This window comes from Streptomyces sp. NPDC047981, from assembly GCF_040653315.1.
In the GTDB taxonomy this organism is placed as follows: domain Bacteria; phylum Actinomycetota; class Actinomycetes; order Streptomycetales; family Streptomycetaceae; genus Streptomyces.
On the sequence record NZ_JBEZNQ010000001.1, the window covers coordinates 1 to 111,391 of the forward strand.

Here is a 111,391-nt window from a genome sequence, read left to right on the forward strand (position 1 = left end):
ATGCTGGTGTGCACTCCTTCACGGAGAAGCAGCAGGGCCCACACGCGAGGCTTCCTAGGGCGGTGCGTGTGGGCCCTGCTGGGCGAGGTGTTGCACTGCGGCGCTCCTCCGCCCAGGGCCGGGTGCGCACCTCGTCCCGCACCGAGACGCCCGCGTCGGTCAGCCCGCGCACGAGCGCGACCGCCGCCCGGGGCGAGGCCGCCCAGACGATCCGCTCCGGTGCCGCGAGACCGGCCGCGGCGTAGGCGAGCCGTACCCCCGCCTCCGCCGCCGCCCGGTCGGCCGCTCCGGTCGCCGCCGCCACGGCCCGCCACTTGTCCACCGTCGTCGGTGTCTCGTTCATCTCTCCCCCTGTAGCTTCAGCAGTAGCTGTCGCTGTCGTTGTCCGTGTCAGTCCGCGACGATCCGGTACGCGCCCGGGGTGTACTCCCGCTGTCGCACCACGCGGTACCAGCCCTTCGGCAGCGGGATCGGGGCGTGCTCCTCGTGCACCACCCGTCCGCCCGTGGGCAGTTCGAGCAGGAACGGCCCGAACGGTCCGGGCTCGCGCACCAGGCGTCCGGGCCCCGGGATCGCGTGGGCGTGGCCGGTGACCTCGCCGAGCGCGAGGACCAGCCGGCCCCTGGCGTCTCTCGGCTCCCCCGCCGCGTCCTTGGCGTGCGCGGGCACCGCCGTCTCCTCGACGGGCACGATCAGCACGTCTCCCTGCCGGTACATGGCTCTCCCCTCCGTGGTGGGCACGGTCTGTGTCGACCACGCATTCGACGCTAGAGGCAGCCACTGACAACGGCCTCGCGACCGCCCCCGGACCGCGCGTTGTCGGTGCGGGTTGGTACAACTGCTCGCGTCAGCAGATCAGCAGATCAACGCCGTCCGGTGTCTGGAGCATTCATGACCATCTCGGGAGACATGCAGGAGTTCCACGGCCTGCCCGTGTTCGAGTTCCCGGACCGTGACGCCGTCGTCGAACTGCCGGACCCGGCCTCCGTGGCCTGGCGGGTCTCCGGCGCGACGTACTGCGACCCGGAGGACGAGCAGTGGGAGCAGGTCTTCGCCCGGTTCCTCGCGGCCGTCGACACCCAGAAGGTCCGCGCGCTGGTCGTCGGCGGCTGGGACGAGGCGTACGACAGCTCGTCCGCGCCGATCGTCGCCGCACTCGTGGAAGCCGCCGGGGAGCGGCTCACCTCCCTGGAGGCGCTGTTCCTCGGGGACATGACCTTCGAGGACTGCGAGATCAGCTGGATCCAGCAGTCCGACGTGACGCCGCTCCTCGCCGCCTATCCGCGGCTGAAGGAGCTTGGGGTGCGCGGCGGCACGGCGCTCGCCTTCCCGGCCGTACGCCACACCGAGCTGCGGACGCTCGTGGTGGAGACGGGCGGTCTGGGGGCCGACGTCGTGCGCGGCATCGTGGGCAGCGATCTGCCCGCGCTCGAGAAGCTGGACCTGTGGCTCGGCACCGACGAGTACGGCGGCGACGCGACGCTGGACGACCTGGCGCCGGTGCTCGCCGGCACCGGCTTCCCCGCCCTGCGCGATCTCGCGCTGCGCAACAGCGTCCTCCAGGACGAGATCGCCGCCGCCGTGGCCGGCGCCCCGGTGGTCGCCCGGCTCGACCGCCTCGACCTCTCGATGGGCACGCTCACCGACGAGGGCGCCGAGGCGCTGCTCGTGGGGCAGCCGCTCACCCACCTCACCCACCTCGACCTCTCCCACCACTACCTCAGCGAGAAGATGAGCGAGCGGATCGTCGACGCCCTCGCCCCGTACGGGGTGACGGTCGACGTCGGCGACGCGCAGGAGGCCGAGGACGACGGTGACGGCGAGGTCTTCCGGTACGTCGCGGTCGCCGAATGACCTCTTCCCCCACGGGCGCCCACCCGCGCCTCGTCGTCGTCGGCAACCCGGCCCACCGCAGGGGCGCGTACATCCGCGACGCCGTGCGGGCGGCCGGGTTGCCCGAGGCGCGGGTCGAGCCCTGGCTCGACGTCCTGCGGGGCGGGGGCCGGTTCCGGCCGGGCGAGACGGTCCGGTTGGAGTCGCCGGGCGAGGACCCGGACGTGGAGCGGCTGCTGCGCGGCACCGACGACCCGACGCGCGTCGAGGGAACGGCCCGCTGGTACGGGGCGTTCACGGCCGCCACGGCACGGCTCGCCCGGACCGTCGCCGACGCCGGGGCCGTCCTGGTCGACGACCCCACCGAGCCGGCGGTGCTCTTCGACAAGCGCCTCGCCCACGCCCGGCTGCGCGTCGCCGGGGTCCCTGTGCCGGAGTCGCCGACGTCCGGCACGGCCGGCCCGCCCGTAAGGGGCTGGGCGGACGTGCGCGCCCTCATGGCGACCGCCGAGCTGCCCCGGGTGTTCGTGAAGCTGGCGCACGGCTCGTCCGCCTCGGGGGTCCTGGCCGTGGAGACGAACGGCGCCGGACGCGTCCAGGCCACCACCTCCGTGGAGCGGGCCCCGGACGGGCGGCTCTTCAACTCCCTCCGGGTGCGCCGCTACACGACGGAGCGCGAGGTCGCGGCCATCGTGGACGCGCTCGCTCCGGACGGGCTGCACATCGAGCGCTGGCTGCCCAAGGCCGTGCAGCACGGCCGGGCGGCCGATCTGCGGGTGGTCGTGATCGACGGGCGCGCCACCCACGCCGTCGTACGGACCAGCCGCTCCCCGATGACCAACCTTCATCTCGGCGGCGCCCGGGGCGATCTGGGCGCCGTGCGCGCGGCCGTCTCGGCGGCGGGCGGACGGTGGGGGGACGCGCTGGAGGTGTGCGAGCGGGCGGCCGACGCCTTTCCCGGCACCCGGTGCGTCGGGATCGACCTGCTGCCGGCCGTCGGCTGGCGGCGCTTCGCCATCGGCGAGGTCAACGCCTTCGGCGACCTTCTCCCGGGCCTCACCGGCCTGCCGGGCAGCGGAGCCGAGGGCATGGACACGTACGCCGCCCAGGTCGCCGCGCTGCTGCGCGGCCCCGACCCCCGCACAGGCAAGACTCGCACCACCGGCACAACCGGTTCCACCTGCACGACCAGCACCACAGGCACCACAGGAACGAGCACCACGTGAACCAGCAGCACGCACCCGACATGAACGAGATCGTGGGCAGCCACGACCTCCTCCTGGTCACGCTCGACACCCTCCGGTACGACGTGGCCGCCGAACTCGCCGCCGCGGGCCGCCTCCCGAACCTGGCCCGGCACCTCCCCGGCGGCCACTGGGAGCGCCGGCACGCCCCCGGGAGCTTCACGTACGCCTCCCACCAGGCGATCTTCGCCGGGTTCCTGCCGACCCCGGCCGCCCCCGGCCCGCACCCCCGGCTCTTCGCCGCCCGGTTCGCCGGCAGCGAGACCACCGCCGGCGGCACGTTCGTGTACGACACCCCCGATCTCGTCGCCGGGCTCGCCAAGGAGGGGTACCGCACCGCGTGCGTCGGCGGGGTCGGGTTCTTCAACGGGCAGGCACCGCTCGGTTCCGTGCTGCCGGGGCTCTTCGACGAGAGCCACTGGGAGCCCGCCTTCGGCGTCGCCTCCCCCACGTCCTTCGAGTCCCAGGTGACCAGGGCCGAGGAGATCGTCGCGGCGCTCCCCGCCGAGCAGCGGCTCTTCCTCTTCGTCAACGTCTCCGCGCTGCACCAGCCGAACTGGTTCCATCTGCCCGGCGCGACCCGGGAGTCCGGCGACACGCGCGCCTCGCACGCGGCGGCCCTGGAGTACGTGGACCGGCACATCGGCCGTCTCTTCGACGCGATGAGCAGCCGCCGCCCGTGCTTCGCGATCGTCTGCTCGGACCACGGCACCGCGTACGGCGAGGACGGCTTCACCGGTCACCGGCTCGGCCACGAGGTCGTGTGGACCGTCCCGTACGCCCACTTCCTCCTGGACGGACCCCGCGCGGAGGCACGCGCATGACCGAGTCGCCCCGGCCGTACGAGAGTTACGTCTACGCCTACCCGCACAAGACGGCGTACCGCCCGCTCCCCGATCCGACGCCCTCCCTCGCCGCGCTCTGGCGCGACGAGCCGAAGGACGCGCTCTCCCTCTACGCCCACATACCGTTCTGCGAGGTCCGCTGCGGCTTCTGCAACCTCTTCACCCGGATCGGCGCACCGGACGAGCTGACGACCCGCTACCTCGACGCCCTCGACCGCCAGGCGACCGCCGTGCGCGAGGCACTGGGCGACGCCGGGCCGGTCCGGTTCGCCACGGCGGCCTTCGGCGGCGGCACGCCCACCTTCCTCACCGCCGGCGAGCTGGAGCGGCTCTGCGACATCGCGGAGAAGCGCATGGGCGTGGACCTGCGGGCCGTCCCCCTCTCGGTGGAGACGTCCCCGTCGACCGCGACCGCCGACCGGCTCACGGTCCTCGCCGAGCGCGGGGCCACCCGGCTCAGCATCGGGGTGCAGAGCTTCGTGGCGGCGGAGGCCCGGGCCGCCGTGCGTCCCCAGCGCCGCGCCGAGGTCGAGGAGGCGCTGGGCCGGATCCGCGCCAGCGGCGTCCCCGTCCTCAACATCGACCTGATCTACGGCATCGAAGGCCAGACCGAGCGCAGCTGGACCCTCTCGCTCGACGCCGCCCTCGCCTGGCGGCCGGAGGAGCTCTATCTCTATCCGCTGTACGTCCGCCCCCTCACCGGCCTCGGCCGGCTCTCGGCGACAGCCGACCGGGAGTGGGACGAGCAGCGGCTGCGGCTCTACCGCCACGGCCGGGACCATCTGCTCGCCCGTGGCTACGAGCAGGTGTCGATGCGCATGTTCCGGCGCGCCGACGCGCCGCCGCAGGGCGCCGACGACTACGCCTGCCAGACCGACGGCATGATCGGCCTCGGCTGCGGGGCCCGCTCGTACACCTCGGAGCTGCACTACTCCTTCGACTACGCCGTCGAGATGCGGGAGATCCGGGCGATCATCGACGACTACACGGCGACGGAGGACTTCGGGCGGGCCCGGGTGGGCCGCCGGGTCGACGCGGATGAGGCGCGCCGACGCCATCTGCTGCAGTCGCTCCTGCAGGCCAGGGGGATGCCCGTCGCCGAGTACGAGGAGCGGTTCGGCGCCTCGCCCTTCGCGGACTTCCCCGCGGAGCTGGGCCGGTTCGAGGCGCTGGGCTGGCTGGACCCGGCGGCGCCCGCCGGGCTGCTGCGGCTCTCCGCGGAGGGCCTCGCGCACTCGGACGCGTTGGGCCCGGCGCTCTTCTCCCCGGCCGTGCGGGCGGCGATGGCCGCCTACGAGCCGAAGTAGGGGACGGTCGTGGACCTGACGATCCTGTACCGGGGGCCGCTCGCCTCCTGCGACTACGACTGTCCCTACTGCCCGTTCGCCAAGCGGCGTGACAGCCGTGAGCAGCTGCGGGCCGACCGGGCCGCCCTCGAACGCTTCGCCGCGTGGGCGGCGGCGCGGACCGACGACCGGCTGCGGATCCTGTTCACGCCGTGGGGCGAGGGCCTGGTCAGGTCGTGGTACCGGCGGACCCTCGCCGAGCTGTCGCATCTGCCGCACATCGAGCGGGTGGCGATCCAGACCAATCTGAGCTGCCGGACGGACTGGCTGGCCGAGGCCGACGCCGAGACCCTCGCGCTCTGGTGCACGTACCATCCCGGCCAGACGCCGTACGACCGTTTCCTCGCCAAGTGCCACGACCTGGCGGCGCGGGGCACGCGGTTCAGCGTCGGGATCGTCGGTCTGGCCGAGCACCGGGAGCACGCGGAGCGGCTGCGCGCGGACCTGCCGCGCGAGGTCTATCTGTGGGTGAACGCGGCGGAGGGTCATACGTACACCGACGAGGAGGCCGAGGGCTGGACGGCCCTCGACCCCCTCTTCCCGTACAGCCGCCATCCGCACCGCTCGGCCGGGCTGCCCTGCAGGACCGGGGAGTCGGTGATCTCCGTGGACGGCGACGGGACGGTGCGCCGGTGCCACTTCGTCAAGGCGGAGCTGGGCAATCTGTACGACGGCTCGTTCCGTGCCGCCCTGCGCCCGCGCGCCTGCCCGCTCGCCGTGTGCGACTGCCACATCGGCTACGTCCACCTGGAGACGCTGCCGCTGTACGACGTGTTCGCGGGCGGGGTCCTGGAGCGGATCCCGGCCGCGCCGGTCGGGCTGGTCGCGCCGGTCGGGGTGGTCGGACCCGATGGCGCGGCCGCGCCCGACGGAGTCGTCAGAGGGGCATGAGGTCGCCGACCGGCATGAGGTCGGGGCGCTTGGCCGCGACGTCGTCGCCCGAGCTCTCGCCGCGGAGGCGGCGCCCGATCCACGGCACGAGGTACTCCCTGGCCCAGTGGATGTCGTCGCGGCGGACCTCCAGGGTCCCCCTCGGCGGCAGCGGCGGCCAGGCCTGGTCCGGGTCGGCCGGCACGTCCATGCCGAGGACCTGGGCGGCGCGCAGCGCGACCCGGGTGTGGCCCTCGGGCGAGAGGTGCAGCCGGTCGTCGTCCCAGGCCCGCCTGTCCTGTACGGACTTGAGCGACCACAGGTCGAGGACCGGGCAGTCGTAGCGGTCGGCGATGGCCCGGACGTGCGCGGTGTACGTGGCGATCTTGCCGCGCAGGTGCCGCAGGACGGGTACGTCGCGGGTGTCGAAGCCGGTCGTCACCATCACCGTGCCGACGGCCGACGTGAGGTCGGCGACGGCGCGCTCGAAGCGCTCGGCGACGTCGTCCGGGTCGGTGCCGGGCCGGATGATGTCGTTGCCGCCCGCACAGAAACTCACCAGGTCGGGGGCGAGTTCCTTGGCCCTCGGGACCTGCTCCGCCACGATCTGGTCGAGGAGCCGGCCCCGGACGGCCAGATTGGCGTAACGGAACGCGTCGTGCTCCGGCAATTGGTCGGCGAGGAGAACCGCGAAGCGGTCCGCCCATCCGACGTACTTCCCGTCCGGCCCGGGATCTCCCACGCCCTCGGTGAAGCTGTCCCCGATCGCCGCGTACGACCCGAATACGTTCTTGTCTCTTGATCTCGAATCGTCTGCCACGGGAGTTCATCTTTCCCTTACGGGTGTGACCTACGCGACCGTAAGGAGGGGTTGACGCCGGGTGAGATACGCCACCGGTCAAGATTCCGCCAAGCCGGAATACGCGCGAGGGGCCCGGCACACCGAAGTGCCGGGCCCCTGCGGGGTGGTGCGTACGACGCGGCTCGTCAGATGCCGACGCCGTGCTGGCGCAGGTACGCCAGCGGGTCGATGTCCGAGCCGTAGCTCGGGCCGGTGCGGATCTCGAAGTGCAGGTGCGGGCCGCTGGAGTTGCCGGTCGAGCCGGAGAGGCCGATCTGCTGGCCGCCCGTGACGGTCTGGCCGGCCGAGACGGAGAGCGAGGAGAGGTGGGCGTACTGGGAGTACGTGCCGTCGGCGTGCTGGATGACGACCTCGTTGCCGTACGCGCCGCTCCAGCCGGCCGAGTGGACGGTGCCCGCGCCGACGGCCTTGACCGAGGTGCCGGAGGAGGCGATGAAGTCGACACCGGTGTGGTAGCCGGAGGACCACATCGAACCGGAGGCCCGGTACGGGGTGGAGACGCCGCCGCCGACCGGAGCGACCCAGCCGGAGGAGGACTGCGCCGGGGCGGACTGCGCGGGGGCGGAGTCCTGGGTGGTGGCGGCCGTGGTGCGCTCGGAGGAGCGGGAGGCGCGCGACTCGCTCGCGTCGGAGGACGAGGACTTCTTCTCGGCCTTGGGCGCGGCCTTCGGGGCGGCCTTGGGGGCCGCGGCCTTCGGGGCGGCCGTGGACTTGGCGCCCAGGGTGAGCTTCATGCCGGGGAGGATCAGCGAGGGGTTCTCGCCGACGACCTGGCGGTTGTCGGCGTAGAGCTTCTGCCAGCCACCCTTGAGGTCGTGCTCGGCGGCGATCTTCGACAGGTAGTCGCCGGGAACGACGGAGTACGTCTTCGGCTTCGCCGCGGGGGCGGCCGGGGCCTTCGCGGGGGTGGCGGCGACGGCGGCGACGGCCTTCTCGGACGTCAGGGCCGGCGCGGCCTTCTCGGCGGCGTGGGCGCCGGTCGCACCGAGCAGCGGCAGGGCGACGACGGCGCCGCCGGTGCCGGCGGCGACGAATCCGCGCGTGATCGGGTTGGCCTTGGGACGGCGATGCTTACCCTTCGCGGGCATGGCGAATTCCTCTCCGTCGCCTACGAGGTGAGCTGTCGGGTTCGGACTGGAGATGTCCGGCCGCGTTCTCACGCGGCTTCACCCCGAGCCGTCCGGTCAGACCGGTGCGGCGTACTTACCTGGGTCCCCCGCTCCTGCCGTACGTGGATGGGTGCGGATTGATTCCGGTCGGTGGCAGGATTCGGCGGTCCGTCCGGATTGAGCGTGACGCTAGACGAGCGGGGTCGAGCCGAACAAGCCGCTGGTTTCCGTTCGCAATCCGCGGCGTGATATCCGCGCCGAATTCCGGTCACCCTGCGTGGATGACGGGGGATCGATTTCCTTTTCCGGTACGGGAATTAGCGGGGACGATCAGGCACGGTCCGTCACCTTTGAGACGCTGCTCACGCCCCGAAACCCATCTCCCCTGCAACCAGGGCGCGTTATACCGAAGGGCTCAATTCGGACAGAACACCCAATCCCCTACCCAGGGGTGCGCGCCGCCCCCGACACCCGGGATGATTGCCCCAGGAATCGATCAGGAACCGATCGCGATCCGTCTACCTTCAGGAGCACTCGTGACGCAGCAGCTGCCCCAGGTCCCGTCGACCGAACCCGAGCTCACCGGGGTACGCAACTTCCGGGACGTGGGCGGACTGCCGACCGTGGACGGCGGCTCGGTGCGGTTCGGGCGCCTCTTCCGCAGCGGCCACCTGGCGCACGCCACCGAGGAGGACGCGGCCTTCCTCACCACCCTCGGGCTGCACACGATCTTCGACTTCCGCAATCAGGCCGATGTCAAGATCGAGGGCCCGGACGTCGAACTGCCCGGTGTACGGAACGTGAACATACCGCTCAACGACCCGGCCGACGGCAAGGAGTTCTGGAAGCTCGTCCGCTCCGGCGAGCTGGAGCAGCTGCGCGACATCCTGGGCGGCGACAAGGCCGCGACCCGAATGTCCGATTCGTACCGGCAGATGATCGTCGAGCGGACGGCGGAGCACAGCCGCATCCTGCACGCGCTCGCCGAGGACAGCGTCCCCGCGCTCATGCACTGCGCGGCCGGAAAGGACCGGGCCGGTCTCTCCATCGCGATCTCGCTGCTCGCGGTGGGCGTCGAGCGCGAGGCGATCGAGGCCGACTACGTGAAGTCGAACGACCCGCACCGCCGCTACAAGGTGCGCCGCGCCTCCTCCGCCTCGGACGCGATGGCACCCGAGGTGATGGAGCTGATCAGCCCGCTGTTCGACGCGCGGGTGGAGTACCTGCGGGCCGCGTTCGAGACGATGGAGCAGACCTGGGGGACGGCGGAGAACTACTTCACCGACGGCCTGAAGCTCAGCCCGGAGACCCGGGCGAAGCTGCGCGAGCGGCTCGTCGTCGAGGGGTGAGCCCCACCCCGGCGCGTCACTGGTTCTGCGCGCCGAGGGCGAACAGCAGATAGAGGAACCCGGCGAAGAGGTGCCCGGCCACGAGGTAGGCGAAGAGCCGGAGGACCAGCCCCTTGGGGAACTTGCCGGCCTCGCGCTCCTCGCCGGTGACCGGTGCGTGCTTCTCGGACATATCGGTCCTTTCTGAGGTTCAGTGCAGGTGCGGTGCGCCACCGTCGCCGAGGCACAGCTCGGCGACGGGGCTCTGCATCAGCGTGTGGACGAAGAGCAGCTCGGCTCCGCCCCGTCCGGCGGCGCCGATCCGGTGCGGGGTGAGCGAGTCGAAGTGCGCGCTGTCCCCGGGGTCCAGGACATGGACGGAGTCGCCGAGCGCGAGGCGCACCCGGCCGTCGAGGACGTGCAGCCACTCCTCCCCCGGGTGGACCCGCACGATGTCGGTCCGGGTGGCGTACGGCACGTGGACGCGGAGCGCCTGCAGCGCGCGGCCCGGCCCCCCGGCCTGGCGGTAGGTCCAGCCGTCCGCCTCGACGGGTTCGGACCTGCCGGCCCGGACGATCGGGTCCCGCTCGGCCGGAACCTCGCCCAGGAGGGCGGAGACCGTCGTACCGTAGATACGGGCCAGGGCCAGCAGCATCGGAAGCGAGGGCTGGCGGTGGCCCGTCTCGAGCCGGGAGAGATGGGCCGGGGAGAGTCCGGCGCGCTGGGCGGCGGCCTCGAGGGTCAGCCCGCGACGCCGGCGCAGCCCCCGCAGCTGCGGGGCGACGTCCGGCAGGACGGCGGGCGCGTCGCCTGCGGCAGGGTCCGGGGAATGCTCCCCGGGGAGGTGGTCCATGCCTCCATTCCGCCAGGAATTTTCCTCTGAGGCAAACTTCTTGCCCCAGAGGCAAAGATTCCCCTCAGCGCTGCGCGACCGCCTGCTTGACCAGCGTCTTCCCGAAGTCCCAGACCAGTCCGCCGCCACCGTGGGCGTCGTCCATGACCGCCGTGAACGCGGCCACGAAACGGTCCACGTCCGCCTCGTCGATGATCAGCGGCGGAATGAGCTTGATCACCTCCAGATGGTCGCCCGACACCTGGGTCAGGATCCGGTGGCGCTGGAGCAGCGGCACGACCACCATCTGCGCGAAGAGACCCTTGCGGGCCGCCTGCAGCATGGTCCAGCGGCTGCGCAGGCCGAGCGAGGAGGGCCGGCCGAACTCGATGCCGATCATCAGCCCGCGCCCACGGATCTCGTGCAGCAGCTCGTAGCGGGGCACGAGCTCCTTCAGGCGCGAGGAGAGCAGCTCGCCGATTCTTCGCGCGTGCGCCACCGTGCCCTCGTTCTCCATCACCGAGAGCACGGCGAGCCCGGCGGCCATGGCCTGCGCGTTGGAGCCGAAGCTGGCGGAGTGGACGAGGACGCGGTCCATGGACGAGTAGACCTTCTTGAAGATCCAGTCCTTGCCGAGCGTCGCGCCCACGGGCACGTACCCGCCGGACAGGGCCTTGGCGACGCAGAGCAGATCGGGCTCGACACCCTCCTCGTGCTGGTACGCGTAGAAGTCCCCGGTCCTGCCGAGCCCGGTCTGCACCTCGTCGGCGATCAGCAGGGCTCCGTGCCGGTGCAGCAGCTCCTGGGCGGCGCGCAGGAAGCCGGGCGGCGCCGCGTGCACCCCCTTGCCCTGGATCGGCTCGACGACGAAGCCCGCCACGTCGCCCTTGCGCAGCTCCCGCTCCAGCGCGTCGAGGTCACCGAGCGCGATGGCCGTGTCGGGCAGCAGCGGAGCGAAGCCGTCCCGGAACCCCTTCTCCCCGTTCACCGACAGGGAGCCGGTGGTAAGGCCGTGGAAGGCGTGCGCGCAGTACAGGATCCTGGGCTTCCCGGTGGCGTACCGGGCGAACTTGAGCGCGGTCTCCACCGCCTCCGTCCCGCTGTTGCCGAAGAAGACCCGGTCCAGGTGCGGGCTGTGGGCGAGCAGCTTCTCGGCGAGCAGACCCGGCAGCGGCTGGCAGTCGAAGCGGGTGAGGTCGGCGAGCTGGGCGTCCAGGACGTCGTGGAGGGCTTGGCGGACGACGGGGTGGTGCCGGCCCAGGCCCATGACGCCGAAGCCGGCCAGCATGTCGAGGTAGTCCTCGCCGTCGGCGTCCCAGAAGTGGGCGCCCTCGGCCCGTTCGTAGACCTTGTCGAAGCCGATCGTGTGCAGCATGCGCGGGAGCTGGTGGTTGAGGTAGCGGCCGTGCAGCTCGTAGCGCTCCGCGCCGCGTTCGGCGAGCAGTGCCGAGAGGTCAAACTCCGTGCTCATCGCCCCTTCTTCCGGGTCAGTGCGGCGCTGATGTGCCCGGCGATCTCCACCGGGGTGAGGCCGAGGTCGGCGAGGACCTCGGCGCGCTTGGCGTGGGCGAGGAACTGCTCCGGGATCCCGAAGGTCCTCAGGGGGACGTCGACGCCCGCGTCGCGCAGGGCCCGGTCGACGGCGGCGCCGACGCCGCCGGTGCGGACGCCGTCCTCGACGACGGCGACCAGCCGGTGCCGTCCGGCGAGCGGGGCGAGCGCCTCGTCGACCGGTGCGACCCAGCGCGGGTCGACGACGGTGCAGCGCACGCCCCGTCCGGCGAGGAGGTCGGCGGCCCGGAGGCAGGTGTCGGCCATGACCCCGACGGCGACGAGGAGCACCTCGGGGTCCTCCTCCGCCAGCAGGACGTCCATCGATCCGATCCGGCCGAGGGCGGGGAGCGGCGGGCCGACGGTCTCCTTGGGGAAGCGCAGCACCGTCGGGGCGTCGTCGATGGCGACGGCCTCGCGCAGCTGGGCGCGGAGCTGGTCGGCGTCGCGCGGGGCGGCGATCCGGATGCCGGGCACGACCTGGAGGACGGAGAGGTCCCACATGCCGTTGTGGGAGGGTCCGTCGGTGCCGGTGACGCCGGCCCGGTCGAGGACGAAGGTGACGCCGCACCGGTGCAGGGCGACATCCATGAGCAGCTGGTCGAAGGCGCGGTTGAGGAAGGTCGCGTAGACGGCGACCACCGGGTGCAGCCCGCCGGTGGCCAGGCCCGCGGCGGAGACGACGGCGTGCTGCTCGGCGATGCCGACGTCCCAGGCCCGGTCGGGGAAGCGCTCGGCGAAGGTGGTGAGGCCGACGGGGTGGAGCATGGCCGCGGTGAGGGCGACGACGTCAGGCCGCTCGGCCCCGATCTCGGCCATCGCGTCCCCGAAGACCGAGGTCCAGGAGGGCCCGGCCGACGGGGTGAGCGGTGCGCAGGTGACCGGGTCCATGGCGCCCACCGCGTGGAAGCGGTCCGCCTCGTCCTCCAGGGCGGGACGGTAGCCGCGGCCCTTCTCGGTGAGGCAGTGCACGAGGACCGGACCGTGGAAGCGCCGGGCCCGGCGCAGGGCGGCCTCCACGGCGGCCCGGTCGTGGCCGTCGACGGGACCGACGTACTTCAGCCCCAGGTCCTCGAAGAGCCCCTGCGGGGCGAAGGTGTCCTTGAACCCCTTCTTGGCGCCGTGCAGCGAGCCGTAGAGCGGCCGGCCGATCACCGGGGTGTGCTGGAGGACGTCCTTGCCCCAGGCGAGGACCCGCTCGTAGTCGTCCGTGGTCCGCAGGGCGGACAGGTGGTCGGCGAGGCCGCCGATGGTCGGCGCGTAGGAGCGCTCGTTGTCGTTGACGACGACGATCAGGGGCCGGTCGGGGGCGGCGGAGATGTTGTTGAGTGCCTCCCAGGCCATGCCGCCGGTCAGGGCGCCGTCGCCGATGACGGCGACGACGTGGCCGGTCCGGCCGGTGCGCTCGTTCGCCTTGGCGAGGCCGTCGGCCCAGCCGAGGGCCGTCGAGGCGTGCGAGTTCTCGATGACGTCGTGCGCGGACTCCGCGCGGGAGGGGTATCCGGAGAGCCCGCCCTTGCTGCGCAGCTTGGAGAAGTCCTGGCGCCCGGTGAGGAGCTTGTGGACGTAGCTCTGGTGGCCGGTGTCCCAGAGGATGCGGTCGGCGGGCGAGTCGAAGACCCGGTGCAGCGCGAGCGTCAGCTCCACCACGCCGAGGTTGGGCCCCAGGTGGCCGCCCGTCCTGGCGACCGCGTGGATGAGGAACCGCCGGATCTCCCCGGCGAGCTCGTCGAGCTGCGCGCCGCTCAGCGGCCGGAGGTCGCGCGGCCCCCGGACGGTCTCCAGAATCGTCATGCTCGGCCCCCTTTCGTCGTTCGGCTCGACGCCCGTGGGAGGTTCGTTCCGCTCGGCGCCCGTGGGAGGCCCGCGTCCGGTCCGGTCCGATCCGATCCGGTCGCGGGCCCTCCCGTGGGCGTCATCTCATCCGCGGTTGCCCGAGACCGTCTCGCGGGCCGCCCTCAGGGACTCCTTGAGCGAGCCCATGGTGGCGAGGACGGCGGTCGGTTCGTAGCCGCAGTGCGCCATGCAGTTGGCGCAGCGCGGATCCTTGCCCCGGCCGTACTTGTCCCAGTCGGTCTCCTCGATCAGCTCCCGGTACGTGGGCACGTAGCCGTCGCTCATCAGATAGCAGGGTCGCTGCCAGCCGAAGAGCGAGTAGTTGGGGATCGCCCAGGCCGTGCACGGGAAGTCCGCCTTGCCCTCCAGGAAGTCGAGGAAGAGCGGCGAGTGGTTGAGCCGCCACCGGCTCCGGTTGCCGCCCGCGAAGGCCTTCTTGAAGAGTTCGCGGGTCTGCTCGACGCCGAGGAAGTGCTCCTGGTCGGGCGCCTTCTCGTACGCGTACGCGGGCGAGATCATCATCTCGTCGACCTGGAGGTCGTCGTTGAGGTAGTTCAGCACCTCGATGATGGTCTGCGGGGTGTCGGTGTTGAAGAAGGTCGAGTTGGTGGTGACCCGGAAGCCGCGCCGCTTGGCCTCCTTGATCGCCGCCACCGCCTCGTCGAAGACGCCTTCCTTGGCGACGGACTCGTCGTGCCGCTCGCGCAGCCCGTCGATGTGCACCGCGAAGGCGAAGTACGGCGAAGGGGTGAACTTCTCCAGCTTCTTGCGCAACAGCATCGCGTTGGTGCAGAGGAAGACGTACTTCTTCTTGGCGACCAACTGGCGCACGATCTCGTCGATCTGAGGATGCATCAGTGGTTCGCCGCCGGCGATGGAGACCATCGGCGCCCCGGACTCCAGGACGGCGCCGACGGCCTGGGCGACCGGCATCCGCTGCTTGAGCACACCGGCCGGGTGCTGGATCTTCCCGCAGCCCTCGCACTTGAGGTTGCAGGCGTACAGCGGCTCCAGCTCGACGATCAGCGGAAACTTGTCCCGCTTGCGGAGCTTCTGTTCGAAGAGGTAGGTCCCGACCCGGATGGACTGACGGAGCGGCATGGCCATAACTCGCTCACCTCCTGGGGAGCAGCAAAGAACGGTGCCATTCGAAGAATGCGGGAAGGACGGCACGAAGAACACGGAACGCTGATATTCCCCCGCGTACCGTGCCGATCCGGACCAGTTCATGTTCTGGAGCGTCCACGACCACCCGGACGGCCGCAACCGGACGCGGTCCCGCCACCAGCGCCGTACGGAGCGTGGCGGCGGACTCCATGTCGACGGCGATGGCGCCGGTGGCCTCGAGCTCGGCCCGCTCGTGGCCCCTGACGACATGGTCGGAGCCGGTCAGGGGCCCGGTGTGGACGGTGCGCCCGGGCAGCGCCCTGGTCAGGGCCTTCACCAGGAGCTCGGTCCCGGTGCAGGCCGTGACGGTGCCGGGGCCGGTACCGGGACCGCCCGGTTCGTCCCGGGTCTCGTCGGCGACGATCAGGTCTCCGGGGTGCATCCCGGGGGCGAGACCGGCGCAGAAGCCGGAGGCGATGACGGCGGCGTCCCGCCAGGGCTCCCGGTCCAGGGCCCGGGAGACGCCCCGGCGGGCGTGGGCCGGGCCCATGCCGGTGCGGACCACGGTGAAGGGGCCGGGTGCGCCGGTCCGGTCACCGCTGCGCAGGGCGAGCTGCTCGATGCCGAGCGCGCAGGCGATCAGCAGCGGCGGTGCGGAGCCGGCCGACGGCCCCGGCTCTGCGCCCATCAGTCCTCCTTGGGGACGGCCGGCTCGCCGTTCAGATAGCGGCCGAGGGCCGTGAGCGGGAAGACCTGCCGGTAGAGGTGGTAGTTGATGGAGAAGTCCCAGGGGAAGCCGGTGCCGGTGAAGTACGGCTCGTCCCAGGAGCCGTCGGCCCGCTGTGTCTCGGCGAGCCAGGCGACGCCCCGCCGCACGGCCTTGCTCTCGGGTCCGTCGGCCGCGAGCAGGGCGAGCAGCGCCCAGGCGGTCTGGGACGCGGTCGAGGCGGGGCGCCCGATCCAGGGCTGCGGCTTGTACGAGCGCAGGTCCTCGCCCCAGCCGCCGTCCTCGTTCTGCACGGACTCCAGCCAGTCGACGGCCCGGCGGATCGCCGGGTGGGAGCGGGGCACCCCGGCGGCGGTGAGCGCGGGGATCACCGAGCCCGTCCCGTAGACGTAGTTGACGCCCCAGCGGCCGAACCAGGCGCCGTTCGGCTCCTGTTCGGCGAGCAGCCACTCGACACCCCTGCGGGTGCGCGGGTGGTGGGCCTTGCCCTCGTGGGCGAGCATCTCCACGACATGGGCGGTGACGTCGGCCGAGGGCGGGTCGACGACCTCGCCGAAGTCGCAGAACGGCAGCCGGTTGGGGAAGGGGCTGGTGTTGTCGGCGTCGAAGGCGGCCCACGCGCCGTTCTTCGACTGCATGCCGAGGGTCCAGCGGGTGCCCCGGGCGATGGCCGCCTCGGCCCGGTGGGCATCGGTGTGCGTGACGCGGCGCAGCGCGAGGATGACCTCGGCGGTGTCGTCGATGTCCGGGTAGTTGTCGTTGTGGAACTCGAACGCCCAGCCGCCCGGGGGCAGTCCGGGCCGTCGGACGGTCCAGTCGCCGTGGCGGACGATCTCCTCGCCGAGCATCCAGTCGGCGGCCCGCTGAAGCGCCGGGTGGTCGGCCGGGACGCCCGCGTCGGCGAGGGCGATCGTGGCGAGGCAGGTGTCCCAGACGGGCGACTGGCAGGCCTCGACCATGCGCGAACCGTCCTCGCGCCAGACGGCGAACCGGTCGAGCGATTCGAGGCCCGCCCGCATGACGGGGTGTTCCAGGTCGTAGCCGAGCAGGTGCAGGGCGATCAGCGAGTAGACGGCGGGGGGCTGGATGCCGCCCCAGCAGCCGTCGTTCTCCTGACGCTCGACGATCCAGCGGGCGGCGACGTTCATGGCCGCCGTGCGGAGCCGGCGCGGGGCGACCCGGTGGTAGAGGTGCAGCGCCTTGTCGAGCCGCTGGAAGGCGCCGTCCCAACTCGCGGCGGGTGCCAGGGGTTTCCCCGGGTTCGGCCGGGCCGGGTCGGTGTGCAGCTCGTCCAGCGGGAAGGGCGCGGGCCGCACAGGCCGCTTGGCGGAGACCACGGTGAGCGGCACGATGGTCTGCCGGGCCCAGCAGCCGAAGTCGTAGATGTTGAGCGGGAACCACTTCGGCAGGAAGATCAGCTCGGGCGGCAGCTCGGGCAGGTCGTCCCACTTCCACCAGCCGAAGAGGGCGAGCCAGATCCGGGTGAAGACCCGGGCGCCGGCGATCCCGCCCCGCTCCCGGATCCAGGCGGCGGCGCGGGCCATGTGCGGGTCCTCGGGCCGGTCGCCCGCCAGCCGCAGCGCGACATAGGCCTCGATGGTGGTCGAGAGCTCGGCGGGCCCGCCGTAGAAGGTGGCCCAGGTGCCGTCCTCGCGCTGTTCGCCGCGGATGTACAGGGCGGCGGCGCGGGTGGTCGCCTCGTCCCGGATGCCGAGGAACTGGCGCAGCAGGAGGTCCTCGGCGTCCATGGTGACGTTGGTCTCCAGGTCGCCCTTCCACCAGCCTTCGGCGTCCTGGCAGCCGAGCAGGTGCGCGATGGAGCGTTCCGCCGCCCGGGCGGCGGCCTCGTCGAGGCTGCCGGGGGCGTGCGTGGTGGTGTCGGTGGTGCTGGCCGCGGTCGTCCGGGGGCCCATGGCCCCGGCGCTTCCGTCGGTCGTCGCTGTCATGGCTTCCCCTTCGTGCAGGCGGTGTACTGGTGTGTACTTTCTGCTTCACTCGGGTCTGCCGTCGGCCGGTGCCGGGTGGCACCGGCCGGCGACCGCGCACTCATATCAGGGTGATGGTGATCATCTCTTCCGTACGACGACGAAGTCGGCGAGCGCGGTGAGCTGGGCCCGGACGCGCTCGGGCATGTCCACCTCGTGCAGGGCACGGACGGCGATGGCGTGCTGGCGGCGGGCCTCTTCCGAGGTCCATGCCCGCCCCCCGGCCTCCTCGATGAGGGCGGCACGGGTGGCGAACTCCTCCTCGGAGAAGCTCTCGAAGTCGCTGCTCTTGGCGTCGGCGGCGAGCAGCTCACCGAGCCGCTCGGAGGCCGGACCGCCGGCCGCGAGAGCGGCGACGACGGGGAGGGACTTCTTGCGCTGGCGCAGGTCGCTCCAGGTCTGCTTGCCGGTGGACTCCGGGTCGCCCCAGATGCCGAGCAGGTCGTCGACGGCCTGGAAGGCGAGGCCGAGGTGGTAGCCGTACTCCTCCAGCTTGTCGGCGGTGCGGTCGTCGGCGCCGCCGAGGACCGCGCCGATGGAGACGGCGCAGGCGAGCAGGGCGCCGGTCTTGTTGCCCTCCATCTCCAGGCACTCCTCGACGGTGACCCGGTCGCGGTGCTCGTAGGAGATGTCCTGGGCCTGCCCGTCGATGAGCTTGCGGCTGGCGGTGGTCAGCCGGCGGGTGGCGCGGCCGGCCTCGACGGTCCCGAGTTCGAGCAGCAGCTCGTTGGCGAGCGCGAAGAGCGCGTCGCCGACGAGGATCGCCTGCGCGGGGCCGTGCACCTTCCAGACGGTGTCGCGGTGGCGCCGCTGCTCGTCGCCGTCCATGAGGTCGTCGTGCAGCAGCGAGAAGTTGTGGACCAGCTCCACGGCGACGGCGCCGGGGATGCCCACCTCGGGGGCGACTCCGGCGGCCTCGGCGGAGAGCAGGGCGAGGGCGGGGCGCACGGCCTTGCCGCTGTCGGCGTCGGTGGGGTTGCCCTGGGCGTCGATCCAGCCGAAGTGGTAGGCGGCGACGGTGTCCATGGGCGGGGCGAGCCGGTCGACGGCGGCGCGCAGGACGGGGGTGGACAGGGTCCGCCCGCGCTCCAGCAGAGCGGTGACGTCCGCGGTGTCGACGGCCGGATTCACCGGGGGCACAGTCGGCACGGTCTCTCCTCTTGTTCCAGTACTCACACTCATGCCGCCTCCTGCAGCGGATGTTCATGGCGGCGGCCGAGGGCGGAGAGCGCGGCGCCCGCGGCGCTGAAACCGCTGCGGACCGCGCCCTCCATGGTCGCGGGCCAGCCGGTGGCGGTCCATGCGCCGGCCAGGTAGAGGCCGGGGGCGTGGGTGCGGGCGGCGGGACGGAGCCGGCCGACGCCCGGAGTGGGGGCGAACGTCGCTGTCCGCTCCCGTGTGACGAAGAAGTCCCGGATCCCGGCGCCGCGCGCGGCGGGCAGCAGGCGCTCCAGCTCCGGGAGGTAGCGCTCGCGCAGGGCGGCGACGGGCGCGTCGATCTCGTCCTGGGCGGCGGACTGCGAGACGGCCAGATACTGGCCGGGGCCCTGGAGACCGGAGGAGTCGGTGCGGTCGAAGACCCACTGCACCGGGGAGCCGAGCGCGGTGAAGAAGGGCTGCCTGAGCACCTTGCGGTCGTAGACGACGTGCACGTTGAGGATGGGCGCGGTGCCGATGTCGAGGAGCCGGTCGGGGTCGTCGAGGGCGCCGTCGGGGAGGAGTTCGCGGGTCTCGCGCTGCGGGACGGCGAGGACGACGGTGTCGGCCTCGATGGTCTCCCCCGGTACGTCGACGGCCCAGCGGCCGTCGTCGGTACGGGAGATCCGCTCGGCCTTGGTGCGCAGTTCGGTGCGGACGCCGAGGGAGTCCAGGGCCTTGCGGGCGAGGGTGTCGTGCAGTTCGCCGAGGGGCACGTGGGCCCAGCCGATGTCGGCGGCGCCGGGATCGGAGAGCAGTCCGGTCTTGAAGACCATGGCGGCCAGGCCCATGGAGGCGTCCGGCGCGGTGGCGTTGAGGGTGGCGACGCCGACGAGGTCCCACAGGGCCTCGATGGCGCGCGGGGACTGGCCGTGGCGGCCGAGCCAGGTGGCGAAGTCGATGCCGTCGAGGGCCGGGTCGGCGGGGTCGAGGCTCTTGAGGGCGAGCGCGGCGCGGCCGACGCTCGCGCGCTCGGCGAGCGAGAGGTGCGGGTAGGTCGCCAGGCTCTTGGCGAGGTGCAGCGGTACGGGCAGGTTGGTGCGCCGCAGCCGTCCGAGGCGCGGGCCGCGGGGGTGGGCCACGTCCAGGACGGGTACGTCGAGCCGGTCCTGGAGGGGGGCGAGGTGCGCGCCCTCGACCCGGTCGAGGAACCACCGGTAGGCGGTGCAGCAGCGCAGGTAGACGTGCTGGCCGTTGTCGACGGTGAGTTCGCCGCGGCGGAAGGAGAACGCGAGCCCGCCGAGCCGCGGACGGCCTTCGAGGAGCGTCACGCGCAGCCCGGCGTCGGCGAGTTGGAGCGCGGCGGTGACGCCGGCGAGCCCGCCGCCGACGACGACGGCGTGCGCGGCGGCGTCCCGGCCCGTCTCACGCTCGGTCATGCCGCCTCCCCTCGGGTCGTCGCAGGCAGGGACGCCGTGGTGCGGCGCGGGGTTGCCCGGTGCCGGGGCGCGTACCGGGGCATCAGGCACGCCTCCTGACGGCCCGTCGGGAGACGGTGCGGGTGTCGAGGCCGGAGAGACCGCGCACGGCGACGTACGCCTTCTCCCGGCCTGGGAGCGAGACCCGGCCGCGCAGCACCGCCTCCGGGTCGCGCTCGATCCGGTCGAGGAGGCGGCGGTAGATGCCGGCCATGGCGGCGACGCAGGCGCCGCTGCGCCGGTCGAGCATGGGCAGCAGCCGGTAGCCCTCGGCGAACAGGGCACGGGCGCGGCGTACTTCGAAGTGGACGAGGCCGGTGAAGTCGGCGCCGGCCGGCGGGGTCTCGCTCCCGAAGCCGTCGCCGCAGCCGAACTTGGCGAGGTCGTCGGCGGGCAGGTAGGTGCGTCCGTTGCCGGCGTCCTCGCGGACGTCGCGGAGGATGTTGGTGAGCTGGAGCGCCAGGCCGAGGGTGTCGGCGTACTCCGACGCGCGTTCGACGCCCTGGGCGCCCGGCTGGGTGCCGAACACGCCGAGCGACAGCCTGCCGATCGCGCCCGCGACGCACCGGCAGTAGACCTTGAGGTCGTCCCAGGTCTCGTACGTCTGGCCGCGCACGTCCATGAGGACGCCGTCGATGAGTTCGTCGAGGCCGCCGAGCGGGATGGGGAACCGCCGCGAGGCGTCGGCGAGCGCGACGGCGACGGGGTCGGTGTCGTCCTCGTCGACCTTGTCGTGCCGCACCCGGTCCAGGAGCGCGCGGGTCGCTTCGAGCCGCTCCCGCTTGGCCTCGGGCGCGAGCGGGCCGTCGCCGATGTCGTCGACGCGGCGCGAGAACGCGTACAGCGCGGACATGGCCTGTCGCTTGTCGGTCGGCAGGAGCCGGATCCCGTAGGCGAAGTTGCGCGCCTGCTGTCCGGTGACGGCCTCGCAGTAGCTGTACGCGGCCTGCACCGGCGCCGACGTCTCCGTCTGTCCCTCCACGGTCCGGCTCACCCCTCTCTCCGCGCTTGGAGCAGGACCGTTCCCGCTTCGCGCATCAGACTCGGCTTCGTGGGCTTGGGGGGTTCCGACAGGACGTCGAACCCGGCGGCGGTGATCGCGTCGAGGGCGGCGAGGCCGCCGGCCGTGAAGCCGGCGAGGAGCAGGCGCAGCCTGCCGCGCACGCTGCCCACCAGCGGGGTGCCGTCGCGCAGCAGGGTGCGGGCGCGGTCGGCCTCGAAGGCGATCAGGGCGCGCACCGAGGCGTTCGCGGTCGGCCGGGCGAGGTCGTCCTCGGTGACGTGGAACCGCTTCATGTCCTCGGCGGGCAGGTAGATCCGGTCCCGGCCGAGGTCCTCGGCGACGTCCTGGAGGTGCTCGACGATCTGCAGCGCGGTGCAGATCTCGTCGGAGCGTTCGATGCGCTCGGGGGTGGCGGTTCCGGTGATGCCGAGGACGAGCCGGCCGACGGGGTTCGCGGAGAGTTCGCAGTAGGCGAGGAGGTCGTCGTACGTCTCGTAGCGGCGTACGAGCTGGTCCTGGCGGTTGGCCCCGATCAGGCCGAGGAAGGGCTCGGGGGCCAGTTCGCGGCGGCGCACGGTCGGCTGGAGGGCGCGGAGCAGGGGGTGGTGCGGGGTGCCGTCGAAGACCCGGAGGAGGTCGGCCTCGAAGGCGTCGAGCAGGGCGATCCGGTCCTCGGCCCGTTCGGGGGCGACGCCGAGGTGGCGGGCGTCGGCTCCGCCGGGGGCGAGGTCGCCGTCGCCGATGTCGTCGACGAGCCGGGCGAAGCCGTAGACGGCCATCAGGTCGTCGCGCCAGGCACGCGGCAGGAAGAAGGGGGCCACGGGGAAGTTCTCGTCCGCTGCCTTGTCGAGGGTGGTGCGCGCGGAGGCCTCGGGGCGCACCCGCCGGGTTCCCGTCACTGGCCGCTGCCCGACGCGGGGACGGCGACACCCTCGTGGAGCTGGAGATTTCGCGTCATGGCCGTCACATCTCCTGTTCTACACTGCCGATCCAATCCATCCTATTTCGGACACGCCACCGGTCCGTCACGGACGGCTCACCGTCTGACGCCCGAGGATGCCTAGGGGTTATCGACCCACTTGCCACGAATCAGCACCGCTACAGCTTACGTTGTACAACGGCGAGTGCCTCGTCGGGGTGCCGGGCGCCGCGCGAAAAGAACACCCGGGTCGTCAACCCGCCCCGGTGGAGCGGAAGTTCAGCTTCCCGACCGCGCCCGGCCGGCGCGGGCCCCGGAGACCACCAGGGCGAGGGTGGACTCGACGACGTCGGCCCGGCGCTGGGCCGGGAGGGCGTCCAGCGGGCCGTCGAGGAGCAGAAGTGACAGTCCGTGCACGGTCGACCACGTGGCGGCCTCGGCGGCGGGCCGGGCGCGCCGCCTGCCTCGGCCGGCCCCGGTGAGGGCGTTCACGGCCTCCGTGAGCAGGGCGAACGCGCGGATCTCGGGTTCGGGTTCGGCGGCCCGCCCGGGCGGGGCCCAGGGCTCGCCACAGGCCGCGCGCGGGGTGCAGAAGGCGGCCCGGTAGAGGCCGGGGTGGTCCAGGGCGAAGCCGACGTAGCCGCGGCCGAGGGCGGCGAGGCGCAGTTCGGCGGCGAGGGCGGGGTCGTCGGCACCGGGGACCCGCTCGGCGGCCCGCTCCATGGAGTCGGCGAGCGCCCGCTGGGCGTGGGTCTTGACGGCTTCGAGCAGCTCGCCCCTGCCCTCGAAGTGGCGGTAGGCGGCGGTGGGCGAGACGCCGACCCGGCGGGCCGCCTCGCGCAGGACGACGCGTTCGGGGCCGCCCTCGGTGGCGAGGTCGACGGCGGCACAGATCAGCGCGTTGCGCAGATCGCCGTGGTGGTAGGTCTTTCCCCCGGTGATCGCTGCCATGGGCTCATCCTGCCCGATGTTGACCGCATGAACATTCCCGGTCGGCGGCGCCGGGCGGAGTGGGGAACGCGAAGGCCCCCGCCGGTCGGGCGGGGGCCTTCGTACGGGGGGTGCGGCGACTACCGCGCGGTCTCGCGCTCGTACGCCCGCATGACCTCTTCGGTGGGGCCGTCCATCAGGAGCTCGCCCTTCTCCAGCCACAGGACCCGGTCGCAGGTGTCCCTGATCGACTTGTTGCTGTGGCTGACCAGGAAGACCGTGCCGGCCTCCTTGCGCAGCTCCCTGATGCGCTCCTCGGAGCGGATCTGGAACCTGCGGTCACCGGTCGCGAGGGCCTCGTCGATCATGAGGACGTCGTGGTTCTTCGCGGCCGCGATGGCGAACCGGAGCCGGGCGCCCATGCCGGAGGAGTACGTCCGCATCGGCAGGCTGATGAAGTCGCCCTTCTCGTTGATGCCGGAGAAGTCGACGATGCTCTGGTAGCGCTCGCGGATCTCGTCCTTGCTCATGCCCATGGCGAGGCCGCCGAGGATCACGTTGCGCTCGCCCGTGAGGTCGTTCATCAGCGCGGCGTTGACGCCGAGCAGCGAGGGCTGCCCGTCGGTGTAGACCTTGCCGCTCTCGGTGGGGAGCAGGCCGGCGATGGCGCGCAGCAGGGTGGACTTGCCGGAGCCGTTGCTGCCGATGAGGCCGATGGCCTCGCCCCGGTAGGCGGTGAAGGTGACCCCGCGCACGGCGTGCACCTTGCGGACGCCGCGGGAGACCTCGGCCTTGCCCTTGCCGACGATCCGGCTGAGGGCCGCGGTGGCGCTGCCCTTGCCGCCGCCCCCGGTGTTGACCCGGTAGACGATGTGGACCTCGTCGGCGATGACGGTGGGAACGCGCCCCTTGGTGATGTCAGCCACGGCCGTACCTCTCCTCGGCCTTCCAGAAGTAGACGAAGCCGCCGATGCCGATGGCCAGCGCCCAGCCGAGCGCCGCCATCCAGACGTGCGACGGCAGGTTGGAGGAGCCGTAGTCGTCGATCAGGGCGAACCGGACCAGGTCCATGTAGATCGCCGCCGGGTTGTACATGAGGACGTCGGCGATCCAGGCCGGCTTGTCCGCGAGCATCACCGGGATGGAGAACATCACGCCGGAGGCGTACATCCAGGTCCGCATGACGAAGGGCATGAGCTGGGCGAGGTCGGGCGTCTTGGCCCCCATCCTCGCCATGATCATGGCCAGCCCGACGTTGAACACGAACTGCAGGAACAGCGCCGGAATCAGCAGCAGCCAGCTCAGCGACGGGTAGCTGCCGAAGGCGATCACGCTGGCGGCCAGCACGATCATCGAGAACAGCAGCTGCTGGAGCTGCTGGAGCGCGAACGAGACCGGCAGCGAGGCGCGCGGGAAGTGCAGCGCGCGGACCAGGCCGAGGTTGCCGGAGATCGCGCGGACGCCCGCCATCACCGAGCTCTGGGTGAAGGTGAAGACGAAGATCCCGGTGACCAGGAACGGGATGTACACCTTGGTCGGCATGCCCTGACCGGCGCCCAGGATCAGCCCGAAGATCAGGAAGTAGACACCGGCGTTCAGCAGCGGGGTCGCCACCTGCCAGATCTGCCCGAGCTTCGCCTGGCTGTACTGCGCCGTCAGCTTCGCCGAGGAGAAGGCGAGGATGAAGTGGCGCCGACCCCACAGCTGCCGGATGTACTCGAAGAACCCGGGCCGGGCACCGCTGACCGCAAGACCGTATTTGGTGGCCAGCTCGGCCGGGGTCAGGCGGTCGTCGACGGATGGCGGGGCGCTCGTCGCGACCGCACCGTCGTGGGTTGTCTCACTCACAGGTCGGAACTTTCGTATTCAGATGCGCGGTGGTCAGGCACCACGTGTCAGACGACGGGCGGGCGTCCCAGTCGGGTCAGCCGCCACACCGTACGCCATTTCATGGGCCGGCGCGGTCCGCAGGGAGTGGTCCAGCCTTCCCGGAAACCGCCGAGCCAGGCCTTGAGCGCGGGGCCCGAGGGGCGCCGCGCGAGGGTCAGGAGCAGCCAGACACCGAGATAGACGGGAACCAGCAGTGCGGGGAGGTTGCGCCGGGCCAGCCATACCCGGTTGCGGGCCACGTTGTAGTGGTACGTCGCGTGCCGGGACGGTGGCGTGGTGGGGTGGAGCAGCACCATGTCGGAACGGTAGTCGATCATCCAGTTGGCGTCGAGGGCCCGCCAGGCCAGATCCGTCTCCTCGTGCGCGTAGAAGAACTCGTCGGGCAGGCCGCCGACTTCGGCGAGGACCTGGGTGCGGACGGCGTTGGCGCCGCCGAGGAAGGTGGTCACGCGCGAGGACCGCATCGGGTCGGCGGCGCGCAGCCTCGGGACGTGCCGGCGCTGGGTGAGACCGGTCTCCGGGTCGGCGATCCGGAAACTGATGATGCCGAGCCGCTCGTCGGCGGCGAAGGCCTCGCGGACCAGCTCGGCGGTGTCGTTCCGCTCCAGCAGGCCGTCGTCGTCCAGGAAGAGCAGGGCGTCGACGGGGCCGCAGGGACCCTCGGGGCCGAAGGCCTCGATGCCGACGTTGCGGCCGCCGGGGATGCCCAGGTTCTCGGGCAGGTCGATGGTGTGGACGCCCTCGGGCACCCCCGTGACGGGGGCGCCGTTCCCGACGACGACGACCTCGACCGGGTCGCCCTCCTGCTTGGCCACCGACTCGAGCAGCGCGCGCAGGTCGTCGGGGCGGTTGCCCATGGTGATGATGACGGCGCCCAGCTTCATCGGCGTGGCCACGCTCGTTCTCCCCCTGCTCGTCGTCATGTCGGTCGTCCGCCCGCTCCTGGCCATGTCAGCCGGTCCTCACTTACTTCAGCCGGCTCGACGCCAGGATCGACACCAGGTGCAGCACCGTCTGCAGGAGCGCGATGCCCGCGAGGACGGCGACGCCGAGGCGGGTGAAGAACAGGTCGCCGCGCGCCGCGTCCAGGAACGCGAGGACCAGGACGAGGAGGGACGCCTCGATGCCGAGGACCAGGCGGTGGAACTTCAGCGCCGCGGCCGCCCGGCGGGCCAGGGCCACACCGGAGGAGCGGGGCTCGCTGGCCGCCTCCTTGACCGGGGGCATCCCGCCCTGGTGGCGGGCGACGCCCACGAGGTCGGTCTCCGCCTTGATGAGGATCGCGCCGAGCGCGGCGAGCGTGCCGAGGAAGGCCCACAGCCAGTCGATCCGGCCGCCGCCCCACAGGTCGGAGGCGCGCAGGCCGAGGCCGACCAGGACGGCCGCGTCGCACAGGTACGCGCCGACGCGGTCCAGGTAGACACCGGAGAGCGAGTACTGCTTCTTCCAGCGGGCGACCTCGCCGTCGACGCAGTCGAGCAGCAGGTAGAGCTGGACGGCGACGACGCCGAGGACCGCGCCCCAGATGCCCGGCACGAGCAGGGCGGGGGCCGCGAGGACACCGCAGATCGTCATCACGTACGTCAGCTGGTTCGGCGTGATCCTGGTGCCGACCAGCTGGCGGGTGATGCGCAGCGAGATCTCGCGCATGTACAGGCGGCCGCCCCAGTGTTCGCCGCTGCGCCGGTCCTTCACCCCCGCCGGGTGCACGACCGGGCGGAGCTCAGCTACCGATGGCTTTGGCATAGTCGGCGTACGCGTCCCTGATCTGGTCGTCGGAGAGGGCGAGGTGTTCGAGGATGGTGAAACGGCCGGGACGCGTCTGCGGGGCGAAGGACACGGCGCGGACGAACTCGTCCACGCTGAAGCCCATCTCCTCGGGGGTCACGGGCAGGCCGTGGCGGCGCAGGGTCTCGACGATCTGGAGCGAACCCTCGGCCGCGCCGCGCAGGTGCATCGCGAAGGCCGCGCCGAGTCCGCACTGCTCTCCGTGGCTGGCGGCCCGCTGGGGGTAGAGCAGGTCGAAGGCGTGGCTGATCTCGTGGCAGGCGCCCGAGGAGGGACGGCTGTCGCCACTGATCGACATCGCGATCCCGGACATCACCAGGCCCTCGGAGAGGGTGACGAGGAAGTCGTCGTCGCCGACGCCGCCGGGGTGGCGCAGGACCGCCTCGCCCGCGCTGCGGGCCATCGCCGCGGCGAGGCCGTCGACCGGCTCGCCGGTCTCCCGGTGGGAGAGCTCCCAGTCCGCGATGGCGGACAGGTTCGACACCGCGTCGCCGATCCCGGAGCGGACGTAGCGCACCGGGGCGTCCCGGATCACGTCGAGGTCGATGACCAGCGCGATCGGGGTCGGCACACCGTAGGAGCCGCGCCCGTTGTCGTTGTCCAGGGTGGAGATCGGCGAGCAGATGCCGTCGTGCGACAGGTTCGTGGCGATGGCGACCAGCGGCAGGCCGACCCGGGCCGCCGCGTACTTGGTGACGTCGATGATCTTGCCGCCGCCGAGGGCGACCACCGCGTCGTACCGCTTGCCGCGCATCGCGTCGGCGAGCTTGACCGCCGCGTCGATGGTGCCGCCGTCGACCGGGTACCAGTCGGCGCCGGGCAGCTCGGGCGCGAAGTGGTCGCGCAGCTTCAGGCCGGAGCCGCCGCTGATGGCGACGGCGATCCGGCCGTTGCTGGAGATGCGCTGGTCCGCCAGGAGGCCGGCGAGGTCCTCCAGCGCCCCCCGCCGGATGTCGACGACGACCGGCGAGGGGATCAGCCGGGTCAGTACTGGCACGCGATCTCACGGCCCTTCGCGAGGTCGTCGTGGTTGTCGATCTCGACCCACTTGACGTCGCCGATGGGCGCCACGTCGATGGTGAAGCCGTCGTCGACGAGCTTCTGGTAGCCGTCCTCGTAGTAGAGGTCGGGGTCGCGCTCGAAGGTGGCCTTGAGGGCGTCGGCGAGCGCCTCGGCGGCGGCGGGCTCGATGAGGGTGACACCGATGTACTCGCCGGTGGCGGTGGCCGGGTCCATCAGCTTGGTGATCTTCTGGACGCCCTTGCCCTCGGCGGTGATGACCTTCATCTCCTCGTCGGCGAGGTTCTTCACCGTGTCGAGGGCGAGGATGATCTTCTGGTCGCCGCCGCGGGCGGCGAGCAGGGTCTTCTCGACGGAGACCGGGTGGACCGTGTCGCCGTTGGCGAGGATCACACCGCGCTTCAGGACCTCGCGGGCGCACCACAGGGAGTAGGCGTTGTTCCACTCCTCGGCCTTGTCGTTGTCGATCAGCGTGATCGACAGGCCGTACTGGGCCTCCAGGGCCTCCTTGCGCGCGTACACGGCCTCCTTGCGGTAGCCGACGACGATGGCGACCTCGGTGAGGCCGACCTCCGCGAAGTTCTTCAGCGTGAGGTCGAGGACGGTGGTGTCACCGTCGACAGGCACGAGGGCCTTCGGGAGCGTGTCGGTGTAGGGGCGCAGACGCCGTCCGGCACCGGCTGCCAGTACGAGGCCAATCATGCTGTTTCTCCTTCGTCATGTACGGCGGGTGCTCCGGAGGACACCCAGAAGCGGATGGACTCCACGAGCACCACGAGCGCGAGGGCGACCGCGAGGGCGGTGAGCGCCAGGGCGAAGTCGTCGCCCCGGCTCGCCAGCAGGGCGGCGAGGACCGTCACCAGCAGGACGCGGCCCTCGTGCCCGCCGATGGTGCGCACCAGCCAGGCCGGCGGGGCGCCGGTGCCGCCGCGGATGCGGTACACCGTGTCGTAGTGATGGTAGGCGACGGCGGCCACCAGCCCGTAAGCCGCGGGCAGGGCGCCGTTCACCTCGGAACGGGCGGCGAGGATGAGGATCAGGCCGTACTCGGCGGCCCGGAAGATCGGCGGCACGAGCCAGTCGAGGGGGCCCTTGAGGGAGTGCCCGACGGCCACGCCCGCCGCAGCGACGTACACCACGGCGGCCAGGACGACCCAGTAGCTGCCGACGCTCTTGTCGCCCGCCTCGACCAGCAGGATCGCCGCGCCGACGGCCGCGGCCAGCGGGGCCGTCCAGCGGTCCCGGGTTCTGCTCGGTGAGCCCGCGATGAACTGCGCGATCGGGCCGCTGTCGGCCAGGTCGGCCAGGGCCTGGGCGGCCCGGTCGGTGCGCTTGGCCTTGCGGGTCAGTGAGCGGAGCACGCGGCCTGCGGTGGTGTAGCAGGCGCCGAAGGCGCAGCCGATGATCAGCGCCCAGAAGGTGATCCGGGGGGTGGTGACGGCGGTGAGGACCGCGATCATGGCCCAGCGCTCGCCGATCGGCAGGATGATCATCCGGCGGATCCAGACGGTCCAGCCGACGCTGTCGAGCCGGCTGGACAGCGCCGCGGTGGGGCTGGTGTTGGCCGTGGCGTCGTGGTTGGCCTCGTTGAACGAGAAGTCCACGACGTGCCGGCAGGTCATCAGGACCATCGCGCCGAGCGCGAGCGCCCAGACGTCGTCACCGTTACGGGCCGCGCCGAGGGCGAGGCCGGCGTAGAAGGCGTACTCCTTGGCGCGGTCGAAGGTGGCGTCGAGCCAGGCGCCCATCGTCGAGTACTGCAGGGAGTAGCGGGCGAGCTGCCCGTCGGTGCAGTCCAGGACGAAGGAGACGAGGAGGAGCACGCCGGCCGCGATGTATCCGCCGCGCTCGCCGGTGGCGGCGCAGCCGGCCGCGATGAGCGCGGTGAGCAGCGAGGCGGTGGTGACCTGGTTGGGGGTGAGACCGCGCCGGGCGCACCAGCGGGCGATGTACCGCGAGTACGGGCTGACGGCGAAGGTGGTGAAGAAGCCGTCGTGGGCCTTCACGGCGGACCGGAGGCGTACGGCCTCCTCGTCGACGGCGGCGACGGCGGCGCGGGCCTCGTGGCGGGCCTCGGCGTCGGTCGGTACGGCGGCGACGAGCGTGCCGAGGGCGGGCCGGTGCACGGCGACGCCGTCGGCGTCGAGGGCCTCGGCGAGGGTGTCGGGCAGGCTCTCGTCGGAGGCGGTGTCCGCCGCGGGGGCGCCGGGCACCGTCGCGTGGGCGTCGGTCAGGGCGCGGGCGAGCGCCGGGCGGGCCTCGGGCTGCGCGGTGAGCGCGCCGGGCGCCGCGGCGGCCGGGAAGCGGGGGTCGGTCAGGGCCAGGCGCAGGGCGTGGAGGTGTCCGACGAAGCGGGGGTCGACGACGGCGACCCGCTCAGCGGCCGGTACGGCGGCGAGCAGCGCTCCGGTGTCCTGCGGGCCTGAGGCGACCCGCACCTCGAAGCCGAGCGACCGCAGATCGCCGTCGAGCGACGATCCGGGTACCGGCGGGCCGGTGAGGATGGCGGTCGACAGACGAACTCACTCCTTGGAGCTGACGGGCGGGCCCTCGGGGCTCACGGCACGGCCCCGGGCACGGCGGCTCGGCCCGGCATCGGGCGGCGGCACGTCGGCTGAGGCTATCGGATGAACATGGCGGGAGTTCACCGAGGCTTTGCGGGGCGGACTCCCCCGGGCCCACTCGAATCCGTCCGTGTGCGCCATGCCCCACGGAGATCATCATGGGCGATCGACCCGCCGCCCCACAAACCGCGTCCGGAGGTGGTCAGGAGCCACCTTCTCGCGCCGTACCGCCGAACGCACATCAGTGCAGGTCAGATGATATGACAACGGTGTTCAATCCCGTGTTGCACATACCCCCCACCCGTAGTTCACTGGCGAATCGGAGCGACTCGCGGTGACGCGAAACACCCGGCACACGACACGAGGGAGAGCGACGTCATGGGGGCTGGACACGACCACGGGCACAGTCACGGCGGACCCCCGCCCACGGGGACCGCCGCCGCTGCCTACCGCGGCCGGTTGCGGATCGCGCTCGCGATCACGCTGTCCGTGATGGTGGTCGAGATCATCGGCGGTATCGTCTCCGACTCGCTCGCCCTGATCGCCGACGCCGCCCACATGGCGACGGACGCGGTCGGCCTCGCGATGGCGCTGCTCGCGATCCACTTCGCCAACCGCCCGCCCACGGAGAACCGCACCTACGGCTTCGCGCGGGCCGAGATCCTCGCCGCGCTCGCCAATTGTCTGCTGCTGCTCGGTGTCGGCACCTACGTGCTGTACGAGGCGATCCAGCGATTCATCGAGCCCGCCGAGACCAAGGGCGGACTCACGATCATGTTCGCGCTGATCGGTCTGGTCGCCAACATGGTCTCGCTCTCTCTCCTGGTCCGCGGCCAGAAGGAGAGCCTGAACGTGCGCGGCGCCTATCTGGAGGTGCTCGCCGACGCGCTCGGCTCGGTGACGGTCCTGGTCTCGGCCGGCATCATCCTGGCCACCGGCTGGCAGTACGCCGACCCGATCGCCTCCATCCTGATCGGCCTGATGATCGTGCCGCGCACGATCAAACTGCTGCGCGAGACGCTCGACGTCCTGCTGGAGTCGGCCCCCAAGGGCGTCGACATGGCGGAGGTCCGGGCGCACATACTGGCGCTTCCCGGCGTCGAGGACGTCCACGACCTGCACGCCTGGACGATCACGTCCGGCATGCCTGTGCTCTCCGCCCATGTGGTCGTGGACCAGGCGGCACTCGACTCCGTCGGCCACGAGAAGATGCTGCACGACCTGCAGGGGTGCCTGGGCTCCCACTTCGACGTGGAGCACTGCACCTTCCAGCTGGAGCCCGCGGGTCACGCCGCGCACGAGGCCAAGCTCTGTCTGTGAGCCCTGTTAGGCTTGATCGACACGTGTTCGAACCGAGTGCGCGAAGCGCGTGAGGTGAGAGAGGAGCTGAGGTTGATGACCGTCGCGATGGAGGCTGCCCAGTGCGGCAGCGCCCGGTCCAGCTTCAGCTTCCGGGTCCTCGGCTGACCTGATCCCGGTTCTTCCGGCACGATCACCCGTCGGCCGGGACCCTTTCACACAAGGGTTTCCACGTTGTCCGACAGCACCAGCAACGCACTTCGCGATGCCTTCTTCGCCCTGCACCACGGCCTTCCGCGCCAGGGTCCGGGCTCCGACGCCACCACCCGCCGACTGCTCGCGCTCGCGGGGCCGCTCCCCGAGCGCCCCCGCGCGCTCGACCTCGGCTGCGGCCCCGGCCGCTCCGCGCTGCTCCTGGCCGCCGAGGCCGGGGCGGAGGTGACGGCGGTCGATCTGCACCAGCCGTTCCTCGACGAGCTGCGGCGGGCCGTCGACGCCCGCGGGCTCGGCGACCTGATCCGTACGCTCCACGCCGACATGGGCGAGCTGCCGTTCCCCGACGGGTCCTTCGACCTCGTCTGGGCCGAGAGCTCGGCCTACGCCCTCGGCTTCGACACCGCCCTGCGCTCCTGGCGCCGGCTCCTCGCACCGGGCGGCACCCTCGTGCTCACCGAGTGCGAATGGACGGTGGACGAGCCGAGCCAGGAGGCCCGCGCCTTCTGGGACGCGCACTACCAGCTGCGCAACCGGCGGGCGAACACCGCGGCGGCGATCGAGGGCGGCTACCACGTCCTCGGTGTCCTCCCGCAGCCCGAGACCGACTGGGACGCGTACTACGGTCCGCTCGCCGAGCGGGCCGATGCGGCGGACCCCGGTGCTCCCGGCATGGCCGAGATCCTCGTCTCGACGCGCGCCGAACTCGCCATGCGCCGCGACCACGGCGGCGAGTACGGCTACACCGGTTACGCCCTGCGGCCCGCCGACGCCCGGTGGCGGACGCGGCCGGAGACCGCCGACGACATCCGTTCCGTACGGGACGTCAACGCGGCGGCGTTCGAGACGCCGGCGGAGGCCGAACTGGTCGACGCGCTCCGCGCGGACCCCGGGGCGTGGCTGCCGGGTCTGTCGTTCGTGGCCGAGGCCCCGGACGGCTCCGTCGCGGGGTACGCGCTGATCACCCGCTGCCACGTCGACGGTGTCCCGGCGGCGGCGCTCGCCCCGGTCGCCGTCGCCCCGCGATACCAGCGGCAGGGCGTCGGGGAGGCCGTCACCCGGGCGGTGCTCGACGCGGCACGGCTGCGCGGGGAGCGGCTCGTCCTGGTGCTCGGCCATCCGGAGTACTACCCCCGGTTCGGGTTCGCACCCGCGTCTGAATATGGAATTCGGCCGTCCTTCGACGTTCCGGACGAGGCGATGAGGGCGCTTGTCCTCGACGGCTCCGGCTCGATTCCGTCGGGCACGATCCAGTACGCGGCGGCTTTTGGGGTCTGACGCCCCGCCCGCTCCCGCCGTGCCGGTGTACTCCGGTGCGGTGGGAGCGGGCCATGTCCGGCCGCTCGAAGTACGGACAAGAGGCTTTTGTACGGCAGACTGAAGGGGCCCTTCCGGGCCGAGACCGAAGCGAAGGACGGTTATGCCGACCACATCAGCCAGCGTGGCTCACACCTCGTCGAACGGTGTCCAGCCGACCGCAGCCCAGGCGTCGATCATGCTCGAACTGGTCGACGAGAACGGCATCACCATCGGCACGGCGGAGAAGCTCGCCGCCCATCAGGCCCCCGGTCAGCTGCACCGGGCGTTCTCCGTCTTCCTCTTCGACGAGTCGGGCCGGCTGCTGCTGCAGCGCCGCGCGCTCGGCAAGTACCACTCCCCCGGTGTCTGGTCCAACACCTGCTGCGGCCACCCCTATCCGGGCGAGGCCCCCTTCGCGGCCGCCGCCCGGCGCACGTACGAGGAGCTGGGGATCTCGCCCTCGCTGCTCGCCGAAGCAGGAACGGTCCGCTACAACCACCCCGACCCGGCGTCGGGCCTGGTGGAGCAGGAGTACAACCACCTCTTCGTCGGCATGGCACAGGCCGAACTGCGGCCCGACCCGGAAGAGGTCGAGGAGACCGCCTATGTGACGGCGGAGGAGCTGATGGAGCGGCACGCGAGCGCGCCGTTCTCCGCCTGGTTCATGACCGTCCTGGACGCGGCGCGTCCGGCGATCAAGGAGTTGACGGGTCCCGCCGGGGGCTGGTGATCCCGGGAGCGGCCGGGGGAAGCGCCGACGGCGCCTCCCCGGGGCGCGCGAGGCCCGGGTCCAGGGGCAGCGCGGCCCAGATGATCTTTCCGCCGCTCGCGGTGTGCTCCACGTCGCAGGCGCCGCCCGACTCCAGGGCGATCTCCCGGACCAGGAGCAGCCCGCGGCCGCCCGTCTGACCGTAGTCCGCCTCGAGGGCCTTGGGGCGGTAGGGATGGTTGTCCTCGACGGACACCCTGATCCACTCCGCGCCGATCGCCACCTCCACCGCCACTTCGGGGGAGAGCAGCGCCGCGTGTTTGACGGCGTTGGTGACCAGTTCGGAGACGATCAGGAGCAGGCCCTGAACCGTTTCTTCGTGGACCGGTACTCCTTGACGGAGCAACAGGTCGCGTACCGCGTGCCGGGCCTGCGGAACTGAGACGTCGACCGCGGGAGCGGTGAAGCGCCAGACCCCTTCATAGGACGGTGGCCGTGCGGGGACGCTCCCGCTCTCCATGGTCCGGCTCCCACCGTCGTGCTCGATTGTCGCCACGCGTCAAGTCTTGGTAATGCGCAGGTCCGGACCGGGCTACTGACCAGAAGTCGACACTTATCGACCACATTCTGATCGGGTGAGTATGCCAACGTCAGTTGTTCGACTGCTCCTGATCCTCCGTTGACGCCTTCGGAGGGGTGGCGGGAGACTCGTCCTTCGCCGCCGCGTCGGGCGGTGTGACCATGCCGACGATACGCCTGCCCCCGACGCCGATCGCGATCAGGCCGAGACCGTCGAAGAGCAGGGCCAGCGAGAAGAAGACACCGAGAACGTACCGGCTGCTGTCCGGCCAGTCGAAGAGCACCAGCAGACCGAGGAGGAGACCGAAGGCTCCCTGGAGCAGGGTCCATCCGAACTGCGGTCCGCGCACGACCACACTGCCCACCAGCCGGAAGACGCCGCCGGTGAGGAAGAGCAGGGCGGCGAACATGGTCAGGGCCTCGGCCGAGCCCTCCGGGTGCCGGATCACCACGACACCCGCCGCGATGTTCAGCGCCGCCACCACCACGGCGAGCCAGAAGTAGTTGCTTCCGCGCGACTCGATGGCGTGCACAAGACCCACGACACCGCCGATGAGCAGCAGCCAGCCGAAGAGCAGCATCGAGGTGAGGGTGGCGAGACCGGTGTAGCAGAGACCGACGATGCCGGCGACGACCAGCAGGACGCCGAGGACGGTGAGCCGGCCGAGGCTGCGCTTGAGCTTACGTCCCTCGCGCACGGCGTCGAAGGGGGCCTCACCGGAGGCGTCGTCGGGTTCCCGGGCCATGCGCGCCTCCTCCTTCGCCCCCTCCGCGACCCCTCCTCGATCGTACGGTCGAGGTGCCCGGATAGCATCCGGCGCATGGAGCCCACCGAGCCGCAGCTGGCGGTCGTCGTCGCCGACGCGGTCGCCACCGTCGTCATCTCGAACCCGGCCAAGCGCAACGCGATGACGGCCGCGATGTGGCGGTCCCTGCCCGGGCTGCTCGCGCCGCTCGCCGCCGACCCCGAGGTCCGCGCCCTGGTGCTCACCGGCGACGGCGGCACCTTCTGCGCGGGCGCGGACATCTCGACGCTGCGGGAGCCGGGCGACGAGCAGCAGGCCCTCGCGGTCCGGGCCGAGGAGGCGCTCGCCGCCTTCCCCAAGCCGACGCTCGCCGCGGTCCGCGGCTTCTGCGTGGGCGGCGGCAGCCAGCTCGCCGCCGCCTGCGACCTGCGGTTCGCGGAGGAGGGGGCGCGGTTCGGGGTCACCCCGGCGAAGCTCGGGATCGTGTACCCCGCCTCGTCGACGCGCAGGCTGGCCGCGCTCGTCGGGCCCTCCGCCGCCAAGTACCTGCTCTTCTCGGCCGAGTTGATCGACGCCGACCGGGCCCTGCGCACCGGGCTCGTCGACGAGGTCCTGCCGGAGGGCGAACTGGACAAGCGGGTGGCCGAGTTCACCCGGGTGCTCGTCGCGCGCTCGCTGCTCACCCAGGCGGCGGCCAAGGAGTTCGCGGACGGCCGCACGGACCGGGACGCGCACTGGGCCGAGCAGGCGCGCGGCAGCGGCGACACCGCCGAGGGGGTCGCCGCCTTCCTGGAACGCCGGGCGCCCCGCTTCACGTACGGCCTGTAGGGCCGGTCCGTCGGGCCGGTCAGCCCTGGGGCAGGTCCTTCGGGGCCGTGCCGCGCCAGTGGGCGACGATCTCGGCCGGGGCCTTCTCCGGGGAGCCCGCGTCGTAGGGCGGCTGGGGGTCGTACTCGGTGAGCAGCTGGATGGTCTGGGCGGTCGCGTCGCCGGCGATCCGGCCGATGAGGTGCAGCGCCATGTCGATCCCGGACGAGACCCCGGCGGCGGTGACGTACTTGCCGTCGAAGACGACCCGCTCGCCGGTCGGCTCGACGCCGACCGCCCGCAGCTCGTCGAAGGCGAGCCAGTGCGTGGTGGCACGGCGGCCGTCGAGCAGGCCCGCGGCGCCGAGGAGGAGCGAACCGGTGCAGACGGAGGTGGTCCAGGTGCTGGTCTCGTCGGCGGTACGGAGCCAGCCGAGGATCTCCGGGTCGTTCATCGCCGAACGGGAGTCGGGGCCACCGGGGACGAGGACGATGTCGGGGTTCGGGACGTCCGCGAGTGCCTTGTCGGCGACCAGGGCGAGGCTGCCCTGGTCGTTGCGGACCGGCCCGGCCTCCTTGGCGACGAAGACGGTCTCGGCTCCGGGGATGCGGGCGAGCAGTTCGTAGGGGCCGACGGCGTCGAGGGTGGTGAAGCGGTCGTAGAGGAGCACGGCGATCTGCATGGGGTCCCTTTCCGTGGGTGGTCGGTGCTGCGTGGTCTCGGGTTCTCGGCGTACGCGGGCGCCGGGGGCGCGGGGTCGTGGGTTGAGGGTGGGCGGTTCGAAGGTTGGGCCGGTTACCCGGTGGGCGGGTTCGGGCGGTTACGCGGTGGGCGGGTCCGGTCGCTTACGCGGTGGGCGGGTCCGGGCGGTTACGCGGTGCGCGGGTTCGGTCGGTTACGCGGTGGGCGGCTCGGAGGCGGTTCAGGGGGCCGGCCGGGGTCCGTTCCGTACGGGGGCGTGGAAGCGGCGGCGGTAGTCAGCCGGGGCGGTGCCCATCGCCTTGACGAAGGCCCTGCGCATGGCCTCGGGCGTGCCGTAGCCGGCGGCCCGGGAGACCTCCTCGACGCCGTCGGTCGTCTCCTCCAGGAGCCGCCGCGCGTGTTCGAGGCGGACCCGGTCGACGTAGCGGCCCGGGGTCGTGCCGGTCTCCGCCTGGAAGGCGCGGGCGAAATGGCGCGGCGACAGCCGGGCGCGGGCGGCGAGGGCCTCGACGGAGAGGTCGCCCGCCGGATGCTCGGTGATCCAGTGCTGGAGGTCCCGCAGCGGCGCGCGCCGGGCGGTCTGCGCGGCCAGCTGGGCGCTGAACTGCGCCTGGTTGCCGGGGCGCCGCAGGAAGACGACCAGGTGCCGGGCGACGGTCAGCGCGGTGTCGCGGCCCAGGTCCTCCTCGACGAGCGCGAGCGCGAGGTCGATGCCCGCCGTCACGCCCGCGGAGGTGGCGATGCGGCCGTCTCGGACGAAGATCGGGTCGGGATCCACGTCGACCCCGGGGTAGCAGCGGGCGAGGTGGTCGCAGGCGATCCAGTGGGTGGTCGCGCGGTGGCCGTCGAGCAGCCCGGCCGCCGCGAGCAGCAGCGCTCCGGTGCAGACGGAGACCAGTCGCTCGGCGCGCGGGCCGTTCGCGCGCAGCCAGTCGATCAGCCGCGGGTCGGGGCGCCGGGTGCCTTCGCCGCCGGGGACGAGCAGGGTGTGCGGGCGGTCCGCGGCGGCGAGCGTCGTGTCCGGGAGCAGCCGCAGGCCGCTCTGGGTGCGGACCGGCCCGCCGTCGAGCGAGGCGGTCACGATCGGGTAGGAGCCGCCGCCTGCGCGGCCCGCCCCGGCGAACACCTCCACCGGTCCGGTGACATCCAGGCTCTGCACGTCGTCGAAGAGGACGACGAGCACGGGTCGCTTCGTCATGGCCACCATCCTTCGCCGGGCGCGGGGCGTCCGCAATGACGAGGAACCCACCTTTCCTGCCATGCGGGACCGGGGCGACCGCCCCGGGGTTCCGGTCGTACCGACCAGTCGGTAACGTTCTGGTCCATGACCTCTCTGCCTCCCCGCGCGGGCCGCCGCTGCCACCACATGCTCAACCCGATGCACTCCACGGTGTACTTCTCGCCGGACCTGGACACCGAGTTCCAGGCCCTCGGCTTCGAGGACGCCACGGCCATGCGGCTGGCCTCGCGCAGCGCCGCGATGGGTGCCGTGGGCGCGGGCACCGTCGCCGCGGCCTTCTTCAACTACAACGTGGAGATGCTGGCCAAGCACCTTCCGGCGGTGTGGGACATCGCCTCGCCCGCCGAGGTCGGCGCGGCACGGCTGCGGACCGTGGACCGCACGCTGCGCCGGCTCCTGGGCGAGGAGGCGATCGCCTCGGCCGAGATGGCGGAGGCCGCCGAGCTGGCGCTGCGCGCCACCGAGGCCTGCACCCGGCACGCCCGGCCGCTCTACTCGGCCCACGCCGACCTCCCGGTCCCCGAGGCGCCGCACCTGCGGTACTGGCACGCCGCGACGCTGCTGCGCGAGCACCGGGGCGACGGGCACCTGGCCGCCCTGCTGACCCTGGACCTCGACCCGCTGGAGGCGATGGTCAGCCACACCGCGACCGGCCTGGGCATGAACCCGCGCCTCGCCCTGGGCGCGCGGGGCTGGCGGCGGGCCGACTGGGACGCCGCGGCCGACCGGCTGCGCGAGCGCGGGCTGCTCGACGCGGAGGGCGAACTCACGGCCGAGGGCACGGCGCTGCGCGAGGAGCTGGAGGAGCGGACGGACCGGCTGGACTCCGCACCGTACGAGCACCTGGGCGCGGCGGGCGTGGAGCGGCTGACGGAGCTGGGCAAGGCCTTCCGCAACGCGGCGTTCCTGGCCGGGGCCTTCCCGGCCGACCTGAGCGCCAAGATCTGACCGGCCGGACCGGCAGGCGCGCCCGGACACGGCGGGACCGGGGCGCGTGCGGAGTTCCGGAGGGGGAGACGGCAGAATGCACTCGCAAGCTTGAGGCACGAGAAGGCGAGTCGGGACACCGTGACGACGTCCATCGAAGGCAGGATCGCCGAGGAACTCGGCGTACGTGAGCGACAGGTGAGGGCGGCCGTCGAGCTGCTCGACGGCGGCTCGACCGTGCCGTTCATCGCGCGCTACCGCAAGGAAGCGACCGAGATGCTCGACGACGCGCAGCTGCGGACGCTCGAGGAGCGGCTGCGCTACCTCCGGGAGCTGGAGGACCGGCGGACCGCCATCCTCGACTCCGTACGGGAGCAGGGGAAGCTGACGGCCGAGGTGGAGGCCCAGCTGCGGGCCGCCGACACCAAGGCCCGTCTTGAGGACATCTACCTGCCGTTCAAGCCCAAGCGCCGCACCAAGGCCCAGATCGCCCGCGAGGCAGGTCTGGAACCGCTGGCGGAGGGGCTGCTCGCCGACCCCTCGGTGGAGCCGGCGGCCGCCGCGGCGGCCTTCGTGGACGCCGACAAGGGCGTCGCCGACCCGGCGGCGGCCCTGGAGGGCGCCCGCGCGATCCTCACCGAGAAGTTCTCCGAGGACGCCGACCTGATCGGCGAGCTGCGGGAGCGGATGTGGGGCCGGGGCCGGCTGGCGGCGAAGGTCCGGGACGGGAAGGAGGAGGCGGGCGCGAAGTTCGCCGACTACTTCGACTTCGCGGAGCCGTTCACCGCGCTCCCCTCGCACCGGATCCTCGCGATGCTGCGCGGCGAGAAGGAGGACGTCCTCACCCTGGAGCTGGAGCCGGAGGAGCCCTCCGAGGTGCCCGGCCCGACCGCGTACGAGGGCATGGTCGCCTCCCGCTTCGGCGTGGCCGAGCGGGGGCGTCCCGGCGACAAGTGGCTGCTCGACACGGTCCGCTGGGCCTGGCGGACCCGGATCCTGGTCCACCTCGGGATCGACCTGCGGCTGCGGCTGCGTACGGCCGCCGAGGACGAGGCGGTCCGGGTCTTCGCGGCGAACCTGCGCGACCTGCTCCTCGCCGCCCCGGCGGGGACGCGGGCGACCCTGGGCCTCGACCCCGGTTTCCGTACGGGCGTCAAGGTGGCCGTGGTCGACAGCACGGGCAAGGTCGTCGCCACCGACACGATCTACCCGCACGTCCCGGCGAACAAGTGGGACGAGTCGCTGGCGAAGCTGGCGCGGCTCGCGAAGGAGCACGCGGTCGAGCTGGTCGCCATCGGCAACGGCACGGCGTCCCGCGAGACGGACAAGCTCGCGGCCGAACTCATCGCCAAGCACCCCGAGTTGAAGCTCACCAAGGTCATGGTCTCGGAGGCCGGCGCGTCCGTGTACTCCGCCTCCGCCTTCGCCTCGCAGGAACTGCCGGGCCTGGACGTCTCGTTGCGCGGCGCGGTGTCGATCGCGCGGCGGCTCCAGGACCCGCTGGCCGAGCTGGTGAAGATCGATCCGAAGTCGATCGGTGTCGGGCAGTACCAGCACGACCTGTCCGAGGTGAAGCTCTCCCGCTCCCTCGACGCGGTCGTCGAGGACTGTGTGAACGGTGTCGGCGTCGACGTCAACACCGCGTCCGCGCCGCTGCTTTCGCGGGTGTCGGGCATCGGCGCGGGCCTCGCCGAGAACATCGTCGCGCACCGCGACGCGAACGGCCCGTTCCGTTCGCGGAAGACGCTGAAGGACGTGGCGCGGCTCGGCCCGAAGGCGTACGAGCAGTGTGCGGGCTTCCTGCGGATCCGGGGCGGCGACGACCCGCTGGACGCCTCGTCGGTGCACCCGGAGGCGTACCCGGTGGTGCGGCGGATGGTGAAGACGACGGGCGGCGAGGTCGCCTCGCTGATCGGCAACACCGGGGTGCTGCGGTCGCTGCGGGCGGACCAGTTCGTGGACGAGACCTTCGGTCTGCCGACGGTCACCGACATCCTGCGCGAGCTGGAGAAGCCGGGGCGCGACCCGCGGCCCGCGTTCAAGACGGCCACGTTCAAGGAGGGCGTCGAGAAGATCGGCGACCTGGTCTCGGGGATGGTCCTGGAGGGCGTGGTCACCAACGTGGCGGCGTTCGGGGCGTTCGTGGACGTCGGTGTGCACCAGGACGGGCTCGTCCATGTGTCCGCCATGTCCAAGACCTTCGTCAAGGACCCGCGCGACGTGGTGAAGCCGGGTGACGTGGTCCGGGTGAAGGTCCTGGACGTCGACATCCCGCGCAAGCGGATCTCGCTGACGCTGCGGCTCGACGACGAGGCGTCGGCGGGCGCGGGCGACGGTGACGCGCCGAAGCGGGAGCGCGGGGAGCGGCGCGAGCGCGGCGACCGTGGGGGCCGTCCGCCGCAGCAGCGGCGCGGCCAGCCGCAGGGCCAGCGCCCGGCGCCGTCGGCCGCCCCCGCGAACAGCGCGATGGCGGACGCCCTGCGCAAGGCGGGGCTGCTGAACGAGGGCGGCGGCGACAAGCGGCGCGGCCGCTGACGTGGAGCGGGCCCGGCCTGACGGCCGGGCCCGTTCGTCTCCCACCCGCACAACCCGTACCACTGAGTGACCAGAGGTGCGGGCCACCCTGTGATCGGCCGAGCGCCGTCGGCGGCTGCCCGGCCCTCAGATCACCGGAAAGGGCTCTGGTCGCCCCCGGACTCAGGCGTTCGGCAGGAAGCGCAGGGCCCATTCGGCGCGGTTGGCGACCGTGAGGTCGTCGTCCTCGGTCAGGGGCTGGAGGAGGGCGCGCGCACGGGTCGGGTCGGCCTGGACCAGGTCGACGATCTCCGCCGCCAGGGAGTCCTGGTCGTCGCCGAGGTCCACGGAGGAGGCCCGCAGGAGCGCCGGCAGGGCGTCAGGGCCGCCGATGGCGGCGAGGACGCCGCCGAGGAGCTCGCGGGCGTAGGCGTTGCGCTCGACGAGGGCCCGGTCGAGTTCGGCCTGGAGCCGGGGCAGCAGGGCCGCGTCGCCCGATGCGGCGATCTCGTCGGCGAGGTCGATGGTCTCGTCGAGATCGGCGTCGAGGTCGTCCAGCATCTCGGTGAGCCGGGTCAGCAGGTCGGTCATGATGTCTCCTGGAATGCGCCGTCCCGCAGGACGGGGACCGTCTCCGAGGTGTCGGCCTCGGCGGCCACCGCGACGTCCTGCGGATAGCCGTACTCGTACAGTTCACGCCCGGAAGCGCAGCGGTGCAGCTCCGCCACCGGGTCCTCGGTCGCCTCCCACAGCGTGGCCGCCGCCCGCGCCTCGGGCGTCAGGGCGTACGGGCCGAGGCCGCGCAGGGCCGACAGGACGGCGCCCGCGCCGAGGAGGTCCTCCAGGGCGGGACGCAGCGAGCCGTCCGGCCACCGCTCGCCCGAGGCGATCACGGTGAGCGGACGGGAGGCGGAGCCGTAGCCGTGGGCGGCCAGCCAGTGGGCGACCGCCGTGCGGTTGCGGAGCGAGGAGGCGACGACGGTCGCCCCGCCCGCCTCCGCCGCGATCGTGGAGCCGTTCGGGGACGGCAGGACCAGACGCGGGGTCGGCGGGGCGGCCCGCAGGGCGGCCGGGGAGAGCGTCCAAGGGGTCTCGGGCGACGCCTCGCTCCGGCCGACGGCGAGGACCGCGTCCCGCTCGGCCGCGTACGCGACCGCCCTCTCGTCCTTCCAGCGGTAGGGGAACACAGCCGTACCGGCCTCGACCGCCACGCCCACCGACGTGGTGAAGGAGAGGACGTCGACGACGACCAGGCAGGCGGCGTCCTTGGCCAGGGCCGCGGCCTCCGTCGGGCCCCAGCCGAAGGTGACGCCCATCAGAGCTCGGTCACCTTGCCGGCCGCGACCTCGACGCGACGGGTCGTGCGGACGGCGTCGAGCATCCGCCGGTCGTGGGTGACCAGGAGGAGCGTCCCGGTGTAGGAGTCGAGCGCGGACTCCAGCTGCTCGATGGCCGGCAGGTCCAGGTGGTTGGTCGGCTCGTCCAGGACGAGGAGGTTGACGCCCCGGCTCTGGAGGAGGGCGAGCGCGGCCCGGGTCCGCTCGCCCGGGGAGAGCGTGGTGGCGGGGCGCAGGACGTGGACGGCCTTGAGCCCGAACTTCGCCAGCAGGGTCCGTACGTCCGCGGGCTCGGTCTCGGGGACGGCCGCGCAGAACGCCTCGAGCAGCGACTCCGAGCCGTGGAAGAGCTTGCGGGCCTGGTCGACCTCGCCGACGACGACGCCCGAGCCGAGCACCGCGTCGCCGGAGTCGAGCGGGAGGCGGCCCAGGAGGGCGGCGAGGAGCGTCGACTTGCCGGCGCCGTTCGCTCCGGTGATCGCGACCCGGTCGGCCCAGTCGATCTGGAGGGTCGCGGGCCCGAAGCGGAAGTCGCCGCGCCGGACCTCGGCCTCGCGCAGGGTCGCCACGACCGAGCCGGAGCGCGGGGCGGAGGCGATCTCCATGCGCAGCTCCCACTCCTTGCGGGGCTCCTCGACGACGTCGAGCCGCTCGATCATCCGCTGCGTCTGGCGGGCCTTCGCGGCCTGCTTCTCGCTCGCCTCGCCACGCAGCTTCCGGCCGATCTTGTCGTTGTCGGTGGCCTTGCGGCGGGCGTTGCGGACGCCCTTGTCCATCCAGTTGCGCTGCATCAGGGCGCGGCCTTCGAGCGCGGCCCTCTTGTCGGCGTACTCCTCGTACTCCTCGCGGGCGTGCCGGCTGGCGGTGTCCCGCTCCTCCAGGTAGGCCTGGTAGCCGCCGCCGTAGAGGGTGATCTGCTGCTGGGCGAGGTCGAGTTCGAGGACCTTGGTGACCGTGCGGGTGAGGAACTCGCGGTCGTGGCTGATGACGACGGTGCCCGCGCGCAGCCCCTGGACGAAGGCTTCGAGCCGCTCCAGGCCGTCGAGGTCGAGGTCGTTGGTGGGCTCGTCCAGCAGGAACACGTCGTAGCGGGAGAGCAGGAGGGAGGCGAGTCCGGCGCGGGCGGCCTGGCCGCCGGAGAGCGCGGTCATCGGCTGGTCGAGGCCGACGGTCAGGCCGAGGGACTCGGCGACCTCCTCGGCCCGCTCGTCGAGGTCGGCGCCGCCGAGACCGAGCCAGCGCTCCAGGCTCACGGCGTACGCGTCGTCGGCGCCGGGCGCCCCGTCGACCAGGCCCTGGGTGGCCTCGTCCATGGCGGCCTGCGCGGCCGCCACACCCGTGCGGCGCGCCAGGAACTCCCGGACCGTCTCCCCCGCGCGCCGCTCGGGCTCCTGCGGGAGGTGGCCGACGGTCGCGGTGGGCGGCGAGAGCTTCAGCTCGCCCTCCTCGGGGGTGTCGAGCCCGGCGAGCAGCCGCAGCAGGGTCGACTTGCCGGCGCCGTTGACGCCGACGAGGCCGATGACGTCGCCGGGGGCGACGACGAGGTCGAGCCCGGCGAAGAGGGTGCGTTCGCCGTGGCCTGCGGCGAGTTCCTTGGCGACGAGAGTGGCAGTCATCAGGGAACGCATCGTATGTCACCGGCCCGAGGCACCGTGGTGCGGCCGAACGGCTCCCGGTACGGTCCGCGCATGAGCGACGACGTGATCGTGGTGGGCGGCGGGGTCATCGGTCTGACGACGGCCCTGACCCTCGCGGAGCGCGGCCTGCGGGTACGGGTCTGGTCCCGGGATCCGGCGGAGGGGACGACCTCCGCGGTGGCGGGGGCGCTGTGGTGGCCGTACCGGATCGAGCCGGCGGCGGAGGTGGGCGGCTGGTCCCTGGAGTCGCTGCGGGTGTACGAGAAGCTCGCAGCCGATCCGGTGGCGACGGGGGTGCGTCTGGTGCCCGGCGTCCACGCCGACACGGTCCTCGCCGGCCTGGGCGACTGGGCGCGGGAGGTCTCGGGGCTGCGGCAGCTCGCGGCGCCGGAGGTGCCGGGGCCGTACCGGACGGGTCTCGCGGCGGTGCTGCCGCTGATCGACATGCCGGTCCACCTGGGGTGGCTGCGGCGCCGGCTGGAGGCGGCCGGCGGGGTCGTGGAGCGGCGGACCGTGACCGGTTTCGCGGAGGCCGCGGACGGGGCGCGGGTGGTGGTGGACTGCACGGGGCTCGGCGCCAGGGAGCTCGTGCCGGACGCGGGGCTGCGGCCGGTGCGGGGGCAGTTGGTGCTGGTGGAGAACCCGGGTGTGGAGGAGTGGTTCACGGCGGCCGACGCGGCGTCGAGCGAGACGACGTACTTCTTCCCGCAGCCGGGGCGGCTGATCCTGGGCGGGACCGCCCAGGAGGGCGACGAGCGTCTTGAGCCCGATCCGGCGACGGCGGCGGCGATCGTGGCGCGGTGCGCCCGGATCCGGCCCGAGATCGCCGACGCGCGGGTCATCGGCCACCGGGTGGGCCTGCGGCCGACCCGGGCGGACGGTGTCCGGCTCGACGTGGAGCCGCTGCCGTCCGGGGGCCGCCTGGTCCACAACTACGGCCACGGGGGCGCGGGCGTCACGGTCGCCTGGGGCTGCGCGCGGCGGGCGACGGAGCTGGCCTGCGGGTGACGGCCCGCTAGGTCGACCGGGGGCCGGTCACCCGGCGGCGGAGACGGCATGCGGTCGACCGCCCGGCAGGCGGGCCCGGAGCACGGTCACCGGGCGACGGGTCCGGTCCTCGGTCGACCGCGCAGGAGGTCGGTCGGGGGCCGGTGACCGGGCGTCCGCCTCCTCCTGGCGCGCGTGGTTCAGCCGCCGTCCCCCGGTGCGCTCGTGCCGGGGCCGATGCGGAGTTCGAAGTCGCCGTCGTACTTCTCGTGGCCCGCGATCACCGCGAGTTCGATGACCTCCTCGCCCACCTCGCCCCGGACGATCAGCGGGTCCTTGCGCAGGTCCTTCATGAGCGCCACGCACATGCCGATCATCACGAGGACGAACGGCGCGGCCACCAGGATCGTGAGGTTCTGCAGGCCCGCGAGGGCGTCGCCCTGGCCGTCGCCGATCAGGAGCATGATCGCGGCGACGGCTCCGGTGACCACGCCCCAGAAGATCACCACGGGGCGGGTCGGTTCGAAGGTGCCGCGCTGCGAGAGGGTGCCCATGACGATCGAGGCGGCGTCCGCGCCGGAGACGAAGAAGATGCCGACGAGGATCATGACGATCAGGCTCATGGTCCCGGTGAGCGGGAACTGCTGCAGCACGCCGAAGAGCTGCCCCTCGGGCGTGGTCTCCTCCCCCAGCCTCCCCTCCTCACTCAGCTTCATCGCGGTGCCGCCGAAGACGGCGAACCAGACCAGGCTCACCACGCTGGGCACGAGGATGACGCCGCCGACGAACTGGCGGATGGTGCGGCCCCGGCTGATCCGGGCGATGAACATGCCGACGAAGGGCGTCCAGGAGATCCACCACGCCCAGTAGAAGACCGTCCAACCGCCCAGCCACTCGTGGATGTTGTCGCCGCTGGTCGCCTCGGTCCGGCCGGCCAGCTGCGGCAGGTCGCCGAAGTAGGCGAAGATCGAGGTGGGCAGCAGGTCGAGCACGATGATGGTCGGGCCCGCGATGAAGACGAAGACGGCCAGGACGAGCGCGAGCACCATGTTCGTGTTGGACAGCCACTGGATGCCCTTCTCGACGCCGGAGACGGCCGAGGCGACGAAGGCGACCGTGAGGACGGCGATGATGCCGACGAGCAGCCCGGTCCCGGTCGTCTCCAGCCAGCCCAACTCCTCGACTCCGCTGCCGATCTGGAGCGCACCGAGCCCCAGCGAGGCGGCCGAGCCGAAGAGGGTCGCGAAGATCGCCAGGATGTCGATGAACCGGCCGGGTCCCCCGTAGGCCGCCCGCTTGCCGATCAGCGGGACGAAGACGGCGCTGATAGTCTGCCGCCGTCGGCGCCGGAAGGTGGAGTACGCGATGGCGAGGCCGACGACCGCGTAGATCGCCCACGGGTGCAGCGTCCAGTGGAAGAGAGTGGTGGCCATCGCGACCTGCATCCGCTCGGCCGAGTCGACCGGGTGGGTACCGGGCGGCGGGGTGCCGTAGTGGGCGAGCGGCTCGCTCACGCCGTAGAACATCAGGCCGATGCCCATGCCGGCGCTGAACATCATCGCGATCCACGACACGGTCCGGAACTCCGGGCCCTCGCTCTCGTGGCCGAGGGTGATCCGGCCGTACCGGCTGATGGCGAGCCAGAGCGCGAAGACGACGAAGCCGGACGCGGCGAGCATGAACGCCCAGCCGCCGTTGCGGATCAGCCCGTCGAGGAGGTCGCTGGAGACGTTCTCCAGGCTGCCCGTGGCGGTGGCGCCCCAGACCACGAAGGCGAGGGTGAGGCCGGCGGTGACTCCGAACACGATCCGGTCCGTGCGCGCCTTGGGGTGGTGGCCGGGGCCGCGAGGGAGGTCCGCCGTCACCGACAGCCCCTCCCGGCCTCCCCGGCCACCACCGCTCCCGGACTCCCCGGCTGACTGATCATCCTGCGACACCGATGGCACCTTTCCCTGCAATACGGGACAAACACACTCCGTAAGGCAGCAGTACCACAGGTGACACGCAAGGTCCGGGACCAACTCAGCCCGTCGGCCCGTCAATCCGTCGGCCCGTCAACCCGTCAACAGACCTCCACCGGTTGTCCGGTGGTGAGCCGGTACGTCGCGCGGCCGTCGAGCAGCAGCGGCACGAGCGCGCGCTGCGACTGGCGCAGCGGCACCCACGCCCCCGCGCCGTCCCGCCGGACGGTGACCCCGTGCAGGGCCAGCTCGTCGCCGAACTCGGCGTACTGGGCGGCGTCCAGGCGGTAGCCGCAGGGCGGGTCCTTGAGGATCTCGGCGGGTTCGGCGGGGTCGTTGTCGGCGCCCCCGATCATGACGGGGCCCCGGTCGGCGAAGCCGGTGTGGCGGGCCGCCGCGGTCGCCGCCCCGAGGAGCCCGCGCCGCTCGTCGAGGTAGGCGAACGCGCCCTTCAGTGCGACGAGTTGGGTGGTCACCCGGCGCCGGTTGTTACGCGCCTCGTCGTCGGCGTCGGCCTGGCTGAGCGCCTCGATCCGGGTCTCGACCAGCAGCCCGACCGAGTGCTTGATCCCGGCCGTGTTGCGCAGGATGCGTTCCTGGCCGTCGCCCGCGACCTGCTTGACCGGCTGCCCGGTGTGCGGGTCGGTCCAGATGCCGTAGATGCCGCTGCTGAAGCCGGAGACACCGGCGGCCGGCCGGACGTAGGACTCCGAGAGGGTGTGGGCCTCGTCGTGCACCTGGGCGTCGGTGTTGAGATTGCGCGGCCAGAGCGCGAGCAGGTCCTTGACGTAGTACGGCGAGGTGCCGTCGTACTCGTGCAGGTCGTAGACCAGCTCGGGGCGCCGGTCGCGGATGAGTGCGGCGAGCGCCCGGCCCTCGGCGGTCGCCAGGGCGAGGTGGTCGCGGTTGACGTCGACCCCGTCGGCGTTGCCCCGGGTGTCGGCCTCGCGGCCGTCCGGGTTGGCCGTGGGGACGACGAGGACGGTCGTACGGGCAAGCAGGCGCAGGGTCTCCTCGTCCCGTGCGTAGGCCAGGTCCCGCACGGTGGTGAGGCAGGCCTCCCGGCCCGACGGCTCGTCACCGTGCTGGGAGCAGACCAGCAGCACGGTGGTCGGCGCCGAGCGCGCGCCGACCGTGGCGAGCCGGATCGGGCGGCCCTGCTTGGTGGTTCCCAGGGTCCGCAGCGCGACCCGGTCGCTCGCCCGGTCGACGGCGGCGAGGAAGGTCCCCTCCTCGGCCTCGGTCGTCCAGCGGGCCCCGTGGCTGGTCTCGAAGCCGGTCCGCGGGGGCGGCGCCGCGCCCGCCCCGCCGTGCGCCTCGGCGGGCACGGCGACGAGCGGCAGGCCGAGGGCGGTGACACCCGCGGCGAGGGCGAGCGCGCGGCGCACGGGGCGGCGGCGGGGTGCGCGGTTCATCGGGCCTCACCGGGGACGGGGATGCCCGGGCGTGCGGGCCCGACACCCGTGAGCGGCTGCCCGGCCTGCGCCGAGCGTGCGTCGACCGTAGCGGCCGTCGCCCTGGTGAACGCCTCGACGCCACCGACGAGCGGAAGTTTCGCCGAGGTGCGGGCGAGGTCGAGGGTGAGCGTCGGAGTCGTCGACGGCGGGTCGAGCAGGTCCCGGTCCGTGCCGCCGACGATCAGGGCGAGCCGGTGGCCGGCCGGGACGACATGGTCGGTGGCCGCCAGCTTCAGGGTGATCGTGTACGCCTTCCCCGGGGTCAGTGGCCGGCCCTTCGCGGGGTTCGCCCATGTGCCCAGGTCCGCCCAGCCCCGGCTGACGACGGTGAAGCCGACATCGGCCGTCCGGGCCTTCGTCTCCTTGAAGCAGGCGCTGTCGCCCCCGGTGCTCGCGCCCCAGCAGCTCCGCTCGGTGAGGGTGGTGATGCCCTCGCCGGGGGCCGCGTAGTCCCGGATGGTGTCGGGGCCGAGGTCGACGAGGACGGCCGACAGGTGGGCGGTCCCGGTCGTCGGCGTGGCGGTGACGGTCACCGTGGAGGAGCCGGAGAGCCGCAGGTCACGGGCGAGCGGTCGGGTGGTGAATCCGGCCTGCGCGGAGGTCGGGTCGTCGATCCGGGCCGCCCAGTCCGTCTCGCCGAGGGCCGGGTCGTCGGTGAAGGTCTCCGTGGTGCCGGGCGCGGCGGGGGTCCGGCCGAGGGTGCCGGCGCGGGGCGACGAGCCCGCGGCGGGGCGCAAGGTCGTGGGCTCGGTGGCGCGCGGCGGCCACACCCGGTCGGTGGTCCACCGGTCCGGGGCGCGCTCGATGTCGGCCATCGGCTCGCGGTCGATGCCGTTGTCGTGGCCGAGGAGTTCGTGGTCGAACCAGCGGTGCAGGGTGCGGACCCAGTCGGCGCGCCGGAAGTCGAAGGGGTCGACGTGGCCGGTCTGGGAGAGCCAGATCTTGCGTTCGACGCCCTGCGCGGCGAGGGCGTCCCACCACTGGCCGAAGTGGTTGGCGCGGACGTTGAGGTCCTGCTGCCCGTGCACGACGAAGACGCTCGCCTTCACCTTCCGGGCGTCCGGGACGTGGTTCCGCTCGCTCCAGGCGGGCGTCCAGTCGCCGCTGTACGGGGTGCCGGCGGTGACCCGCTCCTGCACGGCGCCGCAACGGGCCTTCGCCTCGGGGCTGTTGACGTACTCGGAGAGCCAGCTCGGGTTGGCGTTGTAGAGCGGGGCGCCCTGGGAGTGGAAGTAGTCGTACCAGGAGGAGATCGCGCCGATCGGGACGATCGTCTCCAGGCCCTCGACCCCGGTGGCGGCGACGCCGTTGGCGATCGTGCCGTCCCAGCTCTTGCCGATCATGCCGACCTTGCCGGTGGACCAGGTGGTGGCCTTGGCCCGCTCGGAGCCGGTACGGGTGGTGTAGCCGCGCGCGCGGCCGTTCAGCCAGTCGACGACGGCCTTGGCGGACTGGACGTCGGAACGGCCGCCGACGTCGTCGCAGCCGTCGGAGCGGTTGGTGCCGGCGAGGTCGACGGCGACGAAGGCGTAGCCGCGCGGTACGAAGTAGTTGTCGTAGAAGAGCGGGAACTGGACCGGTTTCCCGGCGGCGTCGTAGGTCTTCCTCTGGCTCTCGTTGCCGCGTCCGCAGCAGGCGTAGTACGGGCTGGCGTCCATGATGACCGGGATCTTCCGGCCGTTCGCGGCGGTCTCGCGCGGGCGGACGATGTCGGCGGCGACCCGGTCGGTGCGGCCGTCCCCGTCGCCGTCGAGGCCGGTGTCCACCCAGATCGACTCGCGTATCGCGTCGCCGTAGGAGTACACGGGCTGGGACTCGCGTACGGCGCGATCGGCTGCTCGTGTGTCCGCGGCGAGGGCGCCGGACGGGGCGACGACGAGGGCGGACAGCAGGGCGGCCGTGGCGGCCACGGCGAGGGTTCTGCGCGACGGACGGGCTCCGCGGGTTCTCCGCACACGTATCGGCATGGGGCGGAACGTACCCCCGTCAACTCCCGCGCAAAAGAGTGCCGTCGGGAGCGGGGACCTACGCGTGGGGCCGGAGGGTCCGTTTCGGCCGAATGGCGATCGTGTGAAAGGAGGTCCTCTGGACGTGACGGGGCATCACCGCGCTGAATAGCGTCGCTAAGGACCGAACACCATGCATGCTTCTTACCGACTTGGAGCTCTCGTGCACCGCAGACTTGTCGTTCCGAGCGCACTCGCGGCGTCCCTCCTGCTGGCGATCCCGGCATCCGCCGCCGACTACGTTCCGGGCGCATCGGGCATCGGCGACCCCTACTACCCGGCCAGTGGCAACGGCGGCTACGACGTCTCCCACTACGACCTGCGGCTGACGTACCAGCCCGCGACCGACCTCCTCGAGGGCACGGCGACGATCCTCGCCACGACCAAGCAGAACCTCTCCCGCTTCAATCTGGACCTCGGCCTGAAGGTCAGCGAGGTGCGGGTGAACGGCAGGAAGGCCGCGTTCACCACCAGCGGCGAGCAGGAGCTGGAGATCACCCCCGCGACCCCGCTGGAGAAGAACCGGACGATCTCGGTCGTCGTGCGGTACGCGGGCAAGCCCTCCGAGGTGAAGATCGGCGGCTGGACGGCCTGGCACCGCACGCCCGACGGCGGGGTGGCCGCCCAGGAGCCGGACTCGGCCGCCTGGTGGTTCCCGTCCAACGACCACCCCCTGGACAAGGCCACCTTCGACGTCTCGGTCTCCGTCCCGGACGGTACGCAGGCCATCAGCAACGGCGTTCTCCAGTCGCAGTCCTCGCGGCTCGGCTGGACCCGCTTCAACTGGCGCTCCAACAAGCCGCAGGCGACCTATCTGGCCACGCTCGCGGTGGGCAAGTTCGACATCACCACCGACAAGACCGCGAAGGGGCTCCCCGTCCTCAACGCGTACAGCAAGGACCTCGGCGACAACGCGGGCGCGGCCCGGGCCTCGATCGAGCGGACCGCCGAGGTCGCGGAGTGGCTCGAGGAGGTCTTCGGGCCGTACCCCTTCAACGCGCTCGGCGGCTACGTCCCGAACGTGACCAGCGGCTACGCGCTGGAGACGCAGACCCGGCCGTTCTACAGCCCCCGCCAGTTCGCCAACGGGGCCAACGTGTCGGTGGTCGTCCACGAGCTGGCGCACCAGTGGTACGGCGACAGCGTCTCGGTCGACCGGTGGAAGGACATCTGGGTCAACGAGGGCTTCGCCCGCTACAGCCAGTGGCTCTGGTCGGAGAAGGAGGGCGAGGGCACGGCGCAGGAGCTGGCGGACTACGTCTATCAGACCCGTACCGCGGAGGACCCGTTCTGGACGGTCGCGCCGGGCGACCCGGGGCCGGAGAACCAGTTCCACATCGCCGTCTACGACCGGGGCGCGCTGGCGCTGCAGGCGCTGCGCAACGAGATCGGTGACGAGGACTTCTTCGCGATCCTGAAGGGCTGGCCGACGGAGTTCGCGTACGGCAACGCCAAGGTGAAGGACTTCGTGAAGTACGCGGAGCGGATCTCGGGCAAGCCGCTGGCCGCGCTCTTCGACACCTGGCTGTACGAGCCGGTGAAGCCGTCGGCGTCGACGGCCGCGGAGGCGGGCGTGTCGGCCCGCTCGGCCCGCTCGGCCGGGGTCGCCGCCGCGCCCGCCGCGCCGGCGAAGCCCGTGCAGCCGAAGTCCTGGAAGAAGATCGCGGAGACGAACACGATCCACGAGCACGGTGGCCCCGAGGGCCACGGCGGTCACTGACCCGTCGCGCACGCGCCCCGCGCCGCCCCCGAGGGGCGGGGCGGGGCGCGTCCGCGTGCCGTGGGTAGGCTCACCGGCTGTACGAAAGCGACGGGTGGGAGCGGACAGTGGCGGCGGTGGCGGCGGAGCGGTACGGGGACCCGGAGGTGCGGGAGGCCGTCGCAGGACGGGTCCGCGGGGAGTGGGGTCTGGAACTGCCGGACTCCTTCTTCCGGTTCGCCGACTTCCTCGCCGTGCTCGGCCCCGTCGAGCAGCGGGCGCTGCGTGACCTGGACCTCGCTCCGTACGGTGTGACGGACCTGTTCGCGGACCCGTCGGCGCTCCCCCGGGAAGGGCTCGACATCAGGGCGCACGGGCGGTACTACCGGGATCCCCCTGAGTTCCTCACCTTCCTGCACGGCGGTTCCGACGGACTGCACTTCGGGCTCTGGTCCGACGACGGGCGCACCTGCGACGGAGTCGCCTCGTACTGCACCGACGACGGCGACGGGATCGACCGGACCCACCGCACCCCGCTGCAGGCCGTACGGGCACGGATCGAGGCGGCGCAGCGGGACCTCGCCGACTACGCGGCCGACGGCGACGAGGAGGAGCTCGCGCGCCTGGCCGACCTGGGGCGACTGCGGGCGGTCCTGACCGGTTTCGAGACCGGGGACCGTACGGAGACGGGGCTCGCCTACTCGGAGGCGTACGTGTACCGCAGACCGCCCGTCGACACCGCCCGGATCACGACCATGGACGGCGCGGGGGCCCTGGTCTCCGGGGCGACGGTCCTCGACCGGCCGGCGCACGGCGCGGCCGACCCGTACCGTTTCGGCACCTTCATGGAGGACCTCTTCGACGACCCCGAGCAGGTCCTGGCGGCCCGTGACGAGGCCCTGCGGCGGGCGGCGGCCGGCGATCCGGCGGAGGCGCTGGTCCTGGGGCGGGACCTGCACCGCGCTTCGTACGGCCGCGCGGAGCACGAGGAGTACGCGCGCGAGCTGCTGGAGGTGGCGTACCGGGAGCTCGGCCGCCCCGCGCTGGCCGGGGTGGCGGCGGCCCACCACCGCCACCGGGCGCTGCAGGACGTGAACGTGCTGCGGGCGGCGCGTTGAGCCCCGCCCGGCTGAGAGCGCTTTCGCCAACCTCCCGGCCCGCCTCACCAGGGGTTACCCTCGACGCTGTCAGGACCGTCGCAGCACCGTGCCCATGGGGAGCCAGCCTTGAGCGAAATGACGTCCGGGACGCGCCCGACCCTGGAAGCCGTCGCCGAGCGCGCCGGGGTGTCCCGGGCGACCGTGTCCCGCGTCGTCAACGGCGGCGCGGGGGTGCGCGAGGCGCTCGCGGAGAAGGTGCGCGTGGCCGTCGAGGAGCTGGGCTACGTCCCCAACCACGCCGCGCGGACCCTGGTGACCCGGCGCAACGGGGCCGTCGCCGTGATCATCGCCGAGCCCGAGTTCCGGATCTTCTCCGACCCGTTCTTCGAGCAGCAGATACGCGGCATCAGCCGTGAACTGACCGCCCACGACGCACAGTTGGTGCTGCTGTGGTTGGAGGGGCCCGGCGACCACGAGCGGATCGCGCGGTACCTCGGCGGCGGACACGTCGACGGGGCGCTCGCCTTCTCGCTGCACACCGACGACCAGCTCCCGGAGATCGTCCGGCGCGCCCAGGTGCCGACCGTCTTTGGCGGACGCCCCGGCTGGACGCCCACCGGCGACTCCACGGTGCCGTACGTCGACTGCGACAACCGGGGCGGGGCTCGCGACGCCGTGCGCCATCTGCGCTCGCTCGGGCGCCGCACCATCGCGCACATCACCGGCCCCGGCGACCAGACCTCGTCGCTCGACCGGCTCGACGGATACCGCGACGAACTGCCCGAAGCCGGGCAGGAGCTGGTGGCCGAGGGGGCGTTCACGGAGGAGAGCGGGGCGCGCGCGATGGCCGAACTCCTGCGCCGCCGCCCCGACCTGGACGCCGTCTTCGCCGCCAGCGACGTGATGGCCTCGGGCGCCCTGCGCGTGCTGCGCGAGCACGGCCGGCGGGTCCCGGAGGACGTGGCGCTCGTCGGCTTCGACGACATGCGCCAGGTGGCCGAGGCGACCGACCCGCCGCTCACCACGGTCCACCAGGACATCGAAGGCATGGGCCGGTTGATGGTGCGGCTGCTGATGGGCATCCTCGACGGCACGGGCGTGCCCGAGCCCGTGATCACCACCACGGAACTGGTCCGCCGCGACTCCGCGTAAGCTTCCGACGTACCTGCGTGCGCCCTCGTACGGCTCCTGAAGTGCGGGGGCGGATATCGGCGTTGGCCGAGCCGTTACGCGTTCGACTCTTGACGGGAACCTGGGCCGGGAGGCACGCTCCAGACGCATTCTTGAGAGCGCTCTCACGACGGAGGCTTCCCATGCCCACAGCCCGAGCCGCCAGAACGACCGCCGTACGCATAGGCGCGGTCGTCCTCACTGGGGCCCTGCTCGCCGCCTGCGGATCCGGCGGGTCCGACGACACGTCCGACGGCGCGGGCGGAAAGGTCACGATCACCGTCGACCTCTTCGGCTCCTTCGGCTACAAGGAGGCCGGGCTCTACGCCGCGTACGAGAAGCTCCACCCCAACGTCACGATCAAGCAGTCCGACACCGAGGACGAGCAGGACTACTGGAAGTCGCTCCAGACCCGGCTCGCCGGCGGGGGCGGGCTCGCCGACGTCCAGGGCATCGAGGTCGGCCGGATCGCCTCCGTCACCCAGCAGCAGGCCGACAAGTTCGAGGACCTGACGAAGTACGGCGCGGACGCGCTGAAGGGCGAGTTCGCCGACGCCAAGTGGTCGGCCGCGACCACCAAGGACGGCAAGGTCCTCGGCCTCGGCACGGACGTCGGCCCGGAGGCCATGTGCTACCGCACCGACCTGTTCAAGCAGGCCGGACTCCCCACCGACCGCACCGAACTGGCACAGAAGTGGGCCACCTGGGACGGCTATCTCGAGCTCGGCAAGCAGTACAAGGCCAAGGCCCCGGCCAAGAGCGCCTGGGTGGACAGCGTCGGCAGCCTGTACGCGGTCATGATCGGCCAGGAGAAGGAGCGGTACTACGACGCGTCCGGGAAGCTCATCTACGCCGAGAGCCCCGCCGTGCAGGCCGCCTGGAACACGTCGACGAAGGCCGCGCAGGACGGCCTGAGCGCCAAGCTGGACCAGTGGTCCCCGCAGTGGAACCAGGCCTTCTCCACCGGCTCCTTCGCCACGCTCCCCTGCCCCGCCTGGATGCTCGGCTACATCAAGGGCCAGGCCGGTGACGCGGGCAAGGGCAAGTGGGACATCGCCAAGCTGCCCGGCGGCGCCGGGAACTGGGGCGGTTCGTACCTCTCCGTGCCGCGCGCGGCGAAGCACAAGAAGGAGGCGTACGAGCTGATCAAGTGGCTCACCGCCCCCGAGCAGCAGGCCACGCTCTTCACGAAGCAGGGCAACTTCCCGTCCTCGACCGGCGCCATCGCGAAGGTCGCCACGGCGACGGACCCGTACTTCTCCGGCGCCCCGATCGGGCAGATCTTCGGCGACGCGGCCAAGGCCGCACCGGTACAGGTGCTCGGCGTGCACGACAAGAACGTCGCCGACCAGATCACCAACGCGCTCAGCGAGGTCGAGCGCAAGGGCACCTCGCCCGAGAAGGCGTGGTCCAACGCCCAGAAGGGTGTCGAGAACGCCGTCGGATGACGCCGGGGCCCGGGGGCCGGACCACCGGCCCCCGCCCCTGGGGGGTGTCTCGCCGATCGGGCCGGGCTCCCTGATCCGGCCCTGATCCGCGGGACATCCCCCAGCCCGTCAGCCGCAGCACCTCGCATCCGCTCACCCGACCCGAAGGGCCGCACCGTGACCCTGACCGCCTCCGGGCCGACGGCGGCACCCGTCCCGCCGTCGCCGGCCCGGTCCTCCGGACCGTCGCGCCGACGCCGACGGTCCACGCTCGCCCCGTACGCCTACATCGCCCCGTTCTTCACCCTGTTCGCCGCCTTCGGCCTCTTCCCGCTCCTCTACACCGCCTTCGTCTCGCTCTACCGCGTCGAGCTGCAGACCCCCGGCGACATGGAGTGGCGTGGCCTCGGCAACTACACGGCGCTGCTCACCGACGAGTTCTTCTGGACCGCGCTCCGCAACACGTTCACCATCGGGGTCCTGTCCACGGTGCCCCAGCTCGCCATGGCGCTCGGTCTGGCCCATCTGCTCAACTACAAGCTGCGCGGCAGGACCTTCTTCCGCACGGCGATGCTGCTGCCCTACGCGACCTCCGTCGCCGCGGCCACGCTCGTCTTCGCCCAGCTCTTCGGGCACGACTACGGACTCGTCAACTACGCGCTCTCCCTGGTCGGTTTCGGTCCTGTCGACTGGCAGAACTCCACGCTCGCCTCGCAGATCGCCGTCTCCTCGATCGTCGTCTGGCGCTGGACGGGCTACAACGCGCTGATCTACCTCGCGGGCATGCAGTCCATCCCCTCCGAGCTGTACGAGGCGGCGGAGATGGACGGGGCCTCGCGCTGGCGGCAGTTCTTCCACGTCACCCTGCCGGGACTGCGCCCGACGATCGTCTTCACCACCGTCGTCTCGACGATCGGCGCGACCCAGCTCTTCGGTGAGCCGCTGCTCTTCGAGGGCTCGATCTCGGGCGGCATCTCGCACCAGTACCAGACGCTCGGGCTCTATCTCTACGAACAGGGCTGGGGCTTCTTCCACCTCGGCCGCGCCGCCGCCATCGCCTGGCTGATGTTCCTGCTCATCCTCGTCCTCGTCGGGGTCAACGCCCTGCTCGTGCGGCGCCGTTCACGCAAGGAGGCCCGCGCGTGACCACCCGAGTCGCCGGCCGCACCGGGCGCGGGGGCCGGATCACGTACGCCGTCCTGATCCTCGCCGTCCTCGTCTCGGCCTTCCCCTTCTACTGGACGATCGTCGCCGCCAGCCGGTCCAACGCCGATCTGGCGCAGGTGCCGCCGACCCTGCTGCCGGGCCCCAACCTGATCCGCAACTTCGAGGCGGTGATGGAGGAGGCGGACATCGGCAAGGCGCTGTTCAACTCGCTCGTCGTCTCCGGGTCCATCACCGTCGGCACGGTGCTCTGCTGCACGCTGGCCGGGTTCGCCTTCGCCAAGCTGCGCTTCCGGGGCCGGGGCGCGCTGCTCGCGATCACGGTCGGCACGATGATGATCCCGCCGCAGCTCGGGGTGATCCCGCTCTTCATGCTCATCGCCGAGCTGGGCTGGGTGAACCAGCTGCAGTCCGTGATCCTGCCCGGTCTCGTCTCGGCCTTCGGCGTGTTCTTCATGCGCCAGTTCCTGGTGCAGTCGCTGCCGGACGAGCTGATCGAGGCGGCCCGGGTCGACGGCGCGTCCTCCGCGCGGATCTTCTGGTCGATCGTGGTCCCCGTGGCCCGGCCGGGCATGGCGGTGCTCGGGCTGCTCACCTTCATGGCCGCCTGGAACGACTTCTTCTGGCCGATCATCGCGCTGTCCTCGCAGGAGCCGACCGTGCAGGTCGCCCTGCGCCAGCTCGGCGGCGGATACGTCCACGACCAGTCCGTGATCATGGCCGGCACCCTGCTCGGCACGCTGCCCGTGCTGCTCGTCTTCGGCCTGCTCGGCCGGCAGATCGTCGGCGGCATCATGCAGGGCGCCGTCAAGGGCTGAGCGGGTGGCCGACCGTACCCTCTTCCTCTCACAGGAGTTCTCCCTCCATGAACGCTCTCTTCCCTGACGGCTTCCGCTGGGGCGCGGCCACCGCCGCCTACCAGATCGAGGGGGCCGCCGCCGAGGACGGCCGCACGCCGTCCATCTGGGACACCTTCAGCCGGACGTCGGGCACGGTGCGCAACGGCGACACCGGTGACATCGCCGCCGACCACTACCACCGCGTGCGGGAGGACGTGGCCCTGATGAAGGAACTGGGGCTCACCGACTACCGCTTCTCGCTCTCCTGGTCCCGCGTCCAGCCGACCGGGCGCGGCCCGGTCAACCAGAAGGGCCTGGACTTCTACCGCGGGCTCGCGGACGAGCTGCTGGACGCCGGTATCCGGCCGGTCGCCACCCTGTACCACTGGGACCTGCCGCAGGAACTCGAAGACGCGGGCGGCTGGCCGGAGCGGGAGACGGCGGAGCGCTTCGCCGAGTACGCGGGGCTGGCCGCCGAGGCGCTCGGCGACCGGATCGCCACCTGGACGACGCTCAACGAGCCCTGGTGCACGGCCTTCCTCGGCTACGGCTCCGGGGTGCACGCGCCGGGCCGTACCGACGACGCGGCCGCGCTGCGCGCCGCCCACCACCTCAATCTGGGCCACGGCCTGGCCGCCCGCGCGCTGCGCGCGGCCGTGCCCGCCTCGGCCGAGCTGTCGCTGACCCTCAACCTGCACTCGATCAGGCCGGTGTCCTCCTCCCCCGAGGACGCGGACGCGGCCCGCCGGATCGACGCCGTCGCCAACCGGATCTTCCTCGACCCGGTCTTCCACGGCCGCCTGCCGGCCGACCTGGTCGAGGACACGACGGGGATCACGGACTGGGCCTTCGTCCGCGACGGCGACCTGGAAGTGATCTCGACCCCGATCGACTCGCTCGGCATCAACTACTACACGCCCACCGTCGTCGGCGCCGGTGTCTCGGAGTCACCGTCGCCGTACCCCGGTGCGCCGGACCGGGTGCGGTTCGAGCCCGCGCCCGGGTCGCGTACGGCCATGGACTGGCCGGTGGACGCGGACGGTCTCCACGAGCTGCTCGTCCGGCTCCGCGACGAGCTGCCCGGGGTGCCGCTCATGATCACCGAGAACGGCGCGGCGTACGACGACTACGCCGACCCGGAGGGCGCGGTCCACGACCCCGAGCGGGTGGCGTACCTCGACGCCCACCTGGGGGCCGCGCACCGCGCGCTCGCCGACGGCGTCGACCTGCGCGGGTACTTCCTCTGGTCGCTCCTGGACAACTTCGAGTGGGCCTACGGCTACGGCAAGCGGTTCGGGATCGTGCACGTGGACTTCGCGAGCCAGCGCCGTACGCCGAAGGACAGCGCGCGCTGGTACGCGGAGGTGATCAGGCGCGGCGGTCTGGCGCGCTGACCGCGGCGTCGTGTCCGGCGCGCCTGGCCCGGCGGCGCGCCTCGCGGGCGAGGGGCAGGTAGCGCAGCCGTTCGGGGAGTGCGGGCACCACGGCCCGTACGACCCGGGCGAAGCGGCGGAGCCGGCGCTCCTGCTCGTCGGTCCACTCCAGGCCGATGGCGTCGCGGGCCTCCGGCGGCATCAGGCCGACGGTGACGAAGGCGCGGAAGCGGGCGAGGCGCGGAAGGAGCACCGGCCACAGGAGCCTGAGCAGCAGCCGCAGGGGCAGCGGGCCCCGGTCGGGCGGCGGGACGGGCTGGTCGACGGCGGTCAGCTCGCGCAGGACGACGGTGGCCTCCAGCTCGCCGAGCCGCTTGCGGAAGTACGGCCAGAACTCCTCGACGGTCTGGGGCATGTCCCGGTCGTGGATGCCGAGGATGCGGCCGACCTGGAGCCACTCGGCGTACAGCTGCCGTTCCTGGGCCTCGGTGAGCGGGCGGTGGAGCAGGCGCAGGCCGTGCTGGTAGACGGGGAAGCCGGTGGCGTGCACCCAGGAGTAGTGGGACGGGGTGAGCGCGTGGTACCGGCGGCCGTGCGCGTCGGTGCCCTGGATGGTCTTGTGGAGCGCACGGAGCCGGCGCCCCTCCTCGGCCGCGGCCTCGCCGCCGTACACCCAGAGCTGTACGGAGCGCAGCGAGCGCTCGCCCCGGCCCCAGGGGTCGGTGCGGAAGACGGAGTGCTCGTCGACGCCGGCGCCGACGGCGGGGTGGGCGACCTGGAGGGCGAGGGCGGCGGGCAGCATGAGGAGCCCGCGGACGTCCCCGGCGACGCTCCAGAGAACACCCCCGGCGGGGGGTGGCTGGGGCGGCTCGGCCGAGTGCGGTGCGGTCATGCGGGCGTTCCTCTCACGTTCTCAGCCTGCCCCTGCGCGGACCTTCCCGGCAAAGGGCGCAAAAGGATCGGGGCCGCGTCCCGGGCGTCGGCCCGGGGCGCGGCCCCGATCACATGGCGTGCGTAGTGCGTCAGGCGCGGTCGGCGCCGACCGGCTCGCCGACGATGCGGCCGGCCAGGGCGCGGGCCCAGGCCTCGACGTCCTGGTTGAGCTCGCGCTCGGCGGACTCGCGCTCGGTGGCGATGCGCACGGCACCGGCGGCCAGGATCTCCTCGCGCTCGCGGATGCCCTCGGCGCGGGCGGTGGCGATGGCGGCGGCGCCTTCCTCGGTGGCCTGCGAGCGGATGCGGGCGGCCTCGTGGCGCGCCTCGGCCAGCTCGGCCTCGTACTGCTCGCGGATCTCGGCGGCCTGGGCCCGGAGGGCGTCGGCGCGGCCTTCGCCACCCGCGATGGCGTCCTCACGCTCGGTGAGGGTGCGGTTGATCTTCGGCAGGATGCCCTTCGCCAGGATCAGGAAGGTCAGGGCGAACAGCACCACGCCAAGGATCAGCTCAGCCGTCACCGGGTTGAGCGGACCGAGGTCCATGTCGAAGATCGTCGAATTCTGCGCGAGGGTCATGCGCGCATCCTACCTGGTCCAGGATGTGACATTTCAGGCACCAGGACGAGAGTTGACGGCAGAGTTGGCATGTTCGTGCCGGGCGCGCAAGATTCCCGGCATCCAACGGCTACCGGAAGGTAACTAAGGCTGATTGCATGTGCGTCGCCGGTCGAACCCCCACCCAGAATCGGGAGATCCTGTGTCGCCGCTCGCCCCGCTCCACCGCAGATTCCTCGGCGCCGCCGTGTCCGGCGCGCTCGCCGCCGCCACCCTCGCCGCGGCCGCCCCCGGCGCGACCGCCGCCTCCGCCGCCGACGCGCCCCGGCTGAAGGTGCTCACCTACAACGCCTTCCTGTTCAGCAAGACGCTCTACCCCAACTGGGGCCAGGACCACCGGGCCAGGGCGATACCCGCCGCGTCGTTCTACCAGGGCCAGGACGTGGTGGTGATCCAGGAGGCCTTCGACAACTCCTCCTCGGACCTGCTCAAGGCGAACTCGGCCGCCCAGTACCCGTACCAGACCCCGGTCATGGGCCGGAGCAAGACCGGCTGGGACGCGACCAGCGGGGCCTACTCCGCCACGACGCCCGAGGACGGCGGCGTGACGATCCTCAGCAAGTGGCCCATCGTCCGCAAGGAGCAGTACGTCTACAAGGACGCCTGCGGCGCGGACTGGTACTCGAACAAGGGCTTCGTCTACACGGTCCTCGACGTGAACGGCAGCAAGGTCCACGTCGTCGGCACGCACGCCCAGTCCACGGACCCGGGCTGCTCGGCGGGCGAGGCGGCGCAGATGCGCAGCCGCCAGTTCAAGGCCATGGACGCCTTCCTCGACGCCAAGAACATCCCGGCGAACGAGCAGGTCATCGTGGCCGGCGACATGAACGTCGACTCGCGGACGTCCGAGTACGGCACGATGCTGAGCGACGCGGGCCTGGTGGGCGCGGACGCGCGCACGGGTCACCCGTACTCCTTCGACACCGAGCTGAACTCGATCGCCTCCTACCGCTACCCGGACGACCCGCGCGAGGACCTCGACTACGTCCTCTACCGCGCCGGCAACGCGCGCCCGGCGAACTGGACCAACAACGTGGTCCTGGAGAAGAGCGCCCCCTGGACGGTCTCCAGCTGGGGCACGCAGTACACGTACACGAACCTCTCGGACCACTACCCGGTGACGGCGTACTGACCGACGGACCGTGCGTGACGGGTCCGGGTCCTGGGGAAAATCGTTCCCCGAGGCCCGGGCCCTCGTCCGTAGACTGACCGGCATGGCTTGCCGCATCAGTGAACTGGTCATCGAGTGCGCCGACCCCGAGCGGCTCGCCGCGTTCTGGAGCGAGGTGCTCGGCTACGTCGAGGTCGAGCGCGAGGACGACGGCAGCATCGCGATCGGCCCTCCGGACACCGGGTTCGGCGGCGCGCAGCCCACGCTCGTCCTCAGCCCCAACAGCGAGCCGAGGACCGGGCCCCACCGCATGCACTTCGACGTCAACGCCACCGACCGCGACCAGGAAGCCGAGCTGGAACGGCTACTCGCCCTCGGCGCCGAGCCGGCCGACGTCGGCCAGACCGGCGAGGAGAGCTGGCACGTCCTGGCCGACCCGGAGGGCAACCTCTTCTGCCTCCTGCGCACCCGGCTCCGGCCTCTCTGATCCGATCTGATCCGACCTCCGGACCGGCCTAGGAGCGGGCCTCGATCGCGTCCATCGCCGACCCCACCACCGCGCGCATCCGGCTCCGACGGAGGTCGAGGACGCGGGTCGGGTTGGTGAGGCCGTGGGACGCCAGCAGGTTCATCAGGGCCCAGATCGCGTCGGTCCGTCCCGCCAGGGAGATCTCCCGGCCCTCGGGGGCGACGACCGTGGCCTCGGCGGTGCCGGCGAGGAGGCACGTGCGGGGCCAGTCGATGACGTACGAGCCGCCGTTCGGGGACGCGTACAGGACGACGTCCCTGGTGCGGTGCAGGACCGCGAGGTAGTTCATGGGCACGGTCAGCCTGCGGGCCGCGTCGAACGGGGGTGTGCCGTAGGGGGGTTGGATGCGTACCAGGGTGTCGAGCACCGGCCCGTGGTCCTGGAAGTCATGCGTGGGGATCATCCGGAGGAACCGGCCACGGACCAGGACGCCACCGCGGCGCGACCACCGTCGGCCGACGGAGCCGAAGGCCGCTGGGGCACCCGGGAGGCTGTCCACGATCCACCGGGACTCCTCGCCCGGCTCCGTCACCGGCGCGCGCTCCTCGGGGGACGTGCGGGCCCATGCGGCGACGGCGGCGTACCGCGCCGCCGTGTCCGCGTCGAGGCGGCGGAGGTCGATCGTGTCACCGGCCATCACGACGCCTCCGACATCCTCGGAGATCCGCATCTGCCGCAGTTGGCGCCCGGTGAACCGGGTGACGTCGGTCGGCCGGCCCTCCAGGTCGACGACCCTGCAGGTGCGGGTGCCCGCCAGCAGGGCGCTGCGCGGCCACAGCGGGGTGACCTTGCCGGGCGCCTGGTGACCGGGCGGGTCGACCAGAACGGCAAGGCGGCCCGCGGTGACCGCCGACAGGCAGACGGACGGCACCCGCCACTCCTCCGTGACCTCGAAATCCGGTGCGCCGTCAGGCACTTCGGTGTCACCGCGCACCCGCAGTCTCAGGCGGACCAACGGCGTGAACTCGTTCGGGGTGTGGGTGCCCGGGTAGCTCGTGAAGGTCGCCTCGCCCTCGGGCTCGTACCGCACGAGGGCGGCCTCCAGCACGTCGGCCCTGGTCAGCCGTGCCTCCGGACGGGCCTTCGGGGACCCCGGCGCCCGCAGGACGAAGGTGTCGTCGCCATAGCCGTACGGGAAGGCGTCCGCCTCCTCGGCCGTGTCCCGTCGGGTGATCCGGGGGAACAGTCTGCGGGCGGTCGTCCGGGCGATGAACGGGATGGGCAGCGAGCAGGCCAGGCCGGCGACGAGCGGGATCCACGCCCAGTCCGCCCCCTGGCTCCGGGCGACACATCCGAGCACGAGCCCCATGGGGCCCGGAGCGCACAGGACGACGGCGAGCAGCACATGCCCCGCCATCACCCGCGTGTAGCCGCGCTCACCGTCCACTCGACACCCCGTCTACCCGCCGAAGACGTCGTAGGCCCAAAATCCCACGACGCCGACGACGCATATCAGCACCGCCCAGGAGGCGAGGCCGGTGTGCCGTCTCTTCGGGGGTCTGGGGGCCGCGCCCCTGTCCTTGACCCTGCCCTTGGCCGGGCGCTCGGTGCGGGCCCGGGGCGGCCGGGTCTCCGCGGCGGCGACGTCGGCGAGCAGGCGGCGGCAGACCGCGGCGAGTTCGGCCGTACCGACCGAGAGGTCGACGACGGCCTCCGAGCGGGCCGGTGCCGTGGTGCCGCCGTCCAGGAGCCGGCCGGCGCGCAGCCGCGCCTGGTTCCTGCCGCCCGTCGGGGCCAGACTGATCCAGCGCTCCACGTGCTCCCCCCGGATCACGACCCCGCCCCCGCGCTCCCGGTACACGGTGTGCTCCCGCCACAGGACCGCGGCCAACTCCGTGGCCGTCTCCCTGAGTTCCGTGTACATGACCCTCCCCTGTCAGCAAACCCGTGATCGAACAAACACGTGACTCTAGCGTCAGGTACACGCCAGACGACGCGCGGGCCGCCGCCTACGCGCCGAAGTCGTACACCGTGACCGGGATGTCCCGCGCGGTGAGCCGCTCGGCTATCAGCGGCTCGACCCGCGCCCACTTCCCCCCGGCCAGCCCGCAGCCGATCCGCGGCATGTGCACGGAGGCCCCCAGCTCCTCCGCCTTCACCGCGAGCAGACCGAGGGCCGCGTCGATCGCCTCGTACCGCACGGGCACGCCGGTACTGCGTCCCGTCCGCATCCCGCGCTGGCCCACCAGGTTGGCCACCCACACGTACGGCTCGACCTGGACGAACTGGGCCGCGCCCAGGGCGAAGTCGTTCTTCGCCCGCTCCCGGTGCCACGCGCGGTAGGCCTTCTCCGGCTCCGGCCAGCGCCGGGACAGCGCGAGGACGAACCCCTTGCCCCAGCCGCCCAGGTCGTTGCAGACATGCGCGATGATCTTGACGCCCTTGCCCTGCGGCGTACTGGCGTCCCCTCGTACGTACGTGATCCCCGTCCCCACCATGTCCCCACCATACGAGCCGCCACTGACAGCCTCAGCCCTGCGACGGCGGCCGCTCCTCCGTGACCCGGGTGCCGGGGTGGGCGAGGGCGCACAGGAAGGCGACGGCCAGGGCGATCGCCATGGCGTAGAAGACCCACTGGTTGGCCTCGGCGAAGTCCATGCGGATCGCGTCCCCGGCGCCCTTCAGCGCCTGCGCCGCCGGGCCGTCGCCGGTCGGGGCCCGGCCGTCCGGATGGCCGGTGACCGCCTCGGCGACGTGGCGTGCCGTCGCCTCGGCCTCGGCCGGTGGCAGGCCGCGCTCCTCGAGCGTGGTCGTGATCCGGTCCGTGGACACGTGGGTCAGGATCGTGCCGAGCACGGCCATGCCGATGGCGGCCGCGTAGTTGCGGACGGTCTGCGTGATGCCGGTGACCTCGCCGTACGAGGCGCCGATGGAGCGGTTGACCGCGTCCGTGGAGGCCGGGGCCAGCAGGAAGCCGATGCCGGCGCCCGCCATGGCCGCGTACGGCCACTGGTCGTGCATCGACAGGTCGGTCAGCTTCCCGGCCCAGAGGTAGAAGCCCACGGCGCCCAGCGCGCAGCCGATCTTCATGGCCGGGCGGGCCCCGCGCCGGTCGAGGATCTTGCCGCCCCACTGGGAGGCGATGCCGAAGCCGAGGAAGAAGTACAGCAGGTACAGCGCCGCCTGGTTGGCCGAGGCGCTCAGCGACACCTGCGCGTAGACGGAGGCGAAGAAGAACACCGGCACGAAGGCGAGCATCGCGAAGAACAGCACCAGGTTGTCGACGGTGAAGGCCCGGTCCCGGAAGACCTCGAAGTTGATCAGTGGGTGCGTGGTCCGCCGCTCGTAGCCGAAGAACAGCAGCAGGAGCACCAGACCGCCGACGATGCAGGCCCAGGTCGCGACGCTGCTCCAACCCCAGGCCGCCGCCTGCTGGAAGCCCAGCACGCTCAGCGCCATGCCGGCGGCGACGAGCACGGCCCCGACGACGTCGAGGCGTTCCCGCCGCCGGCTCTCGGGGATCCGGGCCAGCATGGTGAGCACGAGCGCGACGACGGCGACCGGCACGTTGACCCAGAAGATCGCCCGCCAGGTCCACTGGGTGAGCCAGCCGCCGAGGAGCGGGCCGAGGGCGGTGAGGGCACCCGACACACCGAAGAAGAGGGCGAGGGCCCGGCCCCGCCGTTCGACGGGGAAGACGGCGATGACGACGGCGAGCGCCGCCGGGAACATCAGGGCGGCGCCCAGGCCCTGGGTGGCACGGAAGACGATGAGCCACGCCTGCGCGAAGCCGTCGTCGGGCACGCATCCGCACAGCACCGACGAGACGACGAAGAGCACGGTGCCCACCAGCATGATCCGCCGGTGCCCGAAGAGGTCGGAGAGCCGCCCGCCGAGCGCGAAGAACGCGGCGAGGGAGAGCAGATAGGCGTTGACGACCCACTGCATCCCGGACGCGGAGAGGCCGAGTTCGGCGGTGATGTTCGGCGCGGCGATCGACACGATGGTCTGGTCGATGAAGGTCATCGACACCGCGAAGAGCATCCCCGCCAGGGCCAGGTTCTGTCGCGGACCAGCCGACCCCGGGACGGCGGCCGGACCGGAGGACGTGGAAGTTCCTGCCATGTACGGATGATCACCTGGCGCGGCACGGTGCGCATGCGGGGCGCACACGCACCACGGCTCTCACTGCGTTGACAGCGAGGGCGCGGAGCCGTACATCATCCCGAGACGGTCCGCGCCTGGCGCGCAGGGACGGGGATGCCGTGGTCCTGGAGTTCGCGGACTTCGAGGACGGACAAGCGCGCTCCCCCGAGCATCTGGAGTCCCTGGTCTTCACCCTGACGCGCTGCAAAGAGGCTCCCTGACCCTGGCTTAAGCGACGGGAGGCGGTGCAGTCGTCCCGCCCGTGCGCCGGTGCCTCCCGGGCCCCGCACCTTCGCGTGCGGGGCCTTCGTCGTATCCGTGGCGTCAACGCCTGACGATCAGTCCCCAGCACTCAGCCGAGGGCTGGGGGGCCGACCGGTAGGGGCCGTTCAGGGCAGCGGGGCGATGTTCCCGTACTCGTCGCACGCGAACGGTGCGGCGCCCGACGCGAACAGGTCGACGGAAGACTCCAACATCCCGACGAACCCGGCGGCTATCTCGGCCTCCACGGGGGTGAGACGCAGCCCCGCTGTGAGCTTCTGCATCACGGTCATCATCGACATCACGTCGTCGTAGGTGTAGATGATGCCGTACTCGGCACCGGTGAACACCGAGCGCATGGGACCCCTTCGGACGAGGTGGACGGCCCACGCCCCGAGCGGGAGGCATCGGCCACTTCCATGAATGCTCTGGCCTTTCGGAGTCTTAGTCCAGGGACCAGCCGCAAAGTTGTCGGATGATCACGCCTCGAGCCCGTTGATCTTGCGGATTTCACCCCCCTGGGGGCTGACGGGACAGCGGCAGACACGTTCACCTGGAGGAGACCTGTTGTTGCCTGCTGAGCGGAGCATGGAGATGGCCGACGAACTGCACGAGAGCATGAGCCGGCGTTCGGCCGAGGGGGCCGGGCCAGAGCCTGAGCTCGCGTTGTTGTCGTTGTCGTACGAGGAGGACATCCCGAAGCTGACGGTGGCAGGAGGGACGGCGATTCCTGGTGGGATCGTCGTGGTCGACGAAAGCGGCGAACCGGTCGCCCTCTACACCGCCGGGCCGGCACCCAGCGCGGCGCCTCAGACCCGGGCCCACCCGATGCCGGGGTACGGATCCGCCATGTTCCTGAGGCCGGCCCCGAAGTAGTCCGCAGCACGTGAGTACCCGGCTCCTTCGCGGCCGATGTCTGAGCCAGGACTCCAGGGCCGGGTGTCCTGAAGGGATCGCTTCGGAGAGTCGAAGCGGTCTTCGACTTTCCGGGGGTGCCGCCCGGCTGCTCGTCGTGAGGCGATGGGGCCGGGCGGCAGGGGCCTCGGGGCGCCCCTGCCGCCGACGGTACGGGCAGCCTGTCGTGCCGTGCCGCCGGCGCGCGGGCTATACGCAGTCGCTGCACCATGCTCCGCGTCCCTGCCGGCGCAGGGGGCGGACATCAATCATGGTGGGGACGATCTTGTGCGTGTGGTGGATCGGGCAGGAGATCGCGTTGACGGTTGCCGCGCCCTCGCCCTGTCGGATCATCACGTACGGGTCGCGCTGGTCGGAGTGGTCATGTGTGACGTCCCAGTCGGGCAGCCACGGGCACGGGCCGAGCGGGACGACGCGCTTCCTGCCGTCGGACTCGATGCGGGTGGGGCGCGTGCTCATGAGGTCGCGTCCGGCTTGGGCTCGTTACGGGTGTCCTTCAGGTTGCCCCAGTCCCACCGGAAGAGCTTCAGGCCGAGCTTGCCGAGCAGGTCGTAGGCCTCGCGGCCGTCGATCGGCGCCGCACCCGTGACTTCGGCGATCAAATCGGGACCGTAGTAGAGCCCGGAGCCGATCAGGATGTGCAGCTCGCGGCTGGCGAGTTCGCTCTCGTGCAGGGGACGGAGGCGAGCCGCGGCGGCCTGTATGTCCTGACGGCTGATGGTGTAGGTCTTCCCGCCGATGGCGCGGGAGACGGTCTCGGGGTACTTGCCGGTGGCCATGGAGCCTTCCTGTGGGTGGGCCGGCGGACGGACCGGCGTAGCGGTGCCCCCGCGCATCATGCGGCAGGGGCGGCATTCTCAGGCGCCGTACTGGGCACCCGGGTTCAGTGTGACGTCGGCGTCTACCTGGAACCGCTCGCGGTTTTCGCCGACGCGGTAGGTGACGATGCGATCGAGTCGTTGGTCAGGCATGGCTCAGTGTCCCCTCCGGATACATGGAAGCCCCCCGCCGGTCGTGGCGGGGGGTCGACGATGGCGATGTGCGCGCCGCGTCCGGTCAGGCCGCCGACGAGGCCGGCCGCGAGGAGGCCGCCTTCTCCGCCGACGATGTCGAAGCGGTTGGCGGCCTGGCTGCCGGGCTTGAGCTGGAGGCCGAGGTCGTCGCCCCAGGTGAGGATGGCGTCTCGGATCCACCGCCCGTGTACCATGATCGCAGATTCTGGGCCCAACCGGCACTGTTCCCACCCCGGAGAACATCGGAATCATCTTCACCACACCGACCGGCGGGCCGATCGCCCCGGACAGCATGACCCGGCACCTCTTCTACGCGGGCAACGGAACCACAGGCCCACCCGCCCCGGCGGTCCGTGTGGGCACCGCAGGTTGGGGCGGCGCCCTGATCGCCCACCGCGGAGACCTGAAAGCATGGACGAAGGCGACGCAGAGGCGCCGGACGGCTATGAGGACCTCCTCGTCCGCCTCGCCGACAACAAGCTGTATGTCTATCCCGGTAGTGGGCGCGGCGCGCCGTGGTACTCCGCCCGCAAGGAGCTCCACCACCCGTCTGAGTCCACGAGGCATTTCTGGGCGGGTCTGCGGCAGATCGTGATGCCCGGCAACATAGACGGAAAGCCCGGCAACGACCTCATCACGGTCGAATGCGTCTGGGAGGACGACAAGGTACCGACTAAGGACCTCAAGTGCGTCAACGGCAAGCTTCTGCTCTACAGCGGACGAAGCGTTTCAGGCGGCGGGCAGGACCAGACCGACCCCTTCAACTTCGCCGAACCGAGAGTCACGGGACTTCACCAACCTTTCCGTGAACGACCTGAACGGCGACGGCACGGGTGACCTCCTCGGCAGGAACCCGGCAGACGGAGTCCTCTACCTCTACCCGGGCTGCCTCAACGATGCCCTCCACTGCCCAGACGGCTTCAAACTCGGCACTCGGACCGCCTACGGAACTGCCGGATGGAACCAGCGCCCCTACCTCGCCTCACCTGGAAACATTCAGGGAGGAGTCACAAGCCACTTCGTCGTGGAGGCAGACGACGGTCCGACGACGACCATCCACTTCAAGCGATTCGAACCCACTGCCGGTGAAGAGTTCGGCGACTTCTGGGCCACAAACCCCCGCCGACCCCGACACGCCCGTGCACTACCTGGACGATGCAGGCAACCCCACGAGCCGGCTCTGCCCCACCGGATGCCTCCTCACCTACCCCGGCGGCCCGACAGCACACAGGCAACCTCGCCTCGCAGGCAACGGCGCCTGGGCCACCGCAATCACCGGCATCTTCTAACCAGCCACCAGCCTGGGGGCGGGCAGGACTCTGCCCGCCCCCAACAGCACCTCCAAGCGCAGCCGCTACCAAACAACTTGCGAAGGGCTCCATGAGACGAGCAGCACGCCAGATCGCCACTCTCAGTGCCGCCACCGGCCTGTTCACTGCGGCCACCCTCGCCGGGTCCGCCCCGGCCGTCGCCGAGGACGAGCCCCTGCGGTTGCACGCCTACGACCAGGCCGCTGCCCCCGGGACGGCACCCCGACTCGCACCCGAGGTGAAGTCCGGTACCCCCGACGGCAAGACCGTGATCGCCTTCTCCACCAAACCGTTGACCGGAGATCCCGGCGACGGCGCAGGCGTCCCCGCAGGGTTCAGCGCGCACGCGAACGACTGCCAGGCGGTCGCCGGTCTCGTCGCCGTCTACGTCTGCGGCCCCTCCGGCCTGTTCGCCGGCTTCGTCATACCCCAGGACGCCACCAACCTGACCACCGTCCACTGGGGCTTCGCGTACGTCCCCAAGGGCGGCGACCTCGCCGCCGGGATCGAAGCCGCACGGACCGCCGGAGCCCGCCCCGCCGACGACACCCACGGCACCGCCAAGGTCGTCGTCAAGACCGCCGCCCACGCAGCCCTCAACACTGTCGACTTCGACCTGCCGACGATCCCCGACGGAGGAACAGCCCGTCAGACGCTCCGAGTCCACGCCAAGGACCCCGGCAGACTCCTTCTCCGATTCGAAACGGCGCAGGGTCAACTCACCCGTATCTCACCGCCCATCCGCGTCGAGGGTGTGACGACCGCACCCGGAGCCTCGTGCAAGGTCCACCACCCCACGCTGCTCGAAGGCACACCCAACCTGGTCTGCCAGCTTGAGCCTGGTGACCACACCCTCTCCTACGAGCTCACGAGCACCCCCGGGCAGTACGCCCAGCTCCTCCAGGCCATCACCAGGTACGGCATCTACGACTTCGGCACCCAGTACAGCGACGTGCACCAGACCAGCACCCCGTTCGCTGTCCAGGGCCGCCCCGTCCTCCCCCGCCACGGCCTGCTCGCCCGCGACGCCTCCGGAGGCCTGTGGTGGTACAGCGGCATCGGCAAGGCCGACACTCCGTTCTACACCCGCCGCCAGGTCGGCACCGGCTGGCAGATCTACAACACCATCGCCAACCTCTCCCCGCACAAGCAGGGCGCCTACTACTGGGCCGACGTCAAGCCGTCCGCCGCCACCCACGGCCTCGGTGACCTCGTCGCCCGCGACGCCTCCGGCACCCTCTGGTACTACGACCGCCAGTTCGTCTCCGACAAGCCCTACGCGGCCCGCGTCAAGATCGGGGGCGGCTGGAACATCTACGACCAGCTCACCGGCGCCGGCGACCTCAACCGCGACGGCCACATGGACCTCCTCGCCCGCGACAAGGCAGGCGTCCTCTGGCTCTACCAAGGCACCGGCACCCTCACCAGCGGCGCCCGGTTCAAGACCCGCGTCAAGGTCGGCGGCGGCTGGGGCATCTACAACCAGCTCGCAGCAGGCGCCGACCTGACCGGCGACGGCAGGGCCGACCTGCTCGCCCGAGACACGTCCGGCACCCTCTGGCTCTACAAGGGCACCGGCAACCCCACCACCCCGTACACGGCACACACCAAGGTCGGCGGCGGCTGGAACGCGTACAACCAACTCGTCGTCACTGGGGACCTGAACGACGACGGCAAGGCCGACGCCGTCGCCCGCGACACCACCGGCACGCTGTGGCTCTACAAGGGCACCGGCAACGCCACCACCCCCTTCACCACCCGCACAAAGATCGGCGGCGGCTGGAGCACCTACAACCGCCTCTTCTAGCCCCCACCAACCCGCCCCGGGACACGCCATCCCGGGGCGGTCCCCCTCAATCCGCCAGCAACGGACCCGACCGCCGTGGTTGCCGAACTCTCCCGGGACCTGCCGTCGTGCTCCGCGGCCCAGAATCGGGCCAGCTTGCCCTGGTCCAGCATCCTCCAAGGCGCGCCGATTCGCGGAGAAGGTCGCTCAATCGCCGTACCAGAAGCCACACGTAGCGGGCCCCTACGCCGGAAGCGCGAACGGTGGACGGGACCCGCTCGAGGATTTGCGCTGCTGCCAGCGCTTGGCAAGCAGCACCCCACATCGCCATGAAAAAGGAACACCACAATGAAGATAGGCAGATTCGGCATTGCCGCCGGGGCTCTGATCCTCGCCCTGGGATGCACGCCTTCATCCTCCGCGACAGAGGACGCCCTGAAGGAAGCGCGCGCCGCATGCGCCCTCAACTTCCCTCCCCCGCAGCGCAACGCAGACGCGCAGACCCACACCAAGATCGCGGACAGCCTCAACCCAAACATCGAGCATGCGAAGCTCGCCGCGCAGAAGGATCGACAGTGGGATGAACTGGCACAAGCCCTGATCGACATACAGAAGATCTCACGGCTGCAAGCAATTACGCGCGCCCCCGGGCAGAACCCCGACACGGTGCGATCTGCCGACAGCGAAGTAGGCGAACTCTTGATGGGGATGCCCGTCGTCACCTTTAGCCGCGAGTGCGACGAGGCCAAGGCGGGCTGAGGTGTAGCAGAGCACCGCCCACCAGCGTGGAGCCGAAGCCACACACCGGCATCCGGCGGTCCGCCCGCGGTTCTGGCTACCGTTGGCCCCCTGTGCACCGACCTGGCGCACGGGGGCCCGTTGGATCCAGAGTCGCCGTGGAACAGGTCGACGAGACGGATAACCCGCGCCAACGTCACATCAGCGACATCTGCTCGTCTGGGCTTCCTGGGCGAACTCTGCTGGGGCGTCTTGCGCGTCGCGTTGGAGTAGCCACCAGCCGCCGATATACACCGCAGCCTGCGGCGCGTGCCGTACGACCGAGGTGGCGGACCGATTCGCCGGTGAACTTGATCACCCGCGCGGCTGAGCTGTGCACGAAACCGCTGGTCACCGCACGGTGCTGGCCGATAGTCCAGCGTTCGTGATCAAGATATAGCTAGCGGCTTCGCCGCGCTCTCACTAGCCCTCACGCCGCTCGCCGTTCCCGCGGCCGCCCAGGCCGTGCCCGCAGTGCCGGCGGCGGCTGAGGTCCTTGCGCTCGCCGACGCCCTGGAGCTGGTCCAGATCGCCGACGAGTCCCGCACTGGCTACCAACGGGACGCCTTCAAGCACTGGAACGCTGGCCTCGACCCCAAGGACGGCTGCAACACCCGCGCGGAGGTACTCCTCGACGAAGCCGCCGTCTCGTCCTTGCTGATACGGGCCATGAGCAGCGCCCGGGCTCCGGGCTTCAGCTCGATGTTTCCCCTGGCCACAAGGCATCCTCCGCGATTCTCTATGACAGTCACAGTGAGACAGCAATACTGTTGCACCGAAGGCAGATGGGGAACGGCACGGCACCGGAAGCGAGGGGTCTTTCGATGGGCACCGAGACCGAGGAGCAGACGTCGACGTTCACCGTCGACGAGCTGGCCGCGCGCGCGGGGGTCACCGTGCGGACCGTACGGTTCTACAGCACCAAGGGGCTGTTGCCGCCGCCGGCCATCGGGCCACGGCGGGTCGGACGGTACGGGGCCGACCACCTCTCCCGGCTCGCGCTGATCGAGGAGCTCCAGCGGCAGGGCATGACGCTCGCCGCCATCGAGCGGTATCTGGGCCAGCTGCCGCCCGACCTCAGCGCACGGGACCTGGCCGTCCACCGCGCGCTCGTCGCCTCCTGGGCGCCCGAGTCCGCCGAGGAGATCACCCGGCGCGAGCTGGAGCGGCGCGCCGGACGCGCGCTCGCCGACGCGGACGTCGACCGGCTGGCCGCGATGGGCGTCCTCGACAAGGGCGCGGACCCGGACGTCTTCCGGCTGGACGCCACGCTGCTGCGGCTCGGGGTCGAACTCCTCGACGTCCCCATCGCGCACGAGACGATCCTCGCCTCCCGCACCGTCCTCCTCGAACACGCCCGCGCCGCCGCCCACGAGCTCTCCCGGCTCTTCCGGGACGAGGTGTGGAACCCGTACCGGGAGAGCGCCGAGGACCCGGACCACGTCGCCGCGATGAAGTCGCTCTCCGCGCACATGCAGCCGATGGTGATCCAGGCCCTGGTGACCGCGTTCCAGCGGTCGTTGCGGGAGGAGCTGAGGGAGGCGTTCGGTACGGAGGGGTCCGAGACCGGGCCCCGCTAGCCGAGCAGCTTCGGCACGGTGCCCGGGGTGAGGCCGATCCACACGGTGTCGCTCTCCTGGATGATGTAGAGCGGGTCCCTGCGCACATCCCATCCCAGGGGAACGACGTGGAACCTGCCGTCCCGTTCGAGGAGCAGCCGCAGCCCGGTGTAGCGGTAGCGGTGGAGCAGCCCGCTCGGCAGGACCTCCTTCGTGATCGTGCCCCGCGGGCGCGTCGGCAGCGCGAGCGGGCGGCTGCTGAGAACCACCACTCCGGTCCACTGCGTGACGCGGCGCGCGTGGGCCACGGCATCCCGGTGCGCGGCCTGCTGAGTGAGTTGGGTGAGCGTCCAGAAGAGAAAGACCGCCGACGCGAAGATCGGCAGCGCCATGCGCCGGAATCCCTCGGGCCGCCGCCCCTCGGCGTCCGGCAACTGGCCCAGGAGCAGGCCGAGGGCGATGACGAGAGAGGCCACCCAGCCGTACGGCTGGATCTCCACCCAGAGCGCGAGCAGGACGAGCCCGACCACCACGACCGGGAGGTACAGGCGGCCGACCACGACTTCGGCCCTGGACGGCTCCGGCCGGGCCCGGGCGTGGATCCAGGGCCCGGCGACGATCAGCACGAGCACCCCGGCGCCCACCAGGACCTCCACTCTCAGCAGATGCAGGCTCTGGGTCACCTGCTCGCCGAAGCCCAGGTCGAGCACGCTGAGGGAGACGTGGAAGTACGCGAAGAAAGTACTGGTGTACATCGCCCCCAGATAGAACATGAGTGCGGCGATGAACGTGCCCTGGGCGATCACGATCTTGAGCAGCGCGGTGGGACTGTTCAGCCCCGCCTCACGCGCCGGCTGCGTCGGCTCCGGCGCGTGGTGCGGATCCTCCCGGAAGGGATGGTTCACGTGCCGTCGGGGTCGGGCAGTTCCTCCGGAACCCGCGGTGTCCCGGGGTCCGTGGTCGCGGTCGGCGGAGGCGCGAAGGTCGGCGTCCGGTCGTCGTCGCCCGTCGCCGTCGGCGGGCCCGGCGGCTGCGTGACCTCACCGTCCTCCGGGGGCGCCGTGTACTCGTCCCCGCCCGGATCCTCCTCCGTGTCCCCGCCCGGGTCCTGCTCCCCCTCCGTCTCCTCCGTCACGACCGACGGCGACGGGTCCACGGGCTCCTTCTTGTCGGGGTCGCACCCGGTGAGCAGGGCGACGCCGCACGTGCTCAGCAGGGCCATGGAGACGACCCGGATCCAACGACCGGTCTTCACCCGCATCCGACCTCCTCAGATCGGCTGCGAGCGTAGGCGGCCGCGCCGCGCACCGGCCGGACCCCACACGGGACGGCCCCGCCGCGACCCTCGATCGGACGATCGAAGGGTGACGCGGCGGGGCCGTTCGGCGCAGTGAGGTGGAAGGGGCGCGTCAGGCGTCCGCGTCCGTGAAGACCTCGCCGCGCTCCGCCTTCTCCACCAGCAGCGCCGGCGGCTGGAAGCGGTCGCCGTACTTCTCCGCCAGCTCACGCGCACGTGCGACGAAGCCGGGGAGTCCGCCCTCGTAGCCGTTGATGTACTGGAGCACACCGCCCGTCCACGCGGGGAAGCCGATGCCCATGATGGAGCCGATGTTGGCGTCGGCGACCGAGGTCAGGACGTTCTCCTCCAGGCAGCGGACCGAGTCGAGCGCCTCGGAGAAGAGCATCCGCTCCTTCATGTCCTCGAACGGGACCTCCGGCGCGCCGGAGCCGCCGAAGTGCTCGCGCAGGCCCGGCCAGAGGCCGGCCCGCTTGCCGTCCTCGTCGTAGTCGTAGAAGCCGGCGCCGCCGCTGCGGCCCGGGCGCCCGAACTCGTCGACCATCCGGTCGATGACCGCGTCCGAGGGGTGGCCCGCCCAGGTGCCGCCGGCCTCCTCGACCGCGCGCCGGGTCTCGTTGCGGATCTTGCGGGGCAGGGTGAGGGTCAGCTCGTCCATCAGGGAGAGGACCTTGGCCGGGTAGCCGACCTGCGCCGCCGCCTGCTCGATCGAGGCCGGCTCGACGCCCTCGCCGACCATGGCCACGCCCTCGTTGATGAACTGGCCGATCACGCGCGAGGTGAAGAAGCCGCGCGAGTCGTTGACGACGATCGGGGTCTTCCTGATCTGCCGGACCAGGTCGAAGGCACGGGCCAGCGCCTCGTCGCCGGTGCGCTCGCCCTTGATGATCTCCACCAGCGGCATCTTGTCGACCGGGGAGAAGAAGTGCAGGCCGATGAAGTCCTCGGGACGGGAGACGCCCTCGGCGAGGACGGTGATCGGCAGCGTCGAGGTGTTGGAGCAGAGCAGCGCGTCCGGCTCGACGACGTCCTGGATCTCCTCGAACACCTTGTGCTTGAGCGCGGTGTCCTCGAAGACGGCCTCGATGACGGCGTCGCAGCCCGCGAGGTCGGCCGGGTCGGCCGTCGGGGTGATGCGGGCGAGGAGCTCGTCCGCCTTGGCCTGGGTCGTGCGGCCCCGGGAGACGGCCTTGGCGCAGAGCTTCTCGGAGTAGCCCTTGCCCTTGGCCGCGGACTCCGCCGAGACGTCCTTGAGGACGACCTCGATGCCGGCGCGGGCGCAGGAGTACGCGATGCCGGCGCCCATCATGCCCGCGCCGAGGACGGCGACCTTGCGGACGGGGCGCGGCTCGACGCCCTTGGGGCGACTGGCGCCGGAGTTGACGGCCTGGAGGTCGAAGAAGAAGGCCTGGATCATGTTCTTCGCCGTCTGGCCGGTGACCAGCTCGGTGAAGTAGCGGGCCTCGATGGTCAGCGCGGTCTCGAAGTCGACCTGGGAGCCCTCGACCGCGCAGGCGAGGATGTTGCGCGGGGCCGGGTAGGGCGCGCCGTTCAGCTGCTTCTTCAGGTTGGCGGGGAAGGCCGGCAGGTTGGCGGCGAAGCGCGGGTTGGACGGCGTCCCGCCGGGGATCTTGTACCCCTTGACGTCCCAGGGCTGCTGCGACTCGGGGTGCGCGTCGATGAAGGCGCGCGCCTTGGCGAGCATCTCCTCGGGCGTGGCCGCGATCTCGTGCACCAAGCCGTTCTCCAGCGCGCGCCGCGGGTCGTACTGGGTGCCCTGGAGGAGCACCTTGAGGAGGGCGTCGGCGATGCCCATCAGGCGGACGGTCCGGGTGACTCCGCCGCCCGCGGGGAGCAGGCCCAGGGTGACCTCGGGCAGGCCGATCTTGGAGCCGGGCGCGTCGAGCGCGACGCGGTGGTGCGAGGCGAGGGCGATCTCGTAACCGCCCCCGAGGGCCGCGCCGTTGATCGCGGCGACGACGGGCTTGCCGAGGGTCTCGATGCGGCGCAGGGAGCGCTTGATCTCGGTGCCGGTCTCGAACGCGAGCCGCGCGTCCTCGGGCCGCAGCCGGATCATGTCCTTGAGGTCGCCGCCCGCGAAGAAGGTCTTCTTGGCGGAGGTGTAGATGATGCCGCGGATGGAGTCCTTCTCGGCCTCCGCGCGGTCGGCGACGGCCGCGATGGAGTCCTTGAACGCCTGGTTCATGGTGTTCGCGGACTGGTTGGGGTCGTCGAGGACGAGGGTGACGACGCCGGTCTCGTCCTGCTCCCAGCGGATGGTGGTGCTCTCGCTCATGTGTGGTGTCTCCGAAGTCGGGGAGGGACGGGTGGTCAGACGCGCTCGACGACGGTGGCGACGCCCATGCCGCCGCCGACGCACAGGGTGACCAGGCCGTAGCGCTTGTCCTGCCGCTCCAGCTCGTCGACGACCGTGCCGAGGATCATCGCGCCGGTCGCGCCGAGCGGGTGGCCGAGCGCGATCGCGCCGCCGTTGACGTTGACCTTGTCGAGGCTGACGCCCATGTCCTTGACGAAGCGGAGCACGACACCCGCGAAGGCCTCGTTGATCTCGATCAGGTCGATGTCGTCGATCGTGAGCCCGGCCTTGGCGAGCGCCTTGCGGGTCGCGGGGGCGGGTCCGGTGAGCATGATGGTCGGCTCGGAACCGGAGACGGCGGCGGAGACGATCCGGGCGCGGGGCGTGAGTCCGTACCGCTCGCCGACGGCCTTCGAGCCGATGGCGACGAGCGAGGCGCCGTCGACGATGCCGGAGGAGTTGCCGGCGTGGTGGACGTGGTCGATCTTCTCCACCCAGTGGTACTTCTGCAGCGCGACCGCGTCGAAGCCGCCCATGTCACCGATGGCGGCGAAGGACGGCTTGAGGGCGGCGAGCGAGTCGGCGGTGGTGCCGGGGCGCATGTGCTCGTCGTGGTCGAGGACGACCAGGCCGCTGCGGCGGTCCTTGACGGGGACGACGGAGCGGTCGAAGCGGCCGTCCTTCCAGGCGGTCGCGGCCCGCTCCTGGGAGAGCGCGGCGTACTCGTCGACGTCGCGACGCGAGAAGCCCTCGATGGTGGCGATGAGGTCGGCGCCGATGCCCTGGGGTACGAAGCCGGTCTCGAAGTTGGTCATCGGGTCGGCGAACCAGGCGCCGCCGTCGGAGGCCATCGGAACCCGTGACATGGACTCCACGCCACCGGCGAGGACCAGCTCCTCCCAGCCCGAGCGGACCTTCATCGCGGCCATGTTGACCGCTTCGAGGCCGGAGGCACAGAAGCGGTTCTCCTGGACGCCGGCGACGGTGTCGGGCAGCCCGGCGGCGATGGCGGCGATCCGGGCGATGTCGGAGCCCTGGTCGCCGACGGGGCCGACGACACCGAGAACGATGTCGTCGATCGCGGCCGGGTCGAGTCCGGGGAAGCGGCCCTGGAGTTCGTGGATGAGTCCGACGACCAGGTCGATGGGCTTGGTGCCGTGCAGGGCGCCATTGGCCTTGCCGCGCCCGCGCGGGGTGCGGATCGCGTCGTACACGTACGCTTCGGTGCTCACGAGCAGCCTTTCAACGATGCGGCGATGAGGGTGAGGAGAGAGGGGTCGCGGGTCAGCCCAGCAGGGAACGTCCGATGATCTCCTTCATGATCTCGGTCGTTCCGCCGTAGATGGTCTGGATACGGCCGTCCGTGAACGCCCGGGCGACCGGGAACTCGGCCATGTAGCCGTACCCCCCGTGCAGTTGGAGGCAGCGGTCGGCGACACGCTTCTGCAGCTCGGTGGCCCACCACTTGGCCATGGAGGCGTGGACGGCGTCGAGTTCCCCGTTCGAGTGATCGACGATGCACCGGTCGAGGAACGTACGGGTGACGGCGCACTCGGTCGCCATCTCGGCGATCTCGAAGCGGATGTGCTGGAGCTTGGCCAGCGGGCGCCCGAAGGCCTCGCGCTCCTTGACGTACCGGGTGGTGATCTCCAGGAGGTGTTCGGCTGCGGCGATGCCGGCGACCGCGATGGCCATCCGCTCCTGGGCGAGGTTGGTCATCAGGTGGACGAAGGCGCCGTTGAGCTCGCCGAGGAGGTTCTCCTTGGGGACGCGGACGTCGCGGAAGAAGAGTTCGGCGGTGTCCTGGGACTTCTGGCCGATCTTGTCGAGGTTCCGGCCGCGCTCGAACCCCTCCATGCCCCGCTCGACGACGAGCAGCGAGAGTCCGTGCGCCCCGCCCTCGGGGGTCGTCTTCGCGACGACGATCACCAGGTCGGCGAGGATGCCGTTGGAGATGAAGGTCTTGGCGCCGTTGAGCACCCAGTGGTCGCCACGGTCCTCGGCGCTGGTCCTGATGGCCTGGAGGTCGGATCCGGCGCCCGGCTCGGTCATCGCGATGGCGGTGATCAGTTCGCCCGTGCAGAAGCCGGGCAGCCAGCGGCGCTTCTGCTCCTCGGTGGCGAGCGAGGTGAGGTACGGGCCGATGATGTCGTTGTGCAGGCCCAGCGCGATGCCGGGGGCGCCCGCCCGGGTGAACTCCTCGGCGAGGACCGCGCTGTAGCGGAAGTCGGGGTTGCCGCCGCCTCCGTACTCCTCGTCCACCGCCAGGCCGAGCAGCCCCTGGCGTCCCGCGGCGCGCCAGGCCTCGCGCGCGACGATGCCGTCCTTCTCCCACTGCTCGTAGTGGGGCAGCACCTCCTTGGCGAGGAAGGTACGGACGGTGGCGCGGAAGTCCTCGTGGTCGGCGGTGTAGAGCAGGCGCTTCATGCTTCCTTGCCTTTCAGGGAGGGGACGGCCCAGTCGCGGGCGATCGCGTCGGTGTCGGCGCCGGGCAGCGCGGGTCCGGTACGGACCGTCCCGGGGGTGGCGGAGAAGCGGGGCGCGGGCGCGGGCTGGGTGAGGCCGCCGTGCTCGACGAAGGTGGCGCGGGCGGCGAGGTGCGGGTGGGCCGGGGCCTCGCGGAGGGAGAGGACGGGGGCGACGCACGCGTCGCTGCCGGCGAAGACGTCCGTCCACTCGTCTCGCGTACGGGTGCGGAAGCGGGCCGCGACGGCGGTACGGAGTTCCTCCCAGCGCCCGAAGTCGCGGCGGGCGGGGGCGAGGTCCTCGATGCCGAGGAGCCGGACGAACTCGTCGTAGAACTGCTGCTCCAGGGCGCCGACGGCCATGTACCCGCCGTCGGAGGTCTCGTACGTGCCGTAGAACGGGCAGCCGCCGTCGAGCAGGTTGACCCCACGCCGGTCCTGCCAGCCGCCGGCCGCGAGCATGCCGTGGATCATGGTGGCGAGGTGGGCGGAGCCGTCGACGATGGCCGCGTCGACGACCTGGCCCTCGCCGTGCGCGCGGGCGTGCTGGAGCGCGGCGAGGACTCCGACGACGAGGTAGAGCGAGCCCCCCGCGTAGTCGCCGACGAGGTTGGCGGGGATGGTGGGCGGGCCGTCCGGGTCGGGGCCGATCATGCCGAGGGTGCCGGTGATCGCGAGGTAGCCGATGTCGTGTCCGGCGCGGGCGGCGAGCGGCCCGTCCTGGCCCCAGCCGGTCATCCGGCCGTAGACGAGCCTCGGATTGCGGGCGAGGCAGGCGTCGGGGCCGACGCCGAGGCGCTCGGCGACGCCGGGACGGTAGCCCTCGATGAGGATGTCCGCGCGCTCGACCAGGTCGAGGACGGTCGCGGGGCCTCCGTCGGCCTTGAGGTCGACGAGGGCGGAGCGCTTGTTGCGGTTGGTGAGGTCGTGGGCGGGGTCGATGCCGAGCCCCGGCCCGCCCGGCCGGTCGACGCGGACGACGTCGGCGCCGAGGTCGGCGAGGAGCATGGCGGCGAAGGGGCCGGGCCCGATCCCCGCCAGCTCCACCACCCGCACTCCGGAGAGCGGCCCGTTCGAGGTGGTGCGGTCCGTCGCCGTCGTCGCGGCCATCGAGCCCCCAGCTATGTGACAGCAATGATGTAACACCGGTGATGCTAGGAACGTGTTCCACTCCGCACAAGCCCCCTGGCCGAGCAAGCGCTTGGAATTTCGCCGGCGAACCGGCCGTGCCCCGGCCGACCCCGGATAGGGTCCAGGCATGTTCACATCACGACGTGGGATGACCGCGCTGCTCGCCGCACCGATCGCCGCCGCCCTGCTGATCTCCTGTTCCGCCGGGGGCGACGCCTCCACCGGCGCGACACCCACGTCGACCGCGTCGCCGGTCGCCACCGCCGAAGCGAGCGCCGGGTCGGGAGCCGAGGCGGGCGCCGATGCCGGCACGGACGCCGGGGCGAGCGCCGAGGCGGAGGCCGACGGCGACCAGCAGACGCCCGGACCCGAGCTGGTCCGGGACGCCTTCGCCGGGCTGCAGGCCACGCTCGACGACAGCTGCGCCACCGACTGCGCGTACTTCCTGGGCCGCGTCCACGAGGAGCTCGAAGGACTCGACCGCGCCATGAAGGCGGACCCGAAGGGGCCCGGCCACTTCCCCGAGCCGATCGCCTGGATCGAGAAGCTGCGGACCACTCTGGCGGGCGACACCACCTACCCCAACCTGAAGAAGCACCAGACCCTGCTGATCGGTACCCGGGACCGGATCAACACCTGGATGCAGGACCACCCCGACGACTACCGCTGACGGGACCCGGCGGAGCAGGCGCTAGGCTCCGCGCTCGCAGGGGAAGCAGGGGAAAGCCGCAGGGGAAGGCGAGGGCCGCATGGAGCTGGCGAGCGGGAACGGTGTGGAGCGGGACACGGGCGAGCGGGCGTACGACGTCGTCCTCTTCGGGGCGACGGGGTTCGTCGGCGAACTCACCGCGGAGTATCTGGCCGAGCACGCGCCGGCCGGGTGCCGGTGGGCGCTCGCCGGGCGCAGCCGCGCCAAGCTGCTCGCGCTGCGCGAGCGCCTCGCGGCACGGTGGCCCCGGTGCGCCGAACTGCCGCTGATCGTCGCGGACTCGACCGACGCGGACTCGATGGGCGAACTCGCCGCGTCCGCCCGGGTGGTGGCCACCACCGTCGGCCCGTACATCTGGTACGGCGAGAAGCTGGTCGCGGCCTGCGCGGAGGCCGGCACTGACTATGTGGACCTGACCGGCGAGCCGGAGTTCGTCGACGACATGTACGTGCGCCACGACGCCCGCGCCCGCGAGACGGGCGCGCGGATCGTGCACGCGTGCGGCTTCGACTCCGTACCGCACGACCTGGGCGTCTGGTACACCGTGCGGCAGCTGCCGAAGGACGTGCCGCTGCGGATCGACGGCTTCGTGCGTGTCGGCGCGGTCTTCTCCGGCGGCACGTTCGCGTCCGCGCTGACGGCGATGGGGCGCGGCCGGGAGACCCTGCGCGCCGCGCGCGAACGGCGCCTGCACGAGCCCCGGTTGGTCGGTCGCAGGGCGCGCGCCCCGATCGGCGGGCCGCGCTTCAGCCGGGAGACCGGCACCTGGGCGCTGCCGCTGCCCACCATCGACGCCCAGGTGGTGGCCCGTTCGGCGCGCGCGCTCGACGCGTACGGCCCCGACTTCGTCTACCGGCACTACGCCTCGGTCAAGACGATCCCGATGGCGATCGGCGGCTCCGCGGCCGTCGGCACCGGCCTGCTGGCGGCCCAACTGGCGCCCGTACGCAGCTGGCTGATGAACCGTTACGAGCCCGGACAGGGCCCGAGCGCGGAGCGGCGCGCGCGCAGCTGGTTCACCGTGCGCTTCGTGGGCGAGGGCGGCGGGCGGCGCGTCTTCACGGAGGTCTCGGGCGGCGACCCGGGGTACGGCGAGACGGCGAAGATCCTCGCCGAGTCCGCGCTCTGCCTCGCTCTCGACGACGGCCTGCCGAAGAGCGCGGGCCAGGTCACGACGGCGGTCGCGATGGGCGACGCGTTGGTCGACCGGCTGCGGGCGGCCGGCATCCGCTTCCGGGTGGCCGACGCCCGCTAGCACCGGCCCCTGGTCGTGCCGGAGCGCGCCTCAGGGGCGTACGGGACAGGCCTCAGTGGCGTACGAGACAGAAGGGGTGGCCGGCCGGGTCGGCGTAGATCCGCCAGGCCCGGTCGTCGCCCCCTTCGTCGAGCGGTGTCGCCCCGAGCCCGAGGACCGCGTCGTGGGCGGCGTCCAGGTCGGCGACCCGGACGTCGAGGTGGAACTGCTGCTCGGGCGCGCCCCAGACCGGCGGGCGGTGGTCGGCCACGCCCTGGAAGGCGAGCACCGGAGCGCCCGCGGCGTCGTGCAGGGTGGCCCAGGCGTCGCCGACGGCCCACTGCGGGTCGGGCCGGTTGATCTCACCACCGAGGACCTGCTGATAGAAGGCGGCGAGCTCCATGACGTCGGTGCAGTCCAGGACCACACACTGGAGCGTGCCGATCATGCCGCCACCCAGGCGACGACGACGTAGAGCATGGCGCAGACCCAGGCCAGGGCCAGCAGCCCGGCCCCGGCGAGCAGGGCGTTCATGCCACGGCCCGCGGTGCGCGAAGAGGTGGAGACGGGGGATGTCATGGGCCCAAGCCTGCCGCGCGTGATCACTCCCCGCCATCCGTACGCGTACTCAGTCCGGCTACTCAAGCGCCCGCGCCGCCCGCCCGGGTCTGGGCGTCCTTGAGGGCGCGGCGGCAGAGGGAGTCGGCGTGCCGGGTCGTCTCGGGGACGCGGTAGCGCGGGGCGAGCAGCAGGGTGTGACCGCACGCGTTGTCCAGGGAGACCCGGTGGCCGACGGAGACGAAGACGGGCTTCACCCCGGCCTGGGTGCGCACGGCCCGGCCGACCTCCTCCGTGCCGGAGGCGAGCAGGGAGCTGAAGTCGCCGCGTTCCGGACCCGGTTGGTCGTGCTGGAAGATGAAGGGGTTCTTCGCGACGCCGATCGAGGGGCGTCCGGTCAGCACGCCGAGGTGGCTCGCGAGTCCGAAGCGGCGGGGGTGGGCGAGCCCGTAGCCGTCGCAGACGAGCAGTCCCGGGTCCTCGGTCAGTCCGGCGAGCGCGGCGAGGACGGTGGGTATCTCGCGGAAGGCGAGCAGCCCGGGCACATAGGGGAACGACACCCGGCCGACCGCCGTCGCCTCCTCCACGACGTCGAGCGTGCGGGCGTCCAGGACGACGGCCGCGGCGGCGACGAGGTCGCGCTCGTCGTCGTAGGCCACGTCGAGGCCCGTGACCCGGCCCGTGCCGGGTGCCGGTCCCGGCTCATCGAGCACGAGCCGCTCCCGCAGCTCCTCCTGCACGGCGCGGGCCGTCGTCTCGTCGGTGGGCCAGCCCTCGGGAACGTCGATGATCGTCATGATGACGGCCACCCTACGGCGCCGGCCCGTCCGACTGGCGAACGGTTTCCGCGCCGCCGTCCGGGCCCCGGGTAGCCTGCCGGTCATGTTCGTACTGGAATTGACCTACACCGGCCCGGTCGAGCGGGCCGACGCGCTGCTCGACGCGCACGTCGAGTGGCTCGACGCGCAGTACGCCGCCGGCGTCTTCATCGCCTCCGGGCGGAAGAACCCGCGCGACGGCGGCATCATCCTCGCCGCCGGGGTCGACCGCGCGGAGATCGAGAAGATCGTGGCGGCCGACCCGTTCACCGTCGAGGACGTGTGCGTGTACCGGATCACGGAGTTCTACGCGACGAAGACGGCCGAGGCACTCGCCCCGTACCGCGAGCAGCTCCCCTCCTAGCGACCGCTCAGTCGGGCGATCCGGCCCTTCTCGCCGGAGGCCCAGCACGCCCCGTCCCGGGTGCAGTCGACCGTGTCGTACGAGCCGGTGTCGACGGTCCGCCAGGTACGGCCGCCGTCCACGGTCAGGTCCGTGCCGGTCGGGCCGACCGCGAGCGCGGCCGTCCTGGCGTACGGAAGCCAGGCGACACCGGAGCGGTACGCGGGCGGCGGGGCGGAGGCGGCGGTCCAGCGGCGGCCGCCGTCGTCGGTGACCGCGGCCGCCTGCGGCGAGGCCTGGCCCGCGCGGTAGTCGCCGCCGACGGAGATGCCGTGCGCGCGGTCGCGGAAGGCGAGCCCGAAGACTCCGCGGGCCGGGTCGCCCGCCGGGATCGTGGACTGCGCCACGGTCCAGTTCAGGCCCCGGTCACGGGAGTGCAGCACGCGCGCCGTGGCGCCGCCGCCGGTCGCCATCCAGACGTCCCTCGGTCCCGAGGAGACCAGGCACTGGCCGCTCGCCGCGAACCCGGCCTCTCCCGGCAGGGCCGCCGGCATCCCCGCGTCGGGCAGCACCGCCCAGGAGCGCCCGCCGTCCCGCGTCGACAGGATGCGGAACTTCCCGTCGACGGGGTCGCTCATGGCGAGGCCGTGGCGCCGGTCGAAGAAGGTCATGCAGTCGTAGAAGGCCCGCGGGTCGGTGTTGCGGAAGGACTCGGTCCAGGTGGCTCCACCGTCCTCGGTCCGCAGGACCCGGGAGGCCTCCCCCTCCCCGATCGCGAGGACCACGGCGCGCCGGGCGTCGAAGGCCTCGACGTCACGCAACTCCAGCTCCCCGGCGCCGGGTGGCGAGACGTTCCGCCAGCTCCGGCCGCCGTCCGTGGTGCGCAGCACCGTCCCCTTCGAGCCCGCCGCCCACGCGGTCCTGCGGTCGACGGCCGCGAGGCCGCGGAAGCGGGCGTCGGTCCCGGTCTCCGTCAGCTGCCAGCCGGCCCCGTAGGGCCCGGCCTGCGAGGCGTCGCCCGGCGCGCTGCCCGAGGCGGCGTCCGACGCGCCGTACGCCGGGACCGTCAGGGCCGCCGCGAGGGCCACCCCGCTCAGCCCCACCGACATCATTCGTCTCGTCTTCCCCTTGGACGTCATGGCGCCGGAAGCTAGCCCACGCCGGTGACCCCGTCCAGACCGCCTCCCCGCCGGTGTCCGGCATCGCGGTGACACAGCTCACGTGACCCCCCAGTGCACGTTCTGGCGTCATCGTTCGTCTTCCCTTGTGTCAGGGAGACGTCAGGAACCGAAGCCGCGCGACAGGAGCTGGCCTTGCCCACCGTCATCGAGCACGCCGTTCAGGCCCGTCTGGTCGCATCCGCGCCCCGGATGGAGACCGTCCCCGCCACACTGCGGTACGACCGTGAGGACCCGTTCGCCGTCAGCATGGCGTTCCCGCCGCCCGCGACCCTGGAGGGCGTCGAGGTCTCCTGGGCGTTCGCGCGCGAGCTGCTCGTCCAGGGCGTCGAGGGCCCTGCCGGTCTGGGCGACGTCCGGGTGCGCCCGTACGGCTACGACCGGACCGTCGTGGAGTTCCACGCCCCCGAGGGCGTCGCCGTCGTGCACGTCCGCACCTCCGAGCTGCGCCACTTCCTCCGGCGCTCGCAGCACCTCGTACCGGCCGGCCGCGAGCACCAGTACCTGGACTGGGACGGGGACCTGGCCCAGCTCCTGGACGGCTGACCGGGCGCGCCACCCGCTCACCGCTCCCCCGCGGTTAATTCGATTGCAGCCGCCCGGTGCCGGGCGTACCGTCCTGACCTGGCCCTGTTGTCGCCCGATCGGAGAAGGCCGTTGCTCGTCTGAGGTTGCGAGACACCGTGCCGCGCGTGCCCCCGAGCTGCTTCACGCAGCCCGCCGCGTGTGCCGTCTTCGCCCTCGGCGTACGAGCGTTCCCGCCTGCCCGCGCCCCGGTGTCTCACCCGTTGCCCCAGCCCACGCTCTCGCAACAGGGAGGCCACCATGGCGACCCATCCCACGTTCATCACCTGCTCGTCCCTCTCCTTCTCCTGGCCGGACGGCACCCATGTCCTGGACGACTTCCAGCTCACGGTCGGCCCCGGCCGCACCGGGCTCATCGGCCTGAACGGCTCGGGGAAGTCGACGCTCCTCAAGCTCGTCGCGGGTGAACTGACCCCCACCGACGGCACGATCCGTACCGTCGGCGAGGTCGGCTACCTCCCGCAGAACCTGGTCCTGGACACCGCGCTCCGGGTCGACCAGGCCCTCGGGATCGCGGCGACCCGGGCCGCGCTGCACGCCATCGAGGCGGGCGACCCCGCCGAGGAGCACTTCGCCGCGGTCGGCGACGACTGGGACGTGGAGGAGCGGGCGCGCGCCACGCTCGACCAGCTCGGTCTCGGGCACATCGGTCTCGACCGGACGATCGGCGAGCTGTCCGGCGGCGAGTCGGTCCTGCTGCGGCTGGCGGCGCTGCTGCTCGCCCGGCCGGACATCCTGCTGCTCGACGAGCCGACGAACAATCTCGACCTGTACGCCCGCACCCGGCTGTACGAGGCCGTGGACGCCTGGTCCGGGGTCCTCGTCGTGGTCAGCCACGACCGGCAGCTCCTGGAGCGGGTCGACCAGATCGCCGATCTGCACGACGGGGAGGTCACCTGGTACGGCGGCGCCTACTCCGCGTACGAGGAGGCGCTCGCCGCCGAACAGGAGGCGGCCGAGCGGATGGTCCGGGTGGCCGAGGCGGACGTGCAGCGACAGAAGCGCGAACTGTCCGAGGCCCAGATGAAGTTGGCGCGCCGCAAGCGGTACGGCAGGAAGAGCTTCGACAACAAGGTGGTGCCGAAGATCGTCGCCAACAACCGCAAGGCCGCGGCGCAGGTCTCGGCGGGCAAGCACCGCGCCCTGCACGCCGAGCGGCTGGCCGAGGCCCGCGAACGCCTCGACGTCGCGGAGGAGGCGGTGCGTGACGACGACGAGATCAGGATCGAGCTGCCGCGCACCACGGTCCATCCCGGTCGCGAGGTGCTGACCCTGCGCGAGCTCGAACTGCGCTACGGCGCGCGGGTGGACGGCGGGTTCGAGCTGCGCGGGCCCGAGCGGATCGCGCTCGTGGGCCGTAACGGGGCCGGCAAGACGACCCTGTTGCGGACGATCGCCGGGGAGCTGGCGCCGGTGGCGGGCGAGGTCGTCACCCATGTGCCGCTACGGTTCCTGCCGCAGCGACTCGACGTCCTCGACGAGGAGTTGAGCCTGGTGGAGAACGTCGCCCGGTTCGCTCCCGAGGCGACGGGCAACGCGATCAGGGCACGCCTCGCCCGGTTCCTGTTCCGGGGCGCGCGGGCGGACCAGCCGGCCGGGACGCTGTCGGGAGGGGAGCGGTTCCGCGCGACCCTCGCGGCGCTGCTGCTCGCCGAACCGGCGCCTCAGCTGCTGATGCTGGACGAGCCGACGAACAATCTGGACATGGCGTCGGTCCGGAAACTGACGGCGGCGCTCGACGCGTACGAAGGGGCGTTGATCGTGGCGAGCCACGACGTGCCGTTCCTGGAGTCGCTGGGGATCACCCGCTGGCTGCTGCTCGACGGCGAGCTGAGGCCGACGACCGCGGAGGAGGTCATGGCACAGGTGCACTGAGGGACCGGGTCAACGGTGCAATAAGGCCCAGGACTTCGTACCGCCACCGGGCCCGAGCACCGGGGCGAGCCCCCAGTCGCCGCCCTGGGTGTCGACCGCCGCGGCCAGCAGCCACATGCTGCGGCTGCGGCGGTCGCGGCATTCCTCGGCCTTGTCCGGCGAGGCGTGGGCCGGGTGCTGGTCGTACAGGACGATCCGCAGGGCCTCGAACTGCCAGCGGACGCGCAGGATCATCTCCCGGTCGGGGGTGAAGCGGTAGGCGGCGGCGACCAGTTCGGAGGCGGCGAGCACGGCGGTGTCGCGGAGCGTGGCGAGCCCGTGCCGGTCGAGCAGGCCGCGGACGGCCTGTCGGGCCAGTCCGGCGCAGTAGGCGCCGCCGGGCAGGACCATCGAGTAGCTGAGGTTCTCCGCGACAGGGGGTATGGGCCCGGCCGCGACGGCGGACGGGAGGCAACGCAGGGCGCCCTTCATCGTGTTGCTCACTTTTCCTGTGGGTGTGGGGATGCTCACACACAGGTACGGTCGCCGCGTGTGAGACTGGCGCTACCGACCGTAGCGCAGAAGCGGAGCACGGTGCTACTACTTGCGGGTAGTCGTGTCATTCCGGCCAAAACGTCGGCCACCCGGGCCGGCCAGAAGGGGAGAACGAGCCGTGCCACCCAGGAGCACCCCGACCGCGCGCCAGCAGCGGCTCGGGAACGAGCTGCGCAAACTGCGCGAACAGTCGGGGATGTCGGCCCAGCAGGCCGCCGCCCTCCTGGGCGTCGACCGCACCCGCATCCCCCACATCGAGTCGGGGCGCTTCGGCATCAGCGCCGAGCGCGTGCGCACCCTCGCCTTCAACTACGGCTGCCCCGACACCGGCCTCGTCGACCTGCTCGCCGCGACGGCCCAGGAGCGCGACCGCGGCTGGTGGGAGGAGCACCGCGGGCTGCTCCCGCCCGGCCTCCTGGACATCGCCGAACTCGAGTTCCACGCCTCGGAGTTGCACACGGCCGTCACCACGCACATCCCCGGCCTGCTGCAGACGGAGGAGCACGCTCGGGCCGTCTTTGACACCGCCGATCCGCCGCTGCCGGGACCCGACCTGCGGGCCCGGGTGGCCCTGCGGCTGCGCCGCCAGGAGATCCTGGACCGCGACCGGCCCACGCTCTACGAAGCGGTGATCCACGAGGCCGCGCTGCGGATGCAGTTCGGCGGCCCGAAGGTGGCCAGGGCGCAGCTGGAGTACATTCTGGCCCGCTCGGAGCGGGACACCGTCACCGTGCGCGTCATCCCCTTCACGGCGGGCGGTTTCCCCGGCGCGGGGCAGTCGTTCACCTACGTGGCGGCGCCCGTGCCGCAGCTCGACACCGTGCAGCTGGACTCTTCCCACGGCTCGACGCTCCTCGACGCCGACATGCAACTGAGGCGATATCGCGGGCTGTTGGAGCGGCTGCGCGGACTCGCCCTGCCCGAACCGGAGTCGCGCGCGTTCATCCACGCGCTCGCCCAGGACCTCTGAAGGAACCGGCATGAACGCCATCGACCCCTCCGCCCCTGAGAAGATCGCCTGGAACGAGGCCTTCTGCAGCGAGGGCGCCAACTGCTTCCGCTTCGGCCTCGACGACGCGGGCCGCGCCTACATCGGCTCGACCCTGACCCCCGACGCGTACGTGACCGACTCGGTCGAGGCGCTGCGCGCGCTGATCGCGGCCGTCAAGGCGGGGCAGGCCGACCATCTGCTCTGAGTAGCCGCCCCGCGGAGCCATGAGCGCGGCGCCCCGCCACGCCGGAGCCGTGACCTGCCTCTCCCTACGCCGCCACCAGCAGCGAACATAACGGAACGTAACCGGACATCGCCGCAGCGGGCTTGGCCGGGGCCTTATCGGGCCTTAACCTACGGTCTCGTAACCTACGAATCCGTAGGTAGTTCCGTATGCCCTTCTCCGTCCCCAGGAGTTCCCGTGACGCTCACCTCTCCCCACCTCGGCAGCTCGGCAGGGTGGACCGACGCGCGGCTGCTCTACGCGCTGGAAGAGGTGGTGGAGAAGGAGCTGAACCGGCACCTGAAGGTCACCAAGGACTGGATGCCGCACGAGTACGTGCCGTGGTCCGACGGCCGGAACTTCCCGGGCTTCTTCGAGGACGGCGAGGCCTGGGACCCGTCCCAGTCCAAGGTCACCGAGGTCGGCAAGATCGCCCTCGTGGTCAACCTGCTCACCGAGGACAACCTGCCCAGCTACCACCACGAGATCGCCACGCTCTTCGGCCGCGAGGGCGCCTGGGGCACCTGGGTGCACCGCTGGACCGCGGAGGAGGGCCGCCACGGCATCGTGATGCGGGACTACCTCCTCGCCTCCCGCGCGGTGGACCCGGACAAGCTGGAGCAGTTCCGGATGGCGCACATGAGCGAGGGCTTCGAGTCCGACAACCGGCACTCGATGCTGCACTCGGTCGCGTACGTCGCCTTCCAGGAGCTGGCCACCCGCATCTCGCACCGGAACACCGGCCACCAGTCGGGCGACCCGGTCTGCGACCGGATGCTGGCGCGCATCGCCACCGACGAGAACCTGCACATGGTCTTCTACCGCAACCTGCTGGGCGCGGCCTTCGAGATCGCCCCGGACCTGACGATGCAGGCCGTGCGGGACGTCGTCGTGAACTTCCGGATGCCGGGACACGGCATGCCGGGCTTCGAGCGGGCGGCCGCGCAGATGGCGATCGGCGAGATCTACAACATGCGGATCCACCACGACGACGTGCTGCAGCCGGTGCTGCGCTTCCTCAAGGTGCTCCAGATCGACGGGCTCGGCCCGGAGGGCCTGAAGGCCCAGGAGGAGCTGGGGCTCTACATGAGCGGGCTCGACGCCGAGGCGTCGAAGTTCGACGAGAAGCTGGCCGCGCGCAAGGCGCGGATGGCGGCCCGCGCGGCGGGCTGACGGGCCCTGCCCGCCGCCCGCCTCAGGAGCGGAGCCGGCGGCGGGCACCCGCGGTGCTCTTCAGCCGCCCCCGCTCCTTCTCGGAGAGTCCGCCCCACACCCCGAACCGCTCGTCGTTCTCCAGCGCGTACTGGAGGCACGCCACCCGGCCCTCGCACGCCCCGCACAGCTGCTTCGCCTCGCGGGTCGAGGAACCGGGGGCCGGGAAGAAGAACTCCGGCCCGGCCTGGGCGCAGAGGGCGTCCTCCTGCCAGGACATGTCGGGGGCGCTCGGAGCGGTCATCACGGTGGTGTCGGTCTGCATGGCCGATACGTTGCCGTGCGGCCGTAAACGGTCCCTCAACGTTCGATCAATGGGTATGCGCGGAGCGCGTTCAACGCGGCGCGCCGAGCGGGTCCCGAGCGTCTCGGGCCCTCAGGGGCGGCGGAAGAGCGCTGTCCAGAGGAAGTCCTCGCCGAATCGCGGCGAGTCGGCCGGCTCGTCCCGCATGCGGCGCAGTTCGACCTCGGTCAACTCCCCGAAGATCCGGCGCAGGGACTCCGGTGTGTAGGCGAGCCCGCCGTGCAGCCCCGGTTCGCGCTCCCGGTAGAACGCGGCGTCGGGCAGTTCCGAGCCCATCGCGCCGGCGGCGAAGCACGTCAGGGCGAGGTGACCACCGGGCGCGAGCAGCCGGTCGAGCAGCGCGCGGTAGCTGATCCGGCGGTGCGGCGGCAGGTGGTGGAAGCACCCCGAGTCGTAGATCAGGTCGTACGGACCGGTGAGCACGCTCCCGGCCAGGGCGAAGGCGTCCCCGTGGTGGAAGCGCACCTCGGCCCCCGCCTCCCGGGCCCGCTGCGACGCCCAGCCGATCGCCTCGTCGGAGAGGTCCACGGCGTCCACCTCGAAGCCGAGCGACGCCAGATAGAGGGAGTTGCGCCCCGGGCCGCAGCCGAGGTCGAGGGCGCGGCCGGGGGCGATCAGACCGCGCTCGGCGTAGGAGACGAGGCTCTCGTCCGGCTTGGCGACGAAGAAAGGCACCCCCTTGGTCCGGTCGCCGTAGAAGTCGTTCCACCAGCCGGCCGCGTCGGCGGTCCAGCGGTCCGCCTCCGGCGCGAAGAGCCCGTCGAGCAGCTGCAGGACATCGTCGACGTCACGTATGTTCCGGTCCATCCGGCACCCCTTTCCCGATGACCCGAACGCTAGGGGAGATCACGGAGAAAGCCCAGCTCAGGAGGGGTTTCCGGGGGTGTGCCCGCAGCCGTGAACGGCCGTGGGCGGGCCGGGTGGGACGGGGTTGATCACCCCACCCCCGGCACCCCCCGGACGGGTGTGGACGCCCCCGCCGGGGGCCGCCAGAGGGCCGTCCCGGGCCGCGCGCGGCAGGGTTTTCCGGCGCGCGGCGGGGATGTCCGGCGCCCGGGCGGGACCCGCGCTCAGTCCTCGGTCTTCTTCGCCCGGCTGGGCTGCACGCGCTTCGGTTCGCCCGGCATCTTCGGGTACTCGGGCGGGTACGGCAGATCGCCCAGACCGTGCTCCGCCTCGTCGCGGCGGGCCAGTTCCAGCAGGCTCTCCAGGCTGAACCGGTGGTCGTCCATGTCGGCGTGGACGTCACCCACCTCCGCGTACCGGGCCGGCATGGTCCTGATGTCGAAGTCCCGGGGCGTCGCGTCGTCGATCTCGTCCCAGTTCAGCGGGGCGGAGACCGGGGCGTGCGGGCGGGGCCGTACGGAGTAGGCGGAGGCGATCGTGCGGTCGCGGGCGGTCTGGTTGTAGTCGACGAAGATCCGCTCGCCGCGCTCCTCCTTCCACCACTTGATGGTCACCCGGTCGGGCATCCGGCGTTCCAGCTCGCGGCCGCAGGCGATGGCCGCGCGCCGGACCTGGGTGAAGGTCCACTTCGGTTCGATCGGCACGAAGACGTGCAGGCCCCGCCCGCCCGAGGTCTTGGGCCAGCCGCGCAGCCCGTGCTCGTCCAGGACGGCGCGCAGCTCGTGGGCGGCGCGCACGGCGTCGGTGTAGTCGGTGCCGGGCTGGGGGTCGAGGTCGATGCGCAGCTCGTCGGGGTGGTCGGTGTCCTCACGCCGTACCGGCCAGGGGTGGAAGGTGACCGCGCCGAGGTTGGCCGCCCAGAGGACGGCCGCGGGCTCGGTCGGGCACATCTCGTCGGCGGAGCGTCCGCTGGGGAAGGTGATGTGCGCGGTCGGGATCCACTCCGGGAGGTACTTGGGCGCGCGCTTCTGGAAGAAGGACTCGCCGGTGACCCCGTCGGGGTAGCGCTCCAGGGTGGTGGGACGGTCGCGCAGGGCGCGGGTGATGCCGTCGCCGACGGCCAGGTAGTAGCTGACCATGTCGAGCTTGGTGTAGCCGGGCTCGGGGAAGTAGACCTTGTCCGGGTTGGAGACGCGTACGGTCCGCTCGCCGACTTCCAGTTCCACCGCTGCCGTCTTGCTCGCCATGCGTGTCAGCGTAGGGCTCGCCGACATTCGGCGCATACCGGACAATCGGTCCATGGATCTGCCGGTGATGCCGCCCGTGAAACCGATGCTGGCCAAGGCCGTGAAGAAAATTCCGCCGGGCATGCAGTACGAGGCCAAGTGGGACGGCTTCCGCGCCATCGTGCACCGCGACGGATCGGAGCTGGTCATCGGCAGCCGCACGGGCAAGCCGCTGACCCGCTACTTCCCCGAGCTGGTCGAGGCGCTTCTCGCCCGGCTGCCGCGGCGGTGCGTGATGGACGGCGAGATCGTGATCGAGCACGACGGACGGCTCGACTTCGACCGGCTCACCGAGCGCATCCACCCCGCCGACTCACGCGTACGGATGCTCGCCGGGACGACCCCGGCCCGGTTCATCGCCTTCGACCTGCTCGCCCTCGACGACGACTCGCTGCTCGACACCCCGCTGACCGACCGGCGGGCCGCCCTGGAGGAGGTCCTGCGCGGCGTCGACGCCCCGGTCCACCTGGCGCCCGCGACGACCGATCCGGAGGTCGCGGCGCGCTGGTTCGAGCAGTACGAGGGAGCGGGCCTGGACGGGGTGATCGCCAAGCCGCTCGACCTGCCGTACCGGCCGGACGCCCGGCTGATGTACAAGATCAAGCACGAGCGGACGGCCGATGTGGTGGTGGCCGGCTACCGCTTCCACAAGAACGGTCCGGTCGTCGGTTCGCTGCTGCTCGGCCTCTACGACGACGGCGGCAGGCTCCAGCACGTCGGGGTCTGCGCGGCCTTCACCGCCAAGCGCCGCGAGGAGCTGGTCGCCGAGCTGGAGCCGCTGCGGATGGACCCGCCCGACGGGCACCCCTGGGCGGCCTGGGCCGAGGAGGCCGCGCACGCGGGCGCCCGGCTGCCGGGCGCGCCGAGCCGCTGGTCGGGGAAGAAGGACCTGTCCTGGGTGGCACTGCGGCCGGAGCGGGTCTGCGAGGTGGGATACGACCACATGGAGGGCGACCGGTTCCGGCACACCGCCCAGTTCAAGCGGTGGCGGCCGGACCGGGCACCGGAGTCCTGCGGATACGGGCAGCTGGAGGAGCCGGTGTCGTACGACCTCTCCGAGGTGCTCGCCTAGCCGGTTCCGGGGCGGTGGTCAGCGGTACAGCGCGTCGACCTCCCTCCCGTACGCCGCCAGGACCGCGTGCCGTTTCACCTTGAGGGACGGGGTCAGCATCCCGTTCTCCTCGGAGAACTCCCCCGGCACGACACGGAACCGGCGGATCGACTCCGCCCGGGAGACGGCCCGGTTGGCGTGGTCGACCGCCTTCTGGACGTCGGCGAGCAGCTCCGGATCCTCGGCGAGCACCGCCACGGGGGTGTCCACCGGCCGTTTCCGTACGGTCAGCCAGTGCCGGACGGCCTCGGGGTCGAGGGTGACGAGCGCCCCGATGAAGGGGCGGTTGTCGCCGACGACCAGGCACTGGCCGACCGGCGGGCGGCTGCGCAGCCGGTCCTCCAGGACGGCCGGGGAGACGTTCTTGCCGCCGGAGGTGACGAGGAGGTCCTTCTTGCGGCCGGTGATGACGAGGTAGCCGTCCTCGTCGAGGGCGCCGAGGTCGCCGGTGGCGAACCAGCCGTCCCGCAGCACCTCCGCGCTCGCCTCGGGGTTGTTCCAGTACCCGGTGAAGACGATGGGGCCTTTGAGGAGGACCTCGCCGTCGTCGGCGATCCGGACGCCGGTGCCGGGCACGGGGCGGCCGACGGTGCCGGGCCGGGGGCGCAGGGGCGGGGTGACGGTGGCGGCCGCGCTCGTCTCGGTGAGGCCGTAGCCCTCGTAGACGAGGACCCCGGAGGCGTAGAAGAAGTGGCTGAGGCGGCTGTCGAGCGGGGAGCCGCCGCTGATGGCGTACCGCAGGTTCCCGCCCAGCTCCTTGCGGATCCGCCGGTAGACGAGCAGGTCGTAGAGGGCGTGCGCGGCGGTGAGACCGGCGCCGGGGCGGGGCCCCTGCCCGAGGACATGGCTCAGGGAGGCCTCGCCGTAGCGCACGGCTATGGAGTCCGCGCGGTCGAAGGAGGCGCCCCTGCCGAGCTTCTCGGCGGTGGCGCGGCCGGTGTCGTGGATCTTCTCGAAGAGATACGGCACGCCGACGACGAACGTGGGCCTGAACCGGCGCAGTTCGGGGCGGAGCTCGTCCGGCTTGATGCTGGGGAACTGGCCGATCTCGATGCGCGCCATCAGGCAGGCGAGCTGGATCATGCGTCCGAGGATGTGGGCGAGGGGCAGGAAGAGCAGGGTCGAGGCAGGTTGCCCGGTGACCGCCTCGAAGACCGGATGCAGCAGCTCGACCGTGGCGCGTGCCTCGGCGTGCAGGTTGCCGTGGGTGAGGGCGCAGCCCTTGGGCCGGCCGGTGGTGCCGGAGGTGTAGCAGAGGGTCGCCACGGTGTCGGGGGTGAGCGCGGCGCGCCGGCCGGCCGGTACCTCGTCGCCGATCTCCGCGCCGAGGGCGGCGAGTTCGGCCAGGCCGCCGGTGTCGGTCTGCCAGGTCCTGACGGGCTCCGGGAGCGTGGCGGCGGCCTCGGCGACGGTGGCGGTGTGCTCGGCGGACTCGGTGACGACGTGCCGCGTGCCCGAGTCGTGCAGGATCCAGGCGACCTGGTCGGGCGAGGAGGTGGGGTAGACGGGGACGGTCTGTCCGCCGGCCGACCAGATCGCGAAGTCGAGCACGGCCCAGGCGTAGCCGGTACGCGCCATGAGCCCGACCCGCCCGCCCGGTTCGACGCCCGCCGCGATCAGCCCCTTCGCGACGGCGAGGACGTCGCCGGCGAACTCGGCGGCGGTGACGGGTCGCCAGTTCCCGTGCTCCCGGCGGCGCATGACGATCGCGCCGGGGTCATCGGCCGCGTGCCCGAAGGGAATGTCCGCGGGGGTTCCGGAGGGCTCCGGACCGGCCGGCAGGGGCGTGTGGGCCTCCCGGACGACGCCGTCCTCGCGCACGACCCTGACGGGAAAGCGGGCGACCAGGTCGGGGCGCCTCCTGGCCTGCCTCAGGTCCTTGCGTACGCCCATGGCGGCTCCTGTTCGCGGCGTGCGGACGGGGAACGAGCGGGACTTCCGAGCGACCTACCGAGACGTCAACCTACCGACCCGTAACCGAATTTCAAGCTCTCGCGCACGACCGGATCGAAGCGGATCACGGTCGTCCACCCCGCCCTTCCGGACGTGAGATGCTTCACATTCACGTGCGGACCGACGATCTCATGTTTGACGAACAAGCAACCGATTCGACGGCGCGCTCGCCGAGGAAGATCCGCCCACGCGGCGCGCACCTGCGGGAACGGCCCGGTGCGCCCCGCGCGCCGCCGACGGATCGGGCGTCGCCGGTCCGCACACCCCGCCGAACGGGGACCCGGTCGTTGCCCCGCGCGGACAACCCCGTCTCCGAACCGGGAAGCCGATCCTGTACGTATGGAGGAGGGAGACCCCACACCCGACTCCGTACCCACAAGGACTGGCCCGTGATCACCTCGCCCTCGCCCCTCGTACCCGTCCCGATCCCCGACCGCGTGGCGGCCATGATCGGGTCCTGCCTGCCGCTGCACGTCCTTCAGGCGGAGGTCGACGCCGACTGCGCGGCACGCGAGGTGCTGCGGTTCCGGGGTCCGCTCTGCGCGGAGGACCGGGCGGACCGCGAGCACGCGCTGTCCGCGCTGGCGCGGGCGAACAAGATCCTCGCCAAGCACCACCCGCTGCTGCCGGTCCGGCCGAGCTAGCAGCCGCGCTCCCGCTGGGCCGTTCGGGTCGCGGCCCCGGCGCCGCACCGGTTCGGGTGTCCCCCGCATGCGGGTGACGCCACCCGGTGTGAGGCTGCGAAGGTGACCACCACCAGCGAAGCCGCACCCGCGCCCCCGGCCGCCTCGCCCCCCGTGCTCGACAGCCGCCGCCGCAACATCGTCTTCGGCACGATCATGCTCGGTGTCCTGCTGGCGGCGCTCGACCAGACGATCGTGGGCACCGCGCTGCCGACGATCGTCTCCGACCTCGGCGGCGCCGCCCACATGTCCTGGGTGGTCACCTCCTACCTCCTGGCGGAGACGGTCGCCACCGTCCTGGTCGGCAAGTTCGGCGACCTCTTCGGCCGCAAGGTGATCTTCCAGATCTCGGCGATCGTCTTCATCACCGGCTCCTTCCTCTGCGGCCTCGCCACGAACATGACCCTGCTGATCGTCTGGCGCGGCCTGCAGGGCATCGGCGCCGGCGGTCTGATGGTCACCTCCATGGCCCTCATCGCCGACGTCATCCCACTGCGCGACCGGGGCAAGTACCAGGGTGCGATCGGTGCCGTCTTCGGCGTCTCCACCGTGATCGGCCCGCTGCTCGGCGGGCTCTTCACCGACCATCTGAGCTGGCGCTGGGCGTTCTACGTGAACGTCCCGATCGCGATCCTGGTCGTCATCGCGGCCGCCCGCACCATCCCCTCCGTACGCTCGGCAAGCAAGCCGATCATCGACTACGCGGGCATCGCCCTGGTCGCCGCCGGGTCCAGCGCCCTGATCCTGGCGACCAGTTGGGGCGGGAACGAGTACGCCTGGGGCTCCGGCGTCATCATCGGCCTCTTCGTCGGCGGTCTGATCGCGCTCGCGCTCTTCTGCTGGGTGGAGACCCGGGCGGCCGAACCGATGCTGCCCATGCGGCTGTTCGCCAACCCGGTCTTCACCGTCTGCTCCGTGCTGAGCTTCGTCGTCGGCTTCGCGATGCTCGGCTCGCTGACCTTCCTGCCGTCCTACCTCCAGTACGTCGACGGCGACTCGGCCACCGTCTCCGGCATCCGGACCCTCCCCATGGTCATCGGTCTGCTGATCGCCTCGGTCTACAGCGGCAACGCCGTCAGCAAGACCGGCACGTACCGGATCTTCCCCATCGTGGGCTGTCTGGTGATGGGCGTCGGTCTCTTCCTGCTGTCCCTGATGGACACGGGCACCAACGCCTGGCTGGAGTCCCTGTACATGTTCGTGCTCGGCACCGGCATCGGCCTGTGCATGCAGGTGCTCACCATCGCCGTGCAGAACACGGTGGAGTACGCCGACCTCGGCACGGCCACCTCGGGCGTGACCTTCTTCCGTACGCTCGGCAGCTCCTTCGGAACCGCGGTCTTCGGCACGATCTACGCCAACTCCCTCAAGCCCAACCTGGCCGAGGGCGTCGGCGAGGCGGCGGCCGTCGCGGGGCCGACCATGGAGCCCGCCGCCATCGCGCAGGCCGCGCAGAGCCCGGCCGGGGTGCACGGGCTGCCGGACGACGTGGCCGCGCCGATCGTCCAGGCGTACGCGGACACCCTGCACACGGTCTTCCTCTGGACGGTGCCGGTCGCGGCGGTCGGCTTCGTCGTCGCGCTCTTCCTCAAGCAGGTGAAGCTCCGGGACACCGCCCGGGCCTCGGCGCCCGACATGGGCGAGGGCTTCGCGTCGCCCACCTCCTCGGGGGACTCCGCCAAGCTCCTCGAACTCTCCGTCGGCAGGATCCTGCGGAGGACGGACCTGGACACCGCGCGCCGTATCGTCGCCGACTCCGACACCCGGCTCGACACGGCGGGCGCCTGGGCGGTCATGCAGGTCGAGCTCTTCACCCGGACCGTCGGGCACGCCAGTCTCGGCCTGATCTCCGCGGGCCGGCGCGTCCCGCCGGAGGTGCTGCTGCCGGTCTTCGACCGCATGGTCGACGAAGGGTTCCTGACCCGGGACGGCAACCTCCTCTCGCACACCCAGGCGGGCCGGCGCGAGGCCGAGGTGATCACCCAGGCCTGGGGGGACTGGCTCAAGGACCGGGTCGAGGAGGAGCGCGGCCGGCCGAGCGGGCCCGAACTGCGAGCGGCGACGGACGCCATCGCGAAGAAGCTGATCGCCGAGGACCTGGCCCAGGGGATGCCGCGCAAGCGGGAACCGGTCGGGATCGGCTCCTGATCACACCTCGTCGAGGAAGTCGCCGTCCACGTAGACCCAAGCGCCCTCGTGGCGGCGGAAACGGCTCCGCTCGTGGAGCGAACCGGGCTCCCCGCCGTGGGTGTAGCGGGCCACGAAGGTGACCGTGCCGGTCTGGTGGAAGGCCGTGCCGTCGGTGGTGTCGCGGATCTCCAGGCCCGCCCAGCGCATCGACGGATCGAAGTCGACCTCGCCGGGGCGGCTCTCCGGGGCCCAGGTACGCAGCAGGTACGACGCGTCGCGCACGACGAAGGCGCTGTAACGGGAGCGCATGAGCAGCTCGGCGGTGGGAGCCGCGGTGGCGGGCCCCGCGTGGAAGCGCCCGCAGCACTCTCCGTACGGCGCGGTCAGCCCGCACGGGCAGGGCGAGGCCGCGGAGACCGCGGGCGCGGCGGAAGCGGCGGGGCGGCGCTGGGGGCGGGTGGCGCGTCGGGACATGCCGCCATTGTCCCCCGGCCGGGAGGGGCGGATCGCCCGCGGGGGAGGGACGGGGTAGCTCGGCCGGGATGAAGGGGGTCCCACCGGCGAGAGGGGCGGGGTAGCTGGGCCGGGATGAAGGGGGTCCCACCGGCGGAAGGGGCGGGGTAGCTCGGCCGGGATGAAGGGGGTCCCACCGGCGGGAGGGGCGGGGTAGCTGGGCCGGGATGAAGGGGGTCCCGGCGGGAGGGGCAGGATCGCTCGCCCGCGAGAGGCGGGAGCGCCCGGTCGGCGCGATCGCCGCCGGAGGGCGGATCGCTCGGGCGACCGGTTCGTGGCGGTCCCGCGCGGAGGGGCGGGATCGCGCCATGTGTGGGGCCGGGGGCGCAGGACGCTTCCGGGGGTCGGTGGGCGGCCTTATGCTCCTGCGCCGGACGAGACCGTTACCGCCGGTAAGACCAAGGGGCTTGGCATGAACCGCACGGGTACCTCTCGACGCACCTTCGTCGGCACAGCCGCCGCCGTCACCGCGGCCACCGCCGGCGTCGCGGCCGGACCGGCCCGCGCCGCCGCTCCGGCCGGGGCCTCCACCTCCGCCGCACCGCCCGCCGTCGCCGTGCTCGGCGGTGGCGTGGCGGGCCTGACCACCGCCCACGAGCTGGCCGAACGGGGCTTCCGGGTCACCGTCTACGAGCGCCGGGCGCTCGGCGGCAAGGCCCGCTCGATGGACGTGCCGGACAGCGCGCGGGGCGGCCGCCGGCCGCTCCCCGCCGAGCACGGCTTCCGCTTCATCCCCGGGATCTACCACAACCTCCCCGACACCATGCGGCGCATCCCCTTCCCCGGGAACGCCAACGGCGTCTGGGACAACCTCGTCGCCCCCGCGGAGATGTCCTTCGCCCGCACCGGCCGCGAGGACCTGCGCATCCCGCTCCCCTGGCCGGGCCACCGGCCCGCCGAGCTGACCCTCGACGAGATCCGCCGCGCACTGACCGCGCTCCTGGAGACCGCCCGCTCCATCCCGCTCCACGAGGCCGCGTACTTCGTCAACCGCTTCCTGGTCTTCCTCACCAGCTGCGACGAGCGGCGGAACGGCACCTGGGAGGCCACCCCCTGGTGGGAGTTCCTGCGCGCGGACCGCATGAGCTACGACTACCAGCGCATCCTCGCCGTCGGCCTCACCCGCAACATCGTGGCCACCAAGGCCGAGGAGGCCAGCACCCGTACGGTCGCCACCCTCCTGGAGGCCTTCGCCTTCAACGCGCTCGGGCGCGGCGCGGACGGACCGCTCGACCGCATCCTCGACCTGCCGACCAACGAGGCCTGGATCGACCCCTGGGTCACGCATCTGACCGGCCTCGGCGTGGAGTTCCGGGTCGGCTGGACGGTACGCGAGCTGGCGTACGACGCGGCGGCCGGGCGGATCTCCGCCGCCGTGATCGAGGACCCGGACGGCGTACGCAGACCGGTCACCGCCGACCACTACATCTCCGCCATGCCGGTGGAGCACGCCCGCCGCACCTGGGGCGCCGCGCTCCGGGCGGCCGATCCCCAACTGGCCCGCTGTGACCGTCTCGAGACGGACTGGATGACGGGCATCCAGTTCTATCTGACCGAGAAGGCGCCGCTGCTCGCCGGGCACGCCAACCTGATCGACTCGCCCTGGTCCCTGACCTGCATCCAGCAGGCGCAGCACTGGCCGACCCGGAACTTCCCGGCCGACTACGGCGACGGTTCGGTCGTGGACTGCCTGTCGGTGGACGTCTCGGAGTGGGACCGGCCCGGCATCCTGTACGGCAGGACGGCCAAGCAGTGCACCCGTACGGAAGTGGCGCGCGAGGTGTGGGCACAGTTGAAGGCCGGCTTCAACGACACGGGCCGCACGATCCTGAAGGACAGCGCCCTGCACTCGTGGTTCCTCGACCCGGGCGTGGACGGCCTCGGCACCCCGAGCCCGACCAACGACGACCAGCTCCTCATCCACCCGGTCGGCACCTTCCACAACCGGCCGCAGGCCGCCACGCGGGTGCCCAACCTCTATCTGGCCGGTGACTACGTGGCCGTCGACATCGACCTGGCCACCATGGAGGGCGCCAACGCCTCCGCCCGGCAGGCCGTCAACGCACTGCTCGACCGTACGGGCTCGACGGCCGCGCGCTGCACGGTCCGGCCGCTCTTCCGGGCACCCGAGCTGGAGTCGCTCAAGCGCCACGACCGGGTCCGCTTCCGGCTCGGTCTGCGCAACGCGCTCGACGTGGGCTGAGCCGCCCGGTCCTGTGCCCGAGTAGCGTGCGGGCATGAAACTGACGATTCTCGGAGGCGGCGGATTCCGGGTCCCGCTGGTGTACGGCGCGCTGCTGGGCGATCACGCCGAGGGCCGGGTCACCCGGGTGACCCTGCACGACCTCGACGGCGGCCGGCTCTCGGCGATCGCCCGGGTTCTCGCGGAGCAGGGCGCGGAAGTGCCCGACGCCCCGGAGGTCACGGCGACGACGGATCTGGACGAGGCGCTGCGTGGCGCGGACTTCGTCTTCTCGGCGATCCGGGTCGGCGGCCTGGAGGGCCGGGCCGCCGACGAGCGGATCGCGCTGGCCGAAGGGGTCCTGGGGCAGGAGACGGTCGGCGCGGGCGGGATCGCGTACGGGCTGCGGACGGTGCCGGTCGCGACGCACATCGCACGTCGGGTCGCCGCGCTCGCCCCGGACGCCTGGGTCATCAACTTCACCAATCCGGCGGGCCTGGTGACCGAGGCGATGTCACGGGTGCTCGGGGACCGGGTCGTCGGCATCTGCGACTCCCCCGTCGGGCTCGGCCGCCGGGTCGCCCGGATCCTCGGCGCGGACCCGGCCGAGGCGTGGATCGACTACGTCGGCCTCAACCACCTCGGCTGGCTTCGGGGACTGCGGGTCGGCGGGCGGGACGAGCTGCCGCGGCTGCTCGCGGACGAGGAGGCGCTCGGCTCCTTCGAGGAGGGCCGGCTCTTCGGCCCCGAGTGGCTGCGCTCGCTCGGCGCGATCCCCAACGAGTACCTGCACTACTACTACTTCAACCGCGAGGCCGTGCGTGCGTACCAGCAGGCGGAGCGGACGCGGGGCGCCTACCTGCGCGACCAGCAGGCCGGCTTCTACGCGGAGATGGGCAAGCCGGACACTCCTCCGCTGGCGGCCTGGCACCGCACGCTCGCGGACCGGGAGGCGACGTACATGGCCGCGAACCGGGAGGCGGCCGGGGTCGGCGAGCGGGACGAGGAGGACCTGGAGTCGGGCGGGTACGAGAAGGTGGCCCTCGCGCTGATGCGGGCGATCGCGCGCAACGAGCGGGCCACCCTGATCCTCAACGTCCGCAACGGAACGACCCTTTCGGCCCTGGACACGGACGCGGTGATCGAGGTGCCGTGCTTCGTGGACGCGGCCGGCGCCCATCCGGTCTCGGTGGCACCGCTGCCGTACCACGCGGTGGGTCTGGTGACGGCGGTGAAGGCGGTCGAGCGCGAGGTGCTCGCGGCGGCGGAGAGCGGGGAGCGGGCGACAGCGGTGAAGGCGTTCGCGCTGCATCCGCTGGTCGACTCGGTCTCGGTGGCGCGACGCCTCGTGGAGGGCTACACGGCCGAGCATCCGGAGCTTGCGTATCTGCGCCGGTGAATCGACCACCGGACTCCTGTCCGGCGAACATCTTTACGGCGCGAGGGGCGCGGCCTACGCTCGCGCCCCATGACCTCACCTGGCACACGCTTCCGACGGGCCGTCGCCCGTCTCACCGCGGGCTGTCTGCTGACCGCCGGCCTGGTGGGCGCCGGACCGGCGGTCGCCGAGTCCGCGGAGCCCGCCGATCCCGTCCTCGCCGCCGCGCGGGTCGTCCCCGTCCAGCTCACCGGCCCCGCCGACAAGCGTTTCAACCTGGTGGTCATGGGCGACGGCTACACCGCGGAGGAGACGGCCGCGTTCCGGGCCGACGTCGACACGCACCTGGGTGTGCTGTGGAGCATCGAGCCGTTCGCCTCGTACCGCTCGTACATCAACGTGTGGGCGGTGGAGGTCCCTTCGGCGGAGTCGGGCGTGGACTGCGACCCGGGCCTTGACGCCCCGCGCCGCGACACCCCGCTGGACATGGGCTTCTGGGGCGGCTGCAACCCGAACAGCGTGCAACGGCTGCTGACCGTGAACAGCGGGAAGGCCGCCGCGCTCGCCGATCTCGTCCCGGGCACGAGCCCCGCCAACCGGCAGATCGTGGCGCTCGCGAACAGCGACACCTACGGCGGCGCGGGCGGCAGTTACGCGACGGCCTCCGGCGGCAACGCGCTCTCCTCGCTGATCACCCCGCACGAGATAGGCCACTCGCTCGGCGGCCTCCAGGACGAGTACGACTACTATGCGCGCGGGGTCGCGGGCGGGGCCTACGAGGGGACGGAGCCGGCCTCCGCCCACCACACCCTGCTGACCGAGAGCCAGCTGCGGGAGCAGCGCGCCAAGTGGTGGCGCTGGCTGGGCGAACCGAGCGAGGCGGGCGGTGTCATCGGACGCCACGAGGGCGGTCTGTACAGCACCACGGGCGTGTGGCGGCCGAGCCGGCACTCGATCATGAAGACCCTCGGTTACGCCTTCGACCAGGTCGAACGCGAGGTGATGGTCCGGGCGATCTCCGCGAAGGTGAACCTCGTCCAGGACCACACGCCGAACGCGGCGCCCGTCGGGGCGGATCGCACCGTGTGGGTCGACACCCTGCACCCGCTGGGCGGTGAACTCGACGTCGTCTGGCGGCTCGACGGCCGCGCGCTCAGGACCGGCAACGCCCGCACGGTGGACCTCCGGGCGCTCTTCCTCTCCCCCGGCGCCCACACCCTGACGGCGACGGTGAGCGACCCGACGCCGTTCGTGCGGGACCCGGCGGTGCGCGGCTCGGCCGCGCTGACCCGCACGGTGAGCTGGACCGTGGACCGCGCCCTGACCACGCCCGACGACCACACCGCGGCGGCCTTCACGGGTCACACACCGACGACGGCCCCGGTGGGCGCGCGGTCGGTGGTCCACGCGGACACCACCCACCCGACGCGCGCCACCCCGGCCGTCCGGTGGTGGCTCGACGGCCGCCCGGTCGCCAACCCGGGCAACGACCGCGACCTGGACCTGAGCACGCTGCCCCTCAGCCCGGGAACGCACACGCTGACCGCCCGGATCCCGGGCACGGACGCCGAGTTGAGGTGGACGGTGGACGCCCGGCCGGCCACGGCCTCGTACGAACTGTCCACTCCGCTGCGCACGGTCGACCGGCCCGGCCGGCCCGTCGAGTACGTCTACGACGGCCCGTTCACGATGGGTCTCGCGGCGCGCGACGACCAACCGGGTTCGGTGGTACGTCAGTTCCGGGTGAACGGTGACGGCTGGTACACGTACTACGGCTGGCCCACCGACGCCGAGGCCCCGTTCCGCTTCTCGCCGAGCGGCACGGTCATCGACGACCTCGTCTACGGGAAGCTGGGCAGGAGCCGGGCGGTCCCGTGGGACGACGCCACACCGGACTACGGCACGCACACGATCGAGTACCGCACGATCGACGCGGCCGGGAACGTGGGCCCGGCGAAGTCCTTCCTGGTGACGCTGGTGAAGCCGCGCGGCTGACGGCACGCGCGAGGGGCGTCCCCAGCACGGCGCGATGCCCCGGACCGACAGGGTCCGGGGCATCGCGCGCGTGCCCGTACGGGCGGGTCAGCCGATGCGGCCGACGGCGGCCCAGCCGGGGATCGGGTCGTCGCCCTGGACCGGGACGACCTCGCCGAGCTCCGGGTGCCACTCGGCCGTGAGCGAGACGCCCGGCTCGACGAGTTCGAGCCCCTCGAAGAACGCGGCCAGCTCGTCGCGCGAGCGCGGCCGCAGGGTCAGCCCACGGGCCTTGTACATCTCGACCGCCTTGGCCGCGCCCTCGGGGTCGAAGTCCCCGGTGACGTGCGAGAGGACGAGGTAGCTGCCCGGGGCCAGCTTGTCGACGAGCTTGCGGACCAGGTCGTAGGCCCCGTCCTCGTCGCCGACGAAGTGCAGCAGGGCGAGCATCGACAGCGCTATGGGCTTGTCGAAGTCAAGGACCTTTCCGGCCCTTTCGAGGATGATCTCGGGGTCGCGGGCGTCCGCCTGGATGTACTCGGTGGCCCCCTGCGGGGTCGAGCGCAGCAGGGCGGCCGCGTGCGCGAGGACGATCGGGTCGTTGTCGCAGTAGACGATCCGCGACTCCGGCGCGGCCTGCTGGGCGATCTGGTGCAGGTTGGGCTCGGTGGGGATGCCGGTGCCGATGTCCAGGTACTGGCGTACGCCGTCGGCGCTGAGCCAGCGGATGGCGCGGTGCATGAAGGCCCGGTTGACCCGGGCCATGTCCCGGCCGCGGGCGTCGAGGGTGAGGAGCTGCTTGGCCATCTCCTCGTCGACGGGGTAGTTGTCCTTGCCGCCCAGGAACCAGTCGTACATCCGCGCGGGGTGCGGCTTGCTGGTGTCGATCCGTACGGCTGCGGGGTCCTGGGTCATCGGGGCTCCTGGTCCGGGAGTGGAACTACTGGTACTTCAGCAAGAGTTACGCGACGGTAGGGGTGTGACGGAAGGGGTCAGGTGAGCAGAAAGTCTGCCTGACCGGATTTCGCTCCCTGGATGAACGCGGCGATCTCTCCGTGGGTGTAGATGAGCGCGGGTCCCTCAGGGTCTGCGGACTGTCGCACGGCGACTCTGCCGTCGGCCAGCTTCATGGCCTCCACGCAGTTGCCCCCGTTCCCGCCGCTCCACGGCTTGTGCCAGCCTTCGGCACCGAGATCCGCGGCGGGCATGCCGTTGTATATGCGATCCATTCACAGCTCCTTGCGGAGACCCCGGAGGATCTCCTTCGTGCGTTGTGCAGTCGCGGCCTGAGCCGCCATGCGGTCCATGACCTCGAGGTGGGAGGCCACCTCGGGACGCGCGTCGAGATAGACGGCGCCGGTCAGGTACTCGCTGTAGACCATGTCCGGGAGTTCGGGCACGGCGAAGCGGAAAAGGACGAACGGTCCGTAGGTGCCGGGGTGGTGGCCGGACGCGAACTCCGCGATCTGCAGGGTGACGTTCGGCAGCTCGGACACTTCGAGCAGCCGGTCGAGCTGGTCGCGCATCACCTCGGGCCCGTCGCCGACCGGTCGGCGGAAGACCGTCTCGTCCATGATCACCCAGAACTTCGGGGCGTCCTCCCTGGTCAGCAGGGACTGGCGCTCCATCCGCAGGGCCACATGACGTTCGATCTCCTCGGTACTGCTGCTGCCGACCGCCCCGCTGCGCAGAATGGCGCGGGCGTACCCCTCGGTCTGCAACAGACCGGGGACGAACTGGGGTTCGTAGGCCCGGATGAGGCTCGCGGCCCCCTCCAGGCTGACGTACATGGAGAACCAGCCGGGCAGCACGTCGTGGAACCGCTGCCACCAGCCGGGCAGGTTGGCCTCCTCGGCGAGCGCGACGAACGCCTCGGCCTCCGAGTCCGTGATGCCGTACGCCTGGAGCAGGAGCTGGACGTACGGGATCTTCAGCGCGACTTCGGCGGTCTCCATGCGGCGGATGGTGGCCGGGGCGACACGGAGGACCTTGGCGGCCTCCTCCCGCTTCAGGCCGGCCCGCTCGCGCAGATCCTGCAGACGTCTACCGAGAACGACCTGTCCCACCGTGGGGGCGGACCGCGGCTCGCTCACTCTCAGACCTCCCCGACGCGCTGTTTCGTTTGAGTGTGCCACGAACACGGCCAGAGAGAACACAGCACTCTGCAATTTTCAGAGTGCCACTTGCCAAGTGTCCGCGTCGGGAGCAAAGTATTCCGGTGAACCAGTACGCGCTGCTGCCGCGCGCCGCCTCGGGGGTCGCGTACGGCACTGCTTACCCACTGTTGTGAGGAACCGGTCGTGGCTTCTGGTAACGCGCTTCCCTCAGGTCTCATGAGCCCCCGCGTCATGCACCAGCGCCCACACACCGAAGTCCGCCGCCACGACGTCCGCCGGTTCACCTTCGAGCTCCCCGCCCGCACCTCGTCCGTCTCGCGCGCCCGCAGACTGGCGGAGGAGCGGCTCATCCTCTGGGGCTGCGCCCCCGACATACGCGACACGGTCACGCTGATCGTCTCCGAGCTGGTCACCAACGCGGTGGTGCACACCGCGAGCGGCCACGTCGTCTGCGAACTGCGCGAGGGGGAGGACCAGTTGCGCATAGCGGTACGGGACGAGGGCGGCGCGGCGGACCCGCGCATCCGGGACTGCGGCGAGGAGGAACGCGGCCGGGGGCTGCTCCTTGTGGACGCGCTGTCCAGCGCGTGGGGCTCGGACAGTACGGGGCACGGCACGGCGCGGGTCGTCTGGGCCGAACTGGCCCACGGCATGGGGCACACGTGCTGAGGTCGATGGCGACCCTGCTGACGCCGAGGTCCCGCAGGACCACGGACGCGATGGGCGCGGCCGGCACGACGAGCACCGGGGGCTCGACCGCACTGGTCGTCCCACCCGGCTTCCGTACGACCCTGGGCTGCGACGCGGTGGGTGTCCCGGCGCGCTACGGCTTCCGCATCCTGTCCCGGCTGCCGGCGAAGGGCTGTGTCTACGCGGACACGGACTGGTGGTGGTGGCTGGTCCCGGCCGGCTCCGACCTGGATCTGCGCTGGCCGCTGCCGTCCTGCTACGCCTCCGGTGCGGAGGTCCCCGACCGCCGCCCCCGGCTGATCCACCACCCGGACGGCACGTCGCCGTACACCCCGCCGATCCCCCTCTACCTGCTGGCCTGCCAGCTGACCGGCACCGCGCCGTCCTGGAGCCTCATCCCCACGCAGAGCGACGGCGTAATGTCGGAGCATGTTCACCCCTCAGGGCCCGACCGCACGTGAGCTGACCGTCCAGGCGTTCTCCTCGGTGGAGCGCGGATACGACCTGCTGGCGAGCAAGTTCGACGCGACCCCGTTCCGCACCCCGGACCTGGTGCTCTCGGCGGTGACGGAGGCGCTGCGCCCCGTCGGCCCGTTCGACACCGGCCTCGACGTGTGCTGCGGCACGGGGGCCGGCCTGTCCGTCCTGCGCTCGCTGTGCGCGGGCCGGGTGACGGGGGTGGACTTCAGCGCGGGCATGCTCGAGCAGGCCAGGCGGTCCCACCCGAAGGCCACCCTGATCCGCGCGGACGTCCTGGCCCTGCCCTTCGCCCCGGCGTTCGACCTGGCGGTCAGCTTCGGCGCCTTCGGCCACTTCCTGCCGCGCGACCAGCTGACCCTCTTCCGCCAGATCCACGCCTCCCTCCGCCCGGGCGGCCTCCTCGCCTTCCCCCTCCCGGCCCCACCACGCGTCGGCTCACGCGCGTACTGGACGCTGCTCGGCTTCGACGCGGCGATGCGAGTACGGAACGCGGTCTGGCGACCACCCTTCGTCATGTACTACCGCACCTTCCGCCTACCGGACGTCCGCGACCGCCTGACCCACGCGGGCTTCACGGTGGAGACCCGAGCCATCGACTCCCTGGGCCACCGCCCCGACGGCAGCCCGCGATGCCGGTTGGTACTGGCCCGGAGGGCGTGACGCCGTACCGCCGGGCAGGGTCAGGGTGCCTTGCCGCTCCAGAAGGCGGGTCCACGGTCGAAGCCGACGGCGACTTCGAGGTCCAGAGTCCCGTCCGTGTCTTCGGGCAGGTCGAACCCGTAGACGCCGACGGCTGTCCGCCCGGGGAGAAGGGTGCCCGAAAGCCCGGCTCCCAGGTCCTGGGTGGCATCGAAGACGCGCTCCACCTCTCGCCCCTTCGCATCCCTGCCCTGGACGACGACCGCGTCCAGCGTCAGCGGGGCCTCGGATCCGTTACGTACCGTCACCTCGAGTTTGACGGCCCGGCTGCCCGCCGTGTGACCGATCGCCGTGTCGGACGGCGTGAACCCCCGAGGCTCCGAGACGGTGACGTCGATACCGTCCGCGTAGCGCTCGGTCTCCCCGAAGGCGTGCACGTCGAGGTCGGCGGTCCGGGACGGAGCGGAAGGCGGGAGCGAGGAGGCGTCTGGCGCCGCTGTCGATGCCGTGGGACCGCCCTCGGGGTCGGGCTCGTCGTCGTTGACGAGGAAGCCGACCGTCACGGCGACGGCAACGGCGATCAGCGTCGCGCAGATCAGCGCCACGAGCGGCCCACGCCGCAAACGCCGGGGTGAGGGAGCCGACCCGTTCGCAAGGGGGCCCGACGGAGGACCGGTCGGGCGGTCCGGCTGTTCGGGCGACTCACCGTCAGGCATGGCGCCTCCGCCGTTCGTCGGCATGATGCGACAGGACCTCAGCGTAGGCGCGGGCCCTCGAGCCCGCATCCACGGCAGCCGGCCTGCGCGGCTGCGCCTGAGGCGTAGTCCACCCAGGCCCCCGGCGTGGCGGACACCGAGGCCTTCAGACGCCTCCGACAGTCGACGCTCACGTACCGTGCCCCGAAACGCAAAAAACCCCAGATGAACTGGGGTTCCTGCTGGTGTCCGAGGGGGGACTTGAACCCCCACGCCCGATAAAGGGCACTAGCACCTCAAGCTAGCGCGTCTGCCATTCCGCCACCCGGACTAGGTGTTGTGTCGTTCTGGGGTGTTCCCCGCGGCGACATGGATAACTCTACCAGGGGTTTGAGGCGCCTTTCACCCACGTTTCCCGTGGTCAGTGGGGTGCGGCGGGGCCGCACGGGGTGGCGCACAGAGTGTCACCGTATGCCTGCGTGGCGTAGCAGCCGACGGCGCCTAGCCTGCGCTGGGTGAGCAACCTCTTCGAGCGCCGTGGGTCCACCTACCGCAGGCCCAGGATGCTGTCGCCCCTGCGGGAGCATCTGCGGGACACCTTCTGGTTCGCCCCGATCGCGAGTCTGACGGCCGTCTTCGTGCTGTGG

At 72.0% G+C, this 111,391-nt stretch carries 108 protein-coding genes, 1 tRNA gene, 1 pseudogene and 1 riboswitch (1 of these 111 cut by a window edge); of the genes and pseudogenes, 45 read left to right on the forward strand and 65 right to left on the reverse strand.

The annotated features are described in order from the left end of the window. Together AB0E14_RS00005 and AB0E14_RS00010 are read right to left on the reverse strand one after the other, a co-directional pair. A pseudogene (locus AB0E14_RS00005) lies at positions 1-343 on the reverse strand (hypothetical protein); the annotation flags it as partial. A gap of 47 nt (positions 344-390) precedes the next feature. Further along, entirely contained in the window at positions 391-717 is a 327-nt protein-coding gene (locus AB0E14_RS00010; RefSeq protein ID WP_362409552.1) for a hypothetical protein, read from the reverse strand. 174 nt (positions 718-891) lie between these two features. Between AB0E14_RS00010 and AB0E14_RS00015 the strand changes: the two genes are divergently transcribed. Genes AB0E14_RS00015 through AB0E14_RS00035 form a run of 5 tightly spaced genes read left to right on the forward strand, consistent with a single transcriptional unit; the run spans position 892 to position 6,159 of the window. Then, the gene (locus AB0E14_RS00015) at positions 892-1,854 is read left to right on the forward strand and encodes an STM4015 family protein (protein WP_362409554.1); all 963 of its coding nucleotides are present in this window, start codon (positions 892-894) and stop codon (positions 1,852-1,854) included. Then, positions 1,851-3,059: an STM4014 family protein gene (locus AB0E14_RS00020; protein WP_362409556.1), complete on the forward strand. Its 1,209-nt coding sequence runs from the start codon at positions 1,851-1,853 to the stop codon at positions 3,057-3,059. Before AB0E14_RS00015 ends, AB0E14_RS00020 begins: the two co-directional genes overlap by 4 nt. Positions 3,060-3,079: 20 nt before the next feature. After that, positions 3,080-3,901, forward strand: coding sequence for an STM4013/SEN3800 family hydrolase (locus tag AB0E14_RS00025; protein WP_362410297.1), 822 nt, complete (start codon positions 3,080-3,082; stop codon positions 3,899-3,901). After that, positions 3,898-5,229 (forward strand): STM4012 family radical SAM protein, encoded by a 1,332-nt coding sequence (locus AB0E14_RS00030; protein ID WP_362409558.1) that lies wholly within the window; start codon positions 3,898-3,900, stop codon positions 5,227-5,229. Before AB0E14_RS00025 ends, AB0E14_RS00030 begins: the two co-directional genes overlap by 4 nt. A gap of 9 nt (positions 5,230-5,238) precedes the next feature. After that, positions 5,239-6,159: an STM4011 family radical SAM protein gene (locus tag AB0E14_RS00035; protein ID WP_362409560.1), complete on the forward strand. Its 921-nt coding sequence runs from the start codon at positions 5,239-5,241 to the stop codon at positions 6,157-6,159. Here the strand turns inward: AB0E14_RS00035 and AB0E14_RS00040 are convergent. Both AB0E14_RS00040 and AB0E14_RS00045 read right to left on the reverse strand, forming a co-directional pair. Then, a complete protein-coding gene (locus AB0E14_RS00040) occupies positions 6,146-6,958 on the reverse strand; it encodes an SGNH/GDSL hydrolase family protein (RefSeq protein ID WP_362409562.1) in 813 nt (270 codons plus the stop codon). The genes AB0E14_RS00035 and AB0E14_RS00040 overlap by 14 nt on opposite strands. 167 nt (positions 6,959-7,125) lie before the next feature. After that, positions 7,126-8,088 (reverse strand): LysM peptidoglycan-binding domain-containing M23 family metallopeptidase, encoded by a 963-nt coding sequence (locus AB0E14_RS00045; RefSeq protein ID WP_362409564.1) that lies wholly within the window; start codon positions 8,086-8,088, stop codon positions 7,126-7,128. 4 nt (positions 8,089-8,092) lie between these two features. Next, positions 8,093-8,252, reverse strand: a riboswitch (cyclic di-AMP (ydaO/yuaA leader). Positions 8,253-8,645: 393 nt separating this feature from the next. Here AB0E14_RS00045 and AB0E14_RS00050 point away from each other — a divergent pair. Next, entirely contained in the window at positions 8,646-9,458 is an 813-nt protein-coding gene (locus tag AB0E14_RS00050; RefSeq protein WP_362409566.1) for a tyrosine-protein phosphatase, read from the forward strand. 16 nt (positions 9,459-9,474) lie between these two features. Here AB0E14_RS00050 and AB0E14_RS00055 read toward each other — a convergent pair whose 3' ends face one another. The 19 genes from AB0E14_RS00055 to AB0E14_RS00145 form a co-directional block, all read right to left on the reverse strand. Next, positions 9,475-9,630 carry a DUF6126 family protein gene (locus AB0E14_RS00055; protein WP_362409568.1) on the reverse strand — a complete coding sequence of 52 codons (156 nt, stop codon included), beginning with the start codon at positions 9,628-9,630 and terminating at the stop codon, positions 9,475-9,477. Positions 9,631-9,648: 18 nt separating this feature from the next. Further along, a complete protein-coding gene (locus tag AB0E14_RS00060; RefSeq protein ID WP_362409570.1) occupies positions 9,649-10,290 on the reverse strand; it encodes an XRE family transcriptional regulator in 642 nt (213 codons plus the stop codon). A gap of 64 nt (positions 10,291-10,354) precedes the next feature. Next, the gene (locus AB0E14_RS00065) at positions 10,355-11,740 is read right to left on the reverse strand and encodes an aspartate aminotransferase family protein (RefSeq protein ID WP_362409572.1); all 1,386 of its coding nucleotides are present in this window, start codon (positions 11,738-11,740) and stop codon (positions 10,355-10,357) included. Further along, the gene (gene dxs, locus AB0E14_RS00070) at positions 11,737-13,614 is read right to left on the reverse strand and encodes a 1-deoxy-D-xylulose-5-phosphate synthase (RefSeq protein ID WP_362409574.1); all 1,878 of its coding nucleotides are present in this window, start codon (positions 13,612-13,614) and stop codon (positions 11,737-11,739) included. The genes AB0E14_RS00065 and dxs overlap by 4 nt, the downstream gene beginning before the upstream one ends. A 126-nt stretch (positions 13,615-13,740) precedes the next feature. Next, the gene (gene hpnH / locus AB0E14_RS00075; protein WP_362409576.1) at positions 13,741-14,763 is read right to left on the reverse strand and encodes an adenosyl-hopene transferase HpnH; all 1,023 of its coding nucleotides are present in this window, start codon (positions 14,761-14,763) and stop codon (positions 13,741-13,743) included. A 7-nt stretch (positions 14,764-14,770) separates the two neighbouring features. Next, complete coding sequence (locus tag AB0E14_RS00080) at positions 14,771-15,451, reverse strand: 1-hydroxy-2-methyl-2-butenyl 4-diphosphate reductase (RefSeq protein ID WP_362409578.1); 681 nt, start codon at positions 15,449-15,451, stop codon at positions 14,771-14,773. Continuing rightward, positions 15,451-17,436, reverse strand: a complete 1,986-nt coding sequence (gene shc, locus AB0E14_RS00085) for a squalene--hopene cyclase (protein WP_362409580.1) — start codon at positions 17,434-17,436, stop codon at positions 15,451-15,453. The genes AB0E14_RS00080 and shc overlap by 1 nt, the downstream gene beginning before the upstream one ends. A gap of 120 nt (positions 17,437-17,556) precedes the next feature. Further along, the gene (locus tag AB0E14_RS00090; protein ID WP_362409582.1) at positions 17,557-18,657 is read right to left on the reverse strand and encodes a polyprenyl synthetase family protein; all 1,101 of its coding nucleotides are present in this window, start codon (positions 18,655-18,657) and stop codon (positions 17,557-17,559) included. Continuing rightward, positions 18,654-20,141, reverse strand: a complete 1,488-nt coding sequence (hpnE, locus tag AB0E14_RS00095; protein ID WP_362409584.1) for a hydroxysqualene dehydroxylase HpnE — start codon at positions 20,139-20,141, stop codon at positions 18,654-18,656. Before hpnE ends, AB0E14_RS00090 begins: the two co-directional genes overlap by 4 nt. Beyond that, positions 20,134-21,084 (reverse strand): presqualene diphosphate synthase HpnD, encoded by a 951-nt coding sequence (gene hpnD, locus AB0E14_RS00100; protein ID WP_362409586.1) that lies wholly within the window; start codon positions 21,082-21,084, stop codon positions 20,134-20,136. Before hpnD ends, hpnE begins: the two co-directional genes overlap by 8 nt. Beyond that, a complete protein-coding gene (gene hpnC, locus AB0E14_RS00105) occupies positions 21,081-21,992 on the reverse strand; it encodes a squalene synthase HpnC (protein ID WP_362409588.1) in 912 nt (303 codons plus the stop codon). Before hpnC ends, hpnD begins: the two co-directional genes overlap by 4 nt. 299 nt (positions 21,993-22,291) lie before the next feature. Continuing rightward, complete coding sequence (locus AB0E14_RS00110; protein WP_362409590.1) at positions 22,292-22,963, reverse strand: TetR/AcrR family transcriptional regulator; 672 nt, start codon at positions 22,961-22,963, stop codon at positions 22,292-22,294. Positions 22,964-23,082: 119 nt separating this feature from the next. Then, the gene (locus tag AB0E14_RS00115; RefSeq protein ID WP_362409592.1) at positions 23,083-23,868 is read right to left on the reverse strand and encodes an ABC transporter ATP-binding protein; all 786 of its coding nucleotides are present in this window, start codon (positions 23,866-23,868) and stop codon (positions 23,083-23,085) included. Beyond that, positions 23,861-24,790 (reverse strand): ABC transporter permease, encoded by a 930-nt coding sequence (locus AB0E14_RS00120; protein ID WP_362409594.1) that lies wholly within the window; start codon positions 24,788-24,790, stop codon positions 23,861-23,863. Before AB0E14_RS00120 ends, AB0E14_RS00115 begins: the two co-directional genes overlap by 8 nt. A 47-nt stretch (positions 24,791-24,837) precedes the next feature. Then, positions 24,838-25,716, reverse strand: coding sequence for a glycosyltransferase (locus AB0E14_RS00125; RefSeq protein WP_362410300.1), 879 nt, complete (start codon positions 25,714-25,716; stop codon positions 24,838-24,840). 82 nt (positions 25,717-25,798) lie between these two features. Next, positions 25,799-26,578, reverse strand: coding sequence for a CDP-alcohol phosphatidyltransferase family protein (locus tag AB0E14_RS00130; RefSeq protein ID WP_362409596.1), 780 nt, complete (start codon positions 26,576-26,578; stop codon positions 25,799-25,801). Continuing rightward, positions 26,556-27,617 carry an iron-containing alcohol dehydrogenase family protein gene (locus AB0E14_RS00135; RefSeq protein ID WP_362409598.1) on the reverse strand — a complete coding sequence of 354 codons (1,062 nt, stop codon included), beginning with the start codon at positions 27,615-27,617 and terminating at the stop codon, positions 26,556-26,558. Before AB0E14_RS00135 ends, AB0E14_RS00130 begins: the two co-directional genes overlap by 23 nt. Continuing rightward, positions 27,605-28,342 (reverse strand): phosphocholine cytidylyltransferase family protein, encoded by a 738-nt coding sequence (locus tag AB0E14_RS00140; RefSeq protein WP_362409600.1) that lies wholly within the window; start codon positions 28,340-28,342, stop codon positions 27,605-27,607. Before AB0E14_RS00140 ends, AB0E14_RS00135 begins: the two co-directional genes overlap by 13 nt. Beyond that, positions 28,339-30,156 (reverse strand): DUF5941 domain-containing protein, encoded by a 1,818-nt coding sequence (locus tag AB0E14_RS00145; protein ID WP_362410303.1) that lies wholly within the window; start codon positions 30,154-30,156, stop codon positions 28,339-28,341. Before AB0E14_RS00145 ends, AB0E14_RS00140 begins: the two co-directional genes overlap by 4 nt. Positions 30,157-30,582: 426 nt before the next feature. Between AB0E14_RS00145 and AB0E14_RS00150 the strand changes: the two genes are divergently transcribed. The 3 genes from AB0E14_RS00150 (at position 30,583) to idi (ending at position 33,745) form a co-directional block, all read left to right on the forward strand. Beyond that, positions 30,583-31,524 carry a cation diffusion facilitator family transporter gene (locus tag AB0E14_RS00150; protein ID WP_362409602.1) on the forward strand — a complete coding sequence of 314 codons (942 nt, stop codon included), beginning with the start codon at positions 30,583-30,585 and terminating at the stop codon, positions 31,522-31,524. Between the two features lie 213 nt (positions 31,525-31,737). Next, a complete protein-coding gene (locus AB0E14_RS00155; RefSeq protein WP_362409604.1) occupies positions 31,738-32,994 on the forward strand; it encodes a bifunctional class I SAM-dependent methyltransferase/N-acetyltransferase in 1,257 nt (418 codons plus the stop codon). A 142-nt stretch (positions 32,995-33,136) separates the two neighbouring features. Continuing rightward, complete coding sequence (idi, locus tag AB0E14_RS00160) at positions 33,137-33,745, forward strand: isopentenyl-diphosphate Delta-isomerase (protein ID WP_361965877.1); 609 nt, start codon at positions 33,137-33,139, stop codon at positions 33,743-33,745. Here the strand turns inward: idi and AB0E14_RS00165 are convergent. After that, positions 33,711-34,244, reverse strand: a complete 534-nt coding sequence (locus AB0E14_RS00165) for an ATP-binding protein (protein WP_362410306.1) — start codon at positions 34,242-34,244, stop codon at positions 33,711-33,713. The genes idi and AB0E14_RS00165 overlap by 35 nt on opposite strands. Positions 34,245-34,374: 130 nt before the next feature. After that, positions 34,375-35,049, reverse strand: coding sequence for a DUF308 domain-containing protein (locus AB0E14_RS00170; RefSeq protein ID WP_362409607.1), 675 nt, complete (start codon positions 35,047-35,049; stop codon positions 34,375-34,377). 75 nt (positions 35,050-35,124) lie between these two features. Between AB0E14_RS00170 and AB0E14_RS00175 the strand changes: the two genes are divergently transcribed. Next, positions 35,125-35,877 carry an enoyl-CoA hydratase/isomerase family protein gene (locus tag AB0E14_RS00175; RefSeq protein WP_362409609.1) on the forward strand — a complete coding sequence of 251 codons (753 nt, stop codon included), beginning with the start codon at positions 35,125-35,127 and terminating at the stop codon, positions 35,875-35,877. Positions 35,878-35,896: 19 nt separating this feature from the next. Here the strand turns inward: AB0E14_RS00175 and AB0E14_RS00180 are convergent, their stop codons facing one another. Together AB0E14_RS00180 and AB0E14_RS00185 are read right to left on the reverse strand one after the other, a co-directional pair. Further along, positions 35,897-36,538, reverse strand: coding sequence for a DJ-1/PfpI family protein (locus AB0E14_RS00180; protein WP_362409611.1), 642 nt, complete (start codon positions 36,536-36,538; stop codon positions 35,897-35,899). A gap of 240 nt (positions 36,539-36,778) precedes the next feature. Continuing rightward, the gene (locus AB0E14_RS00185) at positions 36,779-37,756 is read right to left on the reverse strand and encodes a GlxA family transcriptional regulator (RefSeq protein ID WP_362409613.1); all 978 of its coding nucleotides are present in this window, start codon (positions 37,754-37,756) and stop codon (positions 36,779-36,781) included. 126 nt (positions 37,757-37,882) lie between these two features. On the opposite strand from AB0E14_RS00185, the gene AB0E14_RS00190 reads away from it, so the two are divergent. Together AB0E14_RS00190 and AB0E14_RS00195 are read left to right on the forward strand one after the other, a co-directional pair. Beyond that, positions 37,883-38,746 carry a hypothetical protein gene (locus AB0E14_RS00190; RefSeq protein ID WP_362409615.1) on the forward strand — a complete coding sequence of 288 codons (864 nt, stop codon included), beginning with the start codon at positions 37,883-37,885 and terminating at the stop codon, positions 38,744-38,746. A 120-nt stretch (positions 38,747-38,866) separates the two neighbouring features. Then, positions 38,867-41,260, forward strand: a complete 2,394-nt coding sequence (locus AB0E14_RS00195; RefSeq protein ID WP_362409617.1) for a Tex family protein — start codon at positions 38,867-38,869, stop codon at positions 41,258-41,260. A gap of 162 nt (positions 41,261-41,422) precedes the next feature. Here AB0E14_RS00195 and AB0E14_RS00200 read toward each other — a convergent pair whose 3' ends face one another. From AB0E14_RS00200 to AB0E14_RS00210, 3 genes are read right to left on the reverse strand one after another with little or no spacing between them, the layout of a single operon-like run. Beyond that, the gene (locus AB0E14_RS00200) at positions 41,423-41,830 is read right to left on the reverse strand and encodes a hypothetical protein (protein WP_362409619.1); all 408 of its coding nucleotides are present in this window, start codon (positions 41,828-41,830) and stop codon (positions 41,423-41,425) included. Then, the gene (locus AB0E14_RS00205; RefSeq protein WP_362409621.1) at positions 41,827-42,555 is read right to left on the reverse strand and encodes a 2-phosphosulfolactate phosphatase; all 729 of its coding nucleotides are present in this window, start codon (positions 42,553-42,555) and stop codon (positions 41,827-41,829) included. Before AB0E14_RS00205 ends, AB0E14_RS00200 begins: the two co-directional genes overlap by 4 nt. Next, entirely contained in the window at positions 42,555-44,192 is a 1,638-nt protein-coding gene (locus tag AB0E14_RS00210) for an ABC-F family ATP-binding cassette domain-containing protein (protein WP_362409623.1), read from the reverse strand. The genes AB0E14_RS00205 and AB0E14_RS00210 overlap by 1 nt, the downstream gene beginning before the upstream one ends. Positions 44,193-44,264: 72 nt before the next feature. Here AB0E14_RS00210 and AB0E14_RS00215 point away from each other — a divergent pair, with 72 nt between their 5' ends. After that, the gene (locus tag AB0E14_RS00215) at positions 44,265-45,221 is read left to right on the forward strand and encodes an FAD-dependent oxidoreductase (RefSeq protein ID WP_362409625.1); all 957 of its coding nucleotides are present in this window, start codon (positions 44,265-44,267) and stop codon (positions 45,219-45,221) included. 179 nt (positions 45,222-45,400) lie between these two features. On the opposite strand, the gene AB0E14_RS00220 is transcribed toward AB0E14_RS00215, so the two are convergent. The 3 genes from AB0E14_RS00220 to AB0E14_RS00230 form a co-directional block, all read right to left on the reverse strand. Beyond that, positions 45,401-47,071, reverse strand: a complete 1,671-nt coding sequence (locus AB0E14_RS00220) for a BCCT family transporter (RefSeq protein ID WP_362410309.1) — start codon at positions 47,069-47,071, stop codon at positions 45,401-45,403. Between the two features lie 191 nt (positions 47,072-47,262). Continuing rightward, positions 47,263-48,576, reverse strand: a complete 1,314-nt coding sequence (locus AB0E14_RS00225; protein WP_362409627.1) for a M14 family metallocarboxypeptidase — start codon at positions 48,574-48,576, stop codon at positions 47,263-47,265. Continuing rightward, a complete protein-coding gene (locus tag AB0E14_RS00230; protein ID WP_362409629.1) occupies positions 48,573-50,585 on the reverse strand; it encodes a Xaa-Pro dipeptidyl-peptidase in 2,013 nt (670 codons plus the stop codon). Before AB0E14_RS00230 ends, AB0E14_RS00225 begins: the two co-directional genes overlap by 4 nt. Before the next feature lie 202 nt (positions 50,586-50,787). Here AB0E14_RS00230 and AB0E14_RS00235 point away from each other — a divergent pair, with 202 nt between their 5' ends. From AB0E14_RS00235 to AB0E14_RS00265, 7 genes are all read left to right on the forward strand, one after another. Further along, entirely contained in the window at positions 50,788-52,344 is a 1,557-nt protein-coding gene (locus AB0E14_RS00235; protein ID WP_362409631.1) for a M1 family metallopeptidase, read from the forward strand. A gap of 116 nt (positions 52,345-52,460) precedes the next feature. Further along, positions 52,461-53,441 (forward strand): hypothetical protein, encoded by a 981-nt coding sequence (locus AB0E14_RS00240; RefSeq protein ID WP_362409633.1) that lies wholly within the window; start codon positions 52,461-52,463, stop codon positions 53,439-53,441. A 108-nt stretch (positions 53,442-53,549) separates the two neighbouring features. Next, entirely contained in the window at positions 53,550-54,575 is a 1,026-nt protein-coding gene (locus tag AB0E14_RS00245) for a LacI family DNA-binding transcriptional regulator (RefSeq protein ID WP_362409635.1), read from the forward strand. Between the two features lie 161 nt (positions 54,576-54,736). Then, positions 54,737-56,041 (forward strand): extracellular solute-binding protein, encoded by a 1,305-nt coding sequence (locus AB0E14_RS00250; RefSeq protein ID WP_362409637.1) that lies wholly within the window; start codon positions 54,737-54,739, stop codon positions 56,039-56,041. Positions 56,042-56,308: 267 nt separating this feature from the next. Continuing rightward, a complete protein-coding gene (locus tag AB0E14_RS00255; protein WP_362410312.1) occupies positions 56,309-57,166 on the forward strand; it encodes a sugar ABC transporter permease in 858 nt (285 codons plus the stop codon). Beyond that, the gene (locus AB0E14_RS00260) at positions 57,163-58,002 is read left to right on the forward strand and encodes a carbohydrate ABC transporter permease (protein ID WP_362409639.1); all 840 of its coding nucleotides are present in this window, start codon (positions 57,163-57,165) and stop codon (positions 58,000-58,002) included. The genes AB0E14_RS00255 and AB0E14_RS00260 overlap by 4 nt, the downstream gene beginning before the upstream one ends. A 47-nt stretch (positions 58,003-58,049) precedes the next feature. Further along, the gene (locus AB0E14_RS00265) at positions 58,050-59,417 is read left to right on the forward strand and encodes a GH1 family beta-glucosidase (RefSeq protein ID WP_362409641.1); all 1,368 of its coding nucleotides are present in this window, start codon (positions 58,050-58,052) and stop codon (positions 59,415-59,417) included. On the opposite strand, the gene AB0E14_RS00270 is transcribed toward AB0E14_RS00265, so the two are convergent. Continuing rightward, positions 59,392-60,288, reverse strand: a complete 897-nt coding sequence (locus tag AB0E14_RS00270) for an oxygenase MpaB family protein (RefSeq protein ID WP_362409643.1) — start codon at positions 60,286-60,288, stop codon at positions 59,392-59,394. The two genes, AB0E14_RS00265 and AB0E14_RS00270, sit on opposite strands and share 26 nt — an antisense overlap. Before the next feature lie 130 nt (positions 60,289-60,418). Then, positions 60,419-60,907 carry a hypothetical protein gene (locus AB0E14_RS00275; protein WP_362409645.1) on the reverse strand — a complete coding sequence of 163 codons (489 nt, stop codon included), beginning with the start codon at positions 60,905-60,907 and terminating at the stop codon, positions 60,419-60,421. Positions 60,908-61,088: 181 nt separating this feature from the next. On the opposite strand from AB0E14_RS00275, the gene sph reads away from it, so the two are divergent. Together sph and AB0E14_RS00285 are read left to right on the forward strand one after the other, a co-directional pair. Beyond that, a complete protein-coding gene (sph, locus tag AB0E14_RS00280; RefSeq protein ID WP_362409647.1) occupies positions 61,089-62,078 on the forward strand; it encodes a sphingomyelin phosphodiesterase in 990 nt (329 codons plus the stop codon). Between the two features lie 82 nt (positions 62,079-62,160). Continuing rightward, positions 62,161-62,544: a VOC family protein gene (locus tag AB0E14_RS00285; RefSeq protein ID WP_362409649.1), complete on the forward strand. Its 384-nt coding sequence runs from the start codon at positions 62,161-62,163 to the stop codon at positions 62,542-62,544. Positions 62,545-62,572: 28 nt separating this feature from the next. Here the strand turns inward: AB0E14_RS00285 and AB0E14_RS00290 are convergent, their stop codons facing one another. The 5 genes from AB0E14_RS00290 to AB0E14_RS00310 form a co-directional block, all read right to left on the reverse strand. Continuing rightward, complete coding sequence (locus tag AB0E14_RS00290) at positions 62,573-63,943, reverse strand: hypothetical protein (protein WP_362409651.1); 1,371 nt, start codon at positions 63,941-63,943, stop codon at positions 62,573-62,575. A gap of 42 nt (positions 63,944-63,985) precedes the next feature. Next, positions 63,986-64,450: a hypothetical protein gene (locus tag AB0E14_RS00295; protein ID WP_362409653.1), complete on the reverse strand. Its 465-nt coding sequence runs from the start codon at positions 64,448-64,450 to the stop codon at positions 63,986-63,988. Positions 64,451-64,535: 85 nt separating this feature from the next. Then, the gene (locus AB0E14_RS00300; protein ID WP_362409655.1) at positions 64,536-65,024 is read right to left on the reverse strand and encodes a macro domain-containing protein; all 489 of its coding nucleotides are present in this window, start codon (positions 65,022-65,024) and stop codon (positions 64,536-64,538) included. Between the two features lie 31 nt (positions 65,025-65,055). After that, the gene (locus tag AB0E14_RS00305) at positions 65,056-66,651 is read right to left on the reverse strand and encodes an MFS transporter (RefSeq protein ID WP_362409657.1); all 1,596 of its coding nucleotides are present in this window, start codon (positions 66,649-66,651) and stop codon (positions 65,056-65,058) included. Between the two features lie 410 nt (positions 66,652-67,061). Continuing rightward, complete coding sequence (locus tag AB0E14_RS00310) at positions 67,062-67,292, reverse strand: hypothetical protein (RefSeq protein ID WP_362409659.1); 231 nt, start codon at positions 67,290-67,292, stop codon at positions 67,062-67,064. A 235-nt stretch (positions 67,293-67,527) separates the two neighbouring features. On the opposite strand from AB0E14_RS00310, the gene AB0E14_RS00315 reads away from it, so the two are divergent. Then, complete coding sequence (locus AB0E14_RS00315) at positions 67,528-67,809, forward strand: hypothetical protein (RefSeq protein WP_362409661.1); 282 nt, start codon at positions 67,528-67,530, stop codon at positions 67,807-67,809. A 228-nt stretch (positions 67,810-68,037) separates the two neighbouring features. Here AB0E14_RS00315 and AB0E14_RS00320 read toward each other — a convergent pair whose 3' ends face one another. The 3 genes from AB0E14_RS00320 to AB0E14_RS00330 all read right to left on the reverse strand — a co-directional run bounded on the left by AB0E14_RS00320 (position 68,038) and on the right by AB0E14_RS00330 (position 69,055). Beyond that, positions 68,038-68,307: a hypothetical protein gene (locus AB0E14_RS00320; RefSeq protein WP_362409663.1), complete on the reverse strand. Its 270-nt coding sequence runs from the start codon at positions 68,305-68,307 to the stop codon at positions 68,038-68,040. Then, positions 68,304-68,627: a hypothetical protein gene (locus AB0E14_RS00325; RefSeq protein WP_362409665.1), complete on the reverse strand. Its 324-nt coding sequence runs from the start codon at positions 68,625-68,627 to the stop codon at positions 68,304-68,306. Before AB0E14_RS00325 ends, AB0E14_RS00320 begins: the two co-directional genes overlap by 4 nt. 122 nt (positions 68,628-68,749) lie before the next feature. Beyond that, positions 68,750-69,055 (reverse strand): hypothetical protein, encoded by a 306-nt coding sequence (locus tag AB0E14_RS00330; protein ID WP_362409667.1) that lies wholly within the window; start codon positions 69,053-69,055, stop codon positions 68,750-68,752. Between the two features lie 217 nt (positions 69,056-69,272). Between AB0E14_RS00330 and AB0E14_RS00335 the strand changes: the two genes are divergently transcribed. The 3 genes from AB0E14_RS00335 (at position 69,273) to AB0E14_RS00345 (ending at position 72,716) form a co-directional block, all read left to right on the forward strand. Next, positions 69,273-69,698, forward strand: a complete 426-nt coding sequence (locus AB0E14_RS00335; RefSeq protein ID WP_362409669.1) for a hypothetical protein — start codon at positions 69,273-69,275, stop codon at positions 69,696-69,698. A gap of 543 nt (positions 69,699-70,241) precedes the next feature. Then, the gene (locus AB0E14_RS00340) at positions 70,242-71,978 is read left to right on the forward strand and encodes a VCBS repeat-containing protein (RefSeq protein ID WP_362409671.1); all 1,737 of its coding nucleotides are present in this window, start codon (positions 70,242-70,244) and stop codon (positions 71,976-71,978) included. Positions 71,979-72,305: 327 nt separating this feature from the next. Further along, positions 72,306-72,716 carry a hypothetical protein gene (locus AB0E14_RS00345; protein ID WP_362409672.1) on the forward strand — a complete coding sequence of 137 codons (411 nt, stop codon included), beginning with the start codon at positions 72,306-72,308 and terminating at the stop codon, positions 72,714-72,716. A 441-nt stretch (positions 72,717-73,157) separates the two neighbouring features. On the opposite strand, the gene AB0E14_RS00350 is transcribed toward AB0E14_RS00345, so the two are convergent. Beyond that, complete coding sequence (locus AB0E14_RS00350) at positions 73,158-73,292, reverse strand: hypothetical protein (protein WP_362409674.1); 135 nt, start codon at positions 73,290-73,292, stop codon at positions 73,158-73,160. A 266-nt stretch (positions 73,293-73,558) separates the two neighbouring features. Here AB0E14_RS00350 and AB0E14_RS00355 point away from each other — a divergent pair, with 266 nt between their 5' ends. Then, complete coding sequence (locus tag AB0E14_RS00355) at positions 73,559-74,314, forward strand: MerR family transcriptional regulator (RefSeq protein WP_362409676.1); 756 nt, start codon at positions 73,559-73,561, stop codon at positions 74,312-74,314. Here the strand turns inward: AB0E14_RS00355 and AB0E14_RS00360 are convergent. The 6 genes from AB0E14_RS00360 to AB0E14_RS00385 all read right to left on the reverse strand — a co-directional run bounded on the left by AB0E14_RS00360 (position 74,311) and on the right by AB0E14_RS00385 (position 81,482). Next, a complete protein-coding gene (locus AB0E14_RS00360) occupies positions 74,311-75,198 on the reverse strand; it encodes a hypothetical protein (RefSeq protein ID WP_362409678.1) in 888 nt (295 codons plus the stop codon). The genes AB0E14_RS00355 and AB0E14_RS00360 overlap by 4 nt on opposite strands. Continuing rightward, entirely contained in the window at positions 75,195-75,554 is a 360-nt protein-coding gene (locus tag AB0E14_RS00365; RefSeq protein WP_362409680.1) for a hypothetical protein, read from the reverse strand. Before AB0E14_RS00365 ends, AB0E14_RS00360 begins: the two co-directional genes overlap by 4 nt. Positions 75,555-75,702: 148 nt before the next feature. Then, on the reverse strand, positions 75,703-77,886 hold the full coding sequence (locus tag AB0E14_RS00370) for a 3-hydroxyacyl-CoA dehydrogenase NAD-binding domain-containing protein (protein WP_362409682.1): 2,184 nt from the start codon (positions 77,884-77,886) through the stop codon (positions 75,703-75,705). Positions 77,887-77,921: 35 nt separating this feature from the next. Continuing rightward, positions 77,922-79,139, reverse strand: coding sequence for an acetyl-CoA C-acetyltransferase (locus AB0E14_RS00375; protein WP_362409684.1), 1,218 nt, complete (start codon positions 79,137-79,139; stop codon positions 77,922-77,924). A 52-nt stretch (positions 79,140-79,191) separates the two neighbouring features. Further along, complete coding sequence (locus AB0E14_RS00380) at positions 79,192-80,334, reverse strand: acyl-CoA dehydrogenase family protein (protein ID WP_362409686.1); 1,143 nt, start codon at positions 80,332-80,334, stop codon at positions 79,192-79,194. Next, a complete protein-coding gene (locus AB0E14_RS00385) occupies positions 80,331-81,482 on the reverse strand; it encodes a CaiB/BaiF CoA-transferase family protein (protein ID WP_362409688.1) in 1,152 nt (383 codons plus the stop codon). The genes AB0E14_RS00380 and AB0E14_RS00385 overlap by 4 nt, the downstream gene beginning before the upstream one ends. Positions 81,483-81,630: 148 nt before the next feature. On the opposite strand from AB0E14_RS00385, the gene AB0E14_RS00390 reads away from it, so the two are divergent. After that, complete coding sequence (locus tag AB0E14_RS00390) at positions 81,631-82,173, forward strand: hypothetical protein (RefSeq protein ID WP_362409690.1); 543 nt, start codon at positions 81,631-81,633, stop codon at positions 82,171-82,173. 79 nt (positions 82,174-82,252) lie between these two features. Further along, the gene (locus AB0E14_RS00395; protein ID WP_362409692.1) at positions 82,253-83,467 is read left to right on the forward strand and encodes a saccharopine dehydrogenase NADP-binding domain-containing protein; all 1,215 of its coding nucleotides are present in this window, start codon (positions 82,253-82,255) and stop codon (positions 83,465-83,467) included. A 52-nt stretch (positions 83,468-83,519) separates the two neighbouring features. On the opposite strand, the gene AB0E14_RS00400 is transcribed toward AB0E14_RS00395, so the two are convergent. The 3 genes from AB0E14_RS00400 to AB0E14_RS00410 form a co-directional block, all read right to left on the reverse strand. Next, on the reverse strand, positions 83,520-83,894 hold the full coding sequence (locus AB0E14_RS00400; protein WP_362409694.1) for a VOC family protein: 375 nt from the start codon (positions 83,892-83,894) through the stop codon (positions 83,520-83,522). After that, positions 83,891-84,025 carry a hypothetical protein gene (locus tag AB0E14_RS00405; protein WP_362409696.1) on the reverse strand — a complete coding sequence of 45 codons (135 nt, stop codon included), beginning with the start codon at positions 84,023-84,025 and terminating at the stop codon, positions 83,891-83,893. Before AB0E14_RS00405 ends, AB0E14_RS00400 begins: the two co-directional genes overlap by 4 nt. Positions 84,026-84,087: 62 nt before the next feature. After that, the gene (locus AB0E14_RS00410) at positions 84,088-84,801 is read right to left on the reverse strand and encodes an endonuclease V (RefSeq protein WP_362409698.1); all 714 of its coding nucleotides are present in this window, start codon (positions 84,799-84,801) and stop codon (positions 84,088-84,090) included. 85 nt (positions 84,802-84,886) lie between these two features. Between AB0E14_RS00410 and AB0E14_RS00415 the strand changes: the two genes are divergently transcribed. After that, positions 84,887-85,186 carry a YciI family protein gene (locus AB0E14_RS00415; RefSeq protein ID WP_362409700.1) on the forward strand — a complete coding sequence of 100 codons (300 nt, stop codon included), beginning with the start codon at positions 84,887-84,889 and terminating at the stop codon, positions 85,184-85,186. On the opposite strand, the gene AB0E14_RS00420 is transcribed toward AB0E14_RS00415, so the two are convergent. Further along, positions 85,183-86,274 carry an oxidoreductase gene (locus AB0E14_RS00420; RefSeq protein WP_362410315.1) on the reverse strand — a complete coding sequence of 364 codons (1,092 nt, stop codon included), beginning with the start codon at positions 86,272-86,274 and terminating at the stop codon, positions 85,183-85,185. The genes AB0E14_RS00415 and AB0E14_RS00420 overlap by 4 nt on opposite strands. Before the next feature lie 204 nt (positions 86,275-86,478). On the opposite strand from AB0E14_RS00420, the gene AB0E14_RS00425 reads away from it, so the two are divergent. Continuing rightward, a complete protein-coding gene (locus AB0E14_RS00425; RefSeq protein WP_362409702.1) occupies positions 86,479-86,889 on the forward strand; it encodes an SsgA family sporulation/cell division regulator in 411 nt (136 codons plus the stop codon). 279 nt (positions 86,890-87,168) lie between these two features. After that, a complete protein-coding gene (locus AB0E14_RS00430) occupies positions 87,169-88,803 on the forward strand; it encodes an ABC-F family ATP-binding cassette domain-containing protein (RefSeq protein ID WP_362409704.1) in 1,635 nt (544 codons plus the stop codon). A gap of 9 nt (positions 88,804-88,812) precedes the next feature. On the opposite strand, the gene AB0E14_RS00435 is transcribed toward AB0E14_RS00430, so the two are convergent. Next, positions 88,813-89,286, reverse strand: coding sequence for an ATP-binding protein (locus tag AB0E14_RS00435; protein WP_362409706.1), 474 nt, complete (start codon positions 89,284-89,286; stop codon positions 88,813-88,815). Positions 89,287-89,455: 169 nt separating this feature from the next. Between AB0E14_RS00435 and AB0E14_RS00440 the strand changes: the two genes are divergently transcribed. The 3 genes from AB0E14_RS00440 (at position 89,456) to AB0E14_RS00450 (ending at position 91,724) form a co-directional block, all read left to right on the forward strand. After that, a complete protein-coding gene (locus AB0E14_RS00440) occupies positions 89,456-90,307 on the forward strand; it encodes a helix-turn-helix transcriptional regulator (RefSeq protein ID WP_362409708.1) in 852 nt (283 codons plus the stop codon). A 10-nt stretch (positions 90,308-90,317) separates the two neighbouring features. Further along, the gene (locus AB0E14_RS00445) at positions 90,318-90,533 is read left to right on the forward strand and encodes a hypothetical protein (RefSeq protein WP_362409710.1); all 216 of its coding nucleotides are present in this window, start codon (positions 90,318-90,320) and stop codon (positions 90,531-90,533) included. 216 nt (positions 90,534-90,749) lie between these two features. Next, positions 90,750-91,724: an acyl-ACP desaturase gene (locus tag AB0E14_RS00450; protein ID WP_362409712.1), complete on the forward strand. Its 975-nt coding sequence runs from the start codon at positions 90,750-90,752 to the stop codon at positions 91,722-91,724. 22 nt (positions 91,725-91,746) lie between these two features. On the opposite strand, the gene AB0E14_RS00455 is transcribed toward AB0E14_RS00450, so the two are convergent. The 3 genes from AB0E14_RS00455 to ligD form a co-directional block, all read right to left on the reverse strand. Next, on the reverse strand, positions 91,747-92,028 hold the full coding sequence (locus tag AB0E14_RS00455; RefSeq protein ID WP_362409714.1) for a WhiB family transcriptional regulator: 282 nt from the start codon (positions 92,026-92,028) through the stop codon (positions 91,747-91,749). Positions 92,029-92,139: 111 nt separating this feature from the next. Next, a complete protein-coding gene (locus AB0E14_RS00460) occupies positions 92,140-92,874 on the reverse strand; it encodes a class I SAM-dependent methyltransferase (protein ID WP_362409716.1) in 735 nt (244 codons plus the stop codon). Positions 92,875-93,137: 263 nt separating this feature from the next. Further along, positions 93,138-94,160, reverse strand: a complete 1,023-nt coding sequence (ligD, locus tag AB0E14_RS00465; RefSeq protein ID WP_362409718.1) for a non-homologous end-joining DNA ligase — start codon at positions 94,158-94,160, stop codon at positions 93,138-93,140. 52 nt (positions 94,161-94,212) lie between these two features. Here ligD and AB0E14_RS00470 point away from each other — a divergent pair, with 52 nt between their 5' ends. After that, positions 94,213-95,271, forward strand: coding sequence for an ATP-dependent DNA ligase (locus AB0E14_RS00470; protein ID WP_362409720.1), 1,059 nt, complete (start codon positions 94,213-94,215; stop codon positions 95,269-95,271). 18 nt (positions 95,272-95,289) lie between these two features. Here the strand turns inward: AB0E14_RS00470 and AB0E14_RS00475 are convergent, their stop codons facing one another. Beyond that, on the reverse strand, positions 95,290-97,203 hold the full coding sequence (locus tag AB0E14_RS00475; protein WP_362409722.1) for an AMP-dependent synthetase/ligase: 1,914 nt from the start codon (positions 97,201-97,203) through the stop codon (positions 95,290-95,292). Between the two features lie 452 nt (positions 97,204-97,655). On the opposite strand from AB0E14_RS00475, the gene AB0E14_RS00480 reads away from it, so the two are divergent. Then, a complete protein-coding gene (locus AB0E14_RS00480) occupies positions 97,656-97,907 on the forward strand; it encodes a hypothetical protein (protein ID WP_362410318.1) in 252 nt (83 codons plus the stop codon). A gap of 102 nt (positions 97,908-98,009) precedes the next feature. Further along, complete coding sequence (locus tag AB0E14_RS00485) at positions 98,010-100,094, forward strand: MDR family MFS transporter (RefSeq protein ID WP_362409724.1); 2,085 nt, start codon at positions 98,010-98,012, stop codon at positions 100,092-100,094. Here the strand turns inward: AB0E14_RS00485 and AB0E14_RS00490 are convergent, their stop codons facing one another. Next, positions 100,095-100,550 (reverse strand): YchJ family metal-binding protein, encoded by a 456-nt coding sequence (locus AB0E14_RS00490; protein WP_362409726.1) that lies wholly within the window; start codon positions 100,548-100,550, stop codon positions 100,095-100,097. 451 nt (positions 100,551-101,001) lie between these two features. Here AB0E14_RS00490 and AB0E14_RS00495 point away from each other — a divergent pair, with 451 nt between their 5' ends. The 3 genes from AB0E14_RS00495 to AB0E14_RS00505 all read left to right on the forward strand — a co-directional run bounded on the left by AB0E14_RS00495 (position 101,002) and on the right by AB0E14_RS00505 (position 106,144). Then, positions 101,002-102,792 (forward strand): FAD-dependent oxidoreductase, encoded by a 1,791-nt coding sequence (locus AB0E14_RS00495; RefSeq protein ID WP_362409728.1) that lies wholly within the window; start codon positions 101,002-101,004, stop codon positions 102,790-102,792. Positions 102,793-102,826: 34 nt separating this feature from the next. Then, a complete protein-coding gene (locus AB0E14_RS00500) occupies positions 102,827-104,170 on the forward strand; it encodes a 6-phospho-beta-glucosidase (RefSeq protein WP_362409730.1) in 1,344 nt (447 codons plus the stop codon). A gap of 69 nt (positions 104,171-104,239) precedes the next feature. Then, positions 104,240-106,144 (forward strand): M64 family metallopeptidase, encoded by a 1,905-nt coding sequence (locus tag AB0E14_RS00505; protein ID WP_362409732.1) that lies wholly within the window; start codon positions 104,240-104,242, stop codon positions 106,142-106,144. A gap of 87 nt (positions 106,145-106,231) precedes the next feature. On the opposite strand, the gene AB0E14_RS00510 is transcribed toward AB0E14_RS00505, so the two are convergent. From AB0E14_RS00510 to AB0E14_RS00520, 3 genes are all read right to left on the reverse strand, one after another. Then, positions 106,232-107,038 carry an SAM-dependent methyltransferase gene (locus tag AB0E14_RS00510; protein ID WP_362409734.1) on the reverse strand — a complete coding sequence of 269 codons (807 nt, stop codon included), beginning with the start codon at positions 107,036-107,038 and terminating at the stop codon, positions 106,232-106,234. Between the two features lie 77 nt (positions 107,039-107,115). Next, positions 107,116-107,352 carry a DUF397 domain-containing protein gene (locus AB0E14_RS00515; protein WP_137992288.1) on the reverse strand — a complete coding sequence of 79 codons (237 nt, stop codon included), beginning with the start codon at positions 107,350-107,352 and terminating at the stop codon, positions 107,116-107,118. Further along, positions 107,353-108,216, reverse strand: a complete 864-nt coding sequence (locus AB0E14_RS00520; protein WP_362409737.1) for a helix-turn-helix transcriptional regulator — start codon at positions 108,214-108,216, stop codon at positions 107,353-107,355. It abuts the gene before it with no gap. Positions 108,217-108,456: 240 nt separating this feature from the next. On the opposite strand from AB0E14_RS00520, the gene AB0E14_RS00525 reads away from it, so the two are divergent. From AB0E14_RS00525 to AB0E14_RS00535, 3 genes are read left to right on the forward strand one after another with little or no spacing between them, the layout of a single operon-like run. Further along, the gene (locus AB0E14_RS00525) at positions 108,457-108,909 is read left to right on the forward strand and encodes an ATP-binding protein (RefSeq protein WP_362409739.1); all 453 of its coding nucleotides are present in this window, start codon (positions 108,457-108,459) and stop codon (positions 108,907-108,909) included. Between the two features lie 5 nt (positions 108,910-108,914). Beyond that, positions 108,915-109,391 (forward strand): hypothetical protein, encoded by a 477-nt coding sequence (locus AB0E14_RS00530; RefSeq protein ID WP_362410321.1) that lies wholly within the window; start codon positions 108,915-108,917, stop codon positions 109,389-109,391. Then, positions 109,360-110,070, forward strand: coding sequence for a class I SAM-dependent methyltransferase (locus AB0E14_RS00535; RefSeq protein ID WP_362409741.1), 711 nt, complete (start codon positions 109,360-109,362; stop codon positions 110,068-110,070). The genes AB0E14_RS00530 and AB0E14_RS00535 overlap by 32 nt, the downstream gene beginning before the upstream one ends. A gap of 20 nt (positions 110,071-110,090) precedes the next feature. Here the strand turns inward: AB0E14_RS00535 and AB0E14_RS00540 are convergent, their stop codons facing one another. Both AB0E14_RS00540 and AB0E14_RS00545 read right to left on the reverse strand, forming a co-directional pair. Further along, positions 110,091-110,654, reverse strand: coding sequence for a DUF4352 domain-containing protein (locus tag AB0E14_RS00540; RefSeq protein ID WP_362409743.1), 564 nt, complete (start codon positions 110,652-110,654; stop codon positions 110,091-110,093). Positions 110,655-110,987: 333 nt separating this feature from the next. Continuing rightward, positions 110,988-111,075, reverse strand: a tRNA-Leu gene (locus tag AB0E14_RS00545). A gap of 232 nt (positions 111,076-111,307) precedes the next feature. Here AB0E14_RS00545 and AB0E14_RS00550 point away from each other — a divergent pair. Then, on the forward strand, positions 111,308-111,391 hold the beginning of the coding sequence (locus tag AB0E14_RS00550; protein ID WP_362410324.1) for a DUF2254 domain-containing protein. It continues 1,185 nt past the right edge of the window; the window shows 84 of its 1,269 coding nt (coding positions 1-84); its start codon is at positions 111,308-111,310; its stop codon lies off the right edge, out of view.

Coding starts and splice junctions, on each gene's coding strand:
- hpnH (WP_362409576.1), bottom strand. CDS start 14,763: ATGGCCATGCCGCTCCGTCAGTCCATCCGGGTCGGGACCTACCTCTTC.
- AB0E14_RS00420 (WP_362410315.1), bottom strand. CDS start 86,274: ATGTCGGTGGGGCTGAGCGGGGTGGCCCTCGCGGCGGCCCTGACGGTC.
- shc (WP_362409580.1), bottom strand. CDS start 17,436: ATGACAGCGACGACCGACGGAAGCGCCGGGGCCATGGGCCCCCGGACG.
- AB0E14_RS00405 (WP_362409696.1), bottom strand. CDS start 84,025: ATGACATCCCCCGTCTCCACCTCTTCGCGCACCGCGGGCCGTGGCATG.
- AB0E14_RS00530 (WP_362410321.1), top strand. CDS start 108,915: ATGGCGACCCTGCTGACGCCGAGGTCCCGCAGGACCACGGACGCGATG.
- AB0E14_RS00355 (WP_362409676.1), top strand. CDS start 73,559: ATGGGCACCGAGACCGAGGAGCAGACGTCGACGTTCACCGTCGACGAG.
- AB0E14_RS00265 (WP_362409641.1), top strand. CDS start 58,050: ATGAACGCTCTCTTCCCTGACGGCTTCCGCTGGGGCGCGGCCACCGCC.
- AB0E14_RS00430 (WP_362409704.1), top strand. CDS start 87,169: ATGGCGACCCATCCCACGTTCATCACCTGCTCGTCCCTCTCCTTCTCC.
- AB0E14_RS00175 (WP_362409609.1), top strand. CDS start 35,125: ATGGAGCCCACCGAGCCGCAGCTGGCGGTCGTCGTCGCCGACGCGGTC.
- AB0E14_RS00270 (WP_362409643.1), bottom strand. CDS start 60,288: ATGACCGCACCGCACTCGGCCGAGCCGCCCCAGCCACCCCCCGCCGGG.
- AB0E14_RS00495 (WP_362409728.1), top strand. CDS start 101,002: ATGAACCGCACGGGTACCTCTCGACGCACCTTCGTCGGCACAGCCGCC.
- AB0E14_RS00400 (WP_362409694.1), bottom strand. CDS start 83,894: ATGATCGGCACGCTCCAGTGTGTGGTCCTGGACTGCACCGACGTCATG.
- AB0E14_RS00110 (WP_362409590.1), bottom strand. CDS start 22,963: ATGGCAGCGATCACCGGGGGAAAGACCTACCACCACGGCGATCTGCGC.
- AB0E14_RS00165 (WP_362410306.1), bottom strand. CDS start 34,244: ATGGAGAGCGGGAGCGTCCCCGCACGGCCACCGTCCTATGAAGGGGTC.
- AB0E14_RS00180 (WP_362409611.1), bottom strand. CDS start 36,538: ATGCAGATCGCCGTGCTCCTCTACGACCGCTTCACCACCCTCGACGCC.
- AB0E14_RS00015 (WP_362409554.1), top strand. CDS start 892: ATGACCATCTCGGGAGACATGCAGGAGTTCCACGGCCTGCCCGTGTTC.
- AB0E14_RS00275 (WP_362409645.1), bottom strand. CDS start 60,907: ATGACCCTCGCGCAGAATTCGACGATCTTCGACATGGACCTCGGTCCG.
- AB0E14_RS00500 (WP_362409730.1), top strand. CDS start 102,827: ATGAAACTGACGATTCTCGGAGGCGGCGGATTCCGGGTCCCGCTGGTG.
- AB0E14_RS00205 (WP_362409621.1), bottom strand. CDS start 42,555: ATGGGCGTCACCTTCGGCTGGGGCCCGACGGAGGCCGCGGCCCTGGCC.
- AB0E14_RS00335 (WP_362409669.1), top strand. CDS start 69,273: ATGGACGAAGGCGACGCAGAGGCGCCGGACGGCTATGAGGACCTCCTC.
- AB0E14_RS00535 (WP_362409741.1), top strand. CDS start 109,360: ATGTTCACCCCTCAGGGCCCGACCGCACGTGAGCTGACCGTCCAGGCG.
- AB0E14_RS00370 (WP_362409682.1), bottom strand. CDS start 77,886: ATGAGCGAGAGCACCACCATCCGCTGGGAGCAGGACGAGACCGGCGTC.
- AB0E14_RS00490 (WP_362409726.1), bottom strand. CDS start 100,550: ATGTCCCGACGCGCCACCCGCCCCCAGCGCCGCCCCGCCGCTTCCGCC.
- AB0E14_RS00345 (WP_362409672.1), top strand. CDS start 72,306: ATGAAGATAGGCAGATTCGGCATTGCCGCCGGGGCTCTGATCCTCGCC.
- AB0E14_RS00380 (WP_362409686.1), bottom strand. CDS start 80,334: ATGAAGCGCCTGCTCTACACCGCCGACCACGAGGACTTCCGCGCCACC.
- AB0E14_RS00250 (WP_362409637.1), top strand. CDS start 54,737: ATGCCCACAGCCCGAGCCGCCAGAACGACCGCCGTACGCATAGGCGCG.
- AB0E14_RS00190 (WP_362409615.1), top strand. CDS start 37,883: ATGACCTCTCTGCCTCCCCGCGCGGGCCGCCGCTGCCACCACATGCTC.
- AB0E14_RS00320 (WP_362409663.1), bottom strand. CDS start 68,307: ATGAGCACGCGCCCCACCCGCATCGAGTCCGACGGCAGGAAGCGCGTC.
- AB0E14_RS00295 (WP_362409653.1), bottom strand. CDS start 64,450: ATGTACACGGAACTCAGGGAGACGGCCACGGAGTTGGCCGCGGTCCTG.
- AB0E14_RS00170 (WP_362409607.1), bottom strand. CDS start 35,049: ATGGCCCGGGAACCCGACGACGCCTCCGGTGAGGCCCCCTTCGACGCC.
- AB0E14_RS00045 (WP_362409564.1), bottom strand. CDS start 8,088: ATGCCCGCGAAGGGTAAGCATCGCCGTCCCAAGGCCAACCCGATCACG.
- AB0E14_RS00460 (WP_362409716.1), bottom strand. CDS start 92,874: ATGGACCGGAACATACGTGACGTCGACGATGTCCTGCAGCTGCTCGAC.
- AB0E14_RS00470 (WP_362409720.1), top strand. CDS start 94,213: ATGGATCTGCCGGTGATGCCGCCCGTGAAACCGATGCTGGCCAAGGCC.
- AB0E14_RS00215 (WP_362409625.1), top strand. CDS start 44,265: ATGAGCGACGACGTGATCGTGGTGGGCGGCGGGGTCATCGGTCTGACG.
- AB0E14_RS00445 (WP_362409710.1), top strand. CDS start 90,318: ATGAACGCCATCGACCCCTCCGCCCCTGAGAAGATCGCCTGGAACGAG.
- AB0E14_RS00125 (WP_362410300.1), bottom strand. CDS start 25,716: ATGAAGCTGGGCGCCGTCATCATCACCATGGGCAACCGCCCCGACGAC.
- AB0E14_RS00310 (WP_362409659.1), bottom strand. CDS start 67,292: ATGCGCTCGGTGTTCACCGGTGCCGAGTACGGCATCATCTACACCTAC.
- AB0E14_RS00020 (WP_362409556.1), top strand. CDS start 1,851: ATGACCTCTTCCCCCACGGGCGCCCACCCGCGCCTCGTCGTCGTCGGC.
- AB0E14_RS00525 (WP_362409739.1), top strand. CDS start 108,457: ATGAGCCCCCGCGTCATGCACCAGCGCCCACACACCGAAGTCCGCCGC.
- AB0E14_RS00415 (WP_362409700.1), top strand. CDS start 84,887: ATGTTCGTACTGGAATTGACCTACACCGGCCCGGTCGAGCGGGCCGAC.
- AB0E14_RS00510 (WP_362409734.1), bottom strand. CDS start 107,038: ATGACCCAGGACCCCGCAGCCGTACGGATCGACACCAGCAAGCCGCAC.
- idi (WP_361965877.1), top strand. CDS start 33,137: ATGCCGACCACATCAGCCAGCGTGGCTCACACCTCGTCGAACGGTGTC.
- AB0E14_RS00365 (WP_362409680.1), bottom strand. CDS start 75,554: ATGCGGGTGAAGACCGGTCGTTGGATCCGGGTCGTCTCCATGGCCCTG.
- AB0E14_RS00390 (WP_362409690.1), top strand. CDS start 81,631: ATGTTCACATCACGACGTGGGATGACCGCGCTGCTCGCCGCACCGATC.
- AB0E14_RS00030 (WP_362409558.1), top strand. CDS start 3,898: ATGACCGAGTCGCCCCGGCCGTACGAGAGTTACGTCTACGCCTACCCG.
- AB0E14_RS00225 (WP_362409627.1), bottom strand. CDS start 48,576: ATGAACCGCGCACCCCGCCGCCGCCCCGTGCGCCGCGCGCTCGCCCTC.
- AB0E14_RS00300 (WP_362409655.1), bottom strand. CDS start 65,024: ATGGTGGGGACGGGGATCACGTACGTACGAGGGGACGCCAGTACGCCG.
- ligD (WP_362409718.1), bottom strand. CDS start 94,160: ATGGCGAGCAAGACGGCAGCGGTGGAACTGGAAGTCGGCGAGCGGACC.
- AB0E14_RS00395 (WP_362409692.1), top strand. CDS start 82,253: ATGGAGCTGGCGAGCGGGAACGGTGTGGAGCGGGACACGGGCGAGCGG.
- AB0E14_RS00140 (WP_362409600.1), bottom strand. CDS start 28,342: ATGATTGGCCTCGTACTGGCAGCCGGTGCCGGACGGCGTCTGCGCCCC.
- AB0E14_RS00325 (WP_362409665.1), bottom strand. CDS start 68,627: ATGGCCACCGGCAAGTACCCCGAGACCGTCTCCCGCGCCATCGGCGGG.
- AB0E14_RS00200 (WP_362409619.1), bottom strand. CDS start 41,830: ATGACCGACCTGCTGACCCGGCTCACCGAGATGCTGGACGACCTCGAC.
- AB0E14_RS00340 (WP_362409671.1), top strand. CDS start 70,242: ATGAGACGAGCAGCACGCCAGATCGCCACTCTCAGTGCCGCCACCGGC.
- AB0E14_RS00025 (WP_362410297.1), top strand. CDS start 3,080: ATGAACGAGATCGTGGGCAGCCACGACCTCCTCCTGGTCACGCTCGAC.
- AB0E14_RS00410 (WP_362409698.1), bottom strand. CDS start 84,801: ATGACGATCATCGACGTTCCCGAGGGCTGGCCCACCGACGAGACGACG.
- AB0E14_RS00055 (WP_362409568.1), bottom strand. CDS start 9,630: ATGTCCGAGAAGCACGCACCGGTCACCGGCGAGGAGCGCGAGGCCGGC.
- AB0E14_RS00230 (WP_362409629.1), bottom strand. CDS start 50,585: ATGCCGATACGTGTGCGGAGAACCCGCGGAGCCCGTCCGTCGCGCAGA.
- AB0E14_RS00150 (WP_362409602.1), top strand. CDS start 30,583: ATGGGGGCTGGACACGACCACGGGCACAGTCACGGCGGACCCCCGCCC.
- AB0E14_RS00515 (WP_137992288.1), bottom strand. CDS start 107,352: ATGGATCGCATATACAACGGCATGCCCGCCGCGGATCTCGGTGCCGAA.
- AB0E14_RS00090 (WP_362409582.1), bottom strand. CDS start 18,657: ATGAGTGTGAGTACTGGAACAAGAGGAGAGACCGTGCCGACTGTGCCC.
- AB0E14_RS00475 (WP_362409722.1), bottom strand. CDS start 97,203: ATGGGCGTACGCAAGGACCTGAGGCAGGCCAGGAGGCGCCCCGACCTG.
- AB0E14_RS00010 (WP_362409552.1), bottom strand. CDS start 717: ATGTACCGGCAGGGAGACGTGCTGATCGTGCCCGTCGAGGAGACGGCG.
- AB0E14_RS00505 (WP_362409732.1), top strand. CDS start 104,240: ATGACCTCACCTGGCACACGCTTCCGACGGGCCGTCGCCCGTCTCACC.
- AB0E14_RS00210 (WP_362409623.1), bottom strand. CDS start 44,192: ATGACTGCCACTCTCGTCGCCAAGGAACTCGCCGCAGGCCACGGCGAA.
- AB0E14_RS00455 (WP_362409714.1), bottom strand. CDS start 92,028: ATGCAGACCGACACCACCGTGATGACCGCTCCGAGCGCCCCCGACATG.
- AB0E14_RS00385 (WP_362409688.1), bottom strand. CDS start 81,482: ATGGCCGCGACGACGGCGACGGACCGCACCACCTCGAACGGGCCGCTC.
- AB0E14_RS00080 (WP_362409578.1), bottom strand. CDS start 15,451: ATGGGCGCAGAGCCGGGGCCGTCGGCCGGCTCCGCACCGCCGCTGCTG.
- AB0E14_RS00130 (WP_362409596.1), bottom strand. CDS start 26,578: ATGCCAAAGCCATCGGTAGCTGAGCTCCGCCCGGTCGTGCACCCGGCG.
- AB0E14_RS00185 (WP_362409613.1), bottom strand. CDS start 37,756: ATGACGAAGCGACCCGTGCTCGTCGTCCTCTTCGACGACGTGCAGAGC.
- AB0E14_RS00060 (WP_362409570.1), bottom strand. CDS start 10,290: ATGGACCACCTCCCCGGGGAGCATTCCCCGGACCCTGCCGCAGGCGAC.
- AB0E14_RS00290 (WP_362409651.1), bottom strand. CDS start 63,943: ATGGCGGGGCATGTGCTGCTCGCCGTCGTCCTGTGCGCTCCGGGCCCC.
- AB0E14_RS00285 (WP_362409649.1), top strand. CDS start 62,161: ATGGCTTGCCGCATCAGTGAACTGGTCATCGAGTGCGCCGACCCCGAG.
- AB0E14_RS00315 (WP_362409661.1), top strand. CDS start 67,528: ATGGCCGACGAACTGCACGAGAGCATGAGCCGGCGTTCGGCCGAGGGG.
- AB0E14_RS00065 (WP_362409572.1), bottom strand. CDS start 11,740: ATGAGCACGGAGTTTGACCTCTCGGCACTGCTCGCCGAACGCGGCGCG.
- dxs (WP_362409574.1), bottom strand. CDS start 13,614: ATGACGATTCTGGAGACCGTCCGGGGGCCGCGCGACCTCCGGCCGCTG.
- AB0E14_RS00330 (WP_362409667.1), bottom strand. CDS start 69,055: ATGGTACACGGGCGGTGGATCCGAGACGCCATCCTCACCTGGGGCGAC.
- AB0E14_RS00305 (WP_362409657.1), bottom strand. CDS start 66,651: ATGGCAGGAACTTCCACGTCCTCCGGTCCGGCCGCCGTCCCGGGGTCG.